Here is a 109281-nt window from a genome sequence, read left to right as displayed (position 1 = left end):
CATCGGGATCTCATGGGGCTCGACGGTGAGCGCGGTCAGCCGGTACCTGGTGCCGAAGACCACGCACGGGTCGACCATCGTGCAGATCAACGGCGCCGCGAACACCCGGACCACGGGCATCGTCTACGCCTCGGAGATCCTGCGGCGGTTCGGCGAGGCGTACGGCGCGTTCGTCCAGCAGTTCCCGGTGCCGGCGTTCTTCGACGACCCCGCCACGAAGGAGGCGCTGTTCCGCGAGCGCTCGATCCGCCGTGTGCTCGACCTGCACGAACGGATGGACCTGGTGGTGTTCGGTGTCGGCGCCCCGCAGGCCCCGGTGCCGTCGCACGTCTACTCCGGCGGCTACCTCGACCCCGCGGACCGCGACGAGCTCACGAAGGCCCAGGTCGTCGGCGACGTCTCGACCGTGTTCTACCGGGCCGACGGGTCGTGGCGGGACATCGGGGTGAACGCGCGCGCGGGCGGCCCGGACCTCGACACCATCAAGCGCGCTCCGCGTCGGGTGTGCGTCGTCGCGGGCCGGTCGAAGGCGGCGTCGTTGCGGGGCGCACTGGCCTCCGGGCTGGTCACGGACCTGATCCTGGACGAGAGCGTCGGGCAGGCGATCCTGCAGCCCTGAGTCAGGATGTGACGCAGGTTTGTCGGTGGTCGCTCGTAGGTTCTCGGACATGGTGCTTTCCCTCGAACGACCGAGCAGCCGGTACTCCCGTCGGGTGGTCGGCAGCGACGTCGACCAGGCGCTCGCGTTCTTCGGGCGCGACTACGACTTCCGGGCGCCCGCGGTCCGGCGCACCCGCCCGACCGCGCACTGGGACTTCGCCGGCGTCGGCGACGACCGGATGTCGTTGCGCTCGTCACGGTTCATGGTCGACCTGCGCAGTGAGAGCCAGGTCGACGACGAGTTCCTGGTGGCCTGGATGCGGAGCGGCTCGAGCCGGATCACCTGCGGTGGCGAGACCTGGGCGCTCGAAGCGGGCGTCCCCGTCGTGCTGCCGTTCGCCGAGCCGTACTCCCTGCACCACCGCGACATCGCGTTGAACCTCGTGCACCTGGACCGCGACTTCGTCCGGGCGCTGGTCGGCGACGACGACTTCGCGTTCGAGTCGATGCAGCGCCCGACGGCTGCGGGTCTGGCCGTCTGGCAGGACGTGGTCCGGGCGCACTCGTCGACGTGGCTCGACGTCGACCACGACCTCGACCCGATCGCGCAGCGCGACATCGCCGAGGCGTTCGCGACCGCCGCCGTCCGCGCCTTCCCGCGGCGCGACCGGTGGCGGTCGACCGTGTCCGGCGGCGGCCCGGAGCACGGCCGACTCCGCCGGGCGCTCGACTTCGTGCACGATCACGCCCGTGAGCCGATCGGCACGCCGGAGATCGCCGCGGCCGCGGGGCTCAGCCCACGCGGACTGCAGCAGTCGCTGCGACGACACCTCGACCAGACCCCCGGCGACCTGCTGCGCGGGGTGCGACTCGACGGTGCGCGGGCGGACCTGCTCGGGGGTGCGCGCGACGAGACCACGGTCGCCGACATCGCCCGGTCGTGGGGCTTCGGGCACCTCGGGCGGTTCTCGGCGACGTACCGCACCCGCTTCGGCGAGCTGCCGAGCGAGTCGCTCCGCGCACGCTGACCGCCGTGGGTGCCGAGCCGGGGGAGTCGAGCCCGCGGCGGTAGCGTGACGACATGGACACCGTCGTCACCGCGCTCCGCGCCGCCCTGCACGACCCGGACGGCGCCGTCGTCCGGACCGACCCGGGCGTGCTCGACGCCGCGCGGACCGACAAGTCCGGCTGGATCGCACCGGGCGGGCCGGTCGCCGTCGTCGAGGCCCGGACCGTCGAGCACGTGCAGGCGACGCTCCGCACCTGCTCGGCGCTGGGTGTGCCCGTCGTCCCGCGTGGCGCCGGCACCGGACTGGCCGGCGGCGCGAACGGCACCGAGGGCACGGTGGTACTCAGCGTCGCGCGGATGGACCGCATCGTCGAGGTGTCGGTGGAGGACGAGCTCGCCGTCGTCGAACCCGGGGTGCTGAACGGTGCGCTGAACGCCGCTGTCGTCGAGCACGGGCTGCGCTTCGCGCCGGACCCGGCGAGTGCGGCGATCGCGAGCATCGGCGGCAACATCGCCACGAACGCCGGGGGCCTGCGGTGCGTCAAGTACGGCGTCACGCGCGAGGCCGTGCTCGGACTCGACGTCGTGCTCGCCGACGGTCGGCTCGTGTCGACCGGCCACCGCACCGTGAAGGGGGTGACCGGTCTCGACCTGACGGCGTTGCTCGTCGGGTCCGAGGGCACGCTCGGTGTCATCGTCGGCGCGACCGTCCGACTCGTGCCGGTCCCGGCGGGGGAGCCGGCGACGCTCGGGGCCGTCTACCCGACGGTGCAGCAGGCCGCGGCCGCGGCGGCGGCCGTCGTGGCGGGACCGGAGCGGCCGTCGACGGTCGAGTTGCTGGACGCGCTCGCCCTCGAGGGGATCGCGGCGTACCTGGGGCCGGAGGTGTTGTCCGAGACGGTGGGGAGCGGTTCGGCGGGCGGGGTCTTCCTGCTCGTGGAGTTCGACGGCGCGGGCGCGACCGAGGCGGCGCTGGGAGCCGTGCCGCGCCTCCAGGCCGAGGGCGGGACCGTGCACCTGGCCGGGTCGGCGGCGGAACGCGAGCGCCTGCTCACCATCCGCCGGTCGTTCCACGCCGCGATGGAGGCGCGCGGTCGGGTGCTCATCGAGGACGTCGCGGTGCCGCGCAGCCGGCTCGCCGAGATGTTCGCACGCGTCGAGGCGATCGGTCGGCAGTACGGTCTCGCGATTCCCACCGTGGCGCACGCCGGCGACGGCAACCTGCACCCGAACTTCGTCTTCGACGGCGACGAGGTGCCTGCCCACGTCTGGGACGCCGCCGACGCGGTGTTCCGTGCGGCGATCGAGCTGGGCGGGACCCTGACCGGCGAGCACGGGGTGGGGGTGCTGAAGCGTCGGTGGATCGGTGACGAGCTCGGCGACGACGTGCTCGACCTGCAGCGGGGGATCCGGCGGGTGTTCGACCCGGCGGGCATCCTCAACCCGGGGAAGGTCTTCTGAGCACGACGTTCCGAATTCCATCGCACGGATTCGCAGCGGATGATCCGGATGTTCGGCCGTAACCTCAGCGCAACGAATCCGGCGCTGAATGGTGTGGACGAGAGCACCACCCACGAAGGAGTCTGCGATGCGCATCGGCGTCCCCACCGAGATCAAGAACAACGAGTACCGCGTGGCGGCCACCCCGGCGGGTGTCGCTGAGCTGACGCTGCACGGCCACCAGGTCCTGGTGCAGGCGGGGGCCGGCACCGGATCGGCGTTCCCCGACGACGAGTACCGGACCGCCGGCGCCGAGATCGTCGACACCGCGGACGAGGTCTGGGCGCGCGCGGACCTGATCCTCAAGGTGAAGGAGCCGGTGGCGTCCGAGTACCCGCTCATCCGGCCGGGTCAGGTGCTCTTCACCTATCTGCATCTGGCGGCCGACCGCCCCCTGACCGATGCGCTCATCGGCTCAGGGGCCACCGCGATCGCCTACGAGACCGTGCAGCTGCCGGACCGCTCCCTGCCGCTGCTGTCGCCGATGTCCGAGGTCGCCGGACGGCTGTCCGCCCAGGTCGGCGCCTACCACCTGATGCGCACGAACGGCGGCCGCGGACTGCTGCTCGGTGGGGTGCCCGGCACGCCGAAGGGTCGCGTCGTCGTGATCGGCGGCGGTGTCGCGGGTGAGCACGCCGCGACGATGGCGCTCGGCATGGGGGCCGACGTCACCGTGTTCGACATCAGCCTGCCCCGACTGCGCGCACTCGACGCCCGGTTCGACGGCCGCATCACCACCCTGCGGTCCTCCGCGCACGCCATCGCCTCGGAGCTCCGGGACGCGGACCTGGTGATCGGCTCCGTGCTCATCCCCGGGGCGTCCGCGCCGAAGCTCGTCACCGACGCCATGGTCGCGGACATGCGGCCGGGATCGGTGCTCGTCGACATCGCGATCGACCAGGGCGGCTGCTTCGAGGGCTCCCACCCGACCACCCACGACGACCCGACCTTCGCGGTGCACGACACCGTGTACTACTGCGTGGCGAACATGCCCGGTGCCGTGCCGCGCACCTCGACGATCTCGCTGACGAACGCGACGCTGCCGTACGCCGTGGCGATCGCCGACCGCGGGTGGGAGGCCGCGCTGGCCGCCGACCCGTCGCTCGCCCTCGGCCTGAACGTGCACGCCGGCCAGGTCACGAACGAGGCCGTGGCGGCTGCGCACGGGTTGGTGGCGTCCGCGCGGTAGGGCGCCGGGCGCCGGAAGCCGGGCGCCGGGCGCCGGGCGCCGGGCGCGGGCCGCGGAACGCGAAACGCGAAAGCGACAGTCTGCCGCGGAACATCCGCGGCAGACTGTCGCTTTCGCGGCACGGACCGGCTCGGCGCCGCGAGAAGTGTCGCTTTGCCGGGGAAGACCGCGGCGAACAGGCCCGCTCAGGCCGAGACTCGGGCCAGCCCGCGCGCGCCGGACCAGCCCGCACGCGCTCGCACCACCACCGTCACCACCACGACGGCGGCGGCTGCGACCACCGCGGCGACGGCGGTCGGCGTCGACACCAGCGGGCCGTCGAGCCGCGCGACCGCGACCCACGCCAGACCCCAGGCCAGCGAGAGCATCGGCGCCAGGCGGCCCCGACCCCACACCGCCAGCAGCAGCCCGACGAGCCCGGCCACCGCGGCGACCAGCACGCCCCAGACGTCCTGCCCGAGGTCGAAGCCCCGGAAGCCCGCTGCCGTCAGCACCGCAGCCGTGTTCGCCGCCGTCGCGACGCACACCCACCCGAGGTAGAGCCCGAACGTACCGTCGGTGATGATCGCCTCGACGATCCCCGAGGGCTTCGTCCGCCGCAGGATCGTGAAGGTCCAGACCAGCACCGCGAGCAGGGCGACGATGATCGGCTCGCTCGCCCACAGGAACCCGAACTGCACCGACAGGATCCACGCCGCGTTGAGCAGCAGCGACAGGATCGCCGGTACCGCCAGTGTCGCGTGCCGGGCGTCGTCCGACGTGCGGAAGAGCTGCCGGATCGCGTAGGCGATGAGGCCGACGTAGACGACGCTCCAGATCGAGAACGCGGGGCCGTCCGGCGCGATCGCCGTCGACGAGGCGGACAGCGCCCCACCGGCGGCGTCCTGGATCGGTGTCCCACCGGCCGCGCCGGACCCGACGAAGGCCCCGACCACCGCGACGACGGCGCTCACGGCGACCGCGATGCGCTTCCAGATCTTCTTCATGACCGTCCCTTTCGTCAGCATGCTGATGAACTGCACCGTAGGCGCGCGGCCGGGCCGGGTGCGCAGCGTGCGTTCAGCCAGCGGGGGACGGGCGCGGCCGTCCGCCTCTCCCGCGCCACCTGCGTACGGTGGTCGCGTGAGCGTCGAGATGAACACCGTGTACGTCGACCGGATCGCCCCGATGGCGAGTCCGTCGCTGGACGACACCTTCCGCATGCTCGACGAGCAGGGCGCGAGCGCGTGCATCGTGCTGTACCAACCGGACGCCCAGGAGCTCGGTGACGTCGCGGTGGCCCTCGGCCTGCACGAGCTCGCGGTCGAGGACTCCGCCGAGGGGCACCAGCGACCGAAGCTCGAGCGGTACGGTTCGACGCTCTTCGTGGTGCTCAAGCCCGCGCTGTACAACGACGGGCAGGAAGAGGTGGCGTTCGGCGAGGTGCACGCGTTCGTCGGCGAGGACTTCTTCCTCGTCGTGGTGAAGGCCGACCCCCGTGGCAGGTCGACCGTGCCGCGTGCGCTGCAGCGGATGAGCGGCAAGCCCGGACTGGTGACGGTCGGACCGCAGGCGCAGCTCTGGGCGCTGATGGACACGATCGTCGACGGCTACGTGCCCGTCATCGACGGGCTGGAGGAGGACATCAACCAGATCGAGGACCAGCTGTTCGCCGGCGAGGCAGGGGTCTCCCGCCGCGTCTACGAGCTGTTCGGCGAGGTCGTCGACTTCCAGCGCGCGGCCCGACCGCTCATCCACATCATCGAGAACCTGCACCGCGGTGCCGAGAAGTACCACCTGCCGATCGAGATGCAGCGCCGGTTCCGCGACGTCCTCGACCACGCCATCCGCACGGTGGAACGGCTGGACACGTTCCGGCAGCTGCTGCAGAACGCACTGACGGTCGACTCCACCCTGGCCGCGCAGAAGCAGAACGACGACACGAAGCGGATCTCCGGCTGGGCGGCGATCCTGTTCGCCCCGACCCTCATCGCGGCGATCTACGGCATGAACTTCACCCACATGCCGGAGCTGACGTGGACGTGGGGGTACCCGCTGTCGATCGTCGGGATGATCCTGTTCGCCGCGATCCTGTGGGTGGTGTTCAAGGTCAAGCGCTGGTTCTGACGGCAGGCAGGACGACCGGGAGGCCCGGTGCCGGTGATCGGAGCCGCTAGGGTTTTCGACATGCCGCGCTCCGGACACGCGACCCCCGTCTGGGCGCTCAAGCTCGCAGTCGTCACCGCCCTGGTGGGCGTCTCCGGGGGCATCGCCGGCATCGCCGTGTGGCTCGCCCTGCAGCTCATCCAGTTCGTGGCCTTCGGCTACGGTTTCGGCGGGCACCTCGAGGCGGCGGACGCGCCCTCGGCGCTGAACCGGTTCCTCGCGCTCGTGGCCGCCGGTGTCCTGACGGGCTTCGCCTGGTGGGCGCTCCGGCGCTGGGGCCACCCGATCGTGTCGGTCACCGCCGCGGTCGACGGCAAGCGGATGCCCGCGCTCGCGACCCTGGCGAACGCCGGCGTCCAGATCCTGGCGGTCGGTCTCGGTGCCTCGATCGGCAAGGAGGTCGCCCCGCGCGAGGTCGGCGCCTGGCTCTCCCAGCTCGTCACCCGTCGTGCGGGGCTGACCCCGCGCGAGACGAAGATCCTGGTCGCATGCGGAGCAGCGGCGGGTCTCGCGGCGGTGTACGACGTGCCGCTCGGTGGGGCGCTGTTCGCCGTGGAGGTCCTGCTCGGCGAGATCAGCTTCGCCACGGCCCTGCCCGCGTTCGCCACGAGTGCCGTCGCCGCGTTCGTCGCCCGGCTCGTGATCCCGGACGAGGTGCTCTACCACGTGCCGGCCATGCACATGTCGCCATCGCTGCTCGTCTGGGCGATCGTCGTCGGACCGGTCCTCGGCCTTGCCGGCGTCGGGTTCGTGAAGCTCACCAACCGGCTGCAGGGCATCGCCCCCAAGGGGTGGCACCTACTCGTCGTGCTGCCGGTGGTGTTCGCGATGGTCGGGCTCATCGCCGTGCCGTTCCCCGAGATCCTCGGCAACGGACGGGCACTGGGCCTCGTCGCGATGAACGCCTCGCTGGACGACGGCACCGTCGCCGGACTGGCGCCCATCGTGCTGCTCCTGCTGCTCGGCATCGTCCGCACCATCACCACCTCGGCCACCATCGGTGCCGGCGCGGTCGGTGGCACCCTGACGCCCTCGATCGCGATCGGGTCGGCGATCGGCGGCGGTCTGGGCGGCGCATGGCTCCTGCTCTGGCCGGCCGACGGTCCGGGCCTGGCAGCGTTCGCGTTCGTCGGCGCCGCGGCGTTCCTGGCGACCACGATGCGGGCCCCGTTCACCGCGCTCGTCCTGGTGGTCGAGTTCACGCAGGAGGGCACCGACATCCTCATCCCCTCACTCCTCGCGGTGTCCGGGGCGGTCGCGGTCGGCTACGTCCTGGCACGGCGACGCAGCGCGCAGATGGTCTGAACACTCCGTCACGGTCCGGCACGGACGGCGGCTCCGCGGCCTACCATCTGCGGCATGACGGAGCGACGGGCTCCGCACCGAGCTGAGGAGCAGGTCATGGCGGGGTTCGACGACATCACGAAGAAGGCCCAGGACTTCCTGAAGGACGGCAAGGTCCAGGACGCCCTGAAGAGCGAGAAGGCCGAGGACATCAGCGACAAGGTCCTCGGTGGCGTCGCCGACGCGGTCAAGAAGGCCACCGGCGGCAAGTACGACGACAAGATCGACGGTGCCCGCGACGCTGCGGACGAGAAGATCGGCAACGAGTAGCTCGTACGGTGCGACGGCCCAGGACCCGGCGTGGTCCTGGGCCGTTCCCGTGCCGACTGGACGCCGTCGGGAACAACGGCCACCATTGACGGGTTGCTCCGGACAGCAACACCAGGAGGACGAGACGTGACAGTCGTGGCGCCGAACCAGCCGCTCACCGAGGCCGAGGTCGAGACGATCAAGTCCGACTTCCCGATCCTCGCGCAGGACGTGAACGGGCAACCGCTGGCGTACCTGGACTCCGGGGCGACGGCCGAACGGCCGACCCAGGTCCTCGACGCCGAACGTCGGTTCCTCGAGCACGACAACGCCGCCGTCCACCGCGGGGCGCACACGCTCGCGGCGCTGAGCACCGACGCCTACGAGGACGCCCGCGCAACCGTCGCCGACTTCATCGGCGCTGCCGGGCCGAGCGAGGTCGTGTGGACCGCGAACGCCACCGACGCCCTCAACCTCGTCGCGTACGGCATCGCGAACGCCAGCCGGGGCCGCGGCGGAGTCGACGCCGCTCGCTTCCGCATCGGGCCCGGTGACGAGATCCTGGTGACCGAGGCCGAGCACCACGCGAACCTCGTGCCGTGGCAGGAGCTCGCCGCCCTGACCGGTGCGACGCTCCGCTGGGTCCCGGTCGCCGACGACGGCACCTGGACCGCGGAGGACGCCGCCGCCCTGATCACCGACCGCACGAAGGTCGTCGCGTTCGCCCACGTCTCGAACGTCACCGGCATGGTCGCGCCGGTCGAGCAGATCGTCGGTCTCGCCCACGCCCGCGGTGCCCTGGTCGTCCTCGACGCCTGCCAGTCCGCACCGCACCGGCCGCTCGACGTGCAACAGCTCGGCGTCGACTTCGCCGCGTTCTCCGGCCACAAGATGCTCGGTCCGAACGGCATCGGCGTGCTCTGGGGTCGCAGCGAACTGCTGAACGCACTGCCGCCGTTCCGCACCGGCGGTTCCATGATCACCACCGTGACCATGCAGGCGTCGGAGTTCATGCCGGCACCCGAGCGGTTCGAGGCCGGCACGCAGCCCGTGTCGCAGGCCGTCGCCCTGGCCGAGGCGGTCCGCTACCTGCAGGGCATCGGCATGGAGCGGGTCCGCGCGCACGAGGAGCACCTCGCCCGCCGGATGCTCGACGGTCTGGCCGCCGTACCGGGCATCCGCGTGGTCGGTCCGCCGGTCGGCGTCCCGCGATCGGGCCTGGTGTCGTTCGACGTCGACGGGGTGCACGCCCACGACGTGTCGCAGTACCTCGACGCGCAGGGCATCGCCGTCCGCTCGGGGCACCACTGCGCGCAGCCGCTGCACCGCCGCCTCGGCCTGGTCGCCACCAGCCGTGCCAGCACCTACGTGTACACGACCGAGCACGACGTCGACCGGTTCCTCGCAGCCGTCGCCGAGATCCGCGACTACTTCGGAGCGACCGCGTGAACGCCCTCGACAGCCTGTACCAGCAGGTCATCCTCGACCACGCCAAGGCGCGGCACGGCGACGGTGTGATGACGGACGCGGACGCCTCGCACTTCGAGCGGAACCCCACGTGCGGCGACGAGATCACGGTCAGCCTGCGGCTCGATCCCGGCACCGACCGCATCGCCGGGCTCGCCTGGCAGGGTGACGGGTGCTCGATCTCGATGGCCTCGGCATCGGTCCTCACCGACATGGCCGTCGGCCGAACGGTGCCCGAGTTCCTCGCACTGACCGAGGAGTTCCGCACCATGATGCGTTCACGCGGCGTCGGTGAGCCCGACGAGGACGTCCTCGAGGACCTCGTCGCCTTCCACGGCGTCTCCAAGTTCGTCATGCGCGTCAAGTGCGGCATGCTCGCCTGGGTCGCGGCGGAAGCCGCCGCGCGCGAGGCGACCGCGTCCCGCTGAGCCGGGTGCGGCTCGCGACCGCGATCACCGGCCGACCGGGAGGCCCGGTGCGGGCCCGCCCCGCGCCTCCCGTCCGCAGCTGGTCGCCGACCGGGCCCGGGATGGCTTGCACGGTGTGCCGATCGGAGGGGCGCGGTGATCTTCGAGACTGAGCGACCCGGCGCAGGCCGGGCCGACGCGATCGTGCGGGCCTACCTGACCGAGGTCGCGTCGAGGTGGTACGGGCGGGCGGCGACGTCGGCCGAGGTCGACCGCGCGATGCTCGACGAGCCGTTCGACGACCTGCAGGGGGACTCCGGGCTGCTCGTCGTCGCCGTCGACGGGGGAGCGGCGATCGCCTGCGCCGGCGTGCGCTTCGTGGGTGCCGTCGGCGAGCTGACGAAGGTCTTCACCCTGCCGGAGTACCGCGGCCGAGGTGTCGGTTCGGCGCTGTTGCGTCACGTCGAGGGCCGCTGCCGGGCGCGCGGAATCACGTCGTTGCGCCTGGACACCCGCGCCGAGCTCGTCGAGGCCTGTGCACTCTACGAACGGCTCGGGTTCGTCCGGGTCGCCCCGTTCAACGCGGACCCGTACTCGGACCGCTGGTACGAGAAGCCGCTCAGGGGAGCGTGACGACGAGCTTCCGGGCGGAGACACCGGCGCGGAGCTCGGCGAGGGCATCGGGGATCGCGGCGAGTCCGGATCCGACGACGGATGCGGTCGGCGTCGCCTGGTACCGACCGGTGCGGAGTGCCTCGGGCAGGAAGTCGCGGTAGATCGCGGGGCCGACCTCCGATTCGGTCGGGCGGCCGCCCCAGATCGCGGTGATGTGGACGCCGTGTCGACGCTCGAGCCGCGCACGGATCGTCGTCACCGGCGTCGGGTACGCCGATGCGAGTCGGCCGGACCCGGTGGCTGCCCGGACGATCGGGAGCGTGCGGGTCAGCGAGCCCTGGCCGAAGGCGAGGGTACCGGCGAGCTCGCGGTCGGCGAGTGCGACGAGGACGCGGCGTGCGGCACCGTCGTCGCGGTAGTCGAACACGGCCTCGGCACCGAGGGACTGCACGAACCCGTGGTTCTTCGGCGACGCGGTGCCGATCACGGCGTACCCGGCGGCTCGGGCGAGCTGGACGGCGTTGGCGCCGACACTCGTCGACGCGCCCCACACCAGGACGACCCCCGGGCGCTCGGACGTGTCGGCCGTCGGGAGTGACAGCGCGAGCTGGTCCGGTTCGAAGAGCCCGGCCGCTGCGGTCGAGACGGCGAGCGGCATGACCGCTGCCTGCTCGACGGGCAGGTCGTCCGGCACCGGGGTCGTCACACGTTCGAGCAGCAGGACCTGGTGCTGGAAGGCTCCTTCGGCGGAGCTGTTCCGGTGCTGCTCCTGCCCCGCTGCGTGCCCGACGACCCGGTCGCCCACGCGGAAACGCTCGACGCCGGCGCCGGTCGCGACGACGGTGCCGGCGACGTCCGACCCGAGCACCGCCGGGAACCGGAGCTTCGGGAACACCAGGTGTCGGAAGAGTCCCCCGACGGCGTCGACCGGGTTCACGGCGACGGCTTCAGCCCGGACGACGAGTTCGCCGGGGCCGGGCTGGGGGACCGGCGCGGGGCCGACGGCGAACCGCCCGGTCGACGTGGTCCAGAGTGCTGCGTTGTCCGTTGACGACATGGTGTCCGGATCCCTTGCTCGAAGTGGGTCATGACACGACGTGTCATCGACCATTCAATCATGACACGGCGTGTCATCACCACTACTGTGGACCCATGCGTTGGTCTCCGGATGCCCGAGGGCGACTCGAGCGAGCGGCCTTCGAGCTCTTCGCCGAGCAGGGCTACTCGGCGACGACCGTGCCGCAGATCACCGCACGTGCGGGGCTCACCACCCGGACCTTCTTCCGGTACTTCGCCGACAAGCGCGAGGTGATCTTCGCCGGCGACGAGATCCCCGACCTCGCCCGAGCCGCCATCGAGGCCGCACCGGCAGGGATCGACCCGCTCGACATCGTCGTGCACGGTCTCCGCCGGGTCGCCGACGGGCGGTTCGAGGGGCATCACGACCAGGTCGGTGCGGTGCGGCGGCTGGTGCTGTCCGAGCCCTCACTGCGGGAGCGCGACGCCCGGAAGCGCGCTGACCTCACCGACGCGGTCCGTGCGGCGTTCGTCGCCCGGGGCCTCGACCGGCCCGAATCCGCTGTGATCGCGGAGACGACCGTGATGCTCTTCCACCTGGCACTCGAAGCGTGGCTCACGGGCCCCGCTGAGCGCCGGATGGCCGACGTGGTCGACGAGCAGCTCAGGATGCTCCGTACCGTGCTCGGTCAGGACCGCGCAGGGTCATGAAGACGTCGACGTCGTCCTCGGTGTCGACGACGAACCCGTGCCGCTCGTAGAGCCGCCGCGCGGCGCTGCCCTGCAGGACGTTCAGTCGCGTCGCACCCGGGTGGGCTTCGGACAGGATGCTCCGGAGCACGGTCGATCCGACGCCACGCCCCTGTACCTCGGGTGCGAGGTAGAAGTGCTCGACCCAGCGGGTGTGGTCGTCGATCCGTGTGGCGATCGAGCCGACATCGCGGCCGTCCACCACGACGACACGGGTGTGCTCGGGCGCGAAGGCATCCCGCATCCGTTGCCGGACCCGGACCGCGTCGAAGCGGCCGAGACGCTCCAGGTCGACGCGGAGGACCTGCGCACGCAGTTCCACGAGCCACTCGATGTCCTCGGAGATGCTGTCCCGCAGTGCGACGTCCACCCGTCGAGCCTACGAGTCAGCGGTCAGGCTGCTCGACCGGCGGGCGGCTCGGAACGGTCAGCGCGTCCGAGGGTGATCCCGAGTGCGATCTGCACGATGCCGAACAGGATCAGGAAGCCCGCGATCGCGACGACGGCGAGCGCTGCTCCGATGGACGGCAGGTTGATCACGAGCACGCCGATGACGATGCTGAGCACCGCGGCACCGATGGTCAGCGCACGGTTCGTCGGTGTCGGGGCGTAGAGCAGTGTGATGCCCTCGAGCAGCCATGCGAAACCGATCACGAACGCGATCCACCGCACCCCGACCGGCGGGGCGACGAGCGCGACGATGCCGCCGGCCAGGATCAGTGCACCGAGGACGACCAGGCCGATGCGGCGGCCGGTGCCGATCCCGCGGGCGAACGCACGGACGATCATGGACAGTCCGGACACCAGCAGGTAGACGCCGAACACCCATGCGACCGCGAACAGTGTCGCGTGTGGGAGCACGAGCGATGCGACGCCGACGAGGACCGCCACGATGCCGACGATCAGCAGCGCGGTCCGCAGTCGTCGGTCCCCGCCGACGTGGGTGACGTCGTCGTCCTGCAGCGCCATGGGTGTCCGCCCTTCCCTGAGAGGATCTGGTCCTTCGCGCTTCTGCGTCAGGGCTACTCCTCGGAACCCCCTGTGTCCGGTGTCCGTGCGGACGCATCGGTCCGCGCGAGGTCGATGCGGCTCGGCGGACGTGCCGGCCACGTGACGAGTAGCAGCACCGCGAGGGGACCGAACAGCAGCGTGAGGACGAACCAGGTCCACGCCGATCGGTTCCGGGTCCGGGCGAATCCGCCGGCGAGCATCGCGACGCTGAGCCAGAGGCTCGACAGGGACAGGCCGGTGAAGTCCTCGTGCACGCTGTCACCCGCCGACGACGCTGAAGGAACCGCGGGACGTCCAGAAGGTCGCGTCGTACTGGACGGTCACGTACGCAGCGAGCGCCTTGAACGTCGCCGACCTCGAGAACTGGTGCGAACGCGTGTTCAGGATCCCCGACGACACGTCCCTCGAGTACACCACGCCGAACCCACCGGACCCGACGAGCCCGTAGGCGCGGATGTGCTCGGCGGCGCGGAGCTTCCGGACCTGTGAGTTCCCGGTCGCTGTGTAGCCGGTACGCCAACTGTTCGTGATGCCGTTGCCGATGACCGATCCGTGGCAGCCCTGTGCGCGTCCTCGGCCGTTCACGCCGCCGGTCCTCACGGTGTTGAAGCAGTTCGCTGCCGCGCCGCGGGTCCCGGGCGCTGCGACCGCGGTACCGATCGACTTGATGAACCGCTCGTCCTCAGGGGAGAGCTCGTCGCCCACCTCGTAGCGCTCCGAGATCTCCTGCAGCCGGGCGTCGTTCGGTGGAAGCGCCGCGTCGGTCGCGGCGTGCGCGGGAGCGGCGATGCCCGCCGAGAGGAACGCCGCGGTGGCGGCCGCTGTGAGCCCGAAGCGCAGGACGGAATGAAGTGCAGTCGTCATGATCTCTCCTCTGATGGATGACGACGACAGCCTGACGTGCATACATATATTTCAAAAACCGACACGCTGACATGCGGAATTGGCGTTCAACATATACAAAACCAGATTCTACGAACGGTCACGAGGTGGTACGAAGTGCGCGCACCATGCTGCGCAATGCCCCCCGCGCCGCTGTCTGCTGCTCGTCGGACAGCCCGCCGAGCATGCGGACCTCGACACCGCGGACGGCTGCACTCGCTCGCTCGAGGCTCGTGCGGCCGCTCGCCGTCAGTCGTGTCGGGAGCGCCTTGCCGACCGGCGCCTCGGTGGCCCGCGTCACGAAGCCGTCCCGTTCCAGCGCCTGCAGCAGCACGTTCATCGACTGCCGGGTGACGAACGCGCCGCGCGCGAGCTCGGAGTTCGACAGCCCGGGCCGCTGCGCCAGGAGTTCGAGGCACGAGTAGTGCGTCATCGTCATGCCGAGCGGGCGCAGCACCCCCTCCATCGCGGTGCGGAGCGCGCTTGCGGCCTCCTTCAGCAGGTACCCGAGGGACGTCTCGAGGTCGATGACGTCGATGACGTCGCTGGCGTCCCTGGCGTTGTTGCTGCCGTCTTGACTCATGTCAGTAGTCTGACATAGATTGTCTCGTGTCAGAAGACTGACACAACACGAAGGAGCACCACATGCCCGTCTCCGGCCCCGACTTCATCTCCCTGCAGACCCGCGACCTGGCGGCGTCGCAGGCGTTCTACGAGCAGTACCTCGGTCTCGTCCGCTCGCAGGCCGGCCCGCCGCACGCCGTCGTCTTCGAGACGACGCCCATCGCCTTCGCGCTGCGGGACATCGTCCCCGGCACCGACCTCGACGCGGTCGCGCAACCGGGCATCGGGGCGGCGATCTGGCTCCACGCCACCGACGTGCAGGCCATCCACGACGCACTCGCGGCCGACGGTCACACGATCGTCTCGGCGCCGATCGACGGCCCCTTCGGCCGCACGTTCACGTTCGCCGACCCGGACGGCTACCAGGTCACGCTGCACGACCGCGCCTGAGTCGCGGCCGGCGCACCGCCGCACAACACCAGCGCGTCGACAGCCGGCCGTCGACAGCTGCGGGCCGTCACGCTTCGTCACGATGCATGACGGAAGCAGGAGCCGCACGTAGCGTCGCCAGGCGTGACCAGCAGCAGCGAGCCCCGGCAGATCCGCTTCAACGCGTTCGACATGAACTGCGTCGCGCACCAGTCCTCCGGACTGTGGCGGCACCCGCGTGACCGATCGCGGGACTACCGCGACCTGACCTACTGGACCGACCTGGCGAAGACGCTCGAGGGCGGCGCGTTCGACGGCATCTTCATCGCCGACGTCCTGGGGACGTACGACGTCTACGGCGACTCGAACGAGGCTGCGCTCCGCACCGGCTCGCAGGTGCCCGTGAACGACCCGATCCTGCTGGTGTCGGCGATGGCCTCGGTGACCGAGCACCTGGGCTTCGGCATCACGGCGGGGACGGCGTACGAGCACCCGTACCCGTTCGCCCGGCGCATCTCCACCCTCGACCACCTGACCAAGGGGCGGGTCGGTTGGAACGTCGTCACCGGGTACCTGCCGAGTGCCGCGCGCAACATGGGGCAGACCGACCAGCTGTCGCACGACGACCGGTACGACGTGGCCGACGAGTACCTCGAGGTCCTCTACAAGCTGTGGGAGGGCTCGTGGGAGGACGACGCGGTCGTCGCCGACCGCGAGTCCGGCGTCTTCACCGACCCGGCGAAGGTGCACCCGATCGAGCACCACGGCACGCACTTCGACGTGCCGGGCATCCACCTGTCCGAGCCGTCGGTGCAGCGGTCGCCCGTCATCTACCAAGCGGGCGCGTCGCCGCGCGGCATCCGCTTCGCGGCCGAGAACGCCGAGGCGGTCTTCGTGGGCGCCCCGACCGTCGAGCAGCTCGCGTCGACCGTCGCGAAGGTCCGTGACGCCCTGGAGGCAGCTGGTCGCGACCGGTACGCCGCCCGCGTCTACACACTGCTCACCGTGATCACGGACGCCACCGACGAGCTGGCACAGGCGAAGTACGAGGACTACCTGTCGTACGCGTCGGAGCTCGGCGCGCTGGTGCTCAACTCCGGGTGGATGGGCGTCGACCTGTCGCAGTGGGACCTCGACGAGCCCCTCGGTGACGTCGAGTCGAACGCGATCCAGTCGGCGGCGGCGAACATCGCGGCGGCGACGGGTGAGGACGGCAGTTCGTGGACGATCCGCGACCTCGCCCGGCACACGGCGATCGGTGGACTCGGTCCGGTCGCGGTCGGCGGGGGAGCGACCATCGCCGACCGGCTGCAGGAGATCCAGGAGCTGACCGACGTCGACGGGTTCAACCTGGCGTACGCGGTGACGCCGGGCACGTGGGAGGACGTCATCGAGTTCGTCATCCCGGAACTCCGGGCCCGCGGCGCGTACCCGACCGGCTACGAGCCCGGGTCGCTGCGGCACAAGCTGCACGGCCGCGGGGACCGGCTGCCCGACGAGCACCGTGGGGCGTCGTTCAGGATCGGCAGCAGCGCGGTCGTAGGCTGATCGGGTGATCGAACCGTCCGTGTCCGTGCGTCCAGCGGCCCCGGACGAGGTGTCGGCCTGCGTCGACCTGTGGGTCGCAGCGGTCGCGGCGCGGGACGGCGTGCCGGAGTCCGGTGCCGTGCGAGCCCGCGCAGCGTCGAAGTTCGCCGTGCCGCGGGTCGCCTTGGTCGTCGCTGCGGGAGCGGCCGGCACGATCGACGGGTTCGCGCTCGTGACGGCTCCGGGGACCGGCCGGTCGACCGACCCGTCCGACGCCGCGTACCTGTCCCTGCTCGCCGTCCGTCCGGACGTGCAGGCGCGGGGTGTCGGCCGCGCGCTCCTGGCTGCGTCGGTCGACGCGGCGACGGCTGCGGGACACCCCGCGGTGGTGCTGCACGCGCTCGCCGGCAACGAGCGGGCGTTGCGGCTCTACGAAGCCGGCGGGTTCCGGGCGGACGGGGTCGAGTTCCCGCACGCCCTCACCGGCAAGCCGACGCGGACGTACATCGCGACGGGCTCGGTGCGCTGACCCTCAGACGCGCCACTTGCGTCGCGGGGCGTGATCCTCGTACGACTGCCTGCTCGGGTAGGTGATCAGCTCGATCGTCGACCCCCACGGGGTCCCGACGTAGACGAACCGGTTGCCGTACCCACCCTCGTTGCCGCCCAGGTCCCGTGGGTCGGCGTAGCGCTGACCCCCGGCGGTCTCGAGGTGCGACAGCGCGTGGTCGATGTCGTCGACGTAGAACGCGACGTGCTGCCAGCCGATGTCGCTCGCCCGGGCTGCCGGGCGTTGATCGGGACCGTGGTACTCGAAGAGCTCGAGGCCCGGGCCGTTGGGCAGCGCGAGCATCCGCAGCGCGCCCTGGGCCATCGTCTTCGGGATGCCGAGCCGGCGCTGCACGTCCGGTTCGCCGCGGAGCGGTTCGCTCCGGAGGAACCGGTCGTAGAGCGGGACCGCGTCGAGTCCGAGGACGAAGAAGTCGGTCGCCTGGTCGATGTCGGGCACGGTGAGGCCGATGTGGTCGATGCCGTGCGCGGTGCTGGGGGTGCCCGTCGGGGTGCTGACGGTCGGGGTGCGTGTCGCGGTGGTGCCGGATGGGCGTGGCGCAGTGGTCATGGTGCCGTCTCCCCTGAGTTCGGCTCGGACGTGATCCATCCGAGTAGAACCGGTGCGCCGGGTGGCGACAAGCGGACTGCGGCGAGCGTGCGGAGAACCGCCGTGATCCTGCGTGATCAGCCGACCGCGGTCCACTCCGGGTAGGTTGCCGACCTGCCGTCGCCCGACGACCGCCGGGTGATGCGGCGCTGCACCCAGGGCAGGACGTGCTCGCGGTAGTAGCGGAGTTCCTCGGCGAGCCGGGCCCGGCCGGTCGGCTCCGACACCGGCTCGGCGGGCAGGGGGCCGTCCCCGATCGCGTGCAGGGCGAGGTCGGCGACGCGCTGGTGGCCGGTGTCGTTCATGTGCAGCCGGTCCTCGGACCAGAACTCCGCGCGGCGCAGGTGGGGATCGCGGGACACGTCGACGAAGGGCAGGTCGTACCGGCGGGCGAGGTCGGCGAGGGCATCGGCCCAGGCGTCGCCGCGCGCGTTGATGAGGTGTCCCAGCGGGAGCCGGGCGCTCGGGTCGGCCGGGCTGAGCAGCGCCAGGTGGACGCCGCGGTCCAGGATCGTCCTGACCGCTTCCTCGAGCGGGGCGACGAGGGCACGGGCGTCGAACCGCGGCCGCAGCAGGTCGTTGCCGCCGGCGCAGAAGGTGACGAGCGTCGGCGCGGGGTCGAGCGCCAGCGCGGCGTCGAGCTGGTCGTCGAGGACCCCGGCGAGCAGGCGCCCGCGGACGGCGAGGTTGGCGTACCGGACGTCGGCGTCGTGCGCTCGGGCCATGCCGCTCGCGAGTCGGCCGGTCCAGCCGGGGAACGGTACGACACCGGCGTCGCCGAGGCCCTCCGAGAAGCTGTCGCCGATCGCGACGTAGCGGATGGTGTCAGGCATGCGGCCATCATCGTGCACACACCTGTGCACGTTCTGGTTCGGAACGAGCGTTTCAGGACCGCGTCCACGACACACGACCGTTACACGAGGGAAACGGCGGGCGCGAAGAGGCTCCCTAGCTTCTGTGGTGGAGGCGATCACCGCCTCCGCACCCCACTCCCTCGGAGGACGCCATGGCTACCGATCTCGCGACACCCGTCGCAGCGCCCCACGCCCCCACCACGACCGCCGCACCCGCAGGTGCCGGCGTCGTCAAGCCCGGGTACGACCCGGCGCTCACGAACGAGGACCTCGCCCCGCTGCGCAAGCAGAGCTGGACGAGCTACAACTTCTTCGCGTTCTGGATGTCCGACGTGCACTCGGTCGGCGGCTACGTCACCGCCGGCTCGCTCTTCGCGCTCGGCATCGCGAGCTGGCAGGTGCTCATCGCCCTGGTGGTCGGCATCCTGATCGTCCAGGTCTTCGCCAACCTCGTCGCCAAGCCCTCCCAGCGCACCGGGGTGCCGTACCCGGTGATCAACCGAGCGGTGTTCGGGGTGCTCGGCGCGAACGTCCCGGCGATCATCCGTGGCCTCATCGCGATGGCCTGGTACGGCGTGCAGACGTTCCTGGCCGCGCAGTCGCTCAACATCATCTTCCTGAAGTTCATCCCCGCCTCGGCCGGGCTGCTCGAGCACTCGTTCCTGGGGCTGTCGGCGCTCGGCTGGATCTCGTACGCGATCCTGTGGGTCGCGCAGGGCGCCCTGTTCTGGATGGGCATGGAGGCCATCAAGAAGTTCATCGACTGGGCGGGCCCGGCGGTGTACGTCGTGATGATCGCGCTGGCGATCTACCTCGTCAGCCAGGCTGGCATCGGCAACATCTCGTTCACGCTGTCGGTGGGGGAGCCGCTGTCCTTCGGTGCGTCCATCCCGGTCATGCTGTCCGCGGTCGCCCTGGTGGTCAGCTACTTCTCCGGCCCGATGCTCAACTTCGGTGACTTCTCGCGCTACGGCAGGTCGTTCCGGTCGGTCAAGCGCGGCAACTTCTGGGGCCTGCCGATCAACTTCCTGTTCTTCTCGGTGCTCACCGTGCTGTGCGCGAGTGCGACGGTGCCGGTGTTCGGCAAGCTCATCACCGACCCGATCGAGACGGTGCAGGCGATCGGCGCCCCGTTCGCGATCCTGCTCGGCGGTCTGACCTTCGTCACCGCGACGGTCGGCATCAACATCGTCGCGAACTTCATCAGCCCCGCGTTCGACTTCTCGAACGTCGCGCCGCGCACGATCTCGTGGCGAGCCGGTGGCATGATCGCCGCGGTCGGCTCCGTGCTGCTCACCCCCTGGAACTGGTACGGCAACGACCAGGCGATCCTGTACACGCTCGGCGTGCTCGGTGCCCTGATCGGACCGCTGTTCGGCATCCTGATCGCCGGGTACTACATCGTCGGGAAGCAGCGGATCGCCGTCGACGACATGTACACGAAGGACACCTCGGCCCGGTACTGGTACCGCGGCGGCTTCAACCCCAACGCCATCGGCACCCTCGTCGTCACCGGTGTGGTCTCGGTCGCCAGCGCGGTCCTGCCGCCAGCCCTCGGGATCCTGCCCGGGCTGAACAACTACAGCTGGTTCATCGGCTGCGGCCTGGGACTCGTGGTCTTCTGGGCCCTCGAGCGGGTCCGGCCGAGCATGCCGGAACTCGCTGCGGACGACCCGACGGTCGACGACGGCGCCGCCGTCGGACGAGCCTGAGACGCCCCAGCGACAGCGACCCACCAGCGACACCCGCACCACCGGAAGGACCCCGATGCGCATCCGCGTCGTCAACCCGAACACCACCGCCTCGATGACCCGCTCGATCGGCGTCGCCGCGACCGCGGTCGCCGGGCCGGGCACCGTCGTCGAGGCGGTGAACCCCACGATGGGCCCGGCGTCGATCGAGAGCCACTACGAAGAGGCGCTCGCGGTGCCGGGGCTCCTCGAGCAGATCGCGCTCGGGGAGCAGGACGGCGTGGACGCGTACGTCGTCGCCTGCTTCGGTGACCCGGGCCTCGACGCCGCGCGGGAGCTCGCCGCCGGGCCGGTCATCGGGATCGCGGAGGCGGGCTTCCACGCAGCGGCGATGCTCGGGCGCCGGTTCGGCGTCGTGACGACCCTGGCCCGGACGACGGGACGGGCCCACGAGCTCGCCGAGCGCTACGGCTTCGCCCCGCTCGTCACCGAGATCCGGGCATGCGAGGTGGCGGTGCTCGAACTCGACGACCCCGCCTCCGGTGCGCGCGCCCTGGTGATCGAGGGGTGCCGGGCCGTCATCGCCGGCGGAGCCGACGCCGTCGTGCTCGGCTGCGCGGGGATGGCGGACTTCTGTGCCGAGGTCTCGCGGGCGATCGGCGCGCCGGTCGTCGACGGCGTCGCCGCGGCGACCGTGCTCGCCGAGTCGCTCGTGCGGCTCGGGCTCTCGACGGGCAAGCACGGCGAGTACGCCACCCCGCCGACGAAGGCGATGTCGGGGCTGCTGGCGGGCTTCGAACGCCGGCCTGCGGCGGGCGCGACGGTCGGGGCGGGCGCATGACGGGCCTCCCGGTCGACGCCCGGACCGACGCCGATACCGACACCGACACCGTCGCGGACCTCGTCCTGCGCGCGGACCGCGCGTGGATCGACGGAGCGTTCCGCTCCGCGGCGGTCGTCGTGCGCGACGGTCGCGTCGACGACGTCCTGCCGGCCGACGCCGTGGTCCGGACGCGCGAGGACCGCACCGTACCGGACGGCCAGGTCCTGCTGCCCGGCCTCGTCGACACGCACGTGCACGTCAACGAACCCGGCCGCACCGAGTGGGAGGGGTTCGCGTCCGCGACGCGGGCCGCTGCGCTCGGCGGGGTCACGACGATCATCGACATGCCGCTCAACTCGATCCCCGCGACGACGACGATCGAAGCGCTCGCCGTGAAGCGCGCGAGTGCCGAGGGGCGGGTCGCCGTCGACGTCGGGTTCTGGGGCGGAGCCGTGCCGGACAACGCCGGCTCGCTCGGCGCACTGCACGACGCCGGCGTCTTCGGGTTCAAGTGCTTCACCGCGCCGTCCGGGGTCGACGAGTTCCCGCACCTCGACGCCGACCAGCTGCGCGCCGCGATCGAGGAGGTCGCCCGGATCGACGCCCTGCTCATCGTGCACGCCGAGGATCCGGAGTTCCTCGTCGACCACGACGCGCTCGGCGGTCACTACGAGGACTTCCTCGCCACCCGCCCGGTCGACGCGGAGCGGTCCGCGATCGCCCGGGTCATCGACGGCGCGCGGGCCACCGGCGCCCGGGTGCACGTCCTGCACCTGTCCGATGCCGGCGCGATCCCGATGATCCGCGCCGCGAAGGACGACGGCGTCCGGATCACGGTCGAGACCTGCCCGCACTACCTGTCGTTCGAGTCCGGGACGATCCCGGACGGCGCGACGGAGTACAAGTGCTGCCCGCCGATCCGCGACGACGCGAACCGGGACGCCCTGTGGGCGGGCGTGCTCGACGGCACGATCGACATGATCGTGTCGGACCACTCGCCGTCGACCGCCGACCTCAAGGTCGACGACTGGGGCCTCGCCTGGGGCGGGATCGCCGGTCTGCAGGTCGGGTTCCGCGCCGTCTGGACCGAGGCCCTCCGTCGCGGCGTCCCGCTCGAGGCGCTGCTGCCGCTGTTCACCACCGGTCCGGCAGCGCTCGTCGGCTTCGCCGACCGCGGGGTCATCGCCCCCGGTGCGCTCGCCCACTTCGCCGTGTTCGACCCGTCCGCCACGGCGGTCATCGACGTGGCCGGCCTCGCCCACCGCAACCCGGTGTCCGCGTTCGCCGGCCTGGAGGCCCGGGGTCGCGTCACCGAGACCTGGTTGCGCGGGCACGTGGTGGCGTCCACCGCATCCGGCGTCACCGCCGTCGAGGGGCAGCTCGTCGACCGTCCGGGCCGCGTCCCCGAGACCGCTGCCGTCACCGAAACACGTCTGTAACGATCGTTCCGGTACGCTCGTTTCCGGAACGGAAGGACCCGCCATGCACCCCGTGAACCCGCCAGCCCGCCTCCTGATGGGCCCCGGCCCGATCACCGCCGACCCGCGCGTGCTCCGTGCCCTGTCGACCCCGCTCGTCGGGCAGTACGACCCGTGGATGACCTCCGCCATGAACGACACCCAGGAGCTGTACCGCGGTGTGTTCGGCACCGCGAACGAGGCCACCGTGCTCGTCGACGGCACCTCGCGCGCCGGGATCGAGGCGGTGCTGGTGTCGCTCCTCGCGCCGGGTGACCGCGTGCTCGTGCCGGTGTTCGGCCGGTTCGGGCACCTGCTCGCCGAGATCGCCGGCCGTGCCGGGGCCGAGGTCCACACGATCGAGACCGCGTGGGGTCAGGTGTTCACGCCGTCTGCGATCGAGGACGCCATCGTCCGCGTCCGGCCGAAGGTGCTGGCGATCGTGCAGGGCGACACGTCCACGACGATGAACCAGCCGCTCGACGAACTGGGCACGATCTGCGAGCGGCACGGCGTGCTGTTCTACACCGACGCGACGGCGACCGTCGGCGGCAACCCGCTCGAGGTCGACGCCTGGGGCATCGACGCCGTCAGCGCCGGACTGCAGAAGTGCCTCGGCGGCCCCTCCGGCAGCGCGCCGGTCACCGTCTCGCCGCGGGCGACCGCGGTGCTCGACGAGCGCCGCAGCGTCGAGGCCGGCATCCGCGAACCCGGTGACGACGTCGCCGACGAGCCGATCCGCTCGAACTACCTCGACCTCGCGATGATCCTGGACTACTGGGGTCCGCGGCGGCTGAACCACCACACCGAGGCCGCCTCGATGCTCTACGCCGCCAACGAGTGCGCCCGCATCCTGCTCGACGAAGGGGTCGAGCAGGCGATCGCACGCCACGAGCTCGCGGGGCGCGCGATGCTGCAGGGCGTGCAGGCGCTCGGACTCGGGGTGTTCGGTGACGTCGCGCACAAGATGCACAACGTCGTCGCGGTGGAGATCCCGTCCGACGTGGTCGGCGACCAGGTCCGTGGTTCGATGCTCGACGACCACGGCATCGAGATCGGAACCTCGTTCGGACCGCTGCACGGCAAGGTCTGGCGCATCGGCACCATGGGCTACAACGCCCGCAAGGACACCGTGGTGACGACGCTCGCCGCCCTCGAACACGCACTCCGCCGGGCCGGGCACGCCGTCCCGCACGGTGGTGGGGTCGACGCCGCCCTTGACCTCTACCGTGACAGCACCGTCTCCGGTGCGCCGGTCGGGGTGCCGGCATGAACGCGGCCCCGGTCGTGAGCGCCACCGCGCTCGGCACCGCGGACGCCGAGCTCGTGGCGCGGTGGTGCGACGAGCTCGCCCTGGTGACCGAGGAGACCGGCCGGATCACCCGCGTGTACCTGTCGCCCGAGCACGCGCGCGTCAACGCGATCGTCGCCGGGTGGATGCAGGACGCCGGACTCAGCACCTGGCAGGACGCCGCCGGCAACCTGCACGGACGGATCGACGGCGCGACGCCCGACGCCCCCGTGCTGCTGCTCGGCTCGCACCTGGACACCGTGGTGGACGCCGGCCGGTACGACGGCATCGTCGGGGTCCTGATGGCCGTCCGCACCGCCGCTCGGCTGACGGCTGCGGGACCGCTGCCCGTCGCGCTCGAGGTGATCGCGTTCTCCGACGAGGAGGGGACCCGGTTCGGCAAGGCCCTGCTCGGGTCGTCCGCCGTCGCCGGGTTGTGGGACGAGTCCTGGTGGGACCTGGCGGACGGCGACGGCGTCACCCTGCGCGAGGCCTTCACCCGGTTCGGGCTCGACCCGTCCCGCGTCGGTGACGCCGCGGCGGACCCGACGACGCTCGCCGGGTACCTCGAGGCGCACATCGAGCAGGGCCCGTACCTCGAGCAGGCCGGCCAGGCACTCGGCGTGGTCACGAGCATCGCGAGCGCCCGACGGTTCTCGGTCGAGGCCGTCGGTGAGGCCCGGCACGCCGGCGGCACCCCGTACGAGCGTCGCCACGACGCCCTGCTCGCCGCGGCCGAGGCGGCCCTCGCCGTCGAGCGGATATGCCGCGCGTCGCACCACGTCGGCACCGTCGGCACGATGACCGTCGAACCCGGCGCGGTGAACGTGGTCCCCGGGCTCGCGCGGTTCTCGGTGGACCTGCGCGGCGAGTTCGACGACGGCCGTGACGCGGTGTGGGACGAGCTCACGAAGGCGTTCTCGCTGATCGGCGAACGGCGCGGGGTCAGTGTCACGCCGACCGAGGTGCACCGGGCGCCGGCGGTGTTCTGCGCGCCGCGGCTGATGGACGCCGTCCGCGCCGGCATCGAGTCCACCGGCGAGACCGCCCCGATGGAGTTGTTCTCGCGGGCCGGACACGACGCCATGTCGCTCGGGCTCGTCACCGACGTCGCGATGCTGTTCCTCCGCAACCCCGACGGCATCAGCCACCACCCGGACGAGTTCGTCTCGACGCCCGACATCGCGCTCGGGCTGGACGCGCTCGCCGTCGCGGTGGACCGGGTGGCCCGGGCATGAGCACCGCCGGACCCGATGTCCGCGCCCGCATCGACTCCGTCTGGGAGCAGCTCTCGCCCGCCGAACGACGCGTCGCCGCGATGGTCCGGCACGACCCGGAACTCCTGCTCGTCGGCACCTCGGCCGAGCTCGCCGCCGAGTCGGGCACGTCGAAGGCGACGGTGTCCCGGCTCGTCCGGTCGCTCGGGTTCCAGGACGCGGCCGAGGTCCGGCAGAACCTGATGTCCGCACGCGGCTCCGGCCTGCCGTGGGTGGCGGAGGACGCCGCCCACGTCGACCAGCGCGCGGTCGAGGCGCGCAACCTCGACGCCGCCTTCGCCTCGCTGGCCCGCGCCGATCGTCCGCGACTCGCGCGGCGCATCGTCCGTGCCCGCCGTGTGCTCGTGTTCGGGGAGCGTGGCGCCTACCCGGTGGCGCTGCAGCTCCGCGCGCAGCTCGCGCAGGTCCGCTCCGACGTCCGGGTCGGTCCGGCGCCGGGGCAGCGGCTCGGAGAAGAGGTCGCCGACCTCGACCGTCGTGACCTCGTCGTCCTGGTGACCGTGCGCCGCCACACCGCGGGGGTCGACCGGATCGTGCGGCACTGCGTGTCGACCGGCGCGGACGTCGTCGTGCTGGGCGACCCGACCGCCGCCGTCATCGCGGCACCGGCGAACACCGCGATCCTGTGCCCGGTCGACTCACCGGCGGCGTTCGACTCGATGGCGGCCCTGTTCGCGGTCGTCGCGGCCATCGCGAACGACGTGTACGAAGCCTCGGGGCCGGCTGGCCGCGCGCGGGTCGACGCGGTGGCGAGTGCCTACGACGCGCTGGGGGAGCTCGCGGCGCCCTGACCATCGTGGCCGTCGCGGCCGTCGCGGCCGTCGGCGTGCAGCTCGGTGGCGAGCGACGTGTTCCGCTCCCGGATGAGCCGCGGCAGGTAGCGCTCGAGGGCGACGACCTCGGCCAGCCGACCGAGCGGGCCGAACGGTGCGCGGAACGTGATGGTGTCGACCATGCGCGTGCCGCCGGCCGACGGCTCGAACCGGTGCTCGTGGTGGAAGCGGGCGAACGGCCCATGCACCTGTTCGTCGACGAACCGGTTCGGAGCCTCCAGGCTGGTGATCCGACTCGTCATCCGCCAGACGATCCCGAAGTGCCGCGCGCGCCAGGTGACGGACTCGCCCAGGCCGATCGCGCCGGACGTCGTGCCGGCGACGGCGCGTTCGTCGGTCGCTGCCATCGACCGCTCGTGCGCGCCGATGTCGAGCGACAGCGCGAACGCGCGCTCGGGCGGGGCAGCGAGTTCGGTGACGACCCGGAACGACACCGTCACGAGGCTGGCCAGACCGTCGGCGTCGAGCGGTCGTCATCGCGCAGAACAGCCGCGATGAGCTGGTCGTGGCGTCGTCCGCGGTGGAACACGCCGGACCGGAGCCGTCCCTCGTAGCGGAACCCGAGCCGCTGCGCGATCGCCGCGGACGGGGCGTTCGTCGCGATCGCCCGCCACTGCACGCGGACGAGCCCGAGTCCGTCGGGAGACGACGCGAACGCCCACGCCAGGACGGCGGCTGCGGCCTCGGTCACGAAGCCGTGGCCGCGACCGTCCGGGTGCACGGCGTAGCCGACCTCGGCCGCGCCGTCGACGAACCCGAACAGTCCGATCGTCCCGAGCAGTCGGAGGTCTTCGGCCCGCCGGATGCCGAACTCGTAGCGGGAGTCCGTGGACCAGCCCGCGCGCACGACGTCGGTGATCCAGTGGTGCGCTTCGGCGTGGCCGTACGGCACCGGTACCGGTGTGTACGCGACGACGTCGGGATCGTTCGCGTACGCGATGACGTCCTCGGTGTCGGCGGGGAGCGGCACGGACAGCACCAGGCGATCGGTCCGGAGGGTCACGGGGTCCACGAGCCGAGCCTAGCCACGAGCGGGTGCGCGGTAGCGTCGGGGACATGACGTTCGACGCGATCCCGTTCCCGGTCATCGACGGCCACAACGACCTGCCGTGGGAGCGCCGCGAGACGCACGACTCCGGGGTCGAGGGCATCGACACCGAGGTCGACTCGCTGCACACCGACCTGCCGAAGCTCCGCGCCGGTGGGGTCGTCGGGCAGTTCTGGTCGGTCTTCGTCCCCGCCGACGAGCCGGACCCGGTGCGGACCACGCTGCAGCAGATCGACCTGGCGCACCGGATCATCGAGCGGTACCCGGACTCGCTCGTCCTGGCTCGGACGGCGTCCGAGGTGCTGGCAGCCGTCGAGTCCGGCCGGATCGCGTCGCTGCTCGGCGCCGAGGGCGGCCACTCCATCGGGGACGACCTGGGGGTGCTGCGCGACTTCGCCCGACTCGGCGTCCGCTACATGACCCTCACGCACAACGACGACACCCCGTGGGCCGACTCGGCGACGGGATCGCGTCCGCACGGCGGGCTGACCGACCGCGGCCGCCAGGTGGTCGCCGAGATGGAGCGCATCGGCATGCTCGTCGACCTGTCGCACACCGCCCCCGCGACGATGCGGGACACCCTCGACGTCGCCACGCAGCCCGTCGTCTTCAGCCACTCGTCCACCGTGGCCGTCGACGACCACCCGCGGAACGTGCCGGACGACGTGCTGGCCCGGCTGTCGGACAACGGAGGGCTGGTGATGATCACGTTCGTGCCGAAGTTCGTCTCGCGCGCCTGGGCGGACTGGGAGGACGCCGGCTCGGTGGGGGAGCCACCGCTCGTGACCGTGTCGGACGTGGCGGACCACGTCGAGCACGCCCGTGACGTCGCCGGTGCGGCGCACATCGGCCTCGGTGGCGACTACGACGGCACCCCCGTGCTGCCGCCGGACCTGCGCGACGTGTCGCGGTACCCGGTGCTCGCGGCCGAGCTGCAGCGGCGCGGGTGGGGAGCGAGCGACCTGCGTGCGCTCGCCGGGGGCAACGTGCTGCGGGTACTCGAAGCGACCGACGAGCGGTTCGCGCGGACGGCGTTCGTGCGCTGACCCTGGCCATGTGCCCTCACACGTGACGTCCATACCGATTCGTGGACGGCGCGTGCCAGCAGCCCCCACGATCGGCGGATGACTGATGGATCGACGCTCCCGGCCGAGTACGAACACACGTTTCGAGTGATCCGCGAACAGGTGACTACGACGCGGCATCGCGTGCAGCTGGCAGCGAACGCGCAACTGGTGCACCTGTACTGGTCGATCGGCACGGTCCTGCTTGAGCGGTCGAAGAGCGGGCAGTGGGGGAGCGGTGTCCTGAACCGGCTCGCCGACGATCTACGAAGCGAGTTCCCGTCGATGAAGGGGCTGTCGGCGACGAACCTCAAGTACATGCGGCAGTTCGCGGCGGCCTGGCCTGAGGAAGCATCAATTGGTCCACAGCTTGTGGACCAATTGCCGTGGGGGCACATCCGTGCTCCCAGTGGCGGAGCCTGATCGCCGGGCTCGGTACGCAGTAGCTGCGGTTCAGGGCAGCTGGTCGCGCAGCGCGCTCGTGCACAACCTGCGAACCCGTGTCCTGGAGCGCAGCGGGACTCCGCCAACGAACTTCAGTCGTCTCCTGGACGAAGACGGTGCCGATCTGGCTCGGCAGATGACCCGGGACCCGTACGTGCTCGACTTCCTCGCCGTCGACGGCGACCTCGACGAGCGAAAGCTCGAGCGCGCACTGGTGCAGCGGATCGAGGAAACCCTCCGCGAGTTCGGCACGGGTTTCGCATTCGTCGGGCGACAGGTGCACTTCGACGTCGACGGCAACGACTTCTTCGTCGATCTCCTCTTCTTCCACGTCGAGCAGCTCCGGTACGTCGTCGTGGAACTCAAGACCGGGGAGTTCCGGCCGGACAACATCGGGCAGCTCTCGTTCTACGTTGCCCTCGTCGACGACAGACTGCGTCGCGACACTCACGCGGCGACGGTCGGTCTGTTGCTGGTCGCAGGCAAGAACGACGCGGTCGTCCGCTACTCGCTCGGTACGTCGAGCGCGCCTGTCGGCATCTCGTCGTACGAGTTCCTGCCTGCGGAGATCCAGCGAGCGCTGCCTTCGGAGGCGCAACTCCGACGAGCGCTGCGGCCGACGGAGGACGCTCAGCCGGAGGTGGGGGAGCGCGGCGGCCGGTCTGGTGGGCGGGCGCGCGGCAGTGGACAGGAGCACGCCGGGTCCGGTCGCTAGGATCGGGCGCACACCGCGCCTCCAGGATGTGGGACGCGACCTGACCCGAAGAGGACGGACCAGATGAGCGGCACCATCTACGACAACATCTCGCAGGCGTTCGGCAACACCCCGCTCGTCAAGCTGAACCGGCTGCCGAAGGCGGGCGGCGCCGAGGTGCTCGCGAAGCTCGAGTTCTACAACCCCGGCGCCAGCGTGAAGGACCGCCTCGGCGTCGCGATCATCGACGCGGCCGAGCAGTCCGGCGACCTCCAGCCGGGCGGCACCATCGTCGAGGGGTCGTCGGGCAACACCGGCATCGCCCTCGCGCTCGTCGGCGCGGCCCGCGGTTACAAGGTGGTCATCACGATGCCGGAGACGATGAGCGTCGAGCGTCGCGCGGTGATGCGCGCCTACGGTGCCGAGATCGTGCTCACCCCGGGTCCCGAGGGCATGAAGGGCGCGGTCGAGCGAGCTGCCGCGATCGTCGACGAGACCCCCGGCGCGATCCTCGCCCACCAGTTCGAGACCGCCGCGAACGCCGCGATCCACCGGAAGACCACGGCGGAGGAGATCCTGCGCGACACCGAGGAGCACGTCGACGTGTTCGTCGCGGGTGTCGGGACCGGTGGCACGATCACCGGTGTCGGTCAGGTGCTCAAGGAGCGCGTGCCCGGCGTGCACATCGTCGCGGTCGAGCCGAAGGACTCCCCGCTCCTGACCGAGGGCAAGGCCGGACCGCACAAGATCGCGGGCATCGGCGCGAACTTCATCCCCGAGGTCCTCGACCAGTCCGTCATCGACGAGGTGTTCGACGTCGAGCTCGACGACGCCCTGAGTGTGGCGCGGGCGCTCGCGACCGACGAGGGCATCCTCGCCGGCATCTCCTCCGGTGCGATCATCCACGCCGCGATCGAGATCGCCGCCCGGCCCGAGAACGCCGGCAAGCGCATCGTCGCGATCGTCTGCGACACCGGGGAGCGCTACCTGTCGACGGTGCTCTTCGAGGGACTCACTGCGTGAGCCGTCCCGTCCGACGAGGCGTGCTGCGGACGGTCCGGGAGGACCTGGCCGCAGCACGCCGCGGCGACCCCGCCGCCCGTGGTGACCTCGAGAACGCGATCGTCTACTCCGGGCTGCACGCCATCTGGACCTACCGTCTGACGCACCGGCTCTGGACGGCCAGCGGGCTGCCCGGATCGCGGTTCGTCGCACGGGTCATCGGCCAGGCGGCACGGTCCGTGACCGGCATCGAGATCCACCCCGGCGCCCGCATCGGTCGGCGGTTCTTCATCGACCACGGCATGGGCGTCGTGATCGGGGCGACCGCGGTGATCGGGGACGACGTCGTGCTGTTCCACGGGGTGACCCTCGGCGGGCGCGGCGGGGACCACGGCCCGGGGGCCCGACGGCACCCGGTGGTGGGCGACCGGGTCGTGCTCGGCGCGGGATCCTCGCTGATCGGGGCGATCACCATCGGGCAGGACTCCGTCGTGGGCGCGAACACCGTGGTGACGAAGGACGTCCCTGCCGGCTCGGTCGTCACCGGGGTCGCCGGGACCGCCCGTCCGAGGTCCGGGCACGAGGGCGTGCCGACGCTCTGAACGCCCCGTCGCGGTGACGGGGCGTCCGAGGGCCAGTGCTTCGGCGCGTCAGCGCGTCAGCTCTTCTCGCAGGCGATGCCGTCGGCGTCGCGGTCCATCTTCTTGTTCGCCTTGTACAGGGCGTCGTCCTTCTTCACCGTCCCCTTGAGGGCGCGGTAGGTCACCTTGCCATTCGAAGTGACCTTGTTCTTCGTGACCGACTTCTTCGCGATGCCGCCCGAGTACACCTTGTGCACCGCGGTGCAGTTGGCGTAGGTCTTCGGTGCCGCCTGCGCGGTGGAGGCCCCACCGACGACGACGGTGGTGGCGAGGACGGCGGTGGCGGCGGCGATGCCGAGGGTACGGATGATGCGCACGGGTTCCCCCTGGAAGGAGTGGGTGATCGCCGGAGCGACCGCCGCGTCGGGTACGCGGCGAGCTGATCCTACGATGTGAACGACGCTCACGACATGCCCCCGAACAGGTCCGCCCCGTCCGTCGCGGTGTCGGGCGTCTCGGGCATGCTGGGTGCATGGACGGCGCGCAGCTGCACGAGACCGCGAGTCGCACCGCGATGGCCCTGCCCGCGGTGTTCGAGACCGAACCCTTCGGCGAGGGCGCCGTCGTCTACAAGGTCGTCGACAAGATGTTCGTGATGACGAGCGAGCTCCGGGGTGTGCCCATCGTCAACCTGAAGTGCGCACCACCGCATGGCGCCGCCCTCGTCCGCGACCACACCGAGATCACACCGGGGTGGCACATGAACAAGCGGCACTGGATCACGCTCGCGCCCGGGGACGGCATCGACGAGACCCTGGTCGAGGACCTCGTCGCGAACGCCTACGACCTGGTCGTCGCCGGGCTGCCCCGAGCGAAGCGGCCCCTCGACCCGACACGCGGCGGAGACCGAGCGGGCGGCTGATCAGGAGCGGGCGAGCGCCTTCGAGACGTCCCGGACCACCTTCGGCGCCAGCCGCTCGCCGGACTCGAGCACGGCACGGGCGCGCTCGGGCGTGAGACCCGCGAAGACCTCGCCGATCGTCACCCCGTGCGCCGGCCGGTGGGTCACCACGACCGGGTCGCCCGCTGCCACCGGACCGGACTTCACGACCCGCAGGTACGCGCCCGGCCGCCCTTCCTCGGTGAAGCGCCGGACCCACTTGTCGACGCCCATCCGCCGCGCGAACGTGCCGCACGGGATCCGCGGGATCGTCACCTCGAGCTCCAGCGTCTCGCCGATGCGCCACCGCTCGCCCGTGACGGCCCCGGTGACGTCGACGCCCGTGGTCCGCAGGTTCTCGCCGAAGAGGCCCGGCGGGATCTCGCGCCCCAGCGACGCGGCGAAGTACTCGGCGTCCTCGTCCGCGTAGGCGTACACGGCCTGGTCCTCACCGCCGTGGTGCTTCCGGTCGGCCTGGACGTCGGCGTAGAGCCCCAGCGGCCGGACCCGGACCTTCCCCGCGACCGGACGCTTGTCGATGGCGGTGACGCCGATCGTGCCGGAATCGGGGAGCAGACGGTCGACGCGGCAGACGGCGGTGACGAGCGACATGCCTCCAACTCTGGCGTAAGTCCGTCGGCAGGTGTGACGAACCGCCGGTCCGGTGCGTCACACCGGTGAGGGACCATGCCCGATGGTCCGACCGAGGAGTTCCCATGCTCGACGACGACATCGTTGCCGTCCGCCTGACGTCGCACGGCAGGCACGCACCGACCCACGGTCTGGCGCTGGTGCGGATCCGCTCGCTCAGCGCCCGACCGGTCGGGCCGCTGCGCGTCGTCCCCGTCCGGAAGCGCGTCCAGCGGAACACCATCCACCACCAGTAGAAGGAAAGCGTGCACCACCAGTCCCTCGCCGAGCTCGACGACGCGGTCCTCGCCGGCCGGTCGTCCGATGGCGACGTCCGGGCCTTCGAGGTCCTGATCCGCCGCTACACACCGCTCCTGCGCGCCTACGCCCGTCGGACCCTGGGGTCGACCGACGAACTCGACGACGTCGTGCAGGAGACCTTCATCACCGCCTGGGACCGTCTGGACCGTCTCGAGGACCACGCCAAGGTGAAGTCCTGGCTGATGCGGATCCTCAGCCGGAAGTGCCTGGACCGCATCCGGGCCCGACGGTTCCACGACGACGTCACCGAACTCGAGGTCGCCGCACCCGCTGCCGACGCCCCGGACCGGGTCGCCGAGGCCCGCTCCCGCGAGGAAGCGGCGGAGACGGCGCTCGCCGAACTGCCCGAAGCCCAACGACGCTGCTGGATCATGAAGGAGGTGCTCGAGTACAGCTACGACGACATCGCCGCCGAACTCGACCTGCCTCCGTCGACGGTCCGCGGACTCCTGTCCCGAGCGAGGAAGAACATGATCCGACTCATGGAGGGATGGCGATGAGCGACCTCGACGCACTCGAACCCGACGACCTCGACGGCCACTCCATCGACGAGCTCGCCGACTACCTGGACGCCGGGATGCAGCCGCCGGACCCGAGCATCGACGGCTCACCCGCGTGCCAGAACGCCCTGGCGGCGATCCTGCGGGTGCGGCACGCGTCGCTCGGATCGCTCGAGGCCGCGGCCCGCGACGAGGCCCCGGCCGACGAGTCGTGGATCGGCGGCGTGCTCGCCAACATCTCCCTGGAGTCCCGCTCCGGACGCGACGTGCCCCTCCGCCCGCAGTCCGAGTCGGAGCGCCCGGTGATGACCGAGGGCGCGATCCGATCGCTGATCCGCCGGACCGGCGACGGTGTGCCGGGCGTGCTCGTCGCTCGGTGCCGGCTCGACGGCGACGTCACCGAACTCGCCGCACCGATCCGCGTGGTCGTCGAGGTCGCGATCGTCTCCGGCCCGTCGATCGTCGCGACGGCGGACCTGGTCCGGACCGGTGTCGCCCAGGCGCTGGCCGAGCAGACCGACCTGCTCGTCGAGGCCGTCGACGTGGTGGTGCGCGACCTGCTCGAACCGGATCCCGACACCAACACCGACACCGAGGAGACCCGATGAGCTCCGACGACGACACCCTCGCCGCGGTCGAACAGGCCGTGATCGGCGTCCCCGGCGTCACCGACCTCTACCGTGCGCGCCCGACCGTGGCGAGCACCGTCAGCGCCGTCCGGGGCATCGCGTCCAGCGCGACCCCCGCACGCGTCGTCGTGGACGACGGCGTCCTGCGCGTCGTCATCGGCACCGATGGGTACCGGCCCGCGCCGGAGGTGGCCCGTGCGGTGCACGACGTCGCCCTCGCGGCGGCGTCGGCGCACGGCCTGGCACTCACGCGGGTCGACGTGCGGGTCGCGCGGGTGGGGTGAACCCGGCTCACTGACGGACGGGAGGCCCGTGGCGGCACCGTGAAGGGCCTCCCGTCCGACACGCGGTCGCCGCTCACGCCCCGATGTGGACGAGAATGGCGGGTGAGGACGGGAGGCCGAGCATGTACCTCCCGTTCGCGCGTCGCGAGGACGGCCGGTTCCCCGGCCGGAGCGTCTCGACCGTCGAGAGCCGTTCGCTCGGTTCGGTCAGCGTGACGAAGACCCGTGCCCCCGCGCCCGGTGACCCCGACGAGTTCGGGTACGTGGACCCGGGCGACGCCGTCGTATGGGCCTTCATCGTGTCCGGTCGGATCCGCGTCCGTCGGTCGTCGAGCGAGACGGTGAACGACGCGGGCACGCTCAGCGTGGACCGCATGCAGCGGATCCAGGAGTTCAGCGTCAGTCCCGGGTTCTCGGCGGTGTCGGTGCGGATGGACCGGTCGTCGCTGCACCTGCGCGGCAGCGAGCTCGACGCCCTGACCGACGGCGTCTTCCCCCTGACCTCGGGCGTCCCGGTGATGATCGCCTCGGTCGCCACGAACGTGCTGCGTTCCGACCTGGGGAACGGCCACGACACCGCCAGCGAGGCCGCCGCGGCGCAGGCGCTCATCGCACTCGCGAACGGCTTCGCCATCGACGCGACCGTCCGGCAGGTGCCGCCCGACGCCGCCCGGTTGGCGCTCCGGACCCGTGCACGACGCCACATCGACCTGTACTCCGGCGACCCGACCCTCACCGTCGAGTCGCTGGCGAACGCCATGCAGGTCTCGCCGCGCACCCTGCAGAAGGCGTTCGAGCACGACGCACCCGGACCCGGCCGCCTCATCGCCGAGACCCGTCTGGCGAATGCCGCCGCGATGCTGCGCGACGGGGATCTGGCCGAGCACGTCGGCCTCGACGCCATCGGGCGGCGCGCGGGCTTCGGTTCGGCGTCGTCGTTCAGCCGTGCGTTCCGAGCGCACCATGGCGTCACGCCCCGCGAGTTCCGGGCGGCGGCTGTGCAATCCACGCAGGCCGTCTGTGCAGAGCGCGAACACCACGCCGAGGTGTCCACGGGGGCGCGGGACGATCGACGCAAGCGATCGGCCGTGACCGGGCACTGATCGCCCGAGCGTCCGGAGGTGCGATGTCGTCCACACAGCCCGGCCAGCAGCGGCTTCCGGCCCCGCGGCGTGCTGCGACCACGTCCGGTGCATCGCGCGTCGGTGAGTACCTCCGCGCCCGTCGTGACGTCACCCAGCCCGAGGACGTCGGGCTTCCGCGAGAAGCGAACCGCCGGGTCAGCGGACTGCGGCGGGAAGAGGTCGCGGCCCTCGCCGGGATCAGCGCCGAGTACTACCTCCGGCTCGAGCAGGGCCGTGACCACCAGCCCTCGGAGCAGGTGATCGTCTGTCTCGGTCGGGCCCTGGGCCTCGACGAGCACGCCCTCACCCACCTCCGCCGACTCGCGCGTCCCGCCGTGCGGACACCGCGTCCCACCCGACCAGCAGCGGACGACCCCGCGGTGCAGCGACTCCTGGCGCGGCGCAACGACGTGCCGGCGTTCGTCGTCGACGACCGGATGGACGTCGTCGCCGGTACGGCCCTCGCCGCCGCCCTCAGCCCGAGCATGCGGAGCGGTGCGAACCGGCTGCTGCGGATGTTCACCGTCGTCGACCGCGCCACCTACCCGGAGTGGTACCGCCGGGCGGCGGAGATGGTCGCGGTGTTCCGGATGCGGGCCGACCTCGAGGACCCCCGCACCCAGGAGATCGTGGGTCGACTGTCGATCCGTGATCCCGAGTTCGCCGCGATGTGGGCCCGGCACGACGTGCACGTCTACACGTCGGGTACCTGCTTCGAGCACGTCGAGCCCTTCGGCGTCCTCGAGTTCGAGTGGGAGGGACTCGTCATCCCCGGTCGCGAGGGGTTGACGCTCAACACCCTCTACGCCCCGGCCGGGTCCCGCGGGGCCGCGGTGCTCGCGTACATGGTCGAGGCGCCACCGCGGTCGATCGACCCCGCGACCCCGGCGGTCGGCGTCGCGTAGCCACGGTGGGTCCTCCTGGATCGTCAGCGCTCTCCGGCCGCGTACTCCACCAGGCGCGCGAACGCATCACGTTCCGTCGGGTCGTCGGCGGGCCGCCACAGCAGCATCCGCAGTGCGAAGTCGTCCGGGATCAGCAGCTCCTGGAACACCATCGTGATCGGACCGACGAACGGCTGCACGAACCGCACGGCCGCGCTCCGGGCCGGGCGTCGGGCGTCGTGCGCCCAGGCCCTGGCGAAGGAGACGCTCTGCGACGACAGCTCACCGACGAGCCGTCGGAAGCCGTCGTCCTCCTCGTGCTGTTCCAGCGAGTCCCGGAGCATTGCCGCGATCTGTCCCGACGCGTCCAGCCACTCCGGTGACTCGTCGTCCGTGACCGAGTCGAGGAACGTGTAGCGCGCGATGTTCACGGACGGGTGGAACGCCCCGCTCAGGGCGCGAGCGAGCGGGTTCGACACCACGACGGTGAGGTGGCGGTCGGTCACCACCGCCGGCAGGCACCCGATCGCGGCCACCAGCTCGCGGACACCGCGGGGCGCGACGCCTCCGGCACCGTTGCGGCTCATACCGTCACGCTAGCGGCGCGGCAGCCGCCCAGGGTGGCCCTTCGAGGACCACTGGTGATCGACGGCGGCACGCCGGGGTGGCCCGGAGCGCGATCCCGGGGCCGGTCACGGCCGGACGACGCCGGACCGGGGCACGGCCGGACCCTGACAGGGCCAGGTGCGACGCCGTCGCAGTCCGTACCGTGCTGTCAGGTCACCGGGACGCCCGTCGGCGCCCAGCTGGCGGCCGTTCCTCGTCCCACCGCACCGGGAGGATCCATGGAGCCCCACGTCGAACCCGCCGACCGGGTGCCGTCCCGACGCGTCCGTGTGTACGGCCGCGAGTTCGACGCCGACGCGTACGCCGTGCGGGACTTCCTGTCGCGGTCCGTCGTGCACTTCGACTGGGTGCCGCTGCGGGACGACGCGCACGCGGTGTCGGTCGCCGGTGCTCCGCTCGACGCCGCCCGGCTGCCGGTCGTGGTGTTCCCCGACGGCACCCGGCTCGCAGCGCCGACGGTGCGGGAGATCGCCGACCGACTCGGCTGGGTCCACGCGCCCCGTCGGGCGGAGTACGACCTGTCGATCTACGGTGCCGGTCCCGCCGGGCTGTCCGCCGCCGTCTACGCGGCGTCCGAGGGCCTGGACGTCGTCCTGCTGGAGCGGGACGCCGTCGGCGGGCAGGCGGGGTCCAGCAGCCTCATCGAGAACTACCTCGGCTTCCCGGAGGGCGTCGCCGGCGCGGAACTCGCCGAGCGGGCCCGCGAACAGGCCGTCCGGTTCGGCGCAGAGGTCCTCGTCATGCGCGAGGGCGTGCACGGCGTCTTCCACGACGGCCGCATCCACGCCGACCTCGCCGACGGCGGCCACGTCGTCGCCCGGGCGAACATCTGCGCGACCGGGGTTGAGTGGCGACGGCTGGGGCTGCCGCGGGAGCGCGACCTGCTCGGCCGCGGCGTCTACTACGGAGCCGGCACGAGCGAGGCCGACGGGTGCGTGGGCGAACAGGTCTTCGTGGTCGGCGGCGCGAACTCGGCGGGGCAGGCCGCCATGAACCTCTCCCGGTCCGCCGCGCACGTCACCATGCTGGTCCGGGGGTCCTCGTTGTCCGCGACCATGTCCGAGTACCTGAGCGCCCGGATCGAGGCCGCGCCGAACGTGTCGGTCCGGACCGACACCCGGGTGACCGGCCTGGTCGGGGACACCCGGTTGTCCTCGATCGAGGTCACCGCGGGCGACGGCACGACCACGGAGCTCGCCGCCACGCGCCTCTTCATCTGCATCGGCGGCGAACCCGACACGACGTGGGCGGCGGACACTCCGATGGTCCGCGACCGCCTCGGCTACCTCGTCACCGGTCCCGACCTGGACGTGGTCCCGCAGTCGCTCCGGGACTGGCCGCTGCGCCGGCGTCCGTACTACCTCGAGACCAACGTCCCCGGCTCGTTCGCCGCCGGCGACGTGCGCGCGGGGTCCGTGAAACGCGTCGCGGCGGCGGTCGGAGAGGGCGCGATGGCCGTCACCTTCGTGCACCGCCACCTCGCAGCATCCGACTGAACGACGAGGAGACCCGCCGATGCCCGACGACGTCGAACCCCCGCAGCTGCCGACCGCGTCCGAGTCGGTCACCCACCTGGACCGGCCGACCGCGTTCTTCAACGCGCTGCTGACCGAGCAGTTCGTGCTGGAGAGTGCCCGGAGCATCACCGTGAGCGAGTCCAGCAGCCGGTCGTCGCTGTACCTCACGACGCTCTCCAGCTCGCTCGTGGCGTTCGGCTTCCTCGCCCACACGCCGTTCGCGCTCGGGTTCCTCGGGGCGATCATCCCGGTGATCGTCCTGCTCGGCGTCTTCACCTACGAACGGCTCGTGGAGACGGCGCTGGAGGACGTCGCGGCGCTCGCTGCGATGCAGCGCATCCGTCGGTACTACGGCCGGCTCCTGCCCGAGGCGGACACGTACTTCACGATGCCCCGGGGACGGCACGCGGCGAACGAGCTCCTCGACATCGGGCGGGCCCCGTCGTGGTACCGGTTGCTGTTCACGATGTCCTCCGCGGTCGCCGTGGTGAACTCCATCGTGGCGGGCGCGGGGATCGCGATCCTCGTCGACCAGCTCGGAGCCGACGACCCGGCGTCGATCGTCTGGGGGATCGGGTCGTCCGTGGTGCTGGCCGTGGCGCACCTGGCGTACCAGGTGCACGCGTACGGGACGGTGCACGAGCTCATCGCCCGGTCGGAGGCCCTGGACGCGCGCGATGCACGCGACGCACGCGACGCGCGGAGCTGAGGCGCGGCCGACGGCTCCGGGCGTCAGCCGCGGTCGGCGAGCTGCTGCATCCAGTCGGACGGCAGCCGTTCGGCGGGTCCGGGGACCGACTGGGTGCTCGGGTGCGCCTGCGGGTCGGCCAGACGCGGGCCGTCCACGAAGTCCTGCGACACGAAGTCCCAGAACCAGTCCTCGCCCGGTTCGAACGACTGCATGACCTCGTGACCCGTGGTGGCGAAGTGCGCCGTCGCGTGCCGGTTCAGCGAGTCGTCGCAGCACCCGACGTGTCCGCAGGCGGCGCACCGTCGCAGGTGCACCCACCAGGAGCCCGACGCGTCGCACTCGACGCACCCGCTACCGGACGGCGGCACGGACACCGTGATCATCTTCGCGAGGTCGCTCATCCCTGCACCATGCCCTGATCCGTGTCGGAACGCGAGAGTCGTTCGACCCGATCCTGCCCTGACGCGCCGGGGAGGAGTCAAACGGCGCTGGTCGGCCCGTCCGCCCCCACCGTACGGTCGGGACGACGGATCGGGCGGAGGAGCACGACGTGGACGACGATGGATGAGGCGGTGCCGGCCGTCGAGACGCTGCTCGTCTGGGCCCGTGCAGCGATCGGCCGCTCCTGGGCGGCCGGGAGCCCTGCGGGCGGTCGGACGGCGGAGCACCACGTCGGCTGGGACGCATCGCCGGCGCGGACGCTCCTGTCGCGAGGCGGACCGTCGACGGTCACGGTCGCGGACGTGCTCCGGAACGGCACCCTCGGCCTCGGGGCGGCCGACGGTGCGGGGACGGCGGTCGTCGTCATCGACCGGCGGTGCTTCGCACTGCGGCCGGACGGCACGGCGGTCGAGGCGGACCCGGCGGACCCGATCCCGTTCGCGGTGGTCTCGACGTTCTCACCGGACCTGGCGGTGCCGGTCCGTGCGGCAGGTTCGCGGGCGGCGCTCCAGGCGCAGGTCGACGCGGCGTTGCCGTCGGAAGACTTCGCGGTCGGCGTGCGGGCCGAGGGCGCGTTCGCCCGGGTGCGCACGCTGGGGACGACAGCGCGCGTCTCCGAGCACCGGTCGGTCACCGGGAGCCTGGTCGGGTTCCGGACACCCGGCCCGGTCGGCGGCGGGGAGGACGCCGTGCACCACCTCGCCTTCCTCGACGCGTCGCACCGGCACGGCGGTGCCCTGGTGGACTTCGAGGGGTTCAGCGGGCGGGTCGAACTCGGGCTCTCGACCGGGGTGCGGCTGTCGTTCCCCAGGCTCGGCGCAGGGTTCGCGACCGATGGGGTCACCCCGCGCGGTGCGCCGTGAACCGTGCAGCGAGCTCGCGGCGTGAGGAGACACCCCACTTCGTGTAGACGTGCCGGACGTGGCTGACCACGGTGTGCGTCGAGATGAACAGGTCCGACGCGATCTGCTGCGTCGTCAACCCCGCCGCGACCCGTTCGACGACCTGCGACTCGCGTGCCGTCAGACCGGTCACGGTCCGGTCCGGCGCGCTCGTGCGGTAGACGACGCCGACCTCGCGGAGCCGACGGCGGACCCGCTCGGCATCGCGGTTCGCCGCGGCGTCGTGGAACAACCGAGCCGACTCCTGCCAGGCCTCGCTCGCCTCGGCGACGGCTGCGGCGGTCGTCGCGGCGCTCGCCGCGGCTGGCGGCCCGGCCCCCGCGGCACCCTCGTCGTGCACGAGCCGACCGAGGTCCTCGAGCGCCGCGGCGAGCACGAGCCGTCTGGGGACGCCGCGCAGCCGGGCGACCGCCGCCCGGAGGCTGTCGGCCGACCCGGTGACGAGCCCGCGCACGTGCAGCCAGGTCCCCGCGCAGAGGTCGTTCTCGGGGTTGGCCTCCGATCGGCGTCGTGCGGTGCGTTCGACCCGCTCGGCCCGGTCGTGCCGGCCGCTGCGCAGGGCGATGCGCGCCAGGTGGACGTCGTCGGCGAAGTCGGCGGGGCTCGACATCGAGGACACCGGAGCGTCCAGCGTGCGCCACGCGGGTTCGGTGAACGCCACCGCGTCGTCGATCGCACCGACGGACTCGGCCTCCAGCGCGAGCAGCCACGAACCCGCCCGTTCGAAGGTCGGATCGGCGCACAGCGACTCCGCGAAGTGCCGGTACCGTTCCGTCCCGCCGCGGTCGGCCTGCACGAGCGCGATGCGGAACAGGACGGACCCGGCGGTCAGCGCCGCGAACCCGCCCAGCTCCAGGTCCTGGGCGAGGTCGAGCACGGCCTCGGCCAGGGTCCTCGCGCCCTCCAGGTCGCCCTGGTCGAACAGCACCCGTGTCCGGAGCATCATCCAGGACGCCGTCGCGCGCGCGAGGTGGTTGCTGCGCGTCTCGATGGCGTTCGCCTCGGCGATGCGGTCGGCGCGGTCCGTGTCCCCGAGCGAGTTCGCGAGGAAGGCGGCCCAGAGCCCCTCCGGCAACCAGGTCGTCGACGGCTGCTCGGCGCCCGCCATCCGGCTCATCGCGGCGGCGATGAGCCGACCGGCGTCGGCGAAGCGGCCCTGGTTGAACGCGAGGACCGAGGCACTTGCCTCGAACGTCGCGAGTGCCGTCTGGTCGGAGCCCGGGCCGTCCGGGCTGCCGTCGAGCGCGACCCGGAGGTCCTCGTGGCGTCCGACGTGCGCGAGGTTGAGCGCGCGGAGTGCGAGCAGCCGCGACCGCAGGCCGTCGCTGAGGCCCGGGAGCTCCAGCGCCGTCTCGACCGAGCGGAGCGCGTCCGCCGCCGAGCTCTCCGTCTGCAACCGCGCCGTGGTGAGTCGCAGTCGTCCCTCGTCCTCCGGGCCCAGACGGCCGTCGAGGCGCGCCGTCAGCGCCCTCGCCTCGGTCACCCGGCCGCTGTGCCAGAGCAGCGGGAGGACGTCGAGGACGATGCCCGGCAGGATCGCGGTGTCGCGGGCGATGTCGACCGCGCGGAGGGCGAACGCACTCGCCTGTGCCGCGTCCGTCTCGGCCAGGTCGATCGCGACGGTGCGGAGCAGCTCGGCCGCGTCGACGTCGCCCGGCCTCGCGACGTCGGCGATCCGCGTGGCCACGGACAGCGGCTCGACGCCCTGCCGAAGGAGCTCCTCGGCAGCCTGCCGGACCAGGGCGTCGCGGACGGCCAGCGGGATCATCGACTCCGCTGCCTCGCGGAGGACGTCGTGCCGGAACGCGAGCTGCTCGCCACCGTCGACGAGCACGCCGGCATCGATCGCTTCCTGCAGTCCGGGCAGGAGCCGGTGCACGGGCTGGTCCAGGAGCGCGGCCAGCGACCGGACGTCGAACGAGCGCCCGAGGACCGCGCCGACCTGCACGATCTGCTGCGTCGGCTTCGACAGGCGACGGACGGTCTCGCGGACGGAGGCCCCGAAGGTCGCGGGCAACGTCGGCCCCGGCATCGTCGCCCGGCCGTCGGCGAACTCCACGAGCTCCTCGTCGAGGAGCCCGCGGACCAGCTCGACCACGAGCAGCGGCGTGTTCTCCGTCCGTCGTGCGGCCCGGAGCACGGTGTCGTCGGGGGCCACCCCGAACAGGTCGCCGATCATCGCCGCCGTCGCGTCGTCGCTCAGCGGTTCGAGGTCGACGACCCGACCGGTCGCCGCCAGGTCGTCCACGGTCGACACGACCGAGGGGTCGAGGTCCTCGGCACGCACCGCGAGGACCCAGAGGACGGGCAGGTCCGCGAGGCGACGGGACAGCGACCGCAGGACGGCCAACGTCGTGGTGTCGCACCACTGCAGGTCGTCGATGACCACGACGACCCCGCTCGACGCGGCGGCCCGCTCGATGTCGTCCTGCAACTGCTGCAGGAGCCAGTACCGGGACTCCTGGTCGCGCGCGATCGACCCGAACCGGGAGTGGTCGGAGATCGGACGCGGTCCGGTGCCGAACGCGTCCATGACCGGGGTGAGCGGGATCAGACGGGCATCCCGGTCGGTGCTCGCCTCGGCCACGCGGAGCCCGGCCGCCGTCGCCCGCGCGACGGTGTCCTCGAGCAGGCGGGTCTTGCCGATGCCGGAGGGTCCCCGGACGATCAGCACCGCGCCGGCACCGTCGTCGAGCCGGGCCAGTGCCTCGCCGACGACGGTCCGCTCGGCCACCCTCCCGCGGATCGGCCGGTCGACGTCGGGTGCGACGAGCACCGACGAGCGGGGTGTGCCCGTCCGCGGGAGGTACTCCTCGTTCGTCAACACGGTGGTCACCAGCTCTCGTCGGGTGGCAGGAGTCTACGAACGGATCGACGCCGCCCGACTGGCCCTGTGACTACCCCAGCGGGGGTCGTCGGACCCCTGCCACCCGCGGGGGAGCGCGTCACGGGGACGGATCGTGGGTCCTGGAGGGGCGGGCGGACCGCATCGACGGTCGCCGGTGCCGAGGGTGTCCCTCGCAGGACCACGGCGTCCGGTTCGAGCCGATTGACGCTTGGGGCCACGACCGCCGCTCGGGATCCTCGACGTATGACGACCGTCCGAGATGGTTCCGCGTTCAAGCCGCTCCCGCTGCTCCACCACGGCGTCGGGTTCTGGATCGTCGCCGTCGCCTTCACCGCGGTGATGGCGTACTCGACCGTCCCCACGCCGCTCTACGGGCTGTACGAGGCTGCCGACGGCTTCCCGTCCGTCGTCGTGACCTTCGTGTTCGCGGCGTACGCCGTCGGCGTGGTCGCGGCCCTCTACTTCGCCGGGCACCTCAGCGACGTGCTCGGTCGTCGGCGGATGATCCTGATCGCCGTCGGGGTGGAGGCCGCTTCCGCGGTCGTGTTCGCACTGTGGCCGGAACTCCCCGGCCTCGTCGTCGCCCGGTTCGTCAACGGTGTCGGCGTCGGCCTCCTGACCGCGACGGCGACCGCGCACATCAGCGAGCTGCGGTCCCGCGCCCGACCGGACGAGGACCCGGCGAACGCCGTGACCGTGTCCGGCGTCGCGAACCTGGGCGGGCTGGGGCCCGGACCGCTCATCGGTGGACTCTTCGCGGAGTTCCTGCCCGCGCCGCTGCTGCTGCCGCACCTGGTGTTCCTGGTCGTCTTCGTGGCGTCGGCGATCGCGCTCGCCATGGTCCCGGAGACCGCCACCCGGCCGGCCGAGCACCGTCCGTACCGACCGCAGCGGATCTCCGTCCCGCCGTCGGCCCGTGCGACCTTCGTCGCCGCGGGCGCGGCGGCCTTCTCGGCCTTCGCGGTCTTCGGACTGTTCACGTCGCTCGCGCCCACGTTCCTGGTGGTCTCGCTCCACGAGACCGACCGGTTGGTCGCCGGCGCCGTGTCGTTCTCGGTCTTCGCCGCGGCGTGCGTCGCGCAGGTGCTGTTCCGCAGGACGCCGATCGACCGGCAGCTCCGGACGGTGCTGGTGCTCCTGCCGACGGGGCTCGTCCTGCTGGCCGTCGGTGCGGTCCTCAGGTCCTTGCCCCTCTTCGCGCTCGGGGGAGTCGTCGCCGGCGGCGGCGTCGGACTGCTCTTCCGGTGCGCACTCGCGCGAGCGGGGTCGACGAGCGAACCGTCGACCCGGGGCGAGGTCCTCGCCGCGGTGTTCCTCATCGCGTACGCCGGGCTGTGCGTCCCCGTGCTGCTCGTCGGTGCCGCGCTCGTCGTCGTCCCGCCGGTGACGGTCCTCGTCGTGTTCGCTGGGCTCGTCCTGGTTGCCGTCCTCGTCTCCGCGACGCGGATGCTGCACCAGGGACGCTGAGCGGGTGGACTACCGGAGGGCGTCCGACCGGGGCGCCTCGAGGCCCAGCAGTGCGTCCCGGAGACCGGCTCGTGTGGTCACGCCCAGCTTCGGGAACAGCCGGTAGAGGTGTCCGCTGACGGTGCGGGGCGACAGGAACAGCTGGTTGGCGATCTGCTTGTTCGTCAGCCCCGCTGCCGCCAGTGACGCCACGCGGCGTTCCTGCTCGCTGAGGCCGGTCGACTCGAGGGGCACGGACGGTGCACCGGTGCCGCCGGCGACCCGCAGCTCGCGCTCGGCCCTGGCCTGCCACTGCCCGGCGCCGAGCACCTCGAACGTGCTCGCCGCGAGCCGGAACTGCGTGCGGGCCTCGAGCGCGTGCATGCTGCGCCGGAGCCACTCGCCGTAGGCCAGGCGCACTCGAGCCACCTCGAACGGCGCGACCTCGGTGTCGACGTCGGCCAGGGCGTCCTCGAACAGCACCCGTGCGTCGGCGTCGGCGTCGAGGACCGCCCTCGCCGCCTTGAGGACCATGGACCTGCGCGGCGTCGCCCCGGAGCCGACGGTGCGTTCGGCCGCGGACACGAGCGAGCGCCCGTGGTCGGTCAGCCGGAGCCGGGCCGCCGACTCGACCGCGTCGAGCAACCCGATCGGTCCGTAGCTGTTCTCCAACCACCGACCGGCCGGTGCCGGCCGTGTCGTGGACCGCGCGTGGGCCTCCTCGAAGCGACCCATCGCGACGTCGAGGGACGATCGGGCGTGGTCGGCCGCGCGTGCCACGAGTGGAGCGCCGTGCTGCAGGGCCCACCGGGCGGCGCGGTCCGCCTTCGTCGTCGCCTGCTCCGGCTCGCCCTGCAGCGAGTGGATGAGCGCCTGCAGGGCGTCGGTCAGCGCGACGAACGTGTCGGCGCCCCACTCCTCGGCCGACCGACGGACGCCGTCGAGGGCTGCGCTCGCCGTGGTGAACCGGCCGGCCTGGTACGCGGCGACGGCTGCACGGCACGATCCGAAGTACCGGAGCAGACCGGCGTCCGCACTGCGCGAGAGCACGGCGTCGAGGACCTCGCGGCGCGGGTCCGTCGCGTCGAGGAGCGACCACGCGACGTGCAGCGCCACGGCCTTCCACGGCTGGGCATCCGCCATCGACACCCGAGCGGCGCGGTAGAGGGCCGCCCGGTCCTCGCCGGCCGGCTCGTCGTCGAGGCAGTCCTCGACGACCCGCAGGACCGGGTCGACGTCGCGGTCGGCGGTGACCGCGAGCGCCTCGTCCCACCAGGACCCGTCCCCGCGCAGGTAGCAGAGCACGTGCAGCGTCGCGACGAGCACGTCGTCCTCGTCGGGCCGGGTCGAGCGGTCCAGGGCGGCGAGCACCGCGCGCCGCCCGGCTCGAACGTCGCCCGTCCGCGCGGCTCGGACGAACTCGAGCGCCCCGACCAGGGCGGGGTGGGCCGGCTCGTCGTCCGACGCGACCCGCTCGGCCTCGGCGTCGACCAGTGCGAAGTCGCCGGTGAAGGCGGCGATCGTCGCGGCGCGGGCACCGAACTGCGCGCGGTCCGCGTCGGACGAGGTCAGGCGCGCTGCTTCGACGAGCGCCGTGGCCGCGTCGTCCGAACGGCGCAACCGGAGCGACTCGTCGACCAGTGCGAGGAGTCGCGGGACGAGGCCGTCGTCGTGCGCGGGCGACGCAGCGGCTTCGGCGAAGACCCGGAGCCGTTCCGGGACGGCAGCCGACGCCGCGACCAGCGACCGGACTCGTCGGAGCTCGGCGGCGGTGGCGGTCGACAGCAGGTGCAGCCGGACGAACGGGTCGCGGAACCCGAGGCCGGCCCGTCCCTCGACGACCAGTTCGCGCAGACGCTCGTCGAGCAGCAGCGCCCCCTGGTCGTCCCACGTCGGGTGGTCCTCGGGGAACTCGACGGACGCCACCGCGATCGCGAGCGCTGTCGATCGAGCGCGCTCGGAGAGGCCGTCCAACGCCCGGACGGCGTCGCCGGACGCACCGAGCCGCGGGTAGGACGTCGGGAACGGCGTGGTGCGCTCCGCTGCGGACCCGGCCGACCACGCCCGCCCCACCGCGTGCAGCAGGGCGGGGTTGCCGTCGGCCAGCCGCAGCAGCAACCCGGCGCGCGACGTGGGGAGGTCGACCCGGTCCCGGCGCAGCAGCTCCTCGGCGTCGGCGTCCCCGAGCGGGCGCAGGGGGACGTACTGCAGGTCCACCCAACCGGGGACGCACTGGCGGTCGTCGACGGCGACGACGCAGACGGTGTCGCTCTCGCGCACGAGTCCGGCGAGCACCGTCCGGAGCACGGACCTGGCGGTGTCGACGAGCGTGTGGAAGTCGTCGACGAGGACGAAGCTCCGCCGCGTCGCCGGCGACCGCGTCGACGCGGGCGCTCCGACGTCCTGGACGAGCCTCAGCCACGGCTCCAGGGAGTTCGACGCGATGACCGGATCTCCGTCGGACGACCGCAGCTCGACGACGGCGTGGCCGTCCGCGCGGGCTGCGGCGGCGATGCCGGCGAGCGCGTGGGACTTGCCGGAGCCGCGCGGTCCTTCGACGACCACGAAGCGGTCGTTCGTGCTCGACGACGTGTGGACCGCCCGTCGCAGGACGTCGTCGTCGTGCACGGTCCCGTGCACCGGTCGCGCGTTCGAGATGCTGATGCTCATCGTCGTTCCTCGCTCGTCGTTCGGCCGTCCCCACGGCCCGGAGTGGTCCGTGCCGGCCCGGAGTGGACCGTGCCGGCCCGGAGTGGACCGCACCGGCCCGGAGCGGACCGCGTCGGCACTCCCGGACGCTAACGGGACGGCGAGGCACGGCACATCACCCCACGACGCTGCCGGCATCCCCCGCCGGGGCCCTCGCAGAGCGGGTCATCCGACTCAGGCGGGACGACGCGTCGACCGGAGACCCTGGGCAGATGACCTTCCCCGACGCGCCGAGACCGGTGGAACCGACCAGGGCCAACCGGTGGGCCGCGGCGATCGCTGCGCCGGTCGCCGCACCACAGCCGGTGCACCGATGACGGGCGCGTCCGGCGGTCGTGTGCCGATCGACGCGCAGAGCGTCGATGCCCCGCTGTCCCGGTCGGCGGTCTTCCTGACCCTGGCGATCGGCCCCGACGACGACGACCTCGCCGCTGTGCGGGACGTCCTCGGTGACCTCGACGGCCTGCTCAAGACCGTGGGGTTCCGCGACCTCGGCGCGCACCTGTCGTGCGTCGTCGGGTTCGGTGCGACGGCCTGGGACCGCTTCTCGCCGTTCGCGCGACCGGCCGAGCTGCACCCGTTCCGGCCGGTGTCCGGTGCCGTCCACCACGCCCCGTCGACCGGCGGCGACCTGCTCTTCCACATCCGTGGTGAGCGCACGGACGTCTGCTTCGAGTTCGAGCGCCTGCTGCTCGCCGCGCTGGGGGAGCACGTGCGGGTCGTCGACGAGGTCGCCGGGTTCCGCTACTTCGACACGCGCGACCTGCTCGGCTTCGTGGACGGCACCGCCAACCCGGTGGCCCAGGACCTCGCTGCCTCCGCGCTGGTCGGGGACGACGACCCGCAGTGGGCCGGCGGCAGCTACGTCGTCGTCCAGAAGTACCTGCACGACCTCGACGCGTGGAACGCCCTCGGGACGGACGAGCAGGAGCGGATCATCGGTCGGTCGAAGTCGGACAACGTCGAGCGCGACAGCGCCACCGAGGCCCGGCCGTCGCACAAGACGCTCGCCACGATCGTCGACGACGAGGGGGTCGAGCACGACGTCCTGCGCGACAACATGCCCTTCGGCCGGCCCGGCAGCGGCGAGTACGGCACGTACTTCATCGGGTACAGCGGGCAGCTGTGGGTCCTCGAGCGGATGCTCGACCGGATGTTCATCGGCGATCCGCCGGGGACCCACGACCGGCTCCTCGACTTCTCCCGCGCGGTCACCGGCGCGACGTTCTTCGCACCGTCCCGCGACCGGCTGCTGGGCCTCGCCGACCTGGCGCGAGCCCCATCCGACCCGAGCGCACCACCCGAGCCGAGCCCACCGACCCCGCCCGATGCACCGGACCCCGGTCTCGGCATCGGTTCACTCCGACGCACGGAAGGACCCACCCCATGAACCACCTCCTCCGAGAACTCGCACCGTTCGGCGCCGACGCGTGGGCGATGCTCGACGGCGAGGCCCGCGACCGGTTGGTCCCGGCGCTCTCGGCCCGTCGCATCGTCGACTTCGACGGCCCCCACGGCTGGCAGCGCTCCGCGGTCGACCTCGGCCGGACCGAGACGGTGACCGGCGGGACGCCCGACGGACTCGACGCACGTCGCCGGAAGGTCCTGCCGCTCTGCGAGGTCCGCGCCCCGTTCACCGTGAAGCTCGAGGAGATGGTCGACTTCTCGCGCGGTGCGACCGACGTCGACCTCTCCGACCTGGACCAGGCCGTCCTGCGGCTGGCCGCGCACGAGAACCGGTCGACCCTGCGCGGGTGGCCGGAGGGCGGCATCACCGGCGCCGGCGCGGCCTCCACTCAGCACACGCAGTCGCACGACGGCACACCGGAGTCGTTCCGTGCCGCGGTGACCGCGGCCGTCGCCGCGCTGCGGGACGTCGGCGTCGGCGGGCCGTACGCCCTGGCGTGCAGCCCGGTCGACTGGGCGGACATCGTGGAGACCGACGACGCCGGCGCCTCGCTCCGGCGCCAGCTCGAGGGCATCACCGGTGCGGACGTCGAGCGCACGCCCGGCATCGACGAGTCCCTGCTCGTCAGCCTGCGCGGTGGGGACTTCGCGCTCACCGTCGGCCAGGACCTCGCGCTCGGCTACCTCCACCACGACGGTGTCGACGTCGCCCTCTACGTGGAGGAGTCCTTCACGTTCCGCGTGAACACGCCGGAGGCTGCCGTGCTGCTCCGCCGGGCGCTCTGAGTCGTCACCCCTGCAGCTGTCGCCAGCTGGTGATCTGGAAGTCGTGCACCTCGAAGCACGCGAAGCTCATCAACGCTCGCTCGTCCTCGCCGGGGAACCGGACCCGGAGCGTCTGGTCGAGCAGGACGACGGACCCGCTCGCGACGACCCGGTTCGGGATGATCTCGAAGAGCTCGAACGCCTCGAGGATGGCCTGGCACAGGCGGAGCACCTCCGCGCGTCCACGGACGCTTCCGCAGGTGCTCGGCTGGTAGACGACGTCCGCGTCCAGGAACGGCACGAGCTGCTCGACCTCGCGCGCCCGGAAGTTCTCCAGGAAGTCGCGGACGACGAGTTCGTTCTCGATCGCGGCGGTCATCTTCGCGACGGCCTCGTCAAGCGGTTCCGACATGGTGCTGCCTTCCGTGATCGGTGAGGATCTGATCTTCCGACGCCGACGTGCTGTCGCGAGTCGGTCAGATGACCGGTTCGGCGACCGGACGGGAGGCCCGTGGCGGGCCCGCCACGGGCCTCCCGTCCGATCCGGGCCGCCTGCAGGACGCGGTGCGGCGGAGCGGGGCCGACCACGCGCCGGGATGCGGCGTCACCGACGCGGTGGACGCAGCAGCACGACGGTCGCGACGGCCACGAGCACCAGCGGCAGGAACGGCGCCACTGGCGGCGCCACGTGCGCGAGCGCCGTGCCGGCGACGGCACCCGCCACCAACGCCACGACGACGGCGGCCTGCACGAGCCGGGACCCCTGCCGGTGCTCGGCGATCCCCTCCATCAAGCTGGTGAGCGTCCCCGTGACGAACGTCGTCGTGAGGCCGGAGGCGCCGGACAGGCGCTTGGCGAGGACGGTCTGGACGCCGAGGGCCGCGGCCGACAGCGCCACGAGGAGACAGCTCCACGCCAGGTCGACGGTCCCACCGAGCACGCCCGACACGGCTGCCCACACGCCGACCAGGGCGCTCTGGGCGGCGATCGCGGTGGCGGCCAGCACACCGATCGAGCGCCGTGGGTACCGGACCCCGGCGCGGGGTGGTGGCGACGCCCGGAAACCCCACCAGGTCGCCGCGGCGAAGACGACCACGGCGGTGGCCGCACCGGCCACGGTCGCGGGCCAGCCGGGGCGCGTGAACATCCCGGCCAGCACCAGGTTGCCCGTCATGTTGGCGGTGAAGATCCCACCGAGCTGCAGGAAGGCGAAGGCGTCGGCCGCCCCCGAGGCGACGGCGAGCAGGACCAGCGCGACGTGCACGCCGGGACCGGACGGGGGTGCGCGACGTTCGGTGGTCGACGTGCGTGGTGCGGAGGTCATCGCCCCGGACTCCGTTCAGTTCTGGTGCGCGAACGGCAGCGAGCGCCCCAGCCGCACCCCGTACTGCGCGATCGCCCGGGCGACCTCCAGCCGGTCGCTGTCGTACGTCGCGAGCGCGGCGTCCAGCGGCCACCGACGGAGCGCGTCGCTCAGCGCCAGTGCGTCGCCGGCGGCCTTCGCGGCGCCCATCGCGGTGTGGGGTCGCACGACCGCGGCGGCGTCGCCGGTCAGGACGACCCGGTGCGCCGTCATCCTGGGGGCGACGTAGTCGACGATGCCCTGCAGGAACGGCTCCGGTTCGGCGAGGACCGCGTCGGCGAAGGGCGGCGGGAGCTCCGCGACGGCGTCGGCCCGCAACTCGTCGCGCAGGGACTCCGGCAGGTCGCCGGGCGCGAGGGACAGGTCGTCCGCCCGGCGACCCGAGGCACGCATGACGCGTTCGAGCTGCGGCGGCGTGATCGGCCGGTACCAGACCCAGTTGTAGCGGCGGGAGCCGACGCGGGTCTCGCCGTCCGGCCCCGGCACCAGGTACCCGAGCATGTGCGACCTGGGCCCGTTGAAGAACCCGAACCGTTCCAGCAGCACGTCCCCGGCGCCGTCGAGCATCGCCGTCTCCGGCACGAGTCCGCGCCAGGTGCTGTACCCGACGTACCGTGCGGTGGACTGCACGGGCGCGACGAACCGTCGGACGACCGAGTTCGCGCCGTCCGCGCCGACGACCAGGTCGAACCGACGGACCACGCCGTCGGAGCAGACGAGCTCGGCGTGGTCGTCGTCGGCGTCCACCCGTTCGACGCGGTGGTCGAGCAGGTACTGGTGGTCGTCGAGCCGTTCGCGCAGCGTCACCCACAGGTGGTCCCACGACACCTGCGTCTGCGGGGTCGGGTCGCGCTGGACGACCCGGCCGGACCGGTCGAGGGTGATGCGTTCCCGTGCGACGACCCCGACCTCCGCGGCCCGGTCCAGACCGAGCCGTCGGAGCACGTCGTACAGATCCTGCTGGGCGACGAGCCCGGCGCCGCGGCGCGCGAGACCACGTGTCGACCGTTCGAAGACGGTGACGTCGTGGCCGTCCTGCTCGAGCAGGGTCGCGGCGAACAAGCCGCCGAGCGATCCGCCGACGATGGCGACCCGGCGGGGCGTGGGGGACCGGTGCGGTGTCGTCACGGCGCCGGCCTACTCGAGGTGACGCTGCTCGGCCTGCTCAGCCTGTCGTTTCTCCGCTTCGCGGGCCTCCTCGAGCTTCTCGATCGCTTCTTCGCGGGGCTTCTTGTCGGTCATGGTCGTTCCTCTCGGCGTGGTGCGGCACCGGGACGGCGCCGTCGAGGTCTGCGTCGACGGTACGGACGAGCCCGAGCCCACGGGTAGCGCCATCCGACTCGACCCGGCTCGGCTCCACGGCCGGCCGGGCGGCGCCGCTCGCTAGGCTCGATGGACGACACGGTGACGGGAGGCGGACGTGGTCAGCAGGGCAACGCTCGTCGGCGACTACCTCCGGGCTCGGCGCGACGCCACCCCGCCGGAGGCCGTCGGCCTCGCCCCGGACCCGAACCGCCGCGTGCCCGGGTTGCGTCGCGAGGAGGTCGCCGCCGCCGCCGGCATCAGCGCCGAGTACTACCTGCGACTCGAACAAGGGCGTGACCACCAGCCGTCCACACAGGTACTCCTCGCCCTCGCGCGGGCACTCGCACTGGACGACACCGGCCGGACGTACCTGCTCCGGCTGTCCGAACCGGCTCCACCACCGCCGGACCCGCGCACCAGGACCCCGGACGACCCGGAGCTCCGACGGCTCGTCGCCCGTCACGACGCACCGGCCTTCGTCGCGGACGAGGTGATCGGCGTCGTCGCGGCCAACCCGCTGGCGGCGGCGCTCAGCGAGAGCATGCGGCCGGGGGCGAACCGGCTCGTCCAGATGTTCACCGCGATGGACCGGTCGATCTACCCGGAGTGGTCCCGGCGGGCCCGCGAGATGGTGGCGGTCTTCCGGATGCGCGCCGACCCCGCCGACTCCCGCCTCGTCGACATCGTGGGACGGCTCTCGGTCCGCGACCCCGACTTCGCCGCGGCCTGGGCGTCGCACGAGACCCGGGTGTTCACGACCGGTCCGGCGTACGAGGTGATCCCGCCGTTCGGGCTGCTCGAGTTCGAGTGCGAGGACCTCGGCATCCCGGGGCGGCGGGGTCTGACCCTGACGACCCTCTACGCGGAGCCGGGGTCGCGTGCGGCCGCGGTCATCGCGTTCGTGCGCGAGCACCTGGCGCACGACGAGCACCCGTCGCTCAGCTCGTCACCGAACGCGGCGCGTCCCCGGCCGCCGCTCGGCGACCTCGAGCACCACGACGATCCCCGCGACGAGCACCGCGGTGGCGACGAGTGAGACGTCCGGCACCGTGATCGTCGCGAGGACCGCGACGGCCAGCACGACCACGGTCGCGTTCCACCCGGCGGACAGCGACGGACGGAGTGCGAGCGCCCAGATCGCGAGCACGAACAGCGCGACCGGGACGGCCACGGTCGCCGCGACCGTGGCGTGCGACAGCTCGGCCTCGCCGGCGTCCGCGCTGACCGCGACCTCGATCCCGGCCGGCAGCGCCCCGGCGGCGGCGAACACGAAGTAGTGGCCGTAGCCGAACACGAGGGCGCTCGGCAGGTTCCGGATGTGGTCGTGCTGTTCGCGTGAGAAGTAGATCCACCACAGTCCGGCGACGATGACGAGCCCGGCGGCCGCCAGCACGAGCAGCGACGCGAGGTGGTCGGCGTCGGCGATGCCGTCGATGACCGCGTTCGCCGAGGCGACGAGTCCTTCGCCGAGCACGATGAGGGTGAACAGCGCGTACCGCTCGGCGATGTGGTGCGTGTGCCACGGCGTCGTCTCGCCCGTGCCCTCGGCGATCGGCGGGACGAGCACCTCGAGCAGGACGAGGACGGGGAACGCCCACGCCGTCGATCCCTCCGGCAGCGCGAGCATGCCGACCCAGAGCACCTGCACGACGACGATGCCCACGGCGTACCGGAGTGCGGTGCGGCGGTACCGCGGGGACGACACGGCGACGCGGAGCCACTGCGCCACCATCGCCAGGCGCATCACCACGTAGCCGATCACCGGGACCGTGAAGTCGCCCTCGGTCATGGCGGCGTGCACCCCGGCGGCGAGCACGAGCACGCCGGCCATCTGCACGAACGTCGTGACGCGGTACAGCCAGTCGTCGGTGTCGAACGACGTCGCGAACCAGCTGAAGTTCAGCCACGCCCACCAGATGGCGAAGAACACCATCGCGTAGGCCACCACCGCGGAGCTGACGTGCCCCTCGGCCTCGATCTCGTGCAGGTTGGTGGCGGCGAACCCGACCGCGACGACGAACACCAGGTCGAACAGCAGTTCCAGGGGGCTCGCGGCGCGGTGGCCCTCGGCGGGGTCGCGGGGCGCCATCCGGCGCAGTCCGATCGTCGTCACCCGGTATGCCTACAGGACGAACGGCCCCGGGCGGAACCCGGGGCCGTTCAGCGACGATCAGGTGCAGTCGCTGCTCAGTAGAAGTTGTTCGCCTGCGAGTGCGCCCACGCCGAGCACGGGGTGCCGTACGCGGCGCTGATGTACTGCAGGCCCCACTTGATCTGGGTCGTGGCGTTGGTCCGCCAGTCCGAGCCGATGGTCGCCATCTTCGAACCGGGCAGTGCCTGCGGGATGCCGGTCGCCCCGCCGTTGGCGTTGACGGCCTGGTAGTCCCAGCCGGACTCCTTAGTCCACAGGTTGTCGAGGCACTGGAACTGGTCGGCGCCCCAGCCGTACTCGGAGGACGCCAGCGAGGTGGCCGTCGCCTTGGCGCCGGCGACGGTGTTGCCGGCCGCGAGGGCGCGGGCGGCTTCGGCGGCGGCTGCTGCGCGCCGCTGCTCGGCGGCGGCCTTCGCGGCTGCTGCTGCCTTCGCGTCCACGTCCCGCTTGTCCTGCGTCGCGCTGGCCTGAGCGACGTGTGCGGTCGACTCGACGGTCGACGAGATGCGCGTCGTGAGCGCGGCGCCGGACAGCTCCGGGTAGTCGCGCAGCGCATGGACGTGCTGCTCGAGCGACGCCGTGTCGGTCTTGTCGTTCGCCGTGGCCAGCACGGTCTTCGCGGTCGAGATGGTCGCCGCCGCCTGGGCACGGTCGAGGGCGGTGCCGTGCAGGGCCGGCTGGGCCGTCGCGGACGCGCTCGCGGTGCCGGTCGGCATGCCGAGGGCTTCGCCGATGGCGGGCTGCGTGCCGATCGTGAGGGCGCCGCCGGCGACGGCGAGCACCGCGGCGCCGCCGACGACGAGGGTCGCACGGTGGCGGAGCGCCCGGTGGTGCAGGGCTCGGCGCATGCGCCGGCTGGGGGAGTCCAGGGCCTCACGTCGGGTCGAGGCGGTGGTGGTGGGGAGGTCGGGGGTACGTCCTGGCATCGGTTCCGGTGGTCGGGCGGTTCGTGGTGCGGGACTCCGGGCGCCCGGACGCGCCGGTGGCGGTCTGGGGGCGTGACGTTCGTCGGGACGAGCGTCGGTGGGGGAGTCCGGCGAACCGGGGAGGACCGGACGGTGGTGTGGGGCCCGTCCGTCCGCCGCGACCGGCCCTGGGGAGGCCGTCGTCGGGCGAAGCCGACACGATGACTCGCCCAACTGGGTGACGCGTCCAGGATCGCTGGCAGAACCGTCCGTCCACCTGTTGGTAACGGTTCGGTAACGGCCCGCTCGGGCCTAGAACGTGTGAGGTTCCTGAACCCGGTCGCCCTGGGCGACGCGTTCGAGGGCGTCGAGGGCCCCGGCGATCGCCGCGACGTCGGACTCGCCGAGCTCCGCGATGAGCTCGGCGACGATGCCGGTGCGGTCGGACCGCGCACGTTCGACCGCCTCGATGCCCTCGGCGGTGGCCGAGACCATGAAGGCGCGGCCGTCTCGGGGATCGGCTTCGCGCTCGATGAACCCCCGCTGCTCGAGCTCGGTCAGGATGCGGGTCATCGTGGGCTTCGTGACCACCTCGATCCGCGACAGGTCGCCCGGACGCAGGGGTCCTTCGCGCTGGATGGTGGCGAGTGCGGACACGATCCCGTACCCCAGCGAGGCCGAGTCCGTCCGTGCTCGCCGGTTGATCCGTCCGACCGCCGCGGCCAGACGCGCGGCGACCTCGGTACGGTCCGTCGATCGAGGACTCATGTGCTGCTCCGGGTGGGCGATCGGGTGGTCGCCAGCGATGCTATCGGCTCGCCGGACGCCCAGTCTGGGAGCGTCGTGCGGGTCGGTCACGGGCCTGGACGGGGTGTCCGGGAGGCCCGGGGAACGTGATCCGCCCGCCTCGCGCTGGCGAGACGGGCGGGTTCCTGTACGTCGGTACAGCCGGACTCAGCGCTTCTCGCCCGGCAGCTGGTGGATCGCCTCGGTCGCGAGCTCGGCGGCGACGTTGTCGCCGGACTCGGTCGCGCCGCGCAGCCGGCGGAAGTCCTCGGTCATGCGGTCCCAGTCGACGAGGTCGTCGAGGTTCGGCAGGCGCAGGCGGAAGGCCAGGCCGTCCATGGTGTCGCGGCACACACGCTGCAGGTTCTCGTTCCCGCACTCGGCGACGTAGAGCGCGAACACGTCGAGCGCGTCGTGGTTGACGGCCGGCACGTCGTGCGACTCGAGCTCGGCGATCGTCTTGTCGAGCTGCGCCAGGATCTTCTTGCGCGCACCGGCGCCGAGACGCGGCACCGCGAGGCGGACGACACCGCCGAACAGCACCCCGAGGGTCTGCATCGCCTCGATGACCTCGGCGGGGTCCGGCGTCGTGACGCGCGTGTACCGGTTCGGCGCCATCTCGATCAGGCCGGCGCGGGAGAGCTGGCTCAGCGCCTCGCGGATCGGGGTGCGGGAGACACCGAGCCAGGCGATCAGCTCGTCGTCGTTGAGCCGCTCGCCGGGGACGAGGGTGCCGTCCATGATCGCGTCGTGGATCTTGTGGCGGACGGTGTCGCGGAGCAGCTGGTGCTCGGTCGGGGCGCTGCGGGGGACCGGCATGCGTTCTCCTTCGATCGGGGCGCGGTCGGTGCACGCGCACCGATCACCGTACCTGATATGAGACCGGCGTTCCGCTCGGTTCAGCGCGTGTCCCCGGGTGGTCGGTCGCCGGCGTCCAGCAGGCCGACGGTGACCGGGTCCTCCTCGCCGTCGAACCAGCGGTCGAGCACCGCTGCGAAGGGCTCGGCACCGGTGGCCGCCCGGCCGAACAGCGTCATCGAGGACCGGAGCTTCAGGGCGTCCGTCCCGCCCAGGAGCGCCTCTGCCGAGGGCGCCGGCGCGTCCGTGACGACGGTGGCGGCGGTCCGCAGCCGTTCGCCGAGCACCGGGTGCGCCAGGTACGCACGCGCCTCGGCGAGCCCACGCACGCCGAAGTGCTCCGCGGTGGCGCTCCGCCCGAGGCCGGCGAGCTGCGGGAAGACGAACCACATCCAGTGGGAGGTCTTCCGCCCGCGCCGCAGTTCGGCGAGGGCGTCGTCGAGCACGCCGTCCTGCGCCCGCAGGAAGCGGTCGAGGTCGTACCCGGTGGGGTCGCCGGTCGTGTGGTCGCTCACCGGACGACCCCGCCCCAGGCGTACCGCACCGTGGTGCCGTCGACGACGAGCAGGGAGTCCGGTGCCCGGTCGAACAGCCCCGGCATGCCGACGGCGTCCGGCAGGTCGCCCTCGAGTCGGTCGAGGCGCGCCGACCGGACCGTCAGCGGTGGGTGCTGCCGCTGCCAGAACAGCGTCTGCGCCAGGTACCGGGCGTGGATCCCGGCCCGGGTGGTGAGCTCGGCGGCGAGCGGCGTGTCGACGAGGTCGCCGGCGGTGACCCGGATCGAGGCCGCGTGCCGGGGCCTGGTCGTGCCCGATGGCCGTTCCTGCCGCAGCGACCGTGCCCAGCGCACCGGGTGCAGGGCACGTGCCGGGTGCCGGACCGACCGGTGCGCAAGGACCTCGCCACGGCGGCGGGACCGGGCGTGCGCGAAGGTGTACGGCACCCCGAGCAGCGCGTGTGCGGCCACGATCGCGGGCACGTTCGCGGTGTCCACGGTGCGGTAGGCGACACCGCGACGGCCCTGGTCGTCCACGGTCAGGACCTCGACGGTGACCTCGGTCATGCGGCCGAGGCGTCCGGCGGAGGGGAACGGCGGCACCCGGGTCTCGCGGAAGACGTACGCCGTCAGTCCGACCCAGGCGCTGCCGTCGACCACGTCGGGCCGCGTTCCCCGTGGGACGAGTCGGGTCAGGGCGTCGGGGTCGTGCCGCCAGTGCGCGAAGACGATGTCGTCCCACGCGTGCTGGGTCACCGGGCGGTGCAGCAGCGGCACGGCCGCACGCGTCCAGGACGGCTGGCTCACCGCTTCGGCGCGTGCCGGCCGACGCGCACGGCCCACAGGACGAGCGGGGCCTGCAGTGGGAGTCGCAGCACCGAGACGAGCCGCATCGCCCGGGTCGACCGCGGGCTGTCGAGCAGGTCGTTCGCCATCTTCACGTTGGCCGGGAACACGGCCGCGAACAGGGCTGCCGCGGCCCACCCCGAGGCCCGTCGTGTCGCCGGGAACGCGAGTCCCGCGGCGATCCCGAGCTCGGCCACGCCCGACACGACCGTCGTCAGCCGGGGCGGCAGGGCGTCCGGCACGATCCGGTCGTAGTGCCGCGGCCGTGCGAAGTGGGTGACGCCGGCTCCGCCGAGGAGCACGGCGAGGAGGCCGGCGGTCCGGGTGGCACGTCTGATCCGCTCACGTCGTCGCATCGCCCCATCGTGCTCGCCGGTCCTCGGAATCAGGTCAGTGCGGTCGCGACGAGGTCGAGGACCGCCGCCGCCACCTCGGCCTTCGTGCCCGAGGTCTCGCGGACGACCTCGCCGCCCGGCACCAGGACCTCGATGGCGTTCTCCTCGCGCTCGAACCCGGCCGACCAGCCGACGTGGTTCACGACGAGCAGGTCGGCGGGCTTGCGGGCGATCTTCGCCCGTCCGAGCTCGATGCGGGCGGCGCGGTCGGGCTCGGTCTCGGCGGCGAACCCGACGATGACCTGCCCGGTGCGCCGCGCGGCCACCAGGTCGGCGAGCACGTCGGGGTTGCGCACGAGTTCGAGCGTCATCCGCTCGCCCTGTGCGTCCTTCTTCAGCTTCTCGGCGAGCACCTCGGCCGGCCGGTAGTCGGCGACGGCTGCGGTCATCACGACGACGTCTGCCTCGGCCGCCGCTGCGTGCACGGCCTCGGCGAGTTCGAGCGCGGACCCCACCGGCACGACGGTCGCGTCGATCCCTGCGGTCAGGCCGGCCTCGACGTTCGCGGCGACGACGGTGACGACGGCGCCGCGGGCTGCGGCGTCGGCGGCGATCGCCAGGCCCTGGCGACCGCTGGACCGGTTGCCGACGAAGCGCACCGGGTCGAACGGTTCGCGGGTGCCGCCCGCGCTGACGACCACCCGAACGCCGGACAGGTCGCCCTGTTCACCACGTGCCCGGGCGCCGGACGTCGGCACCCGGTCGGTGCCGGTGCGTCGGCCCGCCGCGTCCGGTCCGTCCAGCACGGCGAGCGCTGCCGTGACGATGTCCTCGGGTTCCGCCATCCGGCCGATGCCCGCGTCGTCGCCCGTCAGTGCGCCCACCACCGGTCCGACCAGGTGCACGCCGCGCTCACGCAGGACGGCGACGTTGGCCCGGGTCGCGGGGTGCTCCCACATCTGCGGGTGCATCGCCGGTGCGACGACGACGGGCGCGTCGGTGGCGAGCAGCGTCGTGCCGAGCAGGTCGCTCGCCAGGCCGTTCGCCATCCGCGCCAGGGAGTCCGCGGTCGCCGGGGCCACCACGACCAGGTCCGCGCGACGACCGAGGGCGACGTGGCGGACCTCGGAGACGTCGTCCCAGACACTCGTGGTGACGGGGTTGCGGCTGAGCGCCTCGAGCGTCGGCAGGCCCACGAAGCGCAGCGCCCCCTCGGTCGGGACCACGTGCACCTCGTGTCCGCGCTTGACGAGGTCGCGGACCACGCCGACGGCCTTGTAGGCGGCGATGCCCCCGGTGATCCCCACGATGACGGTCAGGGTGCGCTCTGCTGCTGCGTTCACGTCGCTCACGCTACCGGGGGCACGTGCGAGGATCGACGGCATGTGCACCGTCGTCGTCCGCGTCGACCCCGGGTCCGTGTGGCCCGTCACCGTGCTCGCCCTGCGGGACGAGTCGCCCGAGCGGCCCTGGGACCCGCCGGCGGCGTGGTGGCCGGACCGCGACCCCGGGGTCCGCGGTGTCCGCGACCGTGCTGCCGGCGGTGCGTGGCTGGCGGCCTCGGACCGCGCCGGACTCGCGGTCGTGCTGAACCGCGGCGAGCCGGTGCCGACCGCCGACGGGACGTGGACGACCCGTGGCGTGGTGCCGGTCGACGCCGTCGCCGACGGCCTGTTGCCCGGAGACGACGGCACCCTGCCGACCACCCGCGCGTTCAACCTGGTGCGGGCGACCGCCGACGGCGCAGCGGTCTTGACCTGGGACGGCACGCGGGTCCGCACGACCGAGCTCGGCCCGGGTGTGCACATGGTGACGCACGGTGAACCGGACGACCCGTCGTCGCCGCGCATCGGCCGCTGGCTGGAGGCCTTCCGCGCGGTCGACGCCCCGGTCGGTCCGCCGGTGCTCGGGCCGTTCGACGAACTCCGCTCGGTGGACGCCGGCGACGACGCCGGGGACGGCTGGGGCGGGTGGTTCGGCGTCCTGGCCGAGTCCGCTGCGCTGCCGAGCGACCACCCCGACGCGATCCTCCGCGACGCCCACGAGGCCGAGGGGCACATGACCACGCTGTCGATCGTCGCCGCGGCGATCGGCGCGGAGCGCACGGTCCTCCAGCACGCCCGCCTGACCGAACCCGGTCGGCTGGACGGGTCCGTGGAGCTGCATCGCGCCTGACACGAGCGGCGCGCCGGACGTGCCACGGGCCTCCCGGCCACGCCCCGCGCCCGCGCACCGTGCGAGCCACGCCCCGCGCTCAGAGGGGCGGACGCGTCCCGGTGAGGTCCTCGGCGACGGCCCAGAGCGAGCGGGCGAGGTCCGCGCTCCGCGCCGAGCCGGGGATCGAGACGGCGGTCGTCGGTCCGGTCAGGCCGAAGGGGCCGGCTGGGCCGTAGTACGCGCCGCCGACCGCGTTCGGGCCGACCGCGGCGTAGAGCAGCGGCTCCGTGCCCTGCTCGACCGCCTGCGTGAAGGGGAGCGCACGGTTGCTCGACCGCACCGGCTTCGCACGGCCGAGTGAGCGGCCCGCCGACTGCAGGTTGGTGCGCGTGTAGCCGGGGTGCGCCGCGGTGCTGACCAGGGTGCGGTCCGCCTCGACGGTCAGCCGGTGCAGGTGCAGCGCGAGGAGCAGGTCGGCGAGCTTCGACTGGCCGTAGGCGCGCCAGCCGTTGTAGCCGCGTTCCCACTGCAGGTCGCCGAACCGGATCCGACCGGGGATCGCCGCGAGGCTCGACATCGTCGTGACCCGCGGCGCCTCGGCGCGGAGCAGCGACGGCAGCAGCAGGTTCGTCAGCGCGAACGGGCCGAGGAAGTTCGTGCCGAACTGGAGCTCGAAGCCGTCGACCGTCTCGAACCGCTGCGGTGGCGCCATGACGCCGGCGTTGTTGACCAGGACGTCGATCGGTCGGTCCTCGTCGACGATGCCCGCGGCGAAGCGGCGCACGCTCGCCAGGTCCGCCAGGTCGAGTTCGCGCACCTCGACGTCGGCCTGCGGGTGGGCGGCGCGGATCTCGGCCGCGGCGGCGTCGCCCTTCTCCGTGCTGCGGACCGCGACCACGACACTGGCGCCGGCGGCGGCGAGACGGGTCGCGGCTTCCTTCCCGGTGCCGCTGTTGGAGCCGGTGACGACGATCCTGCGTCCGGTCTGGTCAGGGAGCTTCGGCATGCGGGCGACCGTACACGCGGGCGCTGGCCGTGCCAGCCTGGCCGCGCTGGCCGTGCCGGCTGGCCGGATTGCCCCGGTCGTGGTAGGTTGATGCAAACGCATGGAAATGCGATCAGGAGGAACCATGAGCAACGCATTCGGCACCGACCGCCCCTCGGACGTGCCGCCGCCCGCACCCGAGCGGATCGGCCCCGTGCAGCTCGGCATCGACACCTTCGGCGACGTCACCGAACTCGCCGACGGCACGCTGCAGTCCGACGCGCAGAGCATCCGCGACGTCGTCGACCAGGCCGTCCTCGCCGACCAGGTCGGCATCGACTTCATCGGCGTCGGCGAGCACCACCGCGCCGACTTCGTGGTGAGCGCGCCCGAGGTCGTCCTCGCCGCGATCGCCGCACGCACCGAGCGCATCCGCATCGGCTCGGCCGTGACCGTGCTGTCCTCCGACGACCCGGTCCGCGTGTACGAGCGGTTCGCCACCGTCGACGCGATCTCGAACGGTCGTGCCGAGGTCATCCTCGGCCGTGGCTCGTTCACCGAGTCGTTCCCGCTGTTCGGCTACGAGCTGAGCGACTACGAGGTCCTGTTCGAGGAGAAGCTGCAGCTCTGGGCGGCCCTGCGCGGCGGCGACGCCGTCACGTGGTCCGGCACGAAGCGCGCCGGCCTGGTCGACCAGGACGTCTTCCCGAAGCTCGAGCACGGTGCGATCCCCACCTGGATCGGCGTCGGCGGCTCGCCGCAGTCGGTCATCCGCGCGGCGTCGTACGGCCTGCCGCTGTTCCTCGCCATCATCGGCGGGCAGCCGGCGCAGTTCGCCCCGTTCTCACGGCTGTACCGGCAGGCGCTCACGCAGCTCGACCTGCCGCAGCAGCCCATCGCGATGCACTCGCCGGGCTTCATCGCCGCGACCGACGAGGAAGCCGCCGAGCGCTACTGGCCGTACCACAAGGCCGTCACCGACCAGCTCGGTCGGGAGCGCGGCTGGCCGCCCCTCGACGTCGCGGGCTACCGTGCCGGCCTGTCCGCCGGCGGCTCGCTCTACGTCGGGTCGCCCGAGACGGTGGCGCGGAAGGTCGCCCGGAACATGCGGATCCTCGGTGCCTCGCGGTTCGACATGCGGTACGCGACCGGTCGCCTGCCGCACGAGGACATGCTGCGGTCGATCGAGCTCTACGGCACCCAGGTCGCGCCCCGCGTGCGCGAGCTGCTCGCCGAGCCCGTCCCCGTCCCGTAAGCGGTCGGCGCGGACGGCCGGGTCCCCCCCGCGAAAGCGACAGATCACCGCGGAACGTTCGCGGCGATCTGTCGCTTTCGGGAATCGGTCGGACGGGAGGCCCGGGTCGACTCCGTCGGTCCGGCTCACGGGGGCGCCGGGTACGGTCCACGGCATGCCGTCACGTCCCAGCACCCCTCCCGTCGAGCGCCGGTTCCGCGGTCGGATCATGGGCGTCGGGACCACCTCCGGCGTCCGGATCGTCGTCGGGATGTGGGACCGCTCGCCCTTCGGCGCGTTCACCGACGTGTTCCTGGAACTCCCCGACGGCACCAGCGTGCTGCTCGCGCCGGACGAGATCGTCGCCGCGTACGTCTCCGGCACCTACCGCTTCGACACCGTGTCCGTGGTCGACGTCCGGGCGCGACGGACGGCCCGCGGGCTGGAGCTCGACGCCGGCGCCCTGCAGGTCTCGGTCGACGTCGGCACGATCTCGCCGCTCGGACGCCTGCTCCGCATCGTGCCGAAGCCCGTCGCCCGCGATCCCCGCTGGCTCGCCGCCATCGACCCGATCGCCCGGCTCGTCGCACCCGGTTCCGGCACCGCCGGTTCGGCAGGGAACGGCCGGCGCGAGTACTACGGCGTGACCGGTGCGCACGACGTCACCGGTGTGCGCGGGACCTGGGCGGGGGAGCCCCTCGGAACGCTCGCGCCGCTCGACCCACCCGTCGCGTTCGGCTTCGCCTCGATGCCGCGGGTCCCGCAGGTCGTCGACGTCGAGACCACCATCCGCGAGCCCGCCTGAGCCTCGCCGACCCGTGCATGCGCATGATCCGCGCCGGACGGGGCGCGGGCCCTGCGAGCCGGCCACCCGCCCGTCCGGACGTGTCCGCGGGAGCCGGCGCGGGCCTCCCGGTCGGGGTGGTGCCGTCGCGTGCCGGACGCGCTCAGTGTGGAGGGGCACACTGGCGGGAACGGTACGGCCCCGCCGGACCCGCGGTCGAACGTCGGGACGGGTGGGGCGCACGACGCAAAGGAGCATCATGACCGACACGCAGACGGACCAGCGCGCCGCCATCTCGGACATCGTCCACGGCGCCCACACGGCACTGCTCACCACGGTGAGCGAGGACGGGAGCCTGCACGCCCGGCCCCTCGCCGTGCAGGACAAGACGTTCCACGGGACCCTGCGGTTCCTGGTGCAGGACGGCAGCGAGAAGGTCGAGGACATCGCTCGGAACCCGCACGTCAACGTCGCCATCGAGTCGCAGGGCGGGTACCTGTCCATCGCCGGGACCGCGACCGTGACGCAGGACGACTCGGTCGTCGACGAGCTCTGGTCCCCGTTCGCCGAGGCCTGGTTCCCCGAGGGGCGTCAGGACCCGTCGATCCGACTCCTCACCGTCGAAGGGGTCTCGGTCGAGTACTGGACCCAGGACACCGGCCCCGTCGGCAGCCTGGTGCAGATGTTCAAGGCCGCGCTCGGCAAGCAGAGCCAGCCGGACACCGGCGACCACGGGACCGTCGAGCTGTAGCGGCGCACGTCGGGCCAGGTCGGGGTCCGCGTCCGCGTCCGGGTCCGACGCCGAACGACGAACCCGTTGTCGTGCGACAGCAGGTTCGTCGTTCCGCGTCGGAACCGCCGCCCGAGCTGCCGTCGGCGACCGCTACGGAGGGCCGAGCAGCCAGAGCACCGCGACGAGCACCGGCTGCCCGGCCAGCGCCGCGGTGACGAACGTCCACCGCATCCAGGGCTTCGCGACGAGTTCCGGCGACCCGAACAACGGCGCCAGGGGCATCAGCAGCCGCGGGGTGGAGGCCATCGGCAGCGACACCGCGAAGATGTACAGCGCGTAGGCGGCCGAGTACAGCACGGTCGTCGACCCGAGCCGCTTCGTCGACCGGCGGAGCAGCCAGATCGGGAACCCGACCAGCAGGAACGCCACGATGAGGATCCCGCCGACGCCGAGCCAGCGTCCCGCGATGAGGAACCACGGCGACAGCGGCACGAAGTCCACGCGGCCGATGAAGTTCACCCACCAGGACATCTCGGTCTCGAGGTAGGCGTTCGGCGTCCCGGTCACGTGCGACGCGATGACGGGCCACGCGAGTCCCGCCGCGACCATCACGACGCCTGCGGCGACGACCTGCACCTGTTCACGGAGCGGGAACGTGTCGAGCACACGCCCGGTCTCACGGCGCGCCCGGACCCACCGCACCAGGGCGATGACCCCGAGCACGAGCGGGACGGCCAACGCCCCCGGACGGGTGAAGGCGGCGGCGACCCCGAGCACGGTGAGCAGCCCGTACCGCCGACGTTCCAGGGCCAGCAGCGCGCCGAACGTGAGCGCGAGGAACATGCTCTCCGCGTAGCCGACCTGCAGCAGGAACGACAGCGGACCGCACGTGAAGAAGAAGACCGCCCACATCGCCGCGGCGTTGCCCGCGCGGTCACGGACGAGGCGGTGCAGCAGGTAGGTCGCCAGCAGGCCGGCGAGGACGGAGATGAGCGGTGCGCCGACGGTGAACGGCAGCCCGGTCGAGGCGGTGAGCATCCGGATCGTGAACGGGAAGGCCGGCAGGAAGGCCCAGGCGTTCTGGGCCACGTTGCCGAGGGCGTCGACCGGCAGCACGTCGGGGTAGCCGTGCAACGAGATCTGCTCGTAGTACTGCCCGTCCCAGGCGGTGAGGAACGCCGTGAAGCCGTGCTCGTTGCCCCAGATGGCGTTGTCCGGCATCGCCCTGCCGATGAGCGGGTACGCGAGCGCCAGCCAGAGCGTCGACACGATCCGGCCGCCGGTCCAGACGAGCAGCACGGCCGCCCACGCCGGCAGCGAGGTGACGGTGTCGAGTGCGCGGCGCCGTCCGCTCGCGGCGGTCCCGGTGACCGCGCCGTCCAGCCGGCTCACGCGCGCGCTCGGCGGCGTTCGGGCAGGGAGGACGGCACCCGGCCAGGGTAGTCGCCCTCCACCTGGGTGATCGGTGCGGCACCCCGGACGGGAGGCACGCCACGCGTTCTGCAGTGCGGAAAGCGTCGGTCGCGTGGTCGGCGCCACCGCACGGCCTCCGCCTAGCCTGGAGTCTCCGCCGACGACCGACGAACCCAGGAGCAACCGTGCCGAACCCCACCGCGCCGAAGACCGCCATCGTGACCGACGACGCCCCGAAGCCCGCCGGACCCTACAGCCAGGGCATCGTCGCCAACGGCTTCATCTACACCGCCGGGTTCGGCCCGCAGGACCCCGCCACCGGCGCGATCGCCGACGACGTTGCCGGACAGACCGCCCAGGTGCTGGCCAACGTCGCAGCGGTCCTCGCCGAGCACGGTGCCACCCTCGACGACGTCGTGAAGTCCACGGTGCACCTCGAGCACTCCGACCGCGACTTCCCGGCCTTCAACGAGGAGTACGCGAAGCACTTCTCGCAGCCGTACCCGGTCCGCACGACCGTGCAGTCGCACCTCGCGAACATCCTGGTCGAGATCGACGTCGTCGCGGTGCTGCCCAGCGCCTCGTGACGACCGGGCAGGCTGTGTGAAGCCTCACCGGCCCCCGGTGCCTGCTGCTCCCTGCTCGTGGTCGATCCGACCCGGACGGCGACGCAGCCCGGCGCCGGGGGTCGCGTGCGTCAGGCCACCGTCGACGAGCACGGGGACGCCGGCGACGAGGACGTCGTCGATGCCCTCGGCCAGGCGCATCGGTTCGTCGTAGCTCGACCGCGCCGCCACCCGATCGGGATCGACGACCACCAGGTCCGCGACCGCCCCGACCGCCACCGAGCCGCGTCGGCCGAGCCCGAGTCGCTCGACGGCGGTCGTCGACAGGTGCCGCGAGGCCTCGCACCACGTCAGGAGCCCGGTGCGCGCGAAGTCCTGCAGGTAGCGGGCGAACGTGCCGTACGCCCGGGGGTGCGGGTGCGTGCCCACGAAGATGCCGTCGGACCCGGCCGTGTGCCCGGGCAGCCGGAAGAGCGGCGCGAGGTCGTCGGCGGTCCGGGGTCGGGGCACGCGCATCACGGCGGTGACCTGCAGCGCCGAGTCGACCAGGACGTCGAGCGCCAGGTCGACCGGATCCGTCCCGGTCGCCTCGGCGGCGTCGGCCAGGGTCCGTCCCTGCAGCGCGTGGAACTCGGCGGCGGGCACGTGCGACAGCGTGATCTGCTCGGCCCACCCGGTGCCGAGGTCGGCGCGGGACAGCACGCGGTCGAGCACGGCGGCACGGACCGCGGCGCGACCCCCGTCGTCGGCGATCGCGTGGGCGAGGTCCTCGGTGCCGGGCCGGGCGAGGGCCGCGGGCAGGAGCAGCATCGACAGGATCGTGCAGCCGCGCGAGTACGGGTAGGCGTCGAACGACATCGGGGCGCCCTCGGCCTCGAGCGCGGCGAGTGCGGTCACCGCGAGGTCGACGGGGGCGTGCAGGTGGGAGACGTGCGCCCGGACGCCCGACCCACGCACGATGGCGGCGATCTCGTCGAGGCCGGCCCGGGCGTTGCCCTCGTACCCACCGCGCATGTGCGAGACGTACAGGCCGTCGACGGCGGCGACCTCGGTGCAGAGCGCCGCGAGCTCGGCGGTGTCGGCGAACAGGCCGGGGACGTAGTCGAGACCCGTCGCCAGACCGACCGCTCCGTCCGCGAGGCCGTCGCGCACGAGCTCGCGCATCGCCGCCAGCTGTGCGCTGTCCGCCGGCCCCGGGTCGTCGCCCAAGACCTGGTGACGGACCGTGCCGGCGGGGACGAGCGTCGCGACGTTGATCGGGGTGGTGCCGTCGTAGGTCGTCAGCAGCCCGTCGACCCCGCCACCCCGGTACGACGGGTGGGGGCCGTCGATGGCGGCGAAGTACGTGTCGGCGTACGAACCGTCGCCAGGGGCCGGCCCGACACCGTCCTGTCCGGTCACGATCGTGGTCACGCCCTGCCGCAGGAGGGCGAGCTGCACCCCCTCGTCGAACACGAGCGAACCGGCGTGCGAGTGCGCGTCGACGAAGCCCGGCAGCACCAGTCGGCCGTCGCAGTCGATCACGTGCGCGCCGACGGGGGCGTCCGGGTCCGGGCCGAGGGCGCGGATCGCGGCGTCGGCGACGAGGACGTCGGCGCGCACCGGAGCGCCGTCCACGCCGAGCACGGACCCGCCGCGGAGCAGGACCGGACCGCCGGTGGTGCCCCCCGGGACGGTCATCGGTCGAGCGCCGCGACGAGGCGGCCGGCCCGCGCACGCAGGGCGTCGAGGTCGCCCGAGGTCAACGCGTCGCCGACGAGCGGGGAGCCGAGTCCGACGGCGACCGCGCCGGCGGCCAGGTAGTCCGGGGCGTCGTCGACACCGATGCCGCCGGTCGGGATGACGTCGACGAAGTCGAGCGGCGCCAGGACCTGCCGCAGGAACGCGGGGCCGCCGAGCTGCGCCGCCGGGAACACCTTCACTGCACGGGCGCCGAGCTGCCAGGCGCGGACGATCTCGGTCGGGGTCGCGGCGCCCGGGTACCACCCGAGGCCGCGCTCGTGCGCCCGCTCGCCGAGTTCGGCGTCGAGGTGCGGGCTCACCGCGAACGAGGCTCCGGCCGCGGCGGCCTCGTCGAGTTGGCGGACGTCGAGCACGGTGCCGACGCCGATCGACGCCGCGGAACCGTACCGCTCGACCGCCCAGGCGATGCCCTCGCGCCACCGCGGGGTGTTCGTGGTGATCTCGATGGCCGTCACGCCGGACTCGACCAGGGTGGCGACGACGTCCTCGACGTGGTCGCCGGTGCCGCCGCGGAGGATCGCGATCGCCGGACCGGCCTGGTGGCGGTGCCGCGCACCGGCGTGCTGCTCGGTGCTCGTGGTGTCGTTCGTCATGGTGCGCTTCCTCGAGTGGTGGTTTGCGGCGGGCACGGCGTCAACGGTCGACGCGGTCGTGCACGGCGTGGTCGGTGTCCGACGGGTCCGGAGCGTGGTGCAGTGCCTCGGGGTCCGGGCGGCGCCAGTCGCTCTCGACGGTGCAGGCGAGTGCGCCGGCGTCGGCGGCTCGGTCGAGTGCCTCGGCAGCATCCGCTCCGCCCAGGCTCGCCGCGAGCCACCCCGCGACGAAGGCGTCACCGGCACCGACCGGGTCGACGACGCGCACCGGGGTCGCGGGTCGCCGGAGGAACACGCCGTCGATCGACGCCACCGCGCCGCGGGAGCCGAGCTTGACGACCGCGCGGCCCCGTCCCAGTGCGGCGAGCTCGTGCGCGAGCGATTCCTCGTCGTCGTCCTGCTCGTCACGGCCGAGCACGAGCCGTGCCTCGTCGTCCCCGGCGAAGACCACCGTGGAACGGGCGGCGACGGCCCGGTACCGGTCACGTGCAGCGTCGGCGCCGATGAGCTTCGGTCGGTGGTTGACGTCGAAGGACACCGGCACGCCAGCGGCGGACGCCCGGTCGAGGGCTGCGGTCACGGTGTCCCGCGCGGACTCGGAGAGCGCGAGGGTGATGCCCGTGACGTGCACGAGCGCCGCCGTCTCGACGATGCTGCCGGGCAGGTCGGTCGCCGTCAACGCCGACCCGGCCGAACCCCGGCGGTGGTAGGTGACCCGCGTGCGGCCGTCGAGCAGCCGCTCCTTCATCATGATGCCGGTGGAGCGTTCGGCGTCCGGGACGGCGAGGACGTCGACGCCTTCGTTCCCGATGTCGGCGGTGACCCGGTCGCCGGCGGGGTCCGTGCCGACCCGACCGAGCCACGTGGCCGGCACCCCGGCGCGGACCAGACCGATCGCGACGTTGCTCTCGGCTCCGCCGGTGTCGACCCGCATGTGCTCCAGGTCCGGCACCGCACCGACGTCGCGCCCGGTCAGGAGCAGCATCGTCTCGCCGAACGTCAGCACCGAGCCGGTCACCGGGCACTCCGCGCGAGTGCGAGCCGCGCCGACGAGGACCCCAGCGCGACCGAGATCTCGTGCGCGGTCCGCACGACGCCGTCGCCGAGTTCGCGGACCGCGGCTGCGGGGAACCGCGACGCGAGCCCCGAGATGCTCATCGCGCCGACCACCTGGTTCGCGTGGTCGAACACCGGGGCGGCGACGCACCGGATGTCCGGTTCGTTCTCGCGGTCGTCGATGCCGTACCCGCGACCGTGTGTGCGGTCGACCTCGTGCCGCCAGCGGTCGTCGTCGGTGATGGTGTGCTCCGTCATGACCTGGGCCGGTTCGGCGAGCACGCGGTCGAGCAGCTCCGGTTCGCCGAACGCGACGATCGCCTTGCCGGAGGCGGTGTTCCGCATGGGCAGGCGGTTGCCGATGCGCGACCCCATCCGCACCGTGCCGCGGGTCTCGACCTTGTCGACGTAGACGATGTCGGTGCCGTCGGGCACCACGAGGTGGCACGTCAGCCCGGTCTGCTCCGCGGTCCGGCGCAGGAACGGTGCGGCGGCGGAGCGCAGGTCGATGCCCTCGAGGTAGCTCTGCCCGAGCAGCAGGGCGCCGAGCCCGAGCGTGAACCCGGCGTCCGGGGTGCGGCGCAGCAGGTCGTTCTCGAGCATCGGGGCGGTCAGCCGGAGCACCGTCGACTTCGACGTGCCGAGCTCGTCGGCCAGCACGGACAGGCTCACGGACACCGCGCCGCTGCGGGTGCGGTCGGCGATGCAGTCGAGCAGGCGGAGCCCGCGGCGCAGCGACAGCGCAGCGTTGCGCGCGGGTCCGTCGCCGTCCGTCGGCGCCGGGACAGCCGTGGTCGCGCGCATCAGAACCACGTCGCGATCGTCCGGAGCACGGTGTCGTCGTCGGCGAGGACGTGCACCTGCCGCCACTTGTCGAACACCGTGCAGGGGTGCGAGATCCCGAACACGACGACGTCGCCGGGCGTGAGCTCGGGGGCCCCGTCCGCCAGCGCGAGGTAGCAGTGCTGGTCGTCGAGGCGGGTGACGGTGACCGCCCCGGGTAGTGGGACGACCTGCGCGGCGCCCGCCGTGCCTCCTGGCCGGACCGCCCGCACGATCGGCAGCCCTTCGTCGAAGGAGATGTCGCGCTTCCCGACCGCGACGAGGGCGAGCCCGGGCTCGGGGCAGGACGTGACGCGTCCCCACACCTCGATCGCGGCGACGAGCGATCCCTCGGCCGGGTGCCGGCCGAACGGCGTGCGCTCGGCGTAGAAGCCGTCGTCGTGGGTCAGGTACGCACCCGAACGCAGCAGCACGTCGAGGTCGTCCGTGCGTCGTGCGACGGCGTCGACGACGGCGTCGAACCAGGCGCTGCCGCCCATGCTGAGGAGCCCGCGACCGTCGACGAGCCCGCGGACGTCCTCGGCGACGTCGAGCACGCCGTCGACGTACTCGCGCGCAGCGTCGACGCCGGGCAGCCCGCCTTCGTACCCGGAGACACCGCGGAGCGCGAGCCCGGCGTCGTGGGCGAGGCGCGCGAGGGCACGCGCGTCGTCAGAGGAGCGGACCCCGGTGCGGCCGCCCGGGAACCCGAGTTCGACCAGGACGTGCAGCTCGCCGCCGACAGCCCCCTGTGCGGCGACCGCGGCGGCGACACCCGCTGCGGAGTCGACGTAGCAGAGGACGTCGGCGTCTGGGTCGACCGTGCGCCGGGACGCGAGCCAGGCGAGGCCCGCGGGGTCGAGGACCTCGTTCGCGACGAGGATGCGGTGCACGCCGTGCTCCCACGCGACCATCGCCTGCTGGACGGACGCGACCGTGACGCCCCAGGCCCCGGCGTCGATCTGCCGCGCGGCGAGGTCCGGCGCCATGTGGGTCTTCATGTGCGGCGCGAACAGCAGGCCGTGGCGGTCGACGTAGGCCTGCATGACGGCGGTGTTGCTCGCCAGGGCGGACTCGCGCAGGGTCATCACGGGCAGGTGGGCGTGGTCGAGGACGTGGTGCGGCGTGCTCGCTGTCGGATCCCAGGCGCCCTTCGTGGTCACGGTCCCGGTTCCGGCCACGGTCCCGGTCGTCGTGTCGGCGTCGGTCATCGGTGGGCCTCCTGTCGTCGCGCTGCCCCCACGCTCCCGCTCGGCGGACCGCCGGGGCAACGCGCTGGTGCGCATCATTCTGCAATGCACAACCAGGCGGCGGAAGCTCGCGACGCGGATCGTCGCGTGACGCCGCGGTGGGCATAGCCTTTGACGCGACATGGCGACGATGACGACGACACCCAGACGACGGACGGGCAGCACGGCGGTCGCCGTGCTCGTGGCGGGCACCTTCTTCATGGAGCTCCTCGACGGCACGATCCTGGCGACCGCAGCACCGGCGATGGGACGCGACCTCGGCGTCGACTCCGCCGCCGTCGGCGTCGCGATCACCGCCTACCTGGTCACACTGGCGGTCTTCATCCCCGTCTCGGGCTGGCTCACCGACCGGATCGGGTCCCGCACGGTCTTCGCGGGCGCGATCGCCCTCTTCACGATCGCGTCGGCGCTGTGTGCGATGTCGACCGGCCTCGTCGACCTGACGCTCTGGCGCATCCTGCAGGGGCTCGGCGGTGCGCTCATGGTGCCCGTCGGCCGGCTCGTGGTGCTGCGGAGCGCCGGCCGCGAGCAGCTCGTCACGGCCATCGCGATCCTGACCTGGCCGGCGCTGGCCGCACCGATCATCGCCCCGTTCATCGGCGGCGTGCTCGTCGACACCCTCACGTGGCACTGGATCTTCCTGATCAACATCCCGCTCGGCGTCATCGCGTTCGTCGCCGCGCTCGTGCTCGTCCCGCAGGAGCGCGCGGCGCAGCGCGTGCCGTTCGACTGGTTCGGGTCGTTGCTGGCGTGCTTCGGCCTCGGGTCGCTCGTCGTGATGGCGTCCCTGCTCGCGCTCGACGTCATCCCGGTCCTGGCCGTCATCGTGTCCGGCGTCGTCGGAGCCGTCTGCTGCTGGTTCGCGATCCGGCACTTCCGCCGGGCACCGCACCCGATCATGGGGCTCGAGGCGTTCCGGCTCGAGACCTTCCGGGTGTCGCACGCCGGCGGCAGCCTGTTCCGGCTGGCGGTCTCCGCGGTGCCGTTCGTGCTCCCGCTGCTGTTCCAGGACGCCTGGGGCTGGAGTGCCGTGCTCGCCGGGTCCGCCGTGCTGTGGGTCTTCGTCGGCAACCTCGGCATCAAGCCGATGACGACCCCGTTCCTGCGCTGGTTCGGGTACCGCCCGGTGATCATCGTGTCGAGTGCCGTCGCGGCGCTGACCGTCGTCGCGATGGCGTTCATGACCGAGGACACCCCGTTCTGGCTGCTGGCCGTGCTGCTCGTCGTCAGCGGAGCCGCCCGTTCCGTCGGGTTCACGGCGTACAACACCATCGCCTTCGCCGACGTCGAGCAGGCCGACATGACGCCCGCGAACACCCTCTCGTCGACGCTGCAGCAGACCGCCGCCGGCTTCGGCGTCGCCGTCGCCGCGGTCGTCATCCGTGCGGCCGGTGGGCTCGGAGGCGACGGCCCGTACACCGTCGCGTTCTGGGTCATCGCGGCGCTGCTCGCCGTCGCGTGCGTCGAGGGCATCCTGATGAGCCGCACAGCGGGGGACACCGTCCGCCCCGCCCGCCGGATCCGCGCCTGATCCGTCCCACACCGCGCAGCGCTGCCGGTTCCGCGCGGCCGCGCGCACGCCCCGCGGGCCTGTCCGTTTCCGTCACGGTCACACGCGCGAAACCCGACAGGCGTTACAGTCTCAGCATCCGTTTGCGAACGCCGAGTACGGTTACCGCGGCAGGGTGACCCGGACCACCCGGACAGGAAGGCAGCATGGCCGCGCCAGAACAGCAGAGCACGATCGCCACCGACGCAGGCGTGCCGCCCACTGCCCTCCGGGTCGTCAGCTACAACCTCCGCGAGCACACCGCGAACGGTGAACTCGCCGCCCTGGCCGAGGCCTCCGACGCCGACGTCATCTGCGTGCAGGAGTGCGACAGCAACGACCTGGCGCCGTCGATCGGCGGGCTCTCCCTCGCCGCGTCGACCCGTACGAACCGCCTCGGACTCGCCATCTACAAGCGTGACGACCGCTTCGAGGTGCAGGACTTCAGCATCCACTCGCTGCAGAAGTCCCTGCACGACCGGGTCCTCGCGCCCGCGCACGAGCGGCTCATCGCCATGCACCTGCGCGACAACGAGGCCGACGCCGAGGTCGTCGTCGCCTCGTTCCACGCCTCACCGCTGACCGCGACGAACTCCCTGCGCCGCAAGCAGATCGAGGCGGCGCACCAGTTCCTGCGCGAGCTGGCGAAGGACGTCCCCGCCGTCATGGTCGGCGACTTCAACTACCCCTGGTTCCAGACGAACCTGCGTCGCAAGATCGAACAGCACGGCTTCGCGCTGTCGCTCTCCGACCAGCCGACCTACCTGCGCTACCGCAAGTTCACGGGCCACTTCGACTTCGCGACGAGCGTCGGGCTGCACATCGCCGGGGTCGAGACCCTGCCGGCGGGCATCTCCGACCACCGTCCGATCCTGGTGCGCGCGCACTACGAGCACCCCGGAGCGACCGGCACCGTCGAGACCGTCGAGTCCCCGGCCGCCTGACCCGAGCCGCGCGCCCGCGCCGCTCGCCCCGCCCCGCCCCGCCCCGCCCCGCTCGCCCCCGAGGTTCCAAAATCTCGGAATCTCGGCGTTCGCAGCGGGCGTTCGTGGAACCTCGGCGGATCGCGTGCGGCGAGTCGTGGAACCTCGGCGACCGGGACCGGGCGGGGACGGCGTCGAGCGGCGACCAGGACCCGTCCCGTCCGGGCCGCCCGGCCCGCTGCCGCGACACTCCGAGATTTCGGAACCTCGAGGGCCCCAGCGTGCGTCCGTGGAACCTCGGCAGATCGCTCGCGGCGCGTCGTGGAACCCCGGCGGACGTGAGCGGCGCGTCGTGGAAGCCGGTGACCGCTCGGCGGACGACGCGGGGCGCGCCCGCAACGCGGCAACGCACTGGAGGCCCGGTGCCGGTTCCAGGAACCGGCACCGGGCCTCCAGGCAGTCACGTCCACGGCACGTGCCGAGCTCGCAGCACACGCCGCGCGGGACGCGCCCGCGTCAGCGACGCAGGGTCGCGCGCGCCAAGCGGTTGCCGACGAACTGGCCGAGCTGCACGATGACGACGATCGCCGCCACCGACACGTAGACGATCCACCAGTCGTACCGCTGCGAGCCGTAGGTGATCGCGTACTCGCCGAGTCCTCCGCCACCGATCAACGCACCCTGCGCCGTCATGTCGACGATGCCGATGTAGATGAAGGTGTAGCCGAGGATGAGCGGCCCGAGGCCCTCCGGGATGAGGACGGTCAGCAGGATCGAGACCGGGTGTGCGCCCGACGCCCGCGCCGCCTCGACGACGCCGGGGTCCACCGCGAGCAGGTTCTGCTCGACGATGCGCGACACCGCGAAGGCCGCTGCCAGCGAGATCGCGAACGTCACCGCGGGGACACCGATGGTGGTCTGCACCACGACGCGGGACAGCGGGGCAATCGCGGCGAGGAAGATCACGAACGGGATCGGCCGGACCAGGTTCACGACGACGTTGATGATCGTGTACGCGGTGCGGTTGCCCAGCAGGTTGCCCGGTCGGGTCGCGTAGAGCAGCAGTCCGAGGGCGAGTCCGATGATCCCGGCGATGACGAGCGACACGAGCGACATCACGATGGTGTCGCGCATGGCGGCCAGGAAGACGTCGAACGTGTCGATCACGCTCTGGAACGAGTTGTTCACGCTGCTGCCTCCTCGTCGGTCGTGACCCCGTCGGCGCGCAGGGCGGCGACGGCGCTGTCGACGGCGTCGGGCGCACCAGCACCAGCACCGGCACCAGCACCAGCACCAGCACCCCCGCCAGCACCAGCACCAGCACCCCCGCCGGCGGTCAGCTCGTAGGTGAGCGACCCGATCCGACGCTCGCGGATCTCGCCGACCCCGCCGTAGACGAGCTCGGCGGTGACCCCGGCGGACCGGAACACGGCATCGATCCGGTTCTGCAGCCCGGCCTCGTCGGTGATCTGCACGGTCACCAGGCGCCCGGGGTGCCGTTCGCGCAGGCGAGCGAGCGTGTCCGGAGACGGGCGGTCGTGCAGCGCGGTGCGGACGAACCGCTGCGCAGCACCCGTCTTCGGGGCGGAGAACACGTCGTAGACGTCCCCGACCTCGACGACGCGTCCCTGCTCCATCACGGCGACGCGGTCGGCGATCTGGCGGACGGCGTCCATCTCGTGCGTGATGACGATGATGGTGACGCCGAGTTCCTTGTTCACGCGGCGGAGCAGCCCGAGGACCTCGGAGGTGGTCTCCGGGTCCAGGGCGCTGGTGGCCTCGTCGGCGAGCAGCAGGTCGGGTGACGCTGCGAGCGCGCGGGCGATCCCGACGCGCTGCTTCTGCCCACCGGACAGCTGCTCCGGGTAGGCGTGGGCGCGCTCGAGGAGCCCGACGAAGTCGAGCAGTTCCGCGACACGACGGTCGCGTTCGTCCTTCGGCACGCCGGCGACCTTGAGCGGGTACGCGACGTTGCCGGCGATGGTGCGGGACCGGAACAGGTTGAACTGCTGGAAGATCATCCCGATGTTGCGACGCGCCAGACGGCGGTCCCGCTCGGGGATCGCCGTCAGTTCCTTGCCAGCCACGGTGACGGTCCCGGAGCTGGGGAGCTCGAGTGCGTTCACCAGCCGGACCAGGGTGGACTTGCCGGCACCGGAGTACCCGATGACGCCGAGGACCTCTCCCTGGTGCACGTCCAGGGAGACGTCCTCGACGGCCACCACGGTCTCGCCGGTGTCGGCGCGGCGGTAGTGCTTCGAGACGCCGCGGAGTTCGACGAGGACCGGCACTACTCCGCTGCCGCCTTCGCGTCCGACTCGACCGTCGCGAGCTCCTTCTGCAGCGAGGCCGCGCTCTCGTCGCTCGGGACGGCGTCCGGGTAGTCCTTCGCGAAGATCTTCTGCACGGCGTCGTCCTGGAACAGCTCCGCCAGGTCGAGGTACGTCTTGTTGTCCTTATCGGCGTCGCGGACGGCGAAGACGTTCACGTACGGGGCGGCCGAGGCGCTCTTCGGGTCGTCCTGGAAGATCGCGTCCTTGGTGTCGAGACCGGCCGAGGTGGCGTAGTTCACGTTGACGATCGCTCCCTCGACGGAACCCTGCTGCAGGGCGTTGGCGGTCTGCGAGGCGTCGAGCGTCTGCACGTCGACCTTGTGCGAGGTGATGTCGGCCGTCGTCGAGAAGGCGTTGCCGCCGTCCTTGAGCTCGAGCAGGTCAGCGGCCTGCAGGACCAGGAGCGCACGCGCCTCGTTGATGGCGTCGTTCGGGATCGCGACCTTCGCGCCGTCCTCGAAGTCGGCGACGTCGGAGACCTTCGTCGAGTACAGCGGCAGCGGGTAGACGGCCGTCGCGCCGATCGGCTGCAGGTCGTCGTCCGAGGTGACGTTGTAGTTCGCCAGGTACTGGATGTGCTGGAACTGGTTGATGTCGATCTGCTCGTCCTTGAGCGCAGGGTTCGGCAGCGAGTAGTCCGAGAAGTTCTGGAGCTTCACGGTGACGTTGAGCTGCTCCTTGGCGGCCTTCACGTACGTGTTCCAGTAGGGCAGCGACTTGTCCGAGACACCGATGGTGACGGTCTTCGGCGCAGCGTCACCGGCGGCAGCGCCACCGCTGTCGCCACCGGAGCGCACGACTCCGACGATGACGGCGACGACGATCGCCACGACGACGATGACGGCGGCGATGATCCAGCCGATCGGGCGCTTGCCCTTCGGCTTCTCGGGCAGTGCGGGGGCTGCGGACATGCTGGTGCTCCTCGTGGGCCGTGCTGTGCGGGGGAGCCGCGGTGGTCCGCGGCGTGGAGTCGAGTGTGACGGGAGCGAGTCCACGGTGCGAGTTCCGTTCCGCCGTGTTACATCGCCGTCACGGGGTCCCTTGGTTCACTCGGTACGTGCGCAGCATCGAACTCGTCCTCGACGGCCCCTCGGACGCTGTGGTCCGGGCGCTCTGGCAGACCCTCGTCGCCGCGGAGCTGCCGAGCCTCGGCCACTCGGGCACGAACGACCCGCACGTCACGCTTGTGGCCGGCGAGGCCCTGCCCGTCCCGCCGGACCTCGACGTCGCGGTGCCCGAGACCGTGCGTGTCGCCGGCGTCCTGCTCTTCCCCGCCGGCCCCGGTCGGCACGTGCTCGGCCTCGGCGTGGTCGTCGACGAGCCACTGGCCCGCTTCCACCGTGCGCTCGTCGCCGCCGCTCCGGGATCGCTCGAGTCGTCGCGACCCGGCCACTGGGCGCCGCACGTCACCCTCGCTCGCCGCATCCGCGACGTCGACCTGCCCGCGGCGCTCCGCGTCCTGGCCGCGGACGCACCCCTGCCCGAGGTGCTCACCGTGGGCGGTCTCCGCCACTGGGACGGGGATGCGAAGGTGGTCACCCGCCTGCAGTGAGGGCCGTGGCGGACCGGCACCGGGCCTCCCGGAGCGCAGCAGGGCTGGACGGGAGGCCCGGGTCAGGCCCGCAGGACCCGCTCGCCGAACGCGGATGCGAACGTCCGGTCCGGGTCGGCTCGTGCGATCAGGTCGCGGACGTCCGCCACCCGTGGGTACAGCTCCGCGATCGCGTCGCCGTCGAGCGAGCTCATCTTCCCCCAGTGCGGTCGCCCGCCGAACGGCGCCAGCCGCGCCTCGAGGTCGGGCAGCAGCGCGGCGACCGCCTCCGGGTGCTTCTGCCAGGTGAACGCGATGCAGAGCACGTCCTCGCCCTGGGTCGGGCTCAACCAGAGCTCGTCGGCGGCCATCGTCCGGAGCTCGCACACGTGCAGGTGCGGCTGGATGCGGTCGGCGAGTCCGCGCAGCGCGTCGAGTGCCGCCGCCGCGTGCCGGAGCGGGACGAAGTGCTCGCTCTGCACCTCGGACCCGTGGCTCGGTACGGACTCGATCGGGAAGTGCGGCAGCCGGTCCCACCACGGTCCCACCGAGCCGTCACGCGCCGTGTGGTGGCCGTCGCCGGGGGAGCCGGGCAGCCGGAGTGCGCCGAACAGGTCGTCCGGCACGGGGACGTCGTCGGCACCGGCGGGCACCCGGGACTTCACGAGTGCCTCGCTGACCTCGTCGCCGAACACCGTGTAGGCGCACACCGAGTACCCGGCGGCGTGGACCTCGGCGACGTGGTCGGTGAACGTGCTCCACGGGAACGGTCCGTACGAGTCCTGTCGCATCCGGTACGTGGGCTCGAGGTCGAGCGTGACGCGGGTCACGATGCCGAACAGCCCGAGGTGCAGGACGGTGCCGGGGAACGCCGGGTCGGCGCGGTCGACGGTCCGGAGCGAACCGTCGGGACCGAGCAGTTCGAGGGACCGGACCGCGGTGGTGAGCGAGCCGAGGGTGGTGCCGGAGCCGTGGGTGCCGGTGGCGACCGCGCCGCCGACGGAGATGTGCGGGAGCGACCCCATGTTGTGCAGCGCGAACCCGGCGCGGTCGAGGTCGGGGGCGACGTCGCCGTAGCGGGTGCCGGCGCCGAGCGTCGCGGTCCGCCGGTCGGGGTCGACGACCAGGTCGGTCGGGATGGCGGTCAGGTCGAGCAGGACCCCCGGGGCGTCGGCGGAGTCGTTGAACGAGTGCCGCGTGCCGAGTCCGTGCACCCGGGGGGAGCGGGCGACGACCTCGGCTGCCTCGTCGATCGAGGCCGGACGCACGACCCGCTCGGCCGTGTAGGTGACCGTGCCGGACCAGTTCAGTTCGCTCGCCGTCGACCGCATGCCGCCCACGATGCCACGAGGACCCGTGGGCGGCACCGCGGTCAGTGCACGGGCGGGGGCGTCGGCGCGCCCTCAGGCACCGCCGGGCGGGTGACGAAGACCGACGCCAGGATGCCGAACAGCGAGATCACCGCGCCGACCAGGAACGCGGTCTTCACGCCGGAGGCGGTCGCAGCTGCCACGGCGTCCGCCCCGGCACCGGTCGCTGCGGTGGCGGCGCCGATCGTGAGCAGGGTGACGAACAGGGCGGTGCCGGCGGCTCCGGCGAGCTGCTGCGCCGTGCCGAGGACGGCGCTGCCGTGCGAGTAGAGCTTCGGGGGGAGTCCGCCGAGCGCCGCCGTGAACAGCGGGGTGAAGGTGAGCGCCAGGCCGATGCTCAGCACGACGTGCGCCCCGAGGACGAACCACACGCTGGTGTCCACGCCGACCGTGGAGAGCGCCCAGAGCACCGCGCTGACGATGATCGAGCCGGGGATGAGCAGCACGCGCGGGCCGCGACGGTCGTAGATGCGCCCGACGATGGGGGAGAGGAGCCCCATGAGCAGCCCGCCGGGGAGCAGCAGCAGTCCGACGTTCAGGACCTCGAGCCCGAGGACGCGCTCCAGGTAGATCGGCAGCAGGATGAGCGTGCCGAACATCGCCATGAAGCTCAGCGCCATCGCGACGATCGGGACGGTGAAGCCGCGGGTCTGGAAGGTGCGCAGGTCGAGCAGGGCGCTGTCGGTGCGCTGCAGGCGGGTCTGGCGGACGATGAACAGCGCCAGGGCGACGGCACCGACGACGAGCGCGGTGACCGGGACGAACAGGCCGGTGGTGCCGGCCTCGCCGATGCTGGACAGGCCGTAGACGATCCCACCGAACGCGAACGCCGACAGGATCACCGAGAACACGTCGAGCGGTGCCCGGCGGGGCGTCGAGACGTTGCGGACCTTCACCATGCCGAGGATGAGCGCGGCGATCGCGATCGGCAGGACGAAGCCGAACAGCCAGCGCCAGTCGAACGCGTTGAGGATGAGCCCGGAGATCGTCGGGCCGATGGCCGGCGCGACCGAGATGACGATCGAGATGTTGCCCATGATGCGGCCGCGGTGGGCAGGGTCGACGAGGGTGAGCACGGTCGTCATCAGGAGCGGCATCATGATCGCGGTGCCGCTCGCCTGGACGATGCGGCCGACGAGCAGCAGCGTGAACCCGGGTGCGAGCAGGGCGATCAGGGTGCCGGCCGAGAACAGGCCCATCGCCCAGACGAAGACGGGCCGGGTGTTGAACCGCTGCAGCAGGAACCCGGTGATCGGGATGACGACCGCCATCGTGAGCAGGAAGCCGGTGGTCAGCCACTGCCCCGTCGCCGCACTGATGCCGAGGTCGTCCATCAGCCGCGGCAGGGCCACGCCCATGATCGTCTCGTTGAGGATGACGACGAACGCGGAGACGAGCAGCAGCCCGATCACGAGTCGGGTCTCGGCAGCGGTCGGTTGCGAGACGCTTCCCGTGCGGGGGGCGGAATCGACGGCCTGGGTCATGCGGGAGCTCCTGGTGGATCACGACTGGTGGAACGAGGTGGCGCGGGACGCGCAGACAGGGCAACCGCCTGAGTGGATTCGATTATTCCGCTTCGCGCCGACATCCGCAGGTGAACGGTCGGCGCGACCGGGTCAGTGCAGGATCGCGAACCCGTCGGCGTCGCCGTGCGGCACGACGGGCCGGAGCTCGACGTCGGTCACGGTGGCTGACGGCGGTCCGCTCCGCAGGCACTCCATCAGCGTCTCCACGGCGACCGACGGCCCCTCGGCCTCGACCTCGACGGTGCCGTCCCAGAGGTTCCTGGCGTACCCGACGAGGTCGAGCCCGTCGGCCTTCCGTGCGGTCCAGTACCGGAAGCCGACCCCCTGGACGGTCCCCGACACCACGGCATGCATCCTCGTCACCGTCGTCATGAGCCTCACCGTATCCACGCGGGGCGTCCCGGAGTTTTCGGCCGCGTGACGATCTGTTTCCGGTTCGTGACGACCGGAGACCCCCGAGGGGCGCGGCACAGCGTCCAGCAGTGATAGTGTCATCGTAACCCGAACACTTCGGGTCAACATGACACGAAGGTCCAGCATGGACGAAGCAGGCATCCGCGTCGCGGTCTCGACCGTGATCGTCGCGCTGCGCCCGCACCCGGACACCGGGGCGCCGGCGCTGTGGATGCCGCTGGTACGCCGGATCGCCGAGCCGTTCGAGGGGTCGTGGGCGCTGCCCGGCGGCTGGGTCGGCGTGGACGAAGGCCTCGAGGACTCCGCCGCCGCCCGCCTGCGCGAGACGACGAACGTCCAGCCGCGGTACCTCGAGCAGCTCTACGCGTTCGGCGACGTCGGACGCTCCCCGAGCCGGGTCGTGTCGATCGTGTACTGGGCGCTCGTGCACCCGGACGAGGCGAACGTGGTGCCGGACGACTGGAACGTCCGCTGGTTCCTCGCCGACGAGCACCCGCCGCTCGCCTTCGACCACGACCGCATCGTGGAGTACGCGCTCTGGCGGCTCCGCACCAAGATGTCGTACTCCCGCATCGCCCAGGCCTTCCTGGGGGACCGGTTCACCCTCGCCGAGCTGCGCGGGGTGTACGAGGCGGTGCTCGGGCGCGCGCTCGACCCCGCGAACTTCCGTCGGCAGGTCGAGAAGACGGACGCGATCCTGCCGACCGACGAGACCACGAGCGGGGGTCGGCACCGTCCGGCCCGGCTGTACCGCTCGAACCCCGACCTGGCCTACGCGGACAACGGACCGCTGCAGCAGGGCACACCACCGCAGAACCGACAGGAACCACCGTGTCCATCGCGACGACCATCGAACTGATCTCGAACGGCAAGGCCGCCGGCAGCACCTGCACGCCCGACCTCGCCGTGCCCACGTGGGACTTCGACTCCCGGCCCGGGTACGGCCCGGGCTCGTCGATGACCGACGTCATCCCGACGAGCGCACCGCGGCAGGGCGTGCTGCCGGACGAGTACAAGACCGCGGCGACCGACGAGTTGCACGAGCGCATCGAGCGGGCGAAGGCCACGCTCGGCGACCGGGTCGTCGTCCTCGGGCACTTCTACCAGCGCGACGAGGTCGTCCGGCACGCGGACTTCCTCGGCGACTCGTTCCAGCTCGCCAACGCGGCGCTGACGAAGCCCGACGCCGAGGCCATCGTGTTCTGCGGCGTGCACTTCATGGCCGAGACCGCCGACATCCTGGCCCGCGACGACCAGCGCGTCATCCTGCCGAACCTGGCCGCGGGCTGCTCGATGGCGGACATGGCCGACATCGACAGCGTCGAGGCCGCCTGGGCCGAGCTCACCGCGGTCTACGGCACGGAGCCCGATGCCGACGGCCGGGTGCCCGTCATCCCCGTCACCTACATGAACTCCGCCGCCGACCTCAAGGCCTTCTGCGGGCGCAACGGCGGCATCGTCTGCACCAGTTCGAACGCCGCGACGGTGCTCGAGTGGGCGTTCGAGCGCGGGCAGCGCGTGCTCTTCTTCCCGGACCAGCACCTCGGCCGCAACACCGCCAAGGCCATGGGGATCAGCACCGACCTGATGCCGATGTGGAACCCCAGGAAGCCCCTCGGCGGCAACGAGACGAGCGACCTCGAAGCGGCGAAGGTCATCCTCTGGCACGGCTTCTGCTCGGTGCACCGTCGCTTCACCGTCGACCAGATCGAGCAGGCCCGACGCGAGCACCCCGGCGTGCAGGTCATCGTGCACCCGGAGTGCCCGATGGCGGTCGTCGACGCCGCCGACCACGCCGGCAGCACGGACCTGATCCGGAAGACCGTCGCCGCAGCCACCGAGCCGACCACGTTCGCGATCGGCACCGAGATCAACATGGTGAACCGGCTCGCCGCCGAGTACCCGCAGCACACGATCTTCTGTCTCGACCCGGTCGTCTGCCCGTGCTCGACGATGTACCGGATCCACCCGGGCTACCTCGCCTGGGTCCTCGAGGCACTGGTCCGCGGCGAGGTCCTCAACGAGATCGTCGTGCCCGCCGACGTCCAGGCCGACGCGAAGGTCGCGCTCGAGCGCATGCTCGCGGCCAAGCCCCGCGGCTGAGCCCCGAGAGCCCCGAGAGCCCCGAGCCCCGAGCCCCGAACCCGAACGACCGAGGGAGACCACCGTGCACGTCGTCATCGTCGGCTCCGGCATCGCCGGGCTGACCGCAGCGATCCGTGCCAGCGCCGTCCACGACGTCACCCTGGTGACGAAGGGTGCGCTCGCCGACAGCGCCACCGCGTACGCCCAGGGCGGCGTCGCGGTGGCACTCGGCGCCGACGACTCGGCGGCACTGCACCAGGCCGACACCTACGTCGCGGCCGCCGGCAGCGCCGATGCCCGCGCCGTCGAGGTGCTCTGCACCGACGGCCCCGCCAGGGTCCGCGACCTCCTCGCCCTCGGCGTACCGTTCGACCGCTCGACCGACCCGTCGTCCCTCGACCGGTACGGCGACGACCTGGCCCGCGGGCGCGAGGCCGCGCACGGCCGCTGGCGCGTCGTGCACGCCGACGGTGACGCGACCGGAGCGGCGATCGAGCGTACCCTCATCGACGCCCTGCACCGTCGACACGTCACGATCCTCGAGCGCACCTGCCTCACCGACCTGGTCGTCCGGGACGGCGCCGTCGTCGGGGTCGACGTCCTCGACCTGCTCGGTGAACCCCGACGGATCGACGCCGACGCCGTCGTGATCGCCTCCGGGGGAGCGGGACACCTGTACCGCGAGACGACCAACCCGCTGGTCGCGACGGGGGACGGCGTGGCCGCAGCGTGGCGTGCCGGGGCGGTCGTCGCGGACCTGGAGTTCGTCCAGTTCCACCCGACCCGGCTCGCGGTGCCGGACGGCGGGCTCGTGTCCGAGGCCGTCCGCGGCGAGGGTGCCGTCCTCCGCGACGCGCGCGGACGCCGCTTCATGACGGCGGTGCACCCCGACGCCGAGCTCGCCCCGCGGGACGTCGTCGCCCGCGGCATCGCCGCCGCCGTCCGCGACCAGGGTGGCGCGCCCGTGCTCCTCGACGCCACCGGACTCGGCGCGGACTTCCTGACCGGACGCTTCCCCGGCCTCACCCGGGCCACCCGCGCAGCCGGCTTCGACTGGACCCGACAGGGCGTCCCGGTGTCCCCGGCGGCCCACTACTCGATGGGCGGCATCGCCACCGACGCCGAGGGACGCACGAGCCTCCCGGGGCTCCTGGCGATCGGCGAGGCCGCCTGCACCGGGGTCCACGGCGCGAACCGACTGGCCTCGAACTCCCTGCTCGAGGGACTCGTCTTCGCGGTCCGCGCAGCGGACGCGGTCGCCGCACCGCGACCCGGCCTGCTCCGCCTGCGCGGGGACGCCGGTCTCCACGTGACCAGCGTGCCCCGAGCGGCCGACGCGATCAGCGCCTCCCGTCAGACCTGGCCAGGAGGCCCGGATCACCGCGACCCGACCACCGACGTCCGGCAGGCGGTCCAGGCCGTCATGACGGAGCGCGTCGGTCTGCTGCGTGACGCGACCGGACTGGCGAGCGCCCGGCGCGACCTGGACGCGCTCACCGCGCCCGCCACCGGCGGCGTGCGCGAGCACGAGGACCGCGCCCTGCTCGACCTGGCGCGGCTGGTCGCACTCGCCGCCGAGACCCGCACCGAGTCCCGCGGTGCCCACGCCCGTACCGACCACCCCGACACCGATCCCGCAGCCCCGGCCTCGTACGCCTGGGTCGCCGAACCCGTCGCCGAACGCGCCGCCGTCCCCCAGGAGGTCCCCGCATGACCATCGACCCCGGCACCATCCCGCCGCACGCCCTGCGCCGTGTCATCGAGACCGCGCTCGAGGAGGACGCGCCCTGGGGAGACGTCACCAGCGAGACCCTCATCCCGGCCGAGGCCACTGCGACGGCGACGCTCGCCGCCCGCGAACCCGGCGTGCTGAGCGGCGGGACGGTCTTCGTGGCGGTGATGCACGCGGTCGACCCGTCGATCCGCGCGACCCTGCACGCCGCCGAGGGGTCCGCGTTCGCCGCAGGCGACACGCTCGCCACCGTGACGGGATCGGCCCGTGCCGTCCTCCGTGCCGAGCGGGTGGCGCTCAACCTCGTGCAGCGCATGTCCGGCATCGCCACCGTCACGGCGGCGCACGTCGCCGCTGCCGCGGGCACCACAGCGCGGATCGTCGACACCCGGAAGACCACACCGGGGCTCCGCGCGCTCGAGCGGTACGCCGTGCGCTGCGGCGGCGGGCACAACCACCGCACCTCGTTGTCCGACGCCGTGCTCGCGAAGGACAACCACCTGGCCGTGCTGCTCGCCGGCGGGATCGGCATCGGCGACGCGATCGTCGCAGCGCGGCAGCGCCTCGGGCACACCGTGCACGTCGAGGTCGAGGTGGACCGCATCGACCAGATCGAGCCCGTCGTCGCGGCGGGGGTCGACACGATCATGCTCGACAACTTCACGCCGGACGAGCTCGAGACGGGTGTCGGCATCGTCGCGGGTCGTGCCCTCGTCGAGGCCTCGGGCGGGGTGTCCCTCGACACCGTCGCGGCCATCGCGGCGACCGGGGTCGACGTCATCTCTGTCGGGGCGCTCACGCACTCGGCCCGAGCGCTCGACCTCGGGCTCGACATCGCGGTGACAGCCGGGGACTGATCGTGTTCTACCTGGACCGGGCGGCCACCACCCCCGTCCGCCGCGAGGTCCTCGAGGCGATGTGGCCGTACCTGACCGGGGTGTTCGGCAACCCGTCGTCGACGCACGGCGTCGGGGACGACGCCGCGCGCGGGCTCGCGGCCGCACGGGTGACCGTCGCGGGCGTGCTCGGCTGCCGGCCGGCCGAGGTCGTCTTCACCACGGGCGGGACGGAGGGCGCGAACACCGCGATCAAGGGGATCGCACTCGCCGCCCCGCGCGGACGCCACGTCGTCACGAGTGCGATCGAGCACGAGGCCGTGCTCGAGAGCTGCGCGTACCTGGCGCGGTTCCACGACTTCGAGGTCACGGTCCTCCCGGTCGCGCCGGACGGCCTCGTCGACCCGTCGGTGCTGCGCGCGGCGCTCCGGCCGGACACGACGCTCGTGTCGATCGCGCACGCCGACAACGAGGTCGGCACCGTGCAGGACGTCTCCGCGCTCGCCGCGGTCGCCCACACGGTCGGCGCCCGGTTCCACACCGACGCCGTGCAGTCCGCTCCGTGGCTGCCGGTCGGGCTCGACGTGCTCGGGGTCGACGCGCTGTCGCTGTCCGGGCACAAGCTCGGGGCTCCGAAGGGGACCGGGGTGCTCCTGGTCCGCTCGGGGGTCCCCGTCGAACCCCTGCTGCACGGCGGCGGACAGGAGCGGGGCCGACGCTCCGGCACCGAGGACGTCGCCGGGGCGGTGGCGGTCGCGACGGCGCTCGGGTTGGTGGGTGCCGGTGCTGCTGCTGCCCCTGGTGGTGCTGCTGCCTCCGCCACCGCGACGACCGTCCGTGACGCCGTGCTCGACGGGGTGCTCGCCGCCGTGCCCGGGGCGTTCGTGACCGGCTCGCGCGAGCACCGGCTGCCCGGGCACGCGTCGTTCTGCTTCCCCGGGGTCAACGGCGAGACGGTGCTGCTCGAACTGGAGCAGCGCGACGTCGTGTCGTCGTCCGGCAGCGCCTGCGCCGCCGGGAGCACGGAGGCGTCGCACGTGCTCACCGCGCTCGGGATCCCGGACGAGGTCGCTCGGACCGCGCTGCGACTCACCTTCGACGGTTCCCTCGGCGTCGAGGACGTGCCGGTCGTCGTCGGCGCGGTCGCGGACGCCGTGGCGACGGTCCGTGCACTCGGCTGAGGGGTTGTACCTCGGGTGTACTAGACGTTCTACTCCATGAGTGGGGTCGTGTCCCCCCTTATGCGGACACGGAATCTGCGCAAGAGTGTCCACATGGCAAACGTGGTGATGACCCGGACACGACAGGACGACCGCTTCCGAGCGGTGCAGCTCCTGCCCGCGCCGGCGACCCTCGTCGCGCTCGCCCTGGCCGCGCAGCACGACCTCGGCACCGCCCCCCTCGGGCTGATCGCCGCCGTCGGAGCCCTCGCGACGGTCGGGAGTGCCCTGCTCCCCATGATCCGACCCGCTGCCGCTCGATCGATGCCCGCACCGATCGAGACGGACCGGTACCGAGAGGACACCGAACACCCTTGAGGTCCGACACCGCCCGGCTCCTCCAGTGACCCGGACGGTGCCCCAGGCCGGATGTCGATACCCCTGATCGACATCCGGAGCGGGGCGCGACGTTCCCCCTGTCGTCGCGTCCCGCCGCACACCGCGACCCGCCGTGGGCCGACGTCGACCCCCTGAACGACGTCAGTTCCCCTGCAGCCCACGGCGGGCTCCCGGTGTCTCCCGCTCCCGCTAGCGTCGGGGCATGCCCTCGTACCGCGTGACCCTGGCGATCGGCGCGCTCGCCGCCGGCACCACCCCCGACGCCGTCCTGCCCGCTGCGGCCCGGCTGGTCGCCGAGCACGCCGTGGTCGAGGCCCAGGACGTCCGTCTGCTGCGCGGTGTGCCGTGCGCGGTCGTCCGGTTCGAGTCCGAGGACGACGCCACCGCCGCGGTCGTGCGCGACGCGACCGTGCACGGCCTCCGCGACGTCGTCGAGATCCGGTCCGACGTCGTCACGCGCCGCGATGGTGCGCGGTGGATCCCGGTGCCGTGACGGCCGCCGCGCTGCCCGGTGTGCCCTGGCCGTCCGGTGTGCCCGGGCCGTCTGGCGTGCCCGGGCCGTCTGGCGTGCCCGGGCCGTCCGGTGTGCCCGGCCAGACGTAGTCCAGGTCGTCGGGTGCGTCCGGGAACAGCTCGCGGTAGTGCTCCGGTGCCTTCTGCACCAGCTTCGAGCGGTGCGACTCGTGCAGGGCCTCGTCGTCGTTCCACGGCGGGATCGGGACCTCGCCACGCTCGTACGCCGCCAGGTCCTCCGGCACCCGCCCGAGGTCCAGCAGCGTCTTCTCCAGGCACGTGTCCACGTGCCCGCGCTCGAGCCAGACGCGGCACGTCGCTTCCTGGTACGCCATCAGCGCCGGGCGGTAGCCGCGCCACATCGCGGTGACCGGGTGGTGCTGCCAGCCGTACCCCGGCAGCGTCAGGGCCCGCATCACCTGCAGGGTCTCGACGCGCTGCTTGCCGAGACGCCGGTCGTCGAGGACCTCGGCAGAGGCCCGGAAGTCGGCGTACGGCAAGAACGTCTGCATGCCGCGGACGGTACCCGCGAGCTCTGGCACCCGACACATGTCGTCACACGCCGACCGCCCCGGTGGCAGGCGTGTGAGCATCGACCGCATGAGTGGAGAACTGGTCGTCGGTGTCAGCGGTAGCCCATCGGACCCCTCGCGGACGTCCACCCTGGTCGCCGCCACGGTGGCTCGGCTCGGGCAGGAGATCGAGGGTGCCCGCACCGAGACCGTCGAGATCGGCCCGCTGCTGGCCGACCTCGGTGCCGCGTCGTCGCGGGAGGCGATGTCCGACCGCACCCGGGCGGCACTCGAGACCGTCGAGGCCGCGGACGTGCTCGTCGTCGGCAGCCCGGCGTTCCGCGCCGCCTACTCGGGCGCGTTCAAGCTGTTCTTCGACTGGATCGGGCAGTACGACCTCGTCGACACCCCGGTCCTGCTGACCGCCACGGGTGGCAGTGACCGCCACGCCCTGCTCGTCGAGCACCAGATGCGGCCGCTGTTCGGCTTCTTCCAGTCCACGACGCTGCCGATCGGGGTGTTCGGCAACGAGCGCGACTTCACGAAGCGCGAGGGCGGCTACGACATCGGCAACGTCGACCTCGAGCTCCGCATCGACCAGGCCGTGCGCCGGGCGATCCCGATCATCCGCGGCGGCTTCGCCACGGCGGGCCTCACCGACGTGCGGCGCCCCGCCGACTTCTGAGCCGGAACGGCGGCCGCCGCCCGCGCGTTCCCGGTCGATTCGGGCATACCTGGTCGAAATTCTCGATCAGGTACGCCCGATTCGACCTCGTAGCGCAGATGTCGTGGGAAAGAACGCCTACGGGGCGGGGACGGTGACCGTCTCGCCCGTCGCCGCCGACCGGCGCGCCGCATCGAGCACCTCGACCACGTGCACCGCGTCGTCGACGGGCACCGGTACCGGGCCGAGCCCGCGGACGGCACGCGCGAACCGCTCGTAGTAGTCCGTGTAGGAGCTCTGGGCCGACGGGACGTCGACCGTGCCGGACTCCGTCGTGAGGGTCCCCGACGAGGGTTCGACTCCCCAGGTCGACCGGTCGTCGGCGGGTGATGCGCCCGCCACCGCTGCCTGTGCCTGCACGTCGGTGCTCGTGGCCTCGTACGTGCCGTCGACACCGTCGAGGCGGAGCTGCCGTGCGCCCAGCCACCCGGCCTTGTTCGACGTCAGGACGGACTCGACGCCGGACACGTGCGTCGCTGCGAGCGTGAAGCCGGCGTCGATCGGGCCGTCCTGGCCGAGGCCGAGCGAGCGGGCATCGCGGACGTCGAGCGTGCAGGACACCCGGGTGATCGGTCCGAACAACGACACGGCCTGGTCGACCAGGTGCGATCCGATGTCGGAGAGCACGCCACCGCCGATCCCCGTCGCGATGCCGTGCCGCTCGACCAGGTCGAAGCGGGACCAGAAGCGCAGCGGTGTCCCGACCCGTCCGGCGTCCAGCACGCTCCGGAGGGTGACGAGGTCGGTGTCCCACCGGCGGTTGTGGAAGGGCGTGACCACGACGTCGGCGTCGGCCGCGGCCTGCCGGATGGCACGCGCGGTGGCCGGGTCCGGGGCGAACGGCTTGTCCGCGACGACGGCGACCCCGGCGGCGATCGCCTGCAGGACGAGTTCGCGCCGGGTGGACGGGGGAGTGGTGACGACGACGGCGTCGACGCCAGCGGCGATCATGTCACCGAGGGAGTCGTGCACGGTGACGCCGGGCAGGTCGGTCGCCAGCTGCTCGTGCTTCGCGGGCGAGCGGGCGACGACGCCGACGAGGTCGACGCCTGCCGCGTCCAGCAGGAACGGACGGTGGAAAGCTCGCCCCCCGATGCCGTAGCCGACGAGCCCGGTGCGTACTTTGTCCATACATGCAACCTAGCGCGTCCGGCTGGCGTTGGGAACGTTCCAATGGGGCGGACGGGAGGCCCGTGGCGGCCCCGCCACGGGCCTCCCGTCCGCCTCGTGCGCGCGTGACGGGCGCGACGTGCGCGACCGCCGGGTTCCACGACTTGCCGTCCGCGTGACGCCGAGGTTCCACTCCTGGACGGCGGCGCCGCCGAGGTTCCGAGATCTCGGAACCTCGACAGGGCGAGAACCGTTTCGTGCGCGCGTGACGGGTGTCAGGCGATGAGGGACGCGACGTGCGCGACCGCCAGGCGGTACCCGTCGGCGCCCGCGCCGGCGATGACCGCCGTCGCGGCGGTGGCGACGTGGTCGACGTGCCGGAAGGGCTCGCGCTTCCACGTGTTGGACAGATGCACCTCGACGACGGGGACGGACAGCGCCTCGACCGCGTCGTGCAGCGCGACCGAGGTGTGGGCGTACGCCGCGGGGTTGATCACCACGGCGGCGAAGTCGTCGAGGGCCTCGTGCAGCCACTCGACGAGCTCCCCCTCGCGGTTCGTCTGGCGGAAGTCCGCGTCCAACTCGTGCACTGCCGCTTCGGTGTGCACGATCGCCTCGAGCTCGGCGAGCGTCACGGTGCCGTACTGCTCCGGGTTGCGCCGACCGAGGATGTCGAGGTTCGGTCCGTTGAGGACGAGGATGCGCGCCTGGTCGGTCATGGGGTGAGCCTAGCGATCGCGGACCGCCGGGCACCGTCGACGGACACATGCCTCGGCTATGTGAACGGTCACAATTCGGTGTAACGTCTCCGTCCGGGTCGGCGGAGTTGTCGACTACAACACACTGACGTGGAGATGTTGAATGGTTCTCGCTGCAGCGAACGAAGGGATCCGGCTCGACTTGGGCTGGGTCGACTACCTGATGATCATCGTGTACTTCGCGGTCGTCATCGGGATCGGGTTCACCGCCCGGAAGCAGGTCCGGACGAGCATGGACTTCTTCCTGTCGGGTCGGTCGATGCCCGCCTGGATCACCGGTCTGGCGTTCGTGTCCGCGAACCTCGGCGCGACCGAGATCCTCGGCATGGCCGCCAACGGTGCCCAGATCGGCATGGCGACCCTGCACTACTACCTGGTCGGCGCGGTGCCGGCCATGGTGTTCCTCGGGCTCGTCATGATGCCCTTCTACTACGGGTCGAAGGTCCGATCGGTGCCGGAGTTCATGCTCCGCCGCTTCGGCAAGGCCCCCCACCTGGTGAACTCGATCGCGTTCGCGGTGTCGAACGTGCTCATTGCGGGCATCAACCTCTACGCCATGGCCATCGTCATCGAGGCGATGCTCGGCTGGCCGGAGTGGCTGGCCATCGTCGTGTCCGCCGGCTTCGTGCTCGTCTACATCACCCTCGGCGGGCTCTCCAGCGCGATCTACAACGAGGTCATGCAGTTCTTCGTGATCATCGCCGGGCTCATCCCGCTGACGATCGTCGGCCTGCACCGCGTCGGCGGCTGGGACGGCCTGAGCAAGGCGATCACCGAGACCCAGGGCGTCCAGCACCTGCAGGCCTGGGCCGGAACCGGCTTCGGTGACGTGACCAACCCGATCGGCGCCAACTGGCTCGCGATCGTGCTCGGCCTGGGCTTCGTCCTCGGCTTCGGCTACTGGACCACCAACTTCACCGAGGTGCAGCGCGCGTTCTCGGCGAAGAACATGTCCGCAGCGCGCCGGACCCCGCTCATCGCCGCGATCCCGAAGCTCTTCATCCCGGCCATCGTCGTGATCCCCGGTCTCATCGCCGCGGCGGTCGTCGGCAACCAGTTCGCCGACGGCTCACTCACCTACAACGACGCGATCCCGAAGCTCATCCAGATGTACCTGCCGACCGGTGTGCTCGGCGTCGCGGTGACCGGCCTGCTCGCCTCGTTCATGGCCGGCATGGCGGCCAACGTGTCGTCGTTCAACACCGTCTTCACGTACGACATCTGGCAGCGCTACATCAAGCCGAACATGCCGGACATCCACTACCTGAAGACCGGTCGCTGGGTCACCGTCGTCGGCGTCCTGGTCGGCATCGCGACCGCGTTCATCGCGGCCCAGGCGTCGAACATCATGACGTACATGCAGACGCTGTTCTCGTTCTTCAACGCGCCGCTGTTCGCCGTCTTCATCCTCGGTCTGCTCTGGAAGCGGATGACCACCCAGGGTGCGCTCTGGGGTTACGTCCTCGGCATCGTCACGCCGACGATCACCTGGATCGCGTACCTCGTGAACCCGGACCTGTTCGCCACCGCGACCGCCGAGACCCTGTACGGCGCCATCATCTCGTTCGTGACCGTCCTGGTCGTCGGGTTCATCGTCTCGATGTTCACCACGCCCAAGGACGAGAAGGAGCTCGGCGGTCTGGTCTACGGCATCGGCAAGATCGACCTGCACGGCGACTCGGTGGCCACCGACACCGCCTGGTACCGCTCGCCCGCCCTGCTCGGCACGGTCGCACTGATCCTGTGCGTCGTCCTGTACCTGCCGTTCCTCTGATCCGCGAAGGAGATCACCGACCATGAGTGACACCACCACCCCCGGCGCGCTGACCGAGGAGCAGAAGGCCGCCCTCGTCCGCTCGACCCGTCGTCTCGACCTGCGCCGCATCCTCGGCGGCCTGTTCGTGCTCTACGGCGTCATCGTGACGATCGTCGGCATCGTCCACTGGGACACCGACCCCGAGAAGACCGGCGGCATCCACATCAACCTGTGGGTCGGACTGTCGATGCTCGTCGGCGGCCTGCTGTTCTTCCTCTGGGACCGCCTGAACCCGGTGCCGGCCGAGGACATCATCGGCCAGGCCGAGGCCGAGGCCGACCAGAAAGCCGCCGGCGAGGGCCGCTGATCCGACCCAGAACGACGAACTCGCTGTCGTACGATATCGAGTTCGTCGTTCCGGGTCGACGAACGCGCGCGGTTGACGCCCCCGCGGAGCGGCAGTAGTATTGATATGTCGATCGGGTGCTGCTCGGTCGAAAGTGATCCCCGGATGTCCTGCAGCCAGCGCGGGCCCGGGGATTTGCGTTTTCCCGACGGTGCCGCAAGCGCGTCACGACACGATGAGGGCGCTCGACAGGTCGTGGGGTGCAGGCATCGCCGCGACATGGCCGCCGCACGCTACGTCGGCCAGCGCGAGGAGCGGTTCATCAGACGGAGAAGCGTGCTCGAACCGGAGCTGCTTGCCGATGCCCCGGTCTCGCAGAGCGTCGAACATCGCTCTGTCGTCGGCATCGCGAGCCGGCCCCCGAGTCTCGAGGATCACCTGGTGGACCTGTCGGAGTTCGAGCTCGTGCGCGAGCCGTTCAATGCAGCGCCGTCGTCGGCGTTCGGTACGTGCCACCGCGCCGTCGTAGCGCACGACCAGGACCGAGACGGCGTGTCGGAGGAGGTCGAGCCACGAGAGCCGCTGGCCGGGGAGGGCTTCGTACCAGTGCAGCTTCCGCATGCGCCTCGGCGTCGTTACCCGGACGTCGGCACGCGCCGCTTCGCAAGCCGACGCCGAGATGATCACCGCTGCCATCACGTACACGGTGTGATCGCGTCCGCCGCCCGGCTCCGATTCATCGACGTACGCCCGCATCGGTCCAGCATATTGCGTATCAGTCCGTACCACGACGGAACGGTTGCGCCTCGCCGCACCACGGGCCAGGTTGAGCGTGACGAAAGGAACCTCCCCATGGACACGATGGTCTTCATCAACCTGCCCGTCACCGACCTCGACCGTTCGAAGGCGTTCTACGAAGCCCTCGGCTACTCGATCAACCCGATGTTCAGCGACGACACCGCTGCGTGCATCGTCATCAGCGACACGATCTACGTCATGGCGCTCACCCACGCGAAGTTCGCCGACTTCACCGACAAGACGATCGCCGACGCCAGCACCGTCGAGGTGATCAACTCGCTGACCGCCGGATCGAAGGACGAGGTGCACCGCATCGTCGACGCCGCCGTCGCGGCCGGCGGGAGCGAGGACCGCCCGCCGATGGACCTCGGCTTCATGTTCCAGCGGAGCTTCACCGACCCGGACGGCCACCGGTGGGAGTACGTGTGGATGGACCCGCAGGCCGCCCAGGACGGCCCGCCGGCCGAGTGACCACACGGCAGGCATCGACGGTGTCGGCGGCGCACACCAGGATGGTGCCATGAGCTCCGAGCCCGCCACAGCGCCCCACTCCGACCTGGTGATCGGCGACGACGGACTCGCCCGGCCGGTGTGGGCATCGACGGACGAGCTGCTCCGCGACTACTACGACACCGAGTGGGGCATGCCCGTGCGGGACGAGCGCGGGGTGTTCGAGCGGCTGTCGCTCGAGGCGTTCCAGTCCGGCCTGTCCTGGCGCACGATCCTGGCGAAGCGTCCGGCGTTCCGTGCGGCGTTCGCGGACTTCGACCCCGACACCGTCGCGGGCTTCGGCGAGGACGACGTCGCTCGGCTGATGGCCGACGCCGGCATCGTGCGGAACCGGGCGAAGATCCTCGCGACCATCACCAACGCGAACGCGACGGTCGCCCTGCGGCAGGACGGCGGGCTGTCCGACTTCGTCTGGTCCTTCCGCCCGGCGACGACGCCCGAGCCGGAGACGTACGCCCAGGTCCCGACGACCTCCGACGAGTCCGTCGCACTGTCGAAGGCACTGCGGAAGCGTGGCTTCGCATTCGTCGGTCCGACCACGATGCACGCCCTGATGGAGGCACTCGGCATCGTCGACACGCACCTGCTCGGCAGCCACCGGCGCGGGACCTCGGGCGTCTGGAACTGACCAGGACGCCGACCCCACCGACCGAGGACCCGACCCCACCGTCAGCGACCGCACCGGGCTAGGGTCGCGGCATGAGCACCGACCAGCCGAACCCGCGCGTGCGTCCTGTCCACCCGGTCGACGCCGACGTCGTCGATGTGCCGGCCGACGTGCCCACCCCCGTGCCGGACCCGGCCGGGGACTCGGCGACGGAGCCGGACCACGACCCCGCCGAGGTCCGGATCGCCTTCCTGCTCTTCCCGGACCTGACCCAGCTCGACCTCACCGGCCCGGCGCAGGTGCTCTCCCGGGTGCCCGGCGCACGCGTCGAGTACGTGGCGGCGACGCTCGACCCGGTGCCGTCCGACTGCGGGTTCGCGCTGGTCCCGACGACGACCATCGCCGAGGCGGGTCCGGCGGACGTCCTCGTGGTCCCGGGCGGTGACGGCGCCTTCGACGCGATGCTCGACCCCGAGGTGATCGGGTTCGTGCGGCGCGAGGCGGAGCGCGCCACCTGGGTGACCTCGGTGTGCACGGGTGCGTTCGTGTTGGGTGCCGCTGGGCTCCTCGCCGGCAAGCGTGCGACGACGCACTGGGCGTCGAAGCCCATGCTCGAGGCGTTCGGGGCGCAGCCGGTCGACGACCGCATCGTCGACGACGGCGCGGTGGTCACCGCGGCCGGCGTGAGCGCGGGCATCGACATGGCGCTGTGGCTGGCGGCCGAGCTCGCGGGGCAGCCGGCGGCCGAGGCGATCCAGCTGCAGATCGAGTACGACCCGCAGCCGCCGTTCGACGCGGGCTCCGCGGAACGCGCCGACGCCGTCGTGGTCGCCCGTGCACGGGCTGCGGCCGAGGCAGCGCGCGGCGACCGGGTCACCCGCGCAGCGGCCGCCGTCCTGCTGTGACGACACAGCTGCTGTGACGACACAGCTGCCGTGACGACACAGCTGCTGTGACGACACAGCTGTCGTGACGACGCACCCGCCACGACGAAGCGGCAGCGCGCTCAGACCAGCGGCTTCTGCATCTGCGTCGCGGTGACCTGGTACCCGAGCGCGGCGTACAGCTCCTGCGCGCCCGTGTTGTAGCCGAACACGTTGAGGCCGATGCTCGTCGCGCCGTGCTCCGCCGCAGCCCGGTGGCCGAGTTCGAGGGCACGGCGGGCGTGTCCGCGGCGACGGTGCGGTTCGTCGATCTCGACGTCGAACACCCACCAGTCGGTCCCGCCGGGCGCGAACGGTCCGATCCAGAGGTACCCGACCGTGGTGTCGTCCTGGTCGAGGACGTCCCACACCAGGTGGCCGTCGGCGGGTGACCCGTCCGGGAACCACTGGTCGAGCGACTTCTGCTTGTTCGCCTCGGCCTGCTGGCGGGTCTCGCCCGCCTGCATCCGCGACGCCACGTACTCGGCCATGGTCCGGTCGAGCCAGGCCGGGAGGCGCGTGGCCGGCATGACCCGCAGGCGCGTGTCCGTCATCGGTTGCCCTTGGAACCCCGGCTCGGCTTGCCGCGCATCTTCCCGCGTCCGGGGGTCGGCCCCTTGCCGGTGTTGGACTTCTTGCCGCTACCGGACTTGCCGCTGCCGGGCGACTTGGCCTTCGCCTTGCCGCCACCGCCGGCGCCCGCTCCGCCCTTGCCCGCTCCGCCCTTGCCGGACCCGCCGGAGCCGCCGCCTGCCTTGGAGTCGGCGCGCGCCGCACGCAACGCCTCCTCGACGTCGCGATCGGTGCCGGTCGGCTGGTTCCGCGAACTGTTGGCGGTCCGTCCGCGCACCACGCCGATGAACTCCTCGGTGGTCTCGGTGGCGTCCTCGTCGCGCCAGACCAGCGCGATCTGGGTACCGGGCGCGCCGAAGAGCGGACGAGCGACGAGGTCCTTGCGGCTCGCCGCGCGGAAGAGCGACTGGGGGAGCACGACGACACCGACGTTCGCCTCGACCAGGTCGAGCGCCGCGGCGATGTCGGCCGGCACCGGACCCGCGTCGACGACGTGCACCTCGGCGTCGGTGAGGTCCACCTCGGCCAGGTCGGCGAGGGGGGAGTCCTTCGGCATCGCGACCACGGCCGTCTCGGTCCAGAGCGGGATGGCGTTGTGCTGCTCGGAGACGGGCATGCGAGCGAAGACCATGTCGACCTCGCCGGCGAGCGTGTCGTCGACGTCGTCGGACCCGATCGGCCGCAGCCGCAGCTCGATCGAGGGGTGCCGATCCCGCCAGACACGGGCCCACTTGGCCGGGGAGACCCCGGGCACGAATGCGATGGTGAGTGCCGCGGTCATGCAGACGAGCATAGGGGCCGTACTCTAGGGGGCATGGCGCAGGAACAGACCATGAAGCCCGAAACGGCTGCGAAGAAGCTCGGCATCTTGCTGGCGGCCGCTCCGGAGTCCTTCCAGGGCGCTCCCGTCACACGGACCGCCTTCGACGAGCTCCGGACCGAACCCCCGACGTGGCTCGAGGACCTCCGTCGCGACGGCCCCCACCCGCGACCCGTCGTGGCGCAGAAGCTCGGCATCTCCATCTCGGGGCTGACCCGTGCGGGGATCGACGACGCCCTCACCACGGCGGAGATCAAGTCGCTGCTCGAGCAGAAGCCCGAGTGGCTCGTCCGCGAGCGCGAGACGCAGGCCGCCGTGCACGCCGAGAACGCCCGCGTGAAGCAGGAGCGCGCCGCCAAGGCCGCTGCCCGCGCCGAGGACTGATCCGCCCGGCACCACGCCGCCGCACCCGAGGACCCGCACGTGCACGAGACCGTCGCCGACGCCATGCTCGTCGTGCCGCAGTTCGCGTCGGTGTGCTGCATCGTCGGCGACCGGTACCGCCCGCGCCCCGGCGTGATCGTGCCGGCCGCGGTGATGCTCGTCGCGATGCTCATGCCCGTGGTGCACGCGGGTGCGGTGTGGACGCTGTTCGCCGCGACGCTCCTGCTGCTGCTCGCACCGCTGCCGGTGATGCGCCGACGCCGCGCGGACGGCCGCCGCGCCGAGCCGATGGACGTGCACCGCGCGCTGTCCGCGGTCGTGATGGCCGGCATGCTCCTGATGGGCCACGCGACCGGTGTCGCCGACGGCCACGCCGGCCACGGCATCGCGCTGTCCGCGGTGCTCGGCGCCGGGGTGATCGGCTACTGCGCCTTCAGCGGGTGGCTGCTGCGGCACGAGTGGGCGCAGGAAGACCGTCGTGCGGTCCGCAGCGGCGAGGTCTTCGCGATGACGGTCGCCGTCGTCGGCATGACCCTCGCGATGTAGCGCCGCCGGAGCTCAGTCGGCCGTGGTCGTCGCGTCGCCCGTGTGCGTGACGCGGTCCTTCGCAGCGCGGATGGTGTCCTTCGGCACCGGCGGCACACCCCGTCGGATGCCACGGAGCCCGACCACGAGCAGGATCGTGGTGACGACGGCGAACACGACGAAGGTGATCCCGATCGCGGCCCAGACCGGCAGCGCCAGGGCGAGGAGCGCCACCACGAGGCCGGCCAGCAGCACGAGGGTGGTCAGCGCGAAGGCCACCGCGGCGCCCGTGAGCACCAGCCCGGTCTTCGCCCCGTTCGCCCGCTCGCTGATCTCGCGCCGAGCCGAGGCGACCTCGTCGCGGACGGCGCGGAGCACGGGTTCCAGGGCCTTCTGCACCAGGCCGGCGGTGACGGTGTCGCGGAAGGACGGCTTGCTGCTGGTCGTGGTGTCGTCGTGGTCCGTGGTGCTCATGGGTCTCCTGTCCGGGCGCGGTGGTCGCGTCCACCTGCTGTGACGCGTCCGGTCCGATGATCGTCACGTTCGTGACGGCATGCTCGGTCGCTTCCCAGCTTGCGGAGCCGCCGGTGGCGGTGGGCGCGACCGCCGGGAGGCCCGCCCCGCGTCGACGACGCAGGACGGGCCTCCCGGGTGGTCGGGCCGAGTGCCCTACTCGGCGATCTCCTCGAGGTCGTCGATGCCACGTGCCGCGGCCGCTGCGCGGCGCGCGCGCATCGACGGGGCCGCGAGCGCGGCGAGGACGGCGAGGACGGCGACGCCGGTGCACGCCCAGAACCCGATGGTGAAGGCGTCGTCGGTCGGCAGGCCCTGCGGGGTGCTGTGCGAGGTGATGAGCGCCGCGATGACGGCGGTGCCGACGCTCGAACCGATCGTGCGGACGACGGTGTTGGCGCTGATCGCCTCGCCGGTCTGGTTCGCGGGCACGCTCTCGATGATGGCGTTCGAGCACGCGGCGAGGGCCAGGCCGATGCCGATGCCGGTCAGGATGCCGGAGACGACGACCTGCCAGAGCTCGCCGTGCGCGATCGCGGGCAGCAGGAACGCGGCGACGATGGCGATCCCGCCCAGCAGCATGGGCGGCTTCGGGCCGACCTTGCGGACGAGGATGCCGGCGATCGGTCCGGCGACGATCATCATCAGGACGGTCGGCAGCAGGAAGAGCCCGGCCTGGGTGACGTCCTTGCCGAAGCCGTAGCCGAGCGCGCTCGGCAGCTGCAGCAGGGTCGGCACGAGGACGAAGGTGCCGAACATCGCGAAGCCGAAGACGAGCGCGACGACGTGGGCCGTCCAGACGCCGCGGACGGCGAACAGGCGGACGTCGATGAGCGGTTCGGCGACGCGGAGCTCGACCAGGACGAACACGACCAGTGCGACGGCGCCGAGGACCAGCAGACCGATGGTCTTGCCGTCGCCCCAGCCCCAGGTCTCGCCCTCGCTGACCGCCAGCAGGATCGACACGAGCGAGACGGCGAGGACGAAGGTGCCGAGCATGTCGAGGCGGCCGGGCTTGCGGACCGGCGACTCCGGCATGCCGAAGACCGCGCCGAGCAGGGCGATGACGACGAGCACGGCGGGCAGCCAGAACAGCCAGTGCCACGACAGGTGCTCGACGATCGGTCCGGCGGCGACGATGCCGACACCGGCGCCGATGCCGAAGATCGCGGAGAGCAGACCGATCGTGACGCTGACCTTCTCCTTGGGCAGCTCGTCACGGACGATGCCGATGGACAGCGGCATCACCGCACCGGCGGCGCCCTGCAGCGCACGGCCGACGATGAGGACGCCGAGGTTCGGTGCCAGCGCGGCGAGCACGGCGCCGACGAGCAGGATCGAGAGCACGACGATCAGGACCTTGCGCTTGCCGATCATGTCGCCGAGACGCCCGAGGATCGGCGTGAGCACCGAGGCGGACAGCAGGTAGGCGGTGAGCACCCAGCTCGTCGCGCTCGTCGAGGCGCCGAGGTCCTGTCCGATGGTCGACAGTGCCGGGGCGACGAGCGACTGCAAGACCGCGAACGACAGACCGCCGAGGGACAGGTAGACGATGATCGCCGTGCTGTTCGGCCGGTGCCCGGTGGTGGTGGGGTGCGAGCCCGTGCGGGGGCTCTGCATGGTGTCGGTCATCGTGCTCCGTGTCTGGGTGATGTAAACAACTGCTGACTTGACGAGGGTACGCAGTTCTCGCACGATGTCAACACTTGCTTACATCCCGGTCCGGGCCGCTACGCTTCCACCATGAGCAAGGACGCCGCCGCCACCCGACTGCTGCTCGTGCGGGCAGCGCGACACCGGTTCGCGTTCGACGGGTACAAGGCGACGACGGTGCGGGACATCGCCTCGGACGCGGGGGTCAACGTCGCGCTGATCAACCGCTACTTCGGGTCGAAGGAGGGGCTGTTCCGGGCCTGTCTCGACCGGGTGGTGCAGGACCTCGGGGTCGAGCAGCCCGTCGAGCGGGGCCTCGAGCGCGCGCTGGCAGGTCTGGTGTCGCACGTCGTCCGTGCGCCGACCGACGACGACTCCCTCCAGCTCATGCTCCTGCTCCGGTCCTCCGGTGACGACGGTGCCGACGCCATCCGCCGCGAGACCCTGCGCCGGTACGCCGAACGGCTCGCCACGGCCGTCGGCGGCGAGGTCACCGAGGAGCTGCTCGTCCGGGCCGAGATCGCGCTGTCGGTGGTGCTCGGGATGACGATGCTCCGGCGCTCCACCGCGGTGGAGCCGCTCGCGTCGGCGGACGACGACCTCGTGGCCCGGGCGCTCGACGACGCGCTCCGCGCCCTGCTCGCACCATCGCGGTAGCGTCGAGCCGTGTCCGACCGACCCGCTCGCCGTCCCGACCCCGCCCCGCGCCTCGACGAGGTCGACGAGCGCATCCTCTGGACGCTCGCCGGCGATGCCCGGATCCCGAACAACCGGCTCGCGGCCGCCGTGGGCATCGCGCCGTCGACGTGCCTGACCCGGGTCCGGGCCCTCGAGGACGCCGGGGTCATCCGCGGCTACCGGGCCGAGGTCGACATCGCCCGCCTCGGGTTCTCGATCGAGGCGATGGTCTCGGTCCGGGTCCACGCAGCGGCCCGCCACGAACTCCGCGACTTCGCGAAGCGACTGCTCCGCGTGCCCGTCGTGCAGGACGTCTCGTTCCTGGCCGGTGACAAGGACTTCCTGGTGCACATCGCGTGCGAGTCGACCGAGCAGCTCCGGGACTTCGTCGCCGACGAGCTCAGCGGGGACCCCTCCGTGGCGACGACGCAGACGAACATCGTGTTCGAGCGGCTCGTCGCCGACCGGTCCACGCAGGGTCGCTCGTTCGACGAGCTCCGGCGCTGGCGCGCCTGACGCGAGTTCGCCCGCCGGTGCGCCTGGCCGGTTCCGTCAGCGCTGCCGGGCCATCGGGACGTGCGGGATCCGGTCCTCGAGGTACTCGTCCCCGGAGCGGACGAACCCGAAGCGGGCGTACCACTGCTCGAGGTGCGACTGGGCGCCGAGGGCGATGCTCGGCGAGCGGGACTCGGCGATCGCAGCCTCGATCAGCTGTCCGGCGAGTCCCTGCCCGCGGGCGTGCGCCGCGGTCACGACCCGGCCGATGCGCTCGGTGCCGTCGGGTTCGCGCAGGAGGCGGAGGGTGGCGTCCACCGAGCCCTGGCCCGCCCAGAACTGCACGGTGCCGGGCTCGAGGTCACGCCCGTCGATGTCCCCGTAGGCGGCCCCCTGTTCGACGATGAAGACGTCCTGCCGGAGCCGGAGGATCTCGTGCAGCGTGACGATGTCCAGGTTGCGGGTCGGAGCGTTGAAGATCGAGACCACGGACGGCCTTTCCTGAGAATTTCTTCCAGAACAGGGTGCGTTCCGGACCGGACCGGCGTACATTGCCGCTCAACCACTCTACGTGCGCAGCCGAGTTCAGGAGGTGAGCGCATGGACACGACATCGCGCGCTCCCTGGCTCACGGTGCTCCGGATCGCCCTGCTGGGCGTCGGGACCCTCGCTGCCCTCGTGCTGCTGTCCCTGGCGTTCGGAGCCCGTCCCGCCTCGGCTGCCGACGCGGCGTCCGCGCCGCCCGCCCAGACGCAGCAGCGCGGGCTCGTCACCGGTGTGGTCGACGGCCTCGGCGAGACCGTGCACGACGTCTCCGGCGGTGTCGGACGGGTCGTCGGCGGCGTCGTGGACCCCGTCCGCACGGCGGTCGCGCCCGCGCCGAAGCCGGCACCTGCGGCCCCGGCTCCTGCCCCGGCCGCCCCGGCGCCCGCCCCGGTGGCACCGGTGCCCAGTGCCGCCGTTCCGGCGCCCGCTGCTTCGGCCCCCGCGGCCTCGAACCCCGCGACCCCGACCCCTGCCGCTCCGACGACCGCGCCCGCACCCGCGGTGCCGGCCACGACCGCCCCCGCGGCCGAGCCGGCCGCGCACCCGGTACAGGGCGTCGTCGAGCAGGTGGGCACCGCCTCCCGGCCCGTCACCGACACCGTCGCGACGGCGCTGCGTCCCGTGACCGGGACCGTGCAGACGGTCACCGGAGCACGGCCGGTGACCGCCGTCGTCGACACGGTCGGCCACGTGGTCGGCAGCGTCCCGGTCGTCGGTGCGATCGTCGGTGACGACACCCTCAGCACGGTCACCGGGCCGGTGACCGTGCTGGTGGACGACACGCTCGGCGGTGTCGGCACGACCGTCGGGCAGGTCCCCGACGTCGTCGCGGGCGTCGTCCCGTCGGTCGGTGCCGTCCTGCCAGGAGGCACGGATCCCGTCGTCGACGTCCCCGCACCTCCGGTCGTCACCGGCCCCACCCCGTCCGGCGCGCCCGGTACGACGGTCCCGTCCGCGCGTCCGCCGCAGGCCGCCGCGACGGCGACGACTCCGTCCGCGACCACGGTCGCGACGACCGACGATCCCGCCGCTCCCGGAACGAGCGCCGAGCGCCGTCCCGGTGCGGCCGTGCCGTCCGCGCTCGTGACCGGGCCGCTCGTCGTGCCCGTCGCCGTCGGCGGCGTGCAGGACGCGACCCTCGGCGGCACCGCGCTGCTCCTGCCCGAGCCGGGCGACGGCCACTCCTCGCCGTCCGACGGCCCTGGCGGCGCGGGTGTCCTCGGTGGCAGTGCCACCTCGACCTCCGGTGGCGTCGCAGCCGTCGGCATCGTCGGCTCGACCGACGACATCGTCTCCCTCGCCGCGGGGTCTCGCGGCACGCTCTCCGACGACGCGGTCCCCGCATCGGTCGTCGGCGAGCACGACGTCGCCCCTGACTGAGATCGGTGCGCCTGTCCGGCACGGCAGGCACGCACACACACCGACCGCGACCGCGGTCGGTCAACGATCTCGATCAGGGAGTACGACCATGAACAAGTACGTCTCGAGAGGGCTCTGGTTCGCCCTCTTCGTCGGCGGCCTCACGCTCGGAGGGACGGCTGCGGCGAACGCGGCCACGACCTCCGGAGCGGACGGCGCCGTGTCCGGAACCCAGGTGGTTCCCTCGGTGGACGCTCCGGTGTCCCTCACCGGCAACGCCCTCGGGGTGCTCGGCGACGCGGTGTCGTCGGTGACCTCGCCCGCTGCCGCTCCTGCAGCCCCGGCTCCTGCTCCGGCGTCCGCGCCGACGACCTCGGGAGCCGACGGCACGGCCTCCGGCACCCAGGTGGCGCCGACCGTGACCGCGCCGGTCTCCGTCGGCGGCAACGCGGTCGCCGTCGGGGGCGACGCAGTGTCGGCCCCGGCCCCGGCCCCGGCCCCTGCCCCGGCTGCTCCGGCTGCGGCCGCTGCTCCGACCACGTCCGGTTCCGACGGCACCGGTTCGGGGACACAGGTCGCCGGCGACGTGACCGTCCCCGTCACCGTCGGTGGCAACGCGGTCGCCGTCGGCGGTGACGCGGTGTCGACCACGACGCCGGCCACCCCGGCTGCGCCCACCCCGGCCACCCCGGTTGCACCCGCCGCTCCCGCACCGGTGACCTCGGGCGAGGACGGCACGGGCTCGGGGACCCAGGTCGCCCCGGTCGTGTCGGTCCCGGTGACGGTGTCCGGCAACGGCATCGGCGTCCTCGGGGACGGCACCGCTGCGGCGTCCGGCCCGGCGACGGCCCCGGCCCCCGCCGCTCCGGCCACGACCGCACCGAGCACGTCGGGCGACGACGGGCTGCTCTCGGGCACCCAGGTCGGCGGACTGGTCGACGTGCCGGTCACGATCGGTGGCAACGGCATCGGACTCCTCGGTGACGGCACCTCGACGGGCACGACGCCCGCCGCGGGCACCGGCACGACCGCCGGGTCGGCTCCGGCTGCCGGTGGCACGACGGACGGTTCCGACGGCACCGCCTCGGGCACCCAGGTGTCCCCGGTGGTCACGGTCCCGATCACGGTGTCGGGGAACGGCATCGGTGTGGTCGGCAACGGCACCAGCACCGGCGCGACGGCCCCGACGGGCACCACCCCGGGCAGCACGACCCCGTCGACCGGGGGGACGACCTCCGGCGACGGTGGCCTGCTCTCCGGCACCCAGGTGGTCCCGGTGATCAGCCTGCCGATCACGATCGGCGGGAACGGCATCGGTGTCGTCGGCGACGGCACCGCCACCACCCCCGGCACCGGCACCGGCACCACGCCGGGTGACGGCACGGACCCGGGCACGGACCCCGGTACGGACCCGGGCACGGACCCCGGTACGGACCCGGGCACGGACCCCGGTACGAACCCCGGTGACGGCACGGACCCGGGCACGAACCCCGGTGACGGGACGGACGTCGGCGACGGCACCGCGCCCGGAACCGTGACCACCCCGGCCGGTGCCACCGGCACGGACGGGCCGACCCGGGCCTCCACGGCGGGTGTGGTGACCACCACGGTCGCCGCGACCACCGGGCTCCCGGCCGTCGCACGCACGGTGGCCGACACGGTCGCCGCCGGTGACGGCGCGACCGAGCTCGCGTACACGGGAGCGACCTCGCCGGTCGTCCCCGTCGGGTTCGCGCTCCTGCTGCTGCTCGCCGGGGCGGGCACGCTCGTGCTCCGTCGTCGGCAATCCCGAGTCAGCACCGACGGGCAGCGCTGACAGCAGGTGACCGAGGGGCGTCGCACCGCCGACGCCCCTCGTCACCGTGCCCGGAGTTGTCCGAACGGCCGGCCGGCACCACCATGAGGGGGTGCGCTCCGCCATCGTCCGGCATCCGGTGACGGCCGCGATCACGTTCCTCGTGGTCGCGACCGCGGTCTTCGGCATCGTCGTCCGGGTCCTGCACGGCGCCGACCCGGCCTCGTACGGGCCCTTCCGGATCTTCGCGGCGTCCACGGGCGCGGTCGCGTTGCTCACCACGATCGCCGGCGTCGTCGTCCTCGTCGGCGCCGCCGAACGGCTGATGGGGTCGTGGCGGACCGCCCTGGCGTTCGTCGTCACCACCGTCGTCGGCACCGCGGCCGGCGCGCTCACCGCGTTCGTCGACGCCGACGGTCGCGACCTCACCGGCCTGCTGCTCGGACGGGCGACGGCCTTCGACCCCTGGACCGCGATCGTCGGCACGATCGTCACCGCGAGCTCGTTCGCCGGACCGCTCTGGCGACGGCGCATCCGGGTGAACGCGCTCGCCGTCGTGGCCGCGCTCCTGCTCTACGCCGGACACGCCTCCGACCTGTACGCGGTGCTCGCCGCCGGGGCGGGATGGGTGCTCGGCGAGCTGCTCCGCCGCACCCCGAAGCGTGGCGGGTGGGTGCGCAGCTCGCACCGCGAGACCCGGGTGCTGCTCGGGACGGTCGTGCTGGTCTCGGCGATCGGTCCCGTGGTGGCGCTCGTCTCCCGCGCACGGGTCGGACTGCTCGCCCCGATCGCCGCGGTGCTCGGCACCGGTCCGGTGACGCCCGTGAGCGGCTGTGGTACGGACGGGGCCTCGGCGGAGTGCCTCCGCGCGCTGCTGGCGTACCGGGCGACGGACCCGTGGACGCTGCTGCTCGCCGTCGCGCCCCTGCTCGTCCTGGTCGTCGGTGGCCTCGGGCTCTTCCGGGGCAGCCGGTTCGCCGTCTGGCTCGTGGTGGCGGTCGACCTGGTGACGGCGGTGGCGGCCGCGGTCACCTACGGGGTGCTGCCCGCGCGGGCCGGCGGGCTGCAGGGCACCGCCGACGAGTTCGTCACGGCGCTGTCGGTCGGTGCGTCGATCGTGGTGCCGCTCGCGACCGCGGCCGTCCTCGTGCTCCGGCGCCGGTCGTTCACGGTGCTGCCCTCGCGTCGGCGTGTGGTCGCCTTCGCGGTGACCGTGGTCGCGGCGGTCGCCGTCGTGGTCGGCACGGTCGCGGTGTTCGCGGCGTCGGCACCGCAGCGTGTCGAGGACCCGCTCCGGCTCGCCGTCGCAGCGCTCGGCCCGCTGTCGCCGTCGGCCGCCTGGGAGCGACTGCCGTCGCTCGGCACCGCGCTCCGCATCGTGGTCGGGCTCGCCGGACCGGTGCTCTGGTTCGTCGTCGCGCTCGCCGCGGTCCGACCGACCGGCGCGGTGGAACCGGACACCGACGCGGACGGCTCCCGCACCGACCGGGAGCGAGCCCGGGCGCTCGTGACCGCCGGCGGGGGTGACACGTTCGGGTGGATGACGACCTGGCGCGGCAACGCGTACTGGTTCGCCGCCGACGGGCGCGCCGGGGTGGCGTTCCGGCGCAGCGGTGGCGTGGCCGTCACCGTCGGTGGTCCGTTCGGCTACCCGGACGCCCGCGACGCCGCGATGACGGACTTCGCCCGGTACTGCGACGACAACGGGTGGACGACCGTCTTCTACGGCGTCGACGCCCGGAACGCCGAGCTGCTGACGACGCTGGGGTGGTCGACGCTGCCGGTGGCCGAGGACGCCGACCTCGACCCGCGCACCTGGACGACGACGGGCAAGCGCAAGCAGGACGTCCGCACGGCCGTGAACCGGGCTCGTCGCGAGGGCATCACCGCCATGTGGTCGTCATGGCAGGACCTGCCGCCGTCGACGGCGCGGCAGATCGAGGCGATCTCGGAGGAGTGGGTGTCCGAGCGCGAGCTCCCCGAGATGGGCTTCACGCTCGGCGGGGTGGACGAGATGCGCGACCCCGCGGTCCGGACGCTCGTCGCGCAGGACGCCACCGGGCGGGTGCTCGCCGTGACGAGCTGGTTGCCGAGTCACCGCGAGGGCCGGGTCGTCGGGTGGACGCTCGACGTGATGCGCCGGACCGAGGCCGCGCCGAACGGCGTGATGGAGTTCCTCGTCGCGAGCGCCGCCGAACGGATGCGGGACGACGGTGTCGAACGGCTCAGCCTGTCGGCGGCGCCGCTCGCACAGGCGGGCGAGGCCGCTGCGCCGAACGACGGGGTGCAGAGCCTGCTCGAGCTCGTCGGGGGAGTCCTCGAACCGGTCTACGGCTTCCGGTCGCTGCTGCGGTTCAAGCTGAAGTTCGGACCCGACCTGCACCCGCTCGTCCTCGCCTACCCCGACCCGGTCGCGCTGCCGTCGATCGGACTCGCGGTCGTCCGGGCGTACCTGCCGGACCTGTCGCTGCGGCAGGCGGTCGCGCTCGCGCGCGGACGCGGCTGACCGCGCGTTACACGGTGCGTCCCGGCTCGACGCGTCCGTCACCGGTCTGGGGTATCGTTCCGACTACGCAAGCGCTCCGGGGTCGGTGCAATTCCGAACCGGTGGTGACAGTCCACGAACTGATGACGGGTGCGAACCCGCCAGAGGTTGACTCGGTGAAACTCCGGGACCGACGGTGAGAGTCCGGATGGGAGGCGCGCTGGCGGACGAGACGACCCACCCTGCGTGGGGCGACCCGTCCGTCGATGCCGACGATCGTCGAACACCCCCGGAGTCCCGTTGAGAGGACACCAGTGTTCACCGGCATCATCGAGGAACTCGGCACCGTCACCGCCGTCGAGCAGCACGGCGACTCCGTCGCGCTCACCGTGCGCGGGCCGATCGTGGTCGCGGACGCGAGCCACGGCGACTCCATCGCCACCAGCGGCGTGTGCCTGACCGTCGTCGAGCAGACCCCCGACTCCTTCACCGCGTTCGTCATGAAGCAGACCCTCGACATGAGCGCGCACGGAGCGCTGCGGGTGGGCGACCGCCTGAACCTCGAACGTGCGGCGTCGGTCGGCGACCGGCTCGGCGGCCACATCGTGCAGGGCCACATCGACGGTACCGCCACCGTGCTGGAGACCGCCGACGGCGACGGCTGGCGCCGGGTGCGGTTCTCGCTCGCGCCGGCGCTCAGCCCGCTCGTCGTCGACAAGGGATCCATCGCGCTCGACGGCGTCTCGCTCACCGTCAGCGCCGTCTCGCCGGAGGACACCGCGCCCGACGCCGCCTGGTTCGAGGTCAGCCTGATCCCCGAGACGCTCGAGGCCACGACGCTCGGCCTGCGCGTGCCGGGGGACCGGGTGAACGTCGAGACCGACGTGCTGGCACGGCACGTGCGCCGGATGCTGCGGCTCGACGCCGCGGTCGGCTCGCTCGAGACCGTCGGGTCGGAGGCCCGGTGATGGTCGCGTCCGTGCCGCAGACGCTCGGCCTTGCGAGCGTCGAGGCCGCGATCGCGTCGGTGGCGGCCGGTCGCCCGGTCATCGTGGTCGACGACGAGGACC

General features: G+C 72.4%; 118 protein-coding genes, 1 pseudogene and 1 riboswitch (2 of these 120 only partly in view). Of the genes and pseudogenes, 69 read left to right on the top strand and 50 right to left on the bottom strand.

From position 1 onward, the window contains the following. The 4 genes from ACVKXF_RS03025 to ald all read left to right on the top strand — a co-directional run. A protein-coding gene (locus ACVKXF_RS03025; RefSeq protein WP_165901120.1) for a sugar-binding transcriptional regulator crosses the window boundary here: on the top strand, positions 1-619 show its 3' portion. Its footprint begins 344 nt before the window's first position; only the last 619 of its 963 coding nucleotides appear in the window; the start codon falls outside the window, past its left edge; its stop codon occupies positions 617-619. Between the two features lie 49 nt (positions 620-668). Next, complete coding sequence (locus tag ACVKXF_RS03020) at positions 669-1628, top strand: helix-turn-helix transcriptional regulator (RefSeq protein ID WP_456794776.1); 960 nt, start codon at positions 669-671, stop codon at positions 1626-1628. A 53-nt stretch (positions 1629-1681) separates the two neighbouring features. Further along, positions 1682-3070 (top strand): FAD-binding oxidoreductase, encoded by a 1389-nt coding sequence (locus ACVKXF_RS03015; RefSeq protein WP_456794775.1) that lies wholly within the window; start codon positions 1682-1684, stop codon positions 3068-3070. A 127-nt stretch (positions 3071-3197) separates the two neighbouring features. Next, positions 3198-4298 carry an alanine dehydrogenase gene (ald, locus tag ACVKXF_RS03010; protein WP_456794774.1) on the top strand — a complete coding sequence of 367 codons (1101 nt, stop codon included), beginning with the start codon at positions 3198-3200 and terminating at the stop codon, positions 4296-4298. Between the two features lie 185 nt (positions 4299-4483). Here ald and ACVKXF_RS03005 read toward each other — a convergent pair whose 3' ends face one another. Then, positions 4484-5284, bottom strand: coding sequence for a tryptophan-rich sensory protein (locus ACVKXF_RS03005; protein WP_456794773.1), 801 nt, complete (start codon positions 5282-5284; stop codon positions 4484-4486). Positions 5285-5420: 136 nt separating this feature from the next. Between ACVKXF_RS03005 and ACVKXF_RS03000 the strand changes: the two genes are divergently transcribed. From ACVKXF_RS03000 to ACVKXF_RS02975, 6 genes and pseudogenes are all read left to right on the top strand, one after another. Further along, the gene (locus ACVKXF_RS03000) at positions 5421-6404 is read left to right on the top strand and encodes a magnesium and cobalt transport protein CorA (RefSeq protein ID WP_260233135.1); all 984 of its coding nucleotides are present in this window, start codon (positions 5421-5423) and stop codon (positions 6402-6404) included. Positions 6405-6464: 60 nt separating this feature from the next. Further along, on the top strand, positions 6465-7748 hold the full coding sequence (locus ACVKXF_RS02995; protein WP_456794772.1) for a chloride channel protein: 1284 nt from the start codon (positions 6465-6467) through the stop codon (positions 7746-7748). A gap of 54 nt (positions 7749-7802) precedes the next feature. Then, positions 7803-8057 (top strand): antitoxin, encoded by a 255-nt coding sequence (locus ACVKXF_RS02990; RefSeq protein ID WP_311316890.1) that lies wholly within the window; start codon positions 7803-7805, stop codon positions 8055-8057. Positions 8058-8192: 135 nt separating this feature from the next. Further along, positions 8193-9485 (top strand): aminotransferase class V-fold PLP-dependent enzyme, encoded by a 1293-nt coding sequence (locus tag ACVKXF_RS02985; RefSeq protein ID WP_123313969.1) that lies wholly within the window; start codon positions 8193-8195, stop codon positions 9483-9485. Further along, positions 9482-9931 carry a Fe-S cluster assembly sulfur transfer protein SufU gene (sufU, locus tag ACVKXF_RS02980; RefSeq protein ID WP_456794771.1) on the top strand — a complete coding sequence of 150 codons (450 nt, stop codon included), beginning with the start codon at positions 9482-9484 and terminating at the stop codon, positions 9929-9931. Before ACVKXF_RS02985 ends, sufU begins: the two co-directional genes overlap by 4 nt. 126 nt (positions 9932-10057) lie before the next feature. Beyond that, positions 10058-10543 (top strand): annotated as a pseudogene (locus tag ACVKXF_RS02975) (GNAT family N-acetyltransferase); the annotation flags it as partial. Here ACVKXF_RS02975 and ACVKXF_RS02970 read toward each other — a convergent pair. Further along, complete coding sequence (locus tag ACVKXF_RS02970) at positions 10530-11582, bottom strand: zinc-binding alcohol dehydrogenase family protein (protein WP_456794770.1); 1053 nt, start codon at positions 11580-11582, stop codon at positions 10530-10532. The pseudogene ACVKXF_RS02975 and the gene ACVKXF_RS02970 sit on opposite strands and share 14 nt — an antisense overlap. Positions 11583-11677: 95 nt before the next feature. Between ACVKXF_RS02970 and ACVKXF_RS02965 the strand changes: the two genes are divergently transcribed. Next, entirely contained in the window at positions 11678-12253 is a 576-nt protein-coding gene (locus ACVKXF_RS02965; protein WP_456794769.1) for a TetR/AcrR family transcriptional regulator, read from the top strand. Here ACVKXF_RS02965 and ACVKXF_RS02960 read toward each other — a convergent pair. The 5 genes from ACVKXF_RS02960 to ACVKXF_RS02940 form a co-directional block, all read right to left on the bottom strand. After that, positions 12207-12662 (bottom strand): GNAT family N-acetyltransferase, encoded by a 456-nt coding sequence (locus ACVKXF_RS02960; RefSeq protein WP_123313964.1) that lies wholly within the window; start codon positions 12660-12662, stop codon positions 12207-12209. The genes ACVKXF_RS02965 and ACVKXF_RS02960 overlap by 47 nt on opposite strands. 23 nt (positions 12663-12685) lie before the next feature. Further along, positions 12686-13261, bottom strand: a complete 576-nt coding sequence (locus tag ACVKXF_RS02955; RefSeq protein WP_456794768.1) for an HdeD family acid-resistance protein — start codon at positions 13259-13261, stop codon at positions 12686-12688. Between the two features lie 53 nt (positions 13262-13314). Beyond that, positions 13315-13557: a hypothetical protein gene (locus tag ACVKXF_RS02950; protein WP_456794767.1), complete on the bottom strand. Its 243-nt coding sequence runs from the start codon at positions 13555-13557 to the stop codon at positions 13315-13317. Positions 13558-13561: 4 nt separating this feature from the next. Then, positions 13562-14167: a hypothetical protein gene (locus ACVKXF_RS02945; RefSeq protein ID WP_456794766.1), complete on the bottom strand. Its 606-nt coding sequence runs from the start codon at positions 14165-14167 to the stop codon at positions 13562-13564. Between the two features lie 118 nt (positions 14168-14285). Beyond that, positions 14286-14768, bottom strand: a complete 483-nt coding sequence (locus tag ACVKXF_RS02940) for a MarR family winged helix-turn-helix transcriptional regulator (RefSeq protein ID WP_456794765.1) — start codon at positions 14766-14768, stop codon at positions 14286-14288. A 62-nt stretch (positions 14769-14830) separates the two neighbouring features. Between ACVKXF_RS02940 and ACVKXF_RS02935 the strand changes: the two genes are divergently transcribed. The 3 genes from ACVKXF_RS02935 (at position 14831) to ACVKXF_RS02925 (ending at position 17234) form a co-directional block, all read left to right on the top strand. Then, positions 14831-15199: a VOC family protein gene (locus tag ACVKXF_RS02935; RefSeq protein WP_456794764.1), complete on the top strand. Its 369-nt coding sequence runs from the start codon at positions 14831-14833 to the stop codon at positions 15197-15199. Positions 15200-15322: 123 nt separating this feature from the next. After that, a complete protein-coding gene (locus ACVKXF_RS02930; protein WP_220036386.1) occupies positions 15323-16726 on the top strand; it encodes an LLM class flavin-dependent oxidoreductase in 1404 nt (467 codons plus the stop codon). 4 nt (positions 16727-16730) lie between these two features. After that, positions 16731-17234, top strand: a complete 504-nt coding sequence (locus ACVKXF_RS02925) for a GNAT family N-acetyltransferase (protein WP_396289015.1) — start codon at positions 16731-16733, stop codon at positions 17232-17234. 3 nt (positions 17235-17237) lie between these two features. On the opposite strand, the gene ACVKXF_RS02920 is transcribed toward ACVKXF_RS02925, so the two are convergent. After that, the gene (locus tag ACVKXF_RS02920) at positions 17238-17825 is read right to left on the bottom strand and encodes a VOC family protein (protein ID WP_123313958.1); all 588 of its coding nucleotides are present in this window, start codon (positions 17823-17825) and stop codon (positions 17238-17240) included. A gap of 116 nt (positions 17826-17941) precedes the next feature. After that, positions 17942-18697 (bottom strand): SGNH/GDSL hydrolase family protein, encoded by a 756-nt coding sequence (locus tag ACVKXF_RS02915; RefSeq protein WP_456794763.1) that lies wholly within the window; start codon positions 18695-18697, stop codon positions 17942-17944. A gap of 173 nt (positions 18698-18870) precedes the next feature. On the opposite strand from ACVKXF_RS02915, the gene ACVKXF_RS02910 reads away from it, so the two are divergent. The 6 genes from ACVKXF_RS02910 to ACVKXF_RS02885 are packed head-to-tail and all read left to right on the top strand — an operon-like array spanning position 18871 to position 26048. Further along, entirely contained in the window at positions 18871-20430 is a 1560-nt protein-coding gene (locus tag ACVKXF_RS02910) for an NCS1 family nucleobase:cation symporter-1 (RefSeq protein ID WP_456794762.1), read from the top strand. Positions 20431-20485: 55 nt separating this feature from the next. Continuing rightward, positions 20486-21250, top strand: coding sequence for an aspartate/glutamate racemase family protein (locus tag ACVKXF_RS02905; protein ID WP_456794761.1), 765 nt, complete (start codon positions 20486-20488; stop codon positions 21248-21250). Beyond that, positions 21247-22671, top strand: a complete 1425-nt coding sequence (gene allB / locus ACVKXF_RS02900; protein ID WP_456794760.1) for an allantoinase AllB — start codon at positions 21247-21249, stop codon at positions 22669-22671. The genes ACVKXF_RS02905 and allB overlap by 4 nt, the downstream gene beginning before the upstream one ends. Positions 22672-22714: 43 nt before the next feature. Then, positions 22715-23962: a pyridoxal-phosphate-dependent aminotransferase family protein gene (locus ACVKXF_RS02895; RefSeq protein WP_456794759.1), complete on the top strand. Its 1248-nt coding sequence runs from the start codon at positions 22715-22717 to the stop codon at positions 23960-23962. Further along, on the top strand, positions 23959-25218 hold the full coding sequence (locus ACVKXF_RS02890) for an allantoate amidohydrolase (RefSeq protein WP_456794758.1): 1260 nt from the start codon (positions 23959-23961) through the stop codon (positions 25216-25218). The genes ACVKXF_RS02895 and ACVKXF_RS02890 overlap by 4 nt, the downstream gene beginning before the upstream one ends. Next, positions 25215-26048 (top strand): MurR/RpiR family transcriptional regulator, encoded by an 834-nt coding sequence (locus ACVKXF_RS02885; protein WP_111084374.1) that lies wholly within the window; start codon positions 25215-25217, stop codon positions 26046-26048. Before ACVKXF_RS02890 ends, ACVKXF_RS02885 begins: the two co-directional genes overlap by 4 nt. Here ACVKXF_RS02885 and ACVKXF_RS02880 read toward each other — a convergent pair. Both ACVKXF_RS02880 and ACVKXF_RS02875 read right to left on the bottom strand, forming a co-directional pair. After that, positions 26015-26530 (bottom strand): SRPBCC family protein, encoded by a 516-nt coding sequence (locus tag ACVKXF_RS02880; RefSeq protein ID WP_456794757.1) that lies wholly within the window; start codon positions 26528-26530, stop codon positions 26015-26017. The genes ACVKXF_RS02885 and ACVKXF_RS02880 overlap by 34 nt on opposite strands. Then, on the bottom strand, positions 26527-27102 hold the full coding sequence (locus ACVKXF_RS02875; protein WP_456794756.1) for a GNAT family N-acetyltransferase: 576 nt from the start codon (positions 27100-27102) through the stop codon (positions 26527-26529). Before ACVKXF_RS02875 ends, ACVKXF_RS02880 begins: the two co-directional genes overlap by 4 nt. A gap of 44 nt (positions 27103-27146) precedes the next feature. On the opposite strand from ACVKXF_RS02875, the gene ACVKXF_RS02870 reads away from it, so the two are divergent. The 5 genes from ACVKXF_RS02870 (at position 27147) to epsC (ending at position 30944) form a co-directional block, all read left to right on the top strand. Then, the gene (locus ACVKXF_RS02870; RefSeq protein ID WP_456794755.1) at positions 27147-28184 is read left to right on the top strand and encodes a dipeptidase; all 1038 of its coding nucleotides are present in this window, start codon (positions 27147-27149) and stop codon (positions 28182-28184) included. A gap of 78 nt (positions 28185-28262) precedes the next feature. Then, positions 28263-28625, top strand: coding sequence for a DUF1016 N-terminal domain-containing protein (locus ACVKXF_RS02865; protein ID WP_456794754.1), 363 nt, complete (start codon positions 28263-28265; stop codon positions 28623-28625). 157 nt (positions 28626-28782) lie between these two features. Continuing rightward, on the top strand, positions 28783-29361 hold the full coding sequence (locus tag ACVKXF_RS02860; protein ID WP_456794753.1) for a PDDEXK nuclease domain-containing protein: 579 nt from the start codon (positions 28783-28785) through the stop codon (positions 29359-29361). Between the two features lie 63 nt (positions 29362-29424). Next, positions 29425-30363 carry a cysteine synthase A gene (gene cysK / locus ACVKXF_RS02855; protein ID WP_456794752.1) on the top strand — a complete coding sequence of 313 codons (939 nt, stop codon included), beginning with the start codon at positions 29425-29427 and terminating at the stop codon, positions 30361-30363. Beyond that, a complete protein-coding gene (epsC, locus tag ACVKXF_RS02850; RefSeq protein WP_456794751.1) occupies positions 30360-30944 on the top strand; it encodes a serine O-acetyltransferase EpsC in 585 nt (194 codons plus the stop codon). Before cysK ends, epsC begins: the two co-directional genes overlap by 4 nt. Positions 30945-31000: 56 nt before the next feature. Here the strand turns inward: epsC and ACVKXF_RS02845 are convergent, their stop codons facing one another. Continuing rightward, a complete protein-coding gene (locus ACVKXF_RS02845) occupies positions 31001-31300 on the bottom strand; it encodes an excalibur calcium-binding domain-containing protein (protein ID WP_243649928.1) in 300 nt (99 codons plus the stop codon). Between the two features lie 155 nt (positions 31301-31455). On the opposite strand from ACVKXF_RS02845, the gene ACVKXF_RS02840 reads away from it, so the two are divergent. Further along, complete coding sequence (locus ACVKXF_RS02840; protein ID WP_456794750.1) at positions 31456-31845, top strand: MmcQ/YjbR family DNA-binding protein; 390 nt, start codon at positions 31456-31458, stop codon at positions 31843-31845. Here the strand turns inward: ACVKXF_RS02840 and ACVKXF_RS02835 are convergent, their stop codons facing one another. Further along, the gene (locus ACVKXF_RS02835) at positions 31846-32475 is read right to left on the bottom strand and encodes an MOSC domain-containing protein (protein WP_123313945.1); all 630 of its coding nucleotides are present in this window, start codon (positions 32473-32475) and stop codon (positions 31846-31848) included. A gap of 104 nt (positions 32476-32579) precedes the next feature. Here ACVKXF_RS02835 and ACVKXF_RS02830 point away from each other — a divergent pair, with 104 nt between their 5' ends. From ACVKXF_RS02830 to ACVKXF_RS02805, 6 genes are all read left to right on the top strand, one after another. Next, positions 32580-32750, top strand: coding sequence for a hypothetical protein (locus ACVKXF_RS02830; protein ID WP_185021469.1), 171 nt, complete (start codon positions 32580-32582; stop codon positions 32748-32750). A 9-nt stretch (positions 32751-32759) separates the two neighbouring features. Continuing rightward, on the top strand, positions 32760-33314 hold the full coding sequence (locus tag ACVKXF_RS02825) for an RNA polymerase sigma factor (protein ID WP_123313944.1): 555 nt from the start codon (positions 32760-32762) through the stop codon (positions 33312-33314). After that, positions 33311-33922 (top strand): hypothetical protein, encoded by a 612-nt coding sequence (locus ACVKXF_RS02820; RefSeq protein ID WP_456794749.1) that lies wholly within the window; start codon positions 33311-33313, stop codon positions 33920-33922. Before ACVKXF_RS02825 ends, ACVKXF_RS02820 begins: the two co-directional genes overlap by 4 nt. Then, positions 33919-34227 carry a hypothetical protein gene (locus ACVKXF_RS02815; RefSeq protein ID WP_222658225.1) on the top strand — a complete coding sequence of 103 codons (309 nt, stop codon included), beginning with the start codon at positions 33919-33921 and terminating at the stop codon, positions 34225-34227. Before ACVKXF_RS02820 ends, ACVKXF_RS02815 begins: the two co-directional genes overlap by 4 nt. A 122-nt stretch (positions 34228-34349) precedes the next feature. Further along, positions 34350-35330, top strand: coding sequence for a helix-turn-helix transcriptional regulator (locus tag ACVKXF_RS02810; protein WP_456794748.1), 981 nt, complete (start codon positions 34350-34352; stop codon positions 35328-35330). A gap of 23 nt (positions 35331-35353) precedes the next feature. Next, positions 35354-36256 carry a helix-turn-helix transcriptional regulator gene (locus tag ACVKXF_RS02805; protein ID WP_456794747.1) on the top strand — a complete coding sequence of 301 codons (903 nt, stop codon included), beginning with the start codon at positions 35354-35356 and terminating at the stop codon, positions 36254-36256. A 23-nt stretch (positions 36257-36279) separates the two neighbouring features. On the opposite strand, the gene ACVKXF_RS02800 is transcribed toward ACVKXF_RS02805, so the two are convergent. Continuing rightward, the gene (locus ACVKXF_RS02800) at positions 36280-36822 is read right to left on the bottom strand and encodes an MmyB family transcriptional regulator (protein WP_123313939.1); all 543 of its coding nucleotides are present in this window, start codon (positions 36820-36822) and stop codon (positions 36280-36282) included. A gap of 258 nt (positions 36823-37080) precedes the next feature. Here ACVKXF_RS02800 and ACVKXF_RS02795 point away from each other — a divergent pair, with 258 nt between their 5' ends. Continuing rightward, positions 37081-38358 carry an NAD(P)/FAD-dependent oxidoreductase gene (locus ACVKXF_RS02795; RefSeq protein ID WP_123313938.1) on the top strand — a complete coding sequence of 426 codons (1278 nt, stop codon included), beginning with the start codon at positions 37081-37083 and terminating at the stop codon, positions 38356-38358. A gap of 19 nt (positions 38359-38377) precedes the next feature. Then, positions 38378-39088, top strand: a complete 711-nt coding sequence (locus ACVKXF_RS02790) for a hypothetical protein (protein ID WP_123313937.1) — start codon at positions 38378-38380, stop codon at positions 39086-39088. Positions 39089-39111: 23 nt separating this feature from the next. Here the strand turns inward: ACVKXF_RS02790 and ACVKXF_RS02785 are convergent, their stop codons facing one another. Further along, entirely contained in the window at positions 39112-39471 is a 360-nt protein-coding gene (locus tag ACVKXF_RS02785) for a UBP-type zinc finger domain-containing protein (RefSeq protein ID WP_123313936.1), read from the bottom strand. A gap of 171 nt (positions 39472-39642) precedes the next feature. On the opposite strand from ACVKXF_RS02785, the gene ACVKXF_RS02780 reads away from it, so the two are divergent. Beyond that, complete coding sequence (locus ACVKXF_RS02780) at positions 39643-40374, top strand: acetolactate decarboxylase (protein ID WP_185021467.1); 732 nt, start codon at positions 39643-39645, stop codon at positions 40372-40374. Here the strand turns inward: ACVKXF_RS02780 and ACVKXF_RS02775 are convergent. After that, positions 40352-43249 (bottom strand): helix-turn-helix transcriptional regulator, encoded by a 2898-nt coding sequence (locus tag ACVKXF_RS02775; RefSeq protein ID WP_456794746.1) that lies wholly within the window; start codon positions 43247-43249, stop codon positions 40352-40354. The genes ACVKXF_RS02780 and ACVKXF_RS02775 overlap by 23 nt on opposite strands. A 255-nt stretch (positions 43250-43504) precedes the next feature. Between ACVKXF_RS02775 and ACVKXF_RS02770 the strand changes: the two genes are divergently transcribed. Further along, the gene (locus tag ACVKXF_RS02770) at positions 43505-44728 is read left to right on the top strand and encodes an MFS transporter (protein ID WP_456794745.1); all 1224 of its coding nucleotides are present in this window, start codon (positions 43505-43507) and stop codon (positions 44726-44728) included. Between the two features lie 9 nt (positions 44729-44737). Here the strand turns inward: ACVKXF_RS02770 and ACVKXF_RS02765 are convergent, their stop codons facing one another. Continuing rightward, positions 44738-47377 (bottom strand): LuxR C-terminal-related transcriptional regulator, encoded by a 2640-nt coding sequence (locus ACVKXF_RS02765; RefSeq protein WP_456794744.1) that lies wholly within the window; start codon positions 47375-47377, stop codon positions 44738-44740. Between the two features lie 352 nt (positions 47378-47729). Between ACVKXF_RS02765 and ACVKXF_RS02760 the strand changes: the two genes are divergently transcribed. Both ACVKXF_RS02760 and ACVKXF_RS02755 read left to right on the top strand, forming a co-directional pair. Continuing rightward, a complete protein-coding gene (locus ACVKXF_RS02760; protein ID WP_456794743.1) occupies positions 47730-48806 on the top strand; it encodes a Dyp-type peroxidase in 1077 nt (358 codons plus the stop codon). Then, positions 48803-49609 (top strand): family 1 encapsulin nanocompartment shell protein, encoded by an 807-nt coding sequence (locus ACVKXF_RS02755; RefSeq protein ID WP_340197519.1) that lies wholly within the window; start codon positions 48803-48805, stop codon positions 49607-49609. The genes ACVKXF_RS02760 and ACVKXF_RS02755 overlap by 4 nt, the downstream gene beginning before the upstream one ends. A gap of 4 nt (positions 49610-49613) precedes the next feature. Here the strand turns inward: ACVKXF_RS02755 and ACVKXF_RS02750 are convergent, their stop codons facing one another. The 3 genes from ACVKXF_RS02750 to ACVKXF_RS02740 form a co-directional block, all read right to left on the bottom strand. Next, positions 49614-50000 (bottom strand): nuclear transport factor 2 family protein, encoded by a 387-nt coding sequence (locus ACVKXF_RS02750; protein WP_340197518.1) that lies wholly within the window; start codon positions 49998-50000, stop codon positions 49614-49616. A gap of 192 nt (positions 50001-50192) precedes the next feature. After that, a complete protein-coding gene (locus ACVKXF_RS02745; RefSeq protein ID WP_456794742.1) occupies positions 50193-50912 on the bottom strand; it encodes a DUF1275 family protein in 720 nt (239 codons plus the stop codon). A 15-nt stretch (positions 50913-50927) separates the two neighbouring features. Next, on the bottom strand, positions 50928-52079 hold the full coding sequence (locus tag ACVKXF_RS02740) for an FAD binding domain-containing protein (protein ID WP_456794741.1): 1152 nt from the start codon (positions 52077-52079) through the stop codon (positions 50928-50930). Between the two features lie 292 nt (positions 52080-52371). On the opposite strand from ACVKXF_RS02740, the gene ACVKXF_RS02735 reads away from it, so the two are divergent. Next, positions 52372-53292: an MmyB family transcriptional regulator gene (locus ACVKXF_RS02735; protein WP_456794740.1), complete on the top strand. Its 921-nt coding sequence runs from the start codon at positions 52372-52374 to the stop codon at positions 53290-53292. Here the strand turns inward: ACVKXF_RS02735 and ACVKXF_RS02730 are convergent. The 8 genes from ACVKXF_RS02730 to ACVKXF_RS02695 form a co-directional block, all read right to left on the bottom strand. After that, a complete protein-coding gene (locus ACVKXF_RS02730; RefSeq protein ID WP_456794739.1) occupies positions 53203-54369 on the bottom strand; it encodes a low temperature requirement protein A in 1167 nt (388 codons plus the stop codon). The two genes, ACVKXF_RS02735 and ACVKXF_RS02730, sit on opposite strands and share 90 nt — an antisense overlap. Before the next feature lie 74 nt (positions 54370-54443). Then, positions 54444-55334, bottom strand: a complete 891-nt coding sequence (locus ACVKXF_RS02725; RefSeq protein WP_396288981.1) for an aggregation-promoting factor C-terminal-like domain-containing protein — start codon at positions 55332-55334, stop codon at positions 54444-54446. A gap of 291 nt (positions 55335-55625) precedes the next feature. Next, the gene (locus ACVKXF_RS02720; protein ID WP_123314088.1) at positions 55626-56081 is read right to left on the bottom strand and encodes a MarR family winged helix-turn-helix transcriptional regulator; all 456 of its coding nucleotides are present in this window, start codon (positions 56079-56081) and stop codon (positions 55626-55628) included. Positions 56082-56267: 186 nt separating this feature from the next. Then, positions 56268-56918: a GntR family transcriptional regulator gene (locus ACVKXF_RS02715; RefSeq protein WP_456794738.1), complete on the bottom strand. Its 651-nt coding sequence runs from the start codon at positions 56916-56918 to the stop codon at positions 56268-56270. Between the two features lie 80 nt (positions 56919-56998). Further along, positions 56999-57472, bottom strand: a complete 474-nt coding sequence (locus ACVKXF_RS02710) for a DUF1810 domain-containing protein (protein ID WP_456794737.1) — start codon at positions 57470-57472, stop codon at positions 56999-57001. Beyond that, on the bottom strand, positions 57469-58260 hold the full coding sequence (locus ACVKXF_RS02705; protein ID WP_456794736.1) for a YqjF family protein: 792 nt from the start codon (positions 58258-58260) through the stop codon (positions 57469-57471). The genes ACVKXF_RS02710 and ACVKXF_RS02705 overlap by 4 nt, the downstream gene beginning before the upstream one ends. After that, positions 58257-58655, bottom strand: a complete 399-nt coding sequence (locus tag ACVKXF_RS02700; protein ID WP_123313923.1) for a DoxX family protein — start codon at positions 58653-58655, stop codon at positions 58257-58259. Before ACVKXF_RS02700 ends, ACVKXF_RS02705 begins: the two co-directional genes overlap by 4 nt. A 29-nt stretch (positions 58656-58684) precedes the next feature. Next, positions 58685-59953 carry a bifunctional phosphopantothenoylcysteine decarboxylase/phosphopantothenate synthase gene (locus tag ACVKXF_RS02695; protein WP_123314087.1) on the bottom strand — a complete coding sequence of 423 codons (1269 nt, stop codon included), beginning with the start codon at positions 59951-59953 and terminating at the stop codon, positions 58685-58687. A gap of 64 nt (positions 59954-60017) precedes the next feature. On the opposite strand from ACVKXF_RS02695, the gene ACVKXF_RS02690 reads away from it, so the two are divergent. Next, positions 60018-60809, top strand: a complete 792-nt coding sequence (locus ACVKXF_RS02690) for an NRDE family protein (protein WP_456794735.1) — start codon at positions 60018-60020, stop codon at positions 60807-60809. A gap of 79 nt (positions 60810-60888) precedes the next feature. On the opposite strand, the gene ACVKXF_RS02685 is transcribed toward ACVKXF_RS02690, so the two are convergent. Continuing rightward, entirely contained in the window at positions 60889-61797 is a 909-nt protein-coding gene (locus ACVKXF_RS02685; RefSeq protein ID WP_123313921.1) for an SDR family oxidoreductase, read from the bottom strand. Positions 61798-61921: 124 nt separating this feature from the next. On the opposite strand from ACVKXF_RS02685, the gene ACVKXF_RS02680 reads away from it, so the two are divergent. The 3 genes from ACVKXF_RS02680 to ACVKXF_RS02670 all read left to right on the top strand — a co-directional run bounded on the left by ACVKXF_RS02680 (position 61922) and on the right by ACVKXF_RS02670 (position 64545). After that, the gene (locus ACVKXF_RS02680) at positions 61922-63031 is read left to right on the top strand and encodes an LLM class flavin-dependent oxidoreductase (RefSeq protein WP_123313920.1); all 1110 of its coding nucleotides are present in this window, start codon (positions 61922-61924) and stop codon (positions 63029-63031) included. 154 nt (positions 63032-63185) lie between these two features. Beyond that, entirely contained in the window at positions 63186-63815 is a 630-nt protein-coding gene (locus ACVKXF_RS02675) for a hypothetical protein (RefSeq protein ID WP_340196487.1), read from the top strand. Positions 63816-64053: 238 nt separating this feature from the next. Beyond that, the gene (locus tag ACVKXF_RS02670) at positions 64054-64545 is read left to right on the top strand and encodes a pyridoxamine 5'-phosphate oxidase family protein (protein ID WP_123313918.1); all 492 of its coding nucleotides are present in this window, start codon (positions 64054-64056) and stop codon (positions 64543-64545) included. Between the two features lie 132 nt (positions 64546-64677). Here the strand turns inward: ACVKXF_RS02670 and ACVKXF_RS02665 are convergent, their stop codons facing one another. Continuing rightward, positions 64678-65919: a hypothetical protein gene (locus ACVKXF_RS02665; protein WP_456794734.1), complete on the bottom strand. Its 1242-nt coding sequence runs from the start codon at positions 65917-65919 to the stop codon at positions 64678-64680. Positions 65920-66125: 206 nt separating this feature from the next. Between ACVKXF_RS02665 and ACVKXF_RS02660 the strand changes: the two genes are divergently transcribed. Next, on the top strand, positions 66126-66527 hold the full coding sequence (locus tag ACVKXF_RS02660) for a RidA family protein (RefSeq protein WP_123313916.1): 402 nt from the start codon (positions 66126-66128) through the stop codon (positions 66525-66527). 24 nt (positions 66528-66551) lie between these two features. Here ACVKXF_RS02660 and ACVKXF_RS02655 read toward each other — a convergent pair whose 3' ends face one another. Genes ACVKXF_RS02655 through ACVKXF_RS02635 form a run of 5 tightly spaced genes read right to left on the bottom strand, consistent with a single transcriptional unit; the run spans position 66552 to position 71931 of the window. After that, positions 66552-68186 carry an N-acyl-D-amino-acid deacylase family protein gene (locus tag ACVKXF_RS02655; protein WP_456794733.1) on the bottom strand — a complete coding sequence of 545 codons (1635 nt, stop codon included), beginning with the start codon at positions 68184-68186 and terminating at the stop codon, positions 66552-66554. Continuing rightward, positions 68183-68842, bottom strand: a complete 660-nt coding sequence (locus ACVKXF_RS02650) for a bifunctional 4-hydroxy-2-oxoglutarate aldolase/2-dehydro-3-deoxy-phosphogluconate aldolase (RefSeq protein ID WP_340196490.1) — start codon at positions 68840-68842, stop codon at positions 68183-68185. Before ACVKXF_RS02650 ends, ACVKXF_RS02655 begins: the two co-directional genes overlap by 4 nt. A gap of 40 nt (positions 68843-68882) precedes the next feature. Further along, positions 68883-69860 carry a sugar kinase gene (locus ACVKXF_RS02645; protein ID WP_396288970.1) on the bottom strand — a complete coding sequence of 326 codons (978 nt, stop codon included), beginning with the start codon at positions 69858-69860 and terminating at the stop codon, positions 68883-68885. Then, complete coding sequence (locus ACVKXF_RS02640; protein WP_456794903.1) at positions 69857-70702, bottom strand: IclR family transcriptional regulator; 846 nt, start codon at positions 70700-70702, stop codon at positions 69857-69859. Before ACVKXF_RS02640 ends, ACVKXF_RS02645 begins: the two co-directional genes overlap by 4 nt. Then, entirely contained in the window at positions 70702-71931 is a 1230-nt protein-coding gene (locus tag ACVKXF_RS02635) for an alanine racemase (RefSeq protein ID WP_456794732.1), read from the bottom strand. The genes ACVKXF_RS02640 and ACVKXF_RS02635 overlap by 1 nt, the downstream gene beginning before the upstream one ends. 160 nt (positions 71932-72091) lie before the next feature. On the opposite strand from ACVKXF_RS02635, the gene ACVKXF_RS02630 reads away from it, so the two are divergent. Continuing rightward, positions 72092-73501 carry an MFS transporter gene (locus tag ACVKXF_RS02630; protein ID WP_456794731.1) on the top strand — a complete coding sequence of 470 codons (1410 nt, stop codon included), beginning with the start codon at positions 72092-72094 and terminating at the stop codon, positions 73499-73501. A gap of 185 nt (positions 73502-73686) precedes the next feature. Continuing rightward, on the top strand, positions 73687-74463 hold the full coding sequence (locus ACVKXF_RS02625) for an endonuclease/exonuclease/phosphatase family protein (protein WP_123313909.1): 777 nt from the start codon (positions 73687-73689) through the stop codon (positions 74461-74463). A 495-nt stretch (positions 74464-74958) separates the two neighbouring features. Here the strand turns inward: ACVKXF_RS02625 and ACVKXF_RS02620 are convergent, their stop codons facing one another. The 3 genes from ACVKXF_RS02620 to ACVKXF_RS02610 are packed head-to-tail and all read right to left on the bottom strand — an operon-like array spanning position 74959 to position 77686. Continuing rightward, positions 74959-75576, bottom strand: a complete 618-nt coding sequence (locus tag ACVKXF_RS02620) for a methionine ABC transporter permease (RefSeq protein ID WP_123314086.1) — start codon at positions 75574-75576, stop codon at positions 74959-74961. Between the two features lie 50 nt (positions 75577-75626). After that, positions 75627-76733 carry a methionine ABC transporter ATP-binding protein gene (locus ACVKXF_RS02615; protein ID WP_456794730.1) on the bottom strand — a complete coding sequence of 369 codons (1107 nt, stop codon included), beginning with the start codon at positions 76731-76733 and terminating at the stop codon, positions 75627-75629. Then, on the bottom strand, positions 76733-77686 hold the full coding sequence (locus ACVKXF_RS02610; RefSeq protein ID WP_456794729.1) for a MetQ/NlpA family ABC transporter substrate-binding protein: 954 nt from the start codon (positions 77684-77686) through the stop codon (positions 76733-76735). Before ACVKXF_RS02610 ends, ACVKXF_RS02615 begins: the two co-directional genes overlap by 1 nt. Before the next feature lie 146 nt (positions 77687-77832). Between ACVKXF_RS02610 and ACVKXF_RS02605 the strand changes: the two genes are divergently transcribed. Beyond that, the gene (locus ACVKXF_RS02605; RefSeq protein WP_456794728.1) at positions 77833-78327 is read left to right on the top strand and encodes a 2'-5' RNA ligase family protein; all 495 of its coding nucleotides are present in this window, start codon (positions 77833-77835) and stop codon (positions 78325-78327) included. A 62-nt stretch (positions 78328-78389) separates the two neighbouring features. On the opposite strand, the gene ACVKXF_RS02600 is transcribed toward ACVKXF_RS02605, so the two are convergent. The 3 genes from ACVKXF_RS02600 to ACVKXF_RS02590 form a co-directional block, all read right to left on the bottom strand. Then, entirely contained in the window at positions 78390-79637 is a 1248-nt protein-coding gene (locus tag ACVKXF_RS02600) for an FAD-binding protein (protein ID WP_456794727.1), read from the bottom strand. Positions 79638-79678: 41 nt separating this feature from the next. Continuing rightward, entirely contained in the window at positions 79679-81160 is a 1482-nt protein-coding gene (locus ACVKXF_RS02595; protein ID WP_456794726.1) for an MDR family MFS transporter, read from the bottom strand. A 132-nt stretch (positions 81161-81292) separates the two neighbouring features. Next, positions 81293-81574 carry an acylphosphatase gene (locus tag ACVKXF_RS02590; RefSeq protein WP_228511574.1) on the bottom strand — a complete coding sequence of 94 codons (282 nt, stop codon included), beginning with the start codon at positions 81572-81574 and terminating at the stop codon, positions 81293-81295. A gap of 166 nt (positions 81575-81740) precedes the next feature. Between ACVKXF_RS02590 and ACVKXF_RS02585 the strand changes: the two genes are divergently transcribed. The 7 genes from ACVKXF_RS02585 to ACVKXF_RS02555 all read left to right on the top strand — a co-directional run bounded on the left by ACVKXF_RS02585 (position 81741) and on the right by ACVKXF_RS02555 (position 88321). Further along, positions 81741-82475, top strand: a complete 735-nt coding sequence (locus ACVKXF_RS02585) for an NUDIX hydrolase (RefSeq protein ID WP_123313903.1) — start codon at positions 81741-81743, stop codon at positions 82473-82475. Further along, positions 82448-83719: a quinolinate synthase NadA gene (gene nadA / locus ACVKXF_RS02580; RefSeq protein WP_456794725.1), complete on the top strand. Its 1272-nt coding sequence runs from the start codon at positions 82448-82450 to the stop codon at positions 83717-83719. The genes ACVKXF_RS02585 and nadA overlap by 28 nt, the downstream gene beginning before the upstream one ends. Before the next feature lie 64 nt (positions 83720-83783). Beyond that, entirely contained in the window at positions 83784-85415 is a 1632-nt protein-coding gene (gene nadB, locus ACVKXF_RS02575) for an L-aspartate oxidase (RefSeq protein WP_456794724.1), read from the top strand. After that, on the top strand, positions 85412-86290 hold the full coding sequence (nadC, locus tag ACVKXF_RS02570; protein WP_123313900.1) for a carboxylating nicotinate-nucleotide diphosphorylase: 879 nt from the start codon (positions 85412-85414) through the stop codon (positions 86288-86290). Before nadB ends, nadC begins: the two co-directional genes overlap by 4 nt. A 2-nt stretch (positions 86291-86292) precedes the next feature. Next, positions 86293-87450: a cysteine desulfurase family protein gene (locus tag ACVKXF_RS02565; protein ID WP_456794723.1), complete on the top strand. Its 1158-nt coding sequence runs from the start codon at positions 86293-86295 to the stop codon at positions 87448-87450. A gap of 93 nt (positions 87451-87543) precedes the next feature. Beyond that, positions 87544-87807 (top strand): hypothetical protein, encoded by a 264-nt coding sequence (locus ACVKXF_RS02560; RefSeq protein ID WP_148061798.1) that lies wholly within the window; start codon positions 87544-87546, stop codon positions 87805-87807. 223 nt (positions 87808-88030) lie between these two features. Further along, on the top strand, positions 88031-88321 hold the full coding sequence (locus ACVKXF_RS02555) for a hypothetical protein (protein WP_456794722.1): 291 nt from the start codon (positions 88031-88033) through the stop codon (positions 88319-88321). Here the strand turns inward: ACVKXF_RS02555 and ACVKXF_RS02550 are convergent. Beyond that, positions 88281-88853, bottom strand: a complete 573-nt coding sequence (locus tag ACVKXF_RS02550; protein WP_456794721.1) for an MSMEG_6728 family protein — start codon at positions 88851-88853, stop codon at positions 88281-88283. The two genes, ACVKXF_RS02555 and ACVKXF_RS02550, sit on opposite strands and share 41 nt — an antisense overlap. A gap of 88 nt (positions 88854-88941) precedes the next feature. Between ACVKXF_RS02550 and ACVKXF_RS02545 the strand changes: the two genes are divergently transcribed. Beyond that, positions 88942-89538, top strand: coding sequence for an NAD(P)H-dependent oxidoreductase (locus ACVKXF_RS02545; RefSeq protein WP_263091315.1), 597 nt, complete (start codon positions 88942-88944; stop codon positions 89536-89538). Positions 89539-89655: 117 nt separating this feature from the next. Here ACVKXF_RS02545 and ACVKXF_RS02540 read toward each other — a convergent pair whose 3' ends face one another. Both ACVKXF_RS02540 and aroQ read right to left on the bottom strand, forming a co-directional pair. Continuing rightward, the gene (locus tag ACVKXF_RS02540) at positions 89656-90708 is read right to left on the bottom strand and encodes a Gfo/Idh/MocA family protein (protein ID WP_456794720.1); all 1053 of its coding nucleotides are present in this window, start codon (positions 90706-90708) and stop codon (positions 89656-89658) included. A 254-nt stretch (positions 90709-90962) separates the two neighbouring features. Further along, the gene (aroQ, locus tag ACVKXF_RS02535) at positions 90963-91406 is read right to left on the bottom strand and encodes a type II 3-dehydroquinate dehydratase (protein ID WP_456794718.1); all 444 of its coding nucleotides are present in this window, start codon (positions 91404-91406) and stop codon (positions 90963-90965) included. A 142-nt stretch (positions 91407-91548) separates the two neighbouring features. On the opposite strand from aroQ, the gene ACVKXF_RS02530 reads away from it, so the two are divergent. Both ACVKXF_RS02530 and ACVKXF_RS02525 read left to right on the top strand, forming a co-directional pair. After that, positions 91549-93219, top strand: a complete 1671-nt coding sequence (locus tag ACVKXF_RS02530; RefSeq protein WP_123313892.1) for a sodium:solute symporter family protein — start codon at positions 91549-91551, stop codon at positions 93217-93219. A gap of 22 nt (positions 93220-93241) precedes the next feature. Beyond that, positions 93242-93568, top strand: coding sequence for a hypothetical protein (locus tag ACVKXF_RS02525; protein WP_396288954.1), 327 nt, complete (start codon positions 93242-93244; stop codon positions 93566-93568). Positions 93569-93772: 204 nt separating this feature from the next. On the opposite strand, the gene ACVKXF_RS02520 is transcribed toward ACVKXF_RS02525, so the two are convergent. Continuing rightward, positions 93773-94303, bottom strand: coding sequence for a DUF3800 domain-containing protein (locus ACVKXF_RS02520; RefSeq protein WP_456794716.1), 531 nt, complete (start codon positions 94301-94303; stop codon positions 93773-93775). Between the two features lie 96 nt (positions 94304-94399). Between ACVKXF_RS02520 and ACVKXF_RS02515 the strand changes: the two genes are divergently transcribed. The 3 genes from ACVKXF_RS02515 (at position 94400) to ACVKXF_RS02505 (ending at position 96367) form a co-directional block, all read left to right on the top strand. Continuing rightward, positions 94400-94816 carry a VOC family protein gene (locus ACVKXF_RS02515; protein WP_456794715.1) on the top strand — a complete coding sequence of 139 codons (417 nt, stop codon included), beginning with the start codon at positions 94400-94402 and terminating at the stop codon, positions 94814-94816. Positions 94817-94865: 49 nt separating this feature from the next. Continuing rightward, positions 94866-95483, top strand: a complete 618-nt coding sequence (locus ACVKXF_RS02510; RefSeq protein WP_456794714.1) for a DNA-3-methyladenine glycosylase I — start codon at positions 94866-94868, stop codon at positions 95481-95483. 71 nt (positions 95484-95554) lie between these two features. Continuing rightward, a complete protein-coding gene (locus ACVKXF_RS02505; RefSeq protein ID WP_340196509.1) occupies positions 95555-96367 on the top strand; it encodes a DJ-1/PfpI family protein in 813 nt (270 codons plus the stop codon). Positions 96368-96468: 101 nt separating this feature from the next. Here the strand turns inward: ACVKXF_RS02505 and ACVKXF_RS02500 are convergent, their stop codons facing one another. Together ACVKXF_RS02500 and ACVKXF_RS02495 are read right to left on the bottom strand one after the other, a co-directional pair. Further along, complete coding sequence (locus ACVKXF_RS02500) at positions 96469-96939, bottom strand: GNAT family N-acetyltransferase (RefSeq protein WP_456794712.1); 471 nt, start codon at positions 96937-96939, stop codon at positions 96469-96471. Further along, a complete protein-coding gene (locus ACVKXF_RS02495; protein ID WP_396288948.1) occupies positions 96936-97739 on the bottom strand; it encodes a LysR family transcriptional regulator substrate-binding protein in 804 nt (267 codons plus the stop codon). Before ACVKXF_RS02495 ends, ACVKXF_RS02500 begins: the two co-directional genes overlap by 4 nt. A gap of 33 nt (positions 97740-97772) precedes the next feature. Here ACVKXF_RS02495 and ACVKXF_RS02490 point away from each other — a divergent pair, with 33 nt between their 5' ends. Both ACVKXF_RS02490 and ACVKXF_RS02485 read left to right on the top strand, forming a co-directional pair. Continuing rightward, a complete protein-coding gene (locus ACVKXF_RS02490) occupies positions 97773-98162 on the top strand; it encodes a DUF5997 family protein (protein WP_123313886.1) in 390 nt (129 codons plus the stop codon). A gap of 39 nt (positions 98163-98201) precedes the next feature. Next, positions 98202-98708 carry a hypothetical protein gene (locus tag ACVKXF_RS02485; protein ID WP_205462821.1) on the top strand — a complete coding sequence of 169 codons (507 nt, stop codon included), beginning with the start codon at positions 98202-98204 and terminating at the stop codon, positions 98706-98708. A 12-nt stretch (positions 98709-98720) separates the two neighbouring features. On the opposite strand, the gene ACVKXF_RS02480 is transcribed toward ACVKXF_RS02485, so the two are convergent. Together ACVKXF_RS02480 and ACVKXF_RS02475 are read right to left on the bottom strand one after the other, a co-directional pair. Then, positions 98721-99161, bottom strand: a complete 441-nt coding sequence (locus tag ACVKXF_RS02480) for a phage holin family protein (protein ID WP_456794711.1) — start codon at positions 99159-99161, stop codon at positions 98721-98723. Between the two features lie 195 nt (positions 99162-99356). After that, complete coding sequence (locus ACVKXF_RS02475; protein ID WP_456794710.1) at positions 99357-100832, bottom strand: MFS transporter; 1476 nt, start codon at positions 100830-100832, stop codon at positions 99357-99359. A 111-nt stretch (positions 100833-100943) separates the two neighbouring features. On the opposite strand from ACVKXF_RS02475, the gene ACVKXF_RS02470 reads away from it, so the two are divergent. Both ACVKXF_RS02470 and ACVKXF_RS02465 read left to right on the top strand, forming a co-directional pair. Continuing rightward, positions 100944-101510, top strand: coding sequence for a TetR/AcrR family transcriptional regulator (locus ACVKXF_RS02470; protein WP_222658189.1), 567 nt, complete (start codon positions 100944-100946; stop codon positions 101508-101510). A gap of 9 nt (positions 101511-101519) precedes the next feature. Continuing rightward, positions 101520-102047, top strand: a complete 528-nt coding sequence (locus tag ACVKXF_RS02465) for an Lrp/AsnC family transcriptional regulator (RefSeq protein WP_123292064.1) — start codon at positions 101520-101522, stop codon at positions 102045-102047. A gap of 36 nt (positions 102048-102083) precedes the next feature. On the opposite strand, the gene ACVKXF_RS02460 is transcribed toward ACVKXF_RS02465, so the two are convergent. Continuing rightward, the gene (locus ACVKXF_RS02460) at positions 102084-102515 is read right to left on the bottom strand and encodes a GNAT family N-acetyltransferase (RefSeq protein ID WP_456794709.1); all 432 of its coding nucleotides are present in this window, start codon (positions 102513-102515) and stop codon (positions 102084-102086) included. A 111-nt stretch (positions 102516-102626) separates the two neighbouring features. Here ACVKXF_RS02460 and ACVKXF_RS02455 point away from each other — a divergent pair, with 111 nt between their 5' ends. From ACVKXF_RS02455 to ribB, 5 genes are all read left to right on the top strand, one after another. Further along, positions 102627-103952: a hypothetical protein gene (locus ACVKXF_RS02455; RefSeq protein WP_456794708.1), complete on the top strand. Its 1326-nt coding sequence runs from the start codon at positions 102627-102629 to the stop codon at positions 103950-103952. Between the two features lie 88 nt (positions 103953-104040). Continuing rightward, positions 104041-105747, top strand: coding sequence for a hypothetical protein (locus tag ACVKXF_RS02450; protein WP_456794707.1), 1707 nt, complete (start codon positions 104041-104043; stop codon positions 105745-105747). Between the two features lie 91 nt (positions 105748-105838). Next, on the top strand, positions 105839-108232 hold the full coding sequence (locus ACVKXF_RS02445; RefSeq protein WP_456794706.1) for a bifunctional lysylphosphatidylglycerol flippase/synthetase MprF: 2394 nt from the start codon (positions 105839-105841) through the stop codon (positions 108230-108232). A gap of 68 nt (positions 108233-108300) precedes the next feature. Beyond that, positions 108301-108435: riboswitch (FMN riboswitch) on the top strand. Between the two features lie 90 nt (positions 108436-108525). Next, entirely contained in the window at positions 108526-109179 is a 654-nt protein-coding gene (locus tag ACVKXF_RS02440) for a riboflavin synthase (RefSeq protein ID WP_205462812.1), read from the top strand. 11 nt (positions 109180-109190) lie between these two features. Next, positions 109191-109281: the 5' end (the start) of a 3,4-dihydroxy-2-butanone-4-phosphate synthase gene (gene ribB / locus ACVKXF_RS02435; RefSeq protein WP_340197588.1), read on the top strand. The gene runs 578 nt beyond the window's last position; the window shows 91 of its 669 coding nt (coding positions 1-91); its start codon is at positions 109191-109193; its stop codon lies beyond the right edge, outside the window.

This window comes from Curtobacterium sp. PvP017 (genome assembly GCF_054060195.1).
The sequence above is the reverse complement of the archived record's forward strand: the minus strand, read 5'-3'. Positions and strand labels throughout refer to the sequence as shown.

Coding starts and splice junctions, on each gene's coding strand:
- ACVKXF_RS02520 (WP_456794716.1), bottom strand. CDS start 94,303: ATGCGGGCGTACGTCGATGAATCGGAGCCGGGCGGCGGACGCGATCAC.
- ACVKXF_RS02995 (WP_456794772.1), top strand. CDS start 6,465: ATGCCGCGCTCCGGACACGCGACCCCCGTCTGGGCGCTCAAGCTCGCA.
- ACVKXF_RS02935 (WP_456794764.1), top strand. CDS start 14,831: ATGCCCGTCTCCGGCCCCGACTTCATCTCCCTGCAGACCCGCGACCTG.
- ACVKXF_RS02770 (WP_456794745.1), top strand. CDS start 43,505: ATGACGACCGTCCGAGATGGTTCCGCGTTCAAGCCGCTCCCGCTGCTC.
- ACVKXF_RS02870 (WP_456794755.1), top strand. CDS start 27,147: ATGACGTTCGACGCGATCCCGTTCCCGGTCATCGACGGCCACAACGAC.
- ACVKXF_RS02965 (WP_456794769.1), top strand. CDS start 11,678: ATGCGTTGGTCTCCGGATGCCCGAGGGCGACTCGAGCGAGCGGCCTTC.
- cysK (WP_456794752.1), top strand. CDS start 29,425: ATGAGCGGCACCATCTACGACAACATCTCGCAGGCGTTCGGCAACACC.
- ACVKXF_RS02765 (WP_456794744.1), bottom strand. CDS start 47,377: ATGAGCATCAGCATCTCGAACGCGCGACCGGTGCACGGGACCGTGCAC.
- ACVKXF_RS02725 (WP_396288981.1), bottom strand. CDS start 55,334: ATGCCAGGACGTACCCCCGACCTCCCCACCACCACCGCCTCGACCCGA.
- ACVKXF_RS02620 (WP_123314086.1), bottom strand. CDS start 75,576: ATGCGCGACACCATCGTGATGTCGCTCGTGTCGCTCGTCATCGCCGGG.
- ACVKXF_RS02500 (WP_456794712.1), bottom strand. CDS start 96,939: ATGACGGACACGCGCCTGCGGGTCATGCCGGCCACGCGCCTCCCGGCC.
- ACVKXF_RS02785 (WP_123313936.1), bottom strand. CDS start 39,471: ATGAGCGACCTCGCGAAGATGATCACGGTGTCCGTGCCGCCGTCCGGT.
- aroQ (WP_456794718.1), bottom strand. CDS start 91,406: ATGACCGACCAGGCGCGCATCCTCGTCCTCAACGGACCGAACCTCGAC.
- ACVKXF_RS02810 (WP_456794748.1), top strand. CDS start 34,350: ATGTACCTCCCGTTCGCGCGTCGCGAGGACGGCCGGTTCCCCGGCCGG.
- ACVKXF_RS02830 (WP_185021469.1), top strand. CDS start 32,580: ATGCTCGACGACGACATCGTTGCCGTCCGCCTGACGTCGCACGGCAGG.
- ACVKXF_RS02755 (WP_340197519.1), top strand. CDS start 48,803: ATGAACCACCTCCTCCGAGAACTCGCACCGTTCGGCGCCGACGCGTGG.
- ACVKXF_RS02670 (WP_123313918.1), top strand. CDS start 64,054: ATGACCGACACGCAGACGGACCAGCGCGCCGCCATCTCGGACATCGTC.
- ACVKXF_RS02840 (WP_456794750.1), top strand. CDS start 31,456: ATGGACGGCGCGCAGCTGCACGAGACCGCGAGTCGCACCGCGATGGCC.
- ACVKXF_RS02655 (WP_456794733.1), bottom strand. CDS start 68,186: ATGACCGTCCCGGGGGGCACCACCGGCGGTCCGGTCCTGCTCCGCGGC.
- ACVKXF_RS02475 (WP_456794710.1), bottom strand. CDS start 100,832: ATGACCGACACCATGCAGAGCCCCCGCACGGGCTCGCACCCCACCACC.
- ACVKXF_RS02920 (WP_123313958.1), bottom strand. CDS start 17,825: ATGACCACTGCGCCACGCCCATCCGGCACCACCGCGACACGCACCCCG.
- ACVKXF_RS02495 (WP_396288948.1), bottom strand. CDS start 97,739: ATGACCGCGGCACTCACCATCGCATTCGTGCCCGGGGTCTCCCCGGCC.
- ACVKXF_RS02505 (WP_340196509.1), top strand. CDS start 95,555: ATGAGCACCGACCAGCCGAACCCGCGCGTGCGTCCTGTCCACCCGGTC.
- ACVKXF_RS02800 (WP_123313939.1), bottom strand. CDS start 36,822: ATGAGCCGCAACGGTGCCGGAGGCGTCGCGCCCCGCGGTGTCCGCGAG.
- ACVKXF_RS02915 (WP_456794763.1), bottom strand. CDS start 18,697: ATGCCTGACACCATCCGCTACGTCGCGATCGGCGACAGCTTCTCGGAG.
- ACVKXF_RS02510 (WP_456794714.1), top strand. CDS start 94,866: ATGAGCTCCGAGCCCGCCACAGCGCCCCACTCCGACCTGGTGATCGGC.
- ACVKXF_RS02610 (WP_456794729.1), bottom strand. CDS start 77,686: ATGTCCGCAGCCCCCGCACTGCCCGAGAAGCCGAAGGGCAAGCGCCCG.
- ACVKXF_RS02550 (WP_456794721.1), bottom strand. CDS start 88,853: ATGCAGACGTTCTTGCCGTACGCCGACTTCCGGGCCTCTGCCGAGGTC.
- ACVKXF_RS02940 (WP_456794765.1), bottom strand. CDS start 14,768: ATGAGTCAAGACGGCAGCAACAACGCCAGGGACGCCAGCGACGTCATC.
- ACVKXF_RS02795 (WP_123313938.1), top strand. CDS start 37,081: ATGGAGCCCCACGTCGAACCCGCCGACCGGGTGCCGTCCCGACGCGTC.
- ACVKXF_RS02675 (WP_340196487.1), top strand. CDS start 63,186: ATGCCGTCACGTCCCAGCACCCCTCCCGTCGAGCGCCGGTTCCGCGGT.
- ACVKXF_RS02760 (WP_456794743.1), top strand. CDS start 47,730: ATGACGGGCGCGTCCGGCGGTCGTGTGCCGATCGACGCGCAGAGCGTC.
- nadC (WP_123313900.1), top strand. CDS start 85,412: ATGACCATCGACCCCGGCACCATCCCGCCGCACGCCCTGCGCCGTGTC.
- ACVKXF_RS02470 (WP_222658189.1), top strand. CDS start 100,944: ATGAGCAAGGACGCCGCCGCCACCCGACTGCTGCTCGTGCGGGCAGCG.
- ACVKXF_RS02640 (WP_456794903.1), bottom strand. CDS start 70,702: ATGCGCGCGACCACGGCTGTCCCGGCGCCGACGGACGGCGACGGACCC.
- ACVKXF_RS02540 (WP_456794720.1), bottom strand. CDS start 90,708: ATGGACAAAGTACGCACCGGGCTCGTCGGCTACGGCATCGGGGGGCGA.
- ACVKXF_RS02650 (WP_340196490.1), bottom strand. CDS start 68,842: ATGACGAACGACACCACGAGCACCGAGCAGCACGCCGGTGCGCGGCAC.
- ACVKXF_RS02945 (WP_456794766.1), bottom strand. CDS start 14,167: ATGACGACTGCACTTCATTCCGTCCTGCGCTTCGGGCTCACAGCGGCC.
- ACVKXF_RS02480 (WP_456794711.1), bottom strand. CDS start 99,161: ATGAGCACCACGGACCACGACGACACCACGACCAGCAGCAAGCCGTCC.
- ACVKXF_RS02625 (WP_123313909.1), top strand. CDS start 73,687: ATGGCCGCGCCAGAACAGCAGAGCACGATCGCCACCGACGCAGGCGTG.
- ACVKXF_RS02455 (WP_456794708.1), top strand. CDS start 102,627: ATGGACACGACATCGCGCGCTCCCTGGCTCACGGTGCTCCGGATCGCC.
- ACVKXF_RS02720 (WP_123314088.1), bottom strand. CDS start 56,081: ATGAGTCCTCGATCGACGGACCGTACCGAGGTCGCCGCGCGTCTGGCC.
- ACVKXF_RS02970 (WP_456794770.1), bottom strand. CDS start 11,582: ATGTCGTCAACGGACAACGCAGCACTCTGGACCACGTCGACCGGGCGG.
- ACVKXF_RS02890 (WP_456794758.1), top strand. CDS start 23,959: ATGAACGCGGCCCCGGTCGTGAGCGCCACCGCGCTCGGCACCGCGGAC.
- ACVKXF_RS02905 (WP_456794761.1), top strand. CDS start 20,486: ATGCGCATCCGCGTCGTCAACCCGAACACCACCGCCTCGATGACCCGC.
- ACVKXF_RS02910 (WP_456794762.1), top strand. CDS start 18,871: ATGGCTACCGATCTCGCGACACCCGTCGCAGCGCCCCACGCCCCCACC.
- ACVKXF_RS02955 (WP_456794768.1), bottom strand. CDS start 13,261: ATGGCGCTGCAGGACGACGACGTCACCCACGTCGGCGGGGACCGACGA.
- ACVKXF_RS02685 (WP_123313921.1), bottom strand. CDS start 61,797: ATGCCGAAGCTCCCTGACCAGACCGGACGCAGGATCGTCGTCACCGGC.
- ACVKXF_RS02895 (WP_456794759.1), top strand. CDS start 22,715: ATGCACCCCGTGAACCCGCCAGCCCGCCTCCTGATGGGCCCCGGCCCG.
- ACVKXF_RS02700 (WP_123313923.1), bottom strand. CDS start 58,655: ATGCGACGACGTGAGCGGATCAGACGTGCCACCCGGACCGCCGGCCTC.
- ACVKXF_RS03005 (WP_456794773.1), bottom strand. CDS start 5,284: ATGAAGAAGATCTGGAAGCGCATCGCGGTCGCCGTGAGCGCCGTCGTC.
- ACVKXF_RS02790 (WP_123313937.1), top strand. CDS start 38,378: ATGCCCGACGACGTCGAACCCCCGCAGCTGCCGACCGCGTCCGAGTCG.
- ACVKXF_RS02820 (WP_456794749.1), top strand. CDS start 33,311: ATGAGCGACCTCGACGCACTCGAACCCGACGACCTCGACGGCCACTCC.
- ACVKXF_RS02865 (WP_456794754.1), top strand. CDS start 28,263: ATGACTGATGGATCGACGCTCCCGGCCGAGTACGAACACACGTTTCGA.
- ACVKXF_RS02690 (WP_456794735.1), top strand. CDS start 60,018: ATGTGCACCGTCGTCGTCCGCGTCGACCCCGGGTCCGTGTGGCCCGTC.
- ACVKXF_RS02805 (WP_456794747.1), top strand. CDS start 35,354: ATGTCGTCCACACAGCCCGGCCAGCAGCGGCTTCCGGCCCCGCGGCGT.
- ACVKXF_RS02815 (WP_222658225.1), top strand. CDS start 33,919: ATGAGCTCCGACGACGACACCCTCGCCGCGGTCGAACAGGCCGTGATC.
- ACVKXF_RS02715 (WP_456794738.1), bottom strand. CDS start 56,918: ATGCCGGTCCCCCGCAGCGCCCCGACCGAGCACCAGCTGCTCCGCGAC.
- ACVKXF_RS02585 (WP_123313903.1), top strand. CDS start 81,741: ATGGACGAAGCAGGCATCCGCGTCGCGGTCTCGACCGTGATCGTCGCG.
- allB (WP_456794760.1), top strand. CDS start 21,247: ATGACGGGCCTCCCGGTCGACGCCCGGACCGACGCCGATACCGACACC.
- ACVKXF_RS02885 (WP_111084374.1), top strand. CDS start 25,215: ATGAGCACCGCCGGACCCGATGTCCGCGCCCGCATCGACTCCGTCTGG.
- ACVKXF_RS02595 (WP_456794726.1), bottom strand. CDS start 81,160: ATGACCCAGGCCGTCGATTCCGCCCCCCGCACGGGAAGCGTCTCGCAA.
- ACVKXF_RS02560 (WP_148061798.1), top strand. CDS start 87,544: ATGGCAAACGTGGTGATGACCCGGACACGACAGGACGACCGCTTCCGA.
- ACVKXF_RS02635 (WP_456794732.1), bottom strand. CDS start 71,931: ATGACCGACGCCGACACGACGACCGGGACCGTGGCCGGAACCGGGACC.
- ACVKXF_RS02515 (WP_456794715.1), top strand. CDS start 94,400: ATGGACACGATGGTCTTCATCAACCTGCCCGTCACCGACCTCGACCGT.
- ald (WP_456794774.1), top strand. CDS start 3,198: ATGCGCATCGGCGTCCCCACCGAGATCAAGAACAACGAGTACCGCGTG.
- ACVKXF_RS02530 (WP_123313892.1), top strand. CDS start 91,549: ATGGTTCTCGCTGCAGCGAACGAAGGGATCCGGCTCGACTTGGGCTGG.
- ACVKXF_RS02600 (WP_456794727.1), bottom strand. CDS start 79,637: ATGCGGTCGACGGCGAGCGAACTGAACTGGTCCGGCACGGTCACCTAC.
- ACVKXF_RS02990 (WP_311316890.1), top strand. CDS start 7,803: ATGACGGAGCGACGGGCTCCGCACCGAGCTGAGGAGCAGGTCATGGCG.
- ACVKXF_RS02525 (WP_396288954.1), top strand. CDS start 93,242: ATGAGTGACACCACCACCCCCGGCGCGCTGACCGAGGAGCAGAAGGCC.
- ACVKXF_RS02545 (WP_263091315.1), top strand. CDS start 88,942: ATGAGTGGAGAACTGGTCGTCGGTGTCAGCGGTAGCCCATCGGACCCC.
- ACVKXF_RS02450 (WP_456794707.1), top strand. CDS start 104,041: ATGAACAAGTACGTCTCGAGAGGGCTCTGGTTCGCCCTCTTCGTCGGC.
- ACVKXF_RS02750 (WP_340197518.1), bottom strand. CDS start 50,000: ATGTCGGAACCGCTTGACGAGGCCGTCGCGAAGATGACCGCCGCGATC.
- ACVKXF_RS03015 (WP_456794775.1), top strand. CDS start 1,682: ATGGACACCGTCGTCACCGCGCTCCGCGCCGCCCTGCACGACCCGGAC.
- ACVKXF_RS02745 (WP_456794742.1), bottom strand. CDS start 50,912: ATGACCTCCGCACCACGCACGTCGACCACCGAACGTCGCGCACCCCCG.
- ACVKXF_RS02630 (WP_456794731.1), top strand. CDS start 72,092: ATGGCGACGATGACGACGACACCCAGACGACGGACGGGCAGCACGGCG.
- ACVKXF_RS02835 (WP_123313945.1), bottom strand. CDS start 32,475: ATGTCGCTCGTCACCGCCGTCTGCCGCGTCGACCGTCTGCTCCCCGAT.
- ACVKXF_RS02555 (WP_456794722.1), top strand. CDS start 88,031: ATGCCCTCGTACCGCGTGACCCTGGCGATCGGCGCGCTCGCCGCCGGC.
- ACVKXF_RS02490 (WP_123313886.1), top strand. CDS start 97,773: ATGGCGCAGGAACAGACCATGAAGCCCGAAACGGCTGCGAAGAAGCTC.
- ACVKXF_RS02860 (WP_456794753.1), top strand. CDS start 28,783: ATGACCCGGGACCCGTACGTGCTCGACTTCCTCGCCGTCGACGGCGAC.
- ACVKXF_RS02680 (WP_123313920.1), top strand. CDS start 61,922: ATGAGCAACGCATTCGGCACCGACCGCCCCTCGGACGTGCCGCCGCCC.
- ACVKXF_RS03020 (WP_456794776.1), top strand. CDS start 669: ATGGTGCTTTCCCTCGAACGACCGAGCAGCCGGTACTCCCGTCGGGTG.
- ACVKXF_RS02590 (WP_228511574.1), bottom strand. CDS start 81,574: ATGACGACGGTGACGAGGATGCATGCCGTGGTGTCGGGGACCGTCCAG.